This window comes from Marinobacterium lacunae, assembly GCF_000705555.1.
Taxonomy (GTDB): Bacteria; Pseudomonadota; Gammaproteobacteria; order Pseudomonadales; family Balneatricaceae; genus Marinobacterium_D; species Marinobacterium_D lacunae.
This window is the reverse complement of the sequence record NZ_JMQN01000029.1, coordinates 1-91,614: the sequence shown is the minus strand read 5'-3', so window position 1 is coordinate 91,614 and position 91,614 is coordinate 1. Positions and strand designations below refer to the sequence as shown.

Below are 91,614 nucleotides of genomic sequence, written 5' to 3'. Positions count from 1 at the left end.
GGCGATATCGAATCGCCCTACGAGTAAAACCAAAGCAAAAGCAGAATTATGAATCAGAGTTTTGACTACATCATCGTTGGTGCCGGATCAGCCGGCTGCGTGCTTGCAGACCGCCTCAGCGCCGATGGCAACAGCGTGCTGCTACTGGAGGCTGGCGGGTCAGATCGCAATATTCTGATCCAGATGCCCACCGCCCTCTCCTACCCGATGAGCATGCCGCGTTACGCTTGGCAGTTCGAATCCGTTCCCGAACCGGGTCTGGACAACCGTCGCCTGCACTGCCCGCGAGGCAAGGTGCTCGGCGGCAGCTCCTCGATCAACGGTATGGTGTATGTGCGCGGGCACGCCTGTGACTTCGACGAATGGGCCGAGCACGGCGCGCAGGGTTGGAACTATGAAAACTGCCTGCCCTACTTCAAGCGCGCCGAAACCTGGTCAGGCGGTGCTGACACCTACCGTGGCGGCGACGGCCCTCTGGCGACCTGCAACGGCAACGAGATGTCGCTAAACCCGCTGTATCAGGCGTTTATCAATGCCGGTGTCGACGCAGGGTATCCGCAAACCCGGGACTACAACGGTTTCCAGCAGGAGGGGTTTGGCCCCATGCACATGACCGTGGATGGTGGTGTACGTGCCTCCACCAGCCATGCATACCTGCGCAGAGCCTTGCAACGACCCAACCTGACGCTGAAGAAAGGCGTGCACACGCGCCGCATCATTCTGGAAAACGACCGCGCGACCGGCGTGGAGTTTGACCACAAAGGACACCGTCAGACCATCAACGCCAGTAAAGAGGTGATCCTGAGCGCAGGCTCCATTGGCTCACCCCATCTGCTGCAGCTCTCGGGCATCGGCAACCCCGATGTGCTCAGGCAGGCCGGTGTCGAGGTGCGCCATGCGCTGCCCGGTGTCGGCGAAAACCTGCAGGATCATCTGGAGGTTTACTTCCAGTACCGGTGCAAGCAAGCCATCACTCTCAATGGCAAACTAGACCTAATCAGTAAGGGCCTTATCGGCACCCGATGGATTCTGCGAAAAGATGGTCTTGGCGCCACGAACCATTTCGAGTCCTGTGGTTTTATCCGCTCTCGCGCCGGACTCAAATGGCCCAACATCCAGTACCACTTCCTGCCTGCGGCCATGCGCTACGATGGCAAGAAGGCGTTCAGCGGTCACGGTTTCCAGGTGCACGTGGGGCCCAACAAGCCCGAGAGCCGCGGCACCGTTCGCATCACCAGCGCCGATCCGTACACACCGCCGGAGATCCGTTTTAACTATCTGAGCACCCAACAGGATATTCAGGACTGGCGCGACACCATCCGCCTGACCCGCGAGATTCTGGGCCAACCCGCACTGGATGACTACCGCGGCGAAGAGATTCAGCCCGGTGTGAACGTACAGAGCGACGAGGAGATCGACGCCTGGGTTCGCCAAAACGTGGAGAGCGCCTATCACCCCTCCTGCTCCTGCCGGATGGGGGCACAGGACGATGCGATGGCGGTGGTCGATCCCGAGTGCCGGGTACGAGGGCTCAAGAGCCTTCGCGTGGTGGACTCGTCGATTTTCCCCACCATCACCAACGGCAACCTGAACGCGCCAACGATTATGGTGGCCGAGCGCGCCGCTGACCTGATTCTGGGACGCGAACCCGAGACGAACCAAAACGTCGAGGTGTGGACCGACCCCCAGTGGCAGAGCCGCCAGCGCCCCGAAAAACCGAAAAGACAGATCGCAAACAGTGCCTGAAGTTGACACGCTCGCACGCGTCAGCGTCTTCCGCCCGCTCAGCCGAGCCGTGCTTGCCCGGCTGACCAGGCGGTGACTGGCCTTAAACCAGAAACCAAGGAGAGATCGAACAATGAAACTGAGCCATCTCACTACCACCGCCCTACTCGGTGCCACTCTGAGCCTGTCGCCCCTGACTCAGGCCGACGAATGCTCCACCGTGCGTTTCTCTGATGTAGGTTGGACCGATATCACGGCAACCACCGCGGTTACCACCGAACTGCTTGAAGGACTGGGTTACACAACCAAAACACAGCTCCTGTCAGTCCCTGTCACCTACAGTTCGCTGGCCAACGGCGACATCGATGTCTTTCTCGGCAACTGGATGCCTACCATGGAGGGCGATATCGCCAAATATCGCGACAATGGCACGGTCGAAACGCTCGGCGCAAACCTTGAGGGGGCCAAGTACACACTGGCCGTGCCGCAATATGTTTACGACGCGGGTGTTCACTCTTTCGCCGACATCGCCAAGTACGCCGATCAGTTCAACGACAAAATCTACGGCATTGAGCCGGGTAACGACGGCAACCGTCTGATCCAGAAAATGATCGATGACAACGCCTTTGGTCTGAAGGATTTCCAGATTGTCGAATCCAGCGAAGCGGGCATGATGTCACAGGTAAAACGTGCGGTTCGCCGCGAGAAGTGGATTGTATTCCTCGGCTGGGAGCCGCACCCGATGAATGCCAACTTCGATCTGGCATACCTTGAGGGTGGCGATGATTTCTTCGGCCCCAACTATGGCGGCGCAACGGTCTATACCAACGTACGCAAGGGATACACCCAGGCCTGCCCGAATGTCGGCGCTCTACTCAACAACCTGACATTCAGCCTCGACATGGAAAATCAGGTGATGGGTGCCATTCTTGATGATGGTGAAAAGCCCCGCGATGCCGCCAAGACCTGGCTGCAGAAGAACCCCGCTGTGCTCGATCGCTGGCTTGAAGGTGTCACCACCCTCGACGGCAAAGATGGCCTGAGCGCCGTCAAACAGCACCTGAGCCTTTAATCCACTGTAGGTACTGAGTATGGACTGGCTTACCGACCATAAAATACCGCTTGGCAGCTGGATGGAGGCGTTTGTCGACTGGCTGACGCTGAACGCGTCAGGCTTCTTCGATGCAATCTCTATCTCGCTGGAGTGGGTCATTCTTTCACTGGTCGATCTGTTCCTATGGTTTCCCGCCTGGGCGATGATCGCTCTGGTGGCCGCACTGGCCTGGGGGCTGCACCGTAAAGTATCGCTGGCGGTTTTCAGCACCGCCGCGCTGCTGCTAATCCTCAACCTGGGTTACTGGACCGAGATGATCGAGACGCTCGTGCTGGTACTGACCGCAACCGCGCTGTCGATCATGTTTGGCATACCGCTGGGTATTCTGGCCGCCCACCGGCGCTGGGTGTACACCGTCCTGCGCCCGATTCTGGACCTGATGCAGACAATCCCCACCTTCGTCTACCTGATTCCGACACTGGTGCTGTTCGGCCTCGGCGTTGTGCCAGGTCTGATCTCGACCATCATCTTCGCCATCGCCGCGCCGATCCGGCTGACCTACCTCGGCATCAGCCGAGTACCGGAAGAGCTGATCGAGGCGGGCAAGGCGTTCGGTGCAAGCCCCGGTAAACTGCTGTTCAAGGTGGAACTGCCGGCAGCGATGCCCAACATCATGGCCGGTGTCACCCAGTGCATCATGCTGTCACTGTCGATGGTGGTGATCGCAGCGCTGGTCGGTGCCGACGGTCTCGGCAAACCGGTCATACGGGCGCTCAACACCGTGAATATCTCCCAGGGTTTCGAGGCGGGCCTGGCAATCGTGCTCGTGGCGATCATTCTGGATCGTATCTGCAAGAAACCGGGCAGCTCAGAGGAGGTATAAGATGGCAGCCGTCGATATTAAGAACCTGGATGTGGTGTTCGGCAAGAATCCGGCCCGCGCGCTAGAACTGATGGACGCCGGGCTCTCCCGTCAAGAGATCATCGACCGCACAGGCGACGTGGTCGGCGTACAGAACGCAAGCCTTAGCGTTAAACAGGGCGAAATCTGTGTGCTGATGGGCCTCTCAGGCTCAGGCAAATCCAGCCTGCTGCGCGCGGTCAACGGGTTGAATCCCGTATCCCGCGGCACTCTGGAGGTGCAGGATGGCGAGCGGATGGTGGATCTTGCCCAGTGCGACGCCCTCACCCTGCGCCACCTGCGCAGCACGCGCATATCCATGGTGTTCCAGAAGTTCGCCCTGATGCCTTGGCTTGATGTGGTCGACAACGTCGCCTTCGGCCTCGAAATGCAGAACGTGGGCAAGAAAGAGCGCCGTCGACGCGCCATGGAAAAGCTTGAGATGGTCGGTCTGGCCGAGTGGCACGACAAACTGCCGCACGAACTCTCAGGCGGCATGCAGCAGCGCGTCGGCCTTGCCCGCGCCTTCGCCATGGACAGTGATATCCTGCTGATGGACGAGCCCTTCTCCGCACTCGACCCGCTGATTCGCACGCAGCTGCAGGATGAGCTGATCGAGCTTCAGGAGCGTCTTAACAAGACGATTCTGTTTGTCAGCCACGATCTGGACGAAGCACTGAAGATTGGCAGCCATATCGCGATCATGGAGTCGGCGAAGATCATCCAACATGGAAAGCCGGAAGAAATTGTGCTCAATCCAAGTACCGCCTATGTGGAAGATTTTGTCGCCCACACGAATCCACTCAACGTGTTGCGCGGTCGATCCCTGATGACCGCTATCACCGCTTTGGACGTAACAGGCGACAACTTGCAGCTTAACAAGCACGAGAACTGCCACGTGCGGATCGAGGGTGGCAAGCCGGTGGCGGCCTCTCGCGCGAATGCGCCGCTTAACCTCCTTGATTGGCAGGAGGGGCAGCCGATTGAGCAGGTCAGCGAAAATAACCTGGTGATCACCAGCCCCGACGTATCGATGCGCGCCGCTATCGAGCTGCGTTACCGCAGCGGACTACCGGTGCTGCTGTGCGAAGGCGGGCAACTGGTCGGCATGCTCTCAGACCGCGACTTCTACCACGCACTGCTGGGCAAGCACTTTACCCAGGAAACAACCAGCGACGCCGCGTAAACGCCGCGCCTGAACGTCAAAAGGCCGATCCCGTCAGGATCGGCCTTTTTGTTTCACCCCGGAGTCGATGTAATCAGTACTCCACCACCACATCACCCTGGGGGATACTGCAGCAGGTCAGAATGTAGCCTTCTGCCACATCCTCATCGGTAATACCGCCGTTGTGAGACATCTCGACCTCGCCTTCGATACGCCTCACCTTGCAGGTGCCGCAGATGCCCATACCACAGGCCTTGGGTATATGCAGCCCCACCTTGGCAGCCGCTGCGTGCACGGTTTCTCCCGGCGCGATCTGGGCGCTCTTGCCGGTTTTGGCAAAGGAAACCTGGAACAGATCGCTCGGCAACAGCGCTTCGGCTTCTTCTGCTGCACTCTCGGCATCTTGTACTGCCTGCTCCTCGATCGGCTCAGGCGTGGCACCGAAGGACTCCTCGTGGTAGCGGCTCATATCGAAACCGGCCTGCTCAAGCAGATGCTTCACCGCCTTCATGTACGGGGTCGGTCCACAGCAGAACACTTCGCGCTCCATAAAGTCAGGCGCAATCATCTGCATCTTCGCGATATCCAGATAGCCGCGGTAACCGGACCATGACTGGCCGGACTCGATACGCTCGCAGATCAGGTGCAAATGGAAGTTGGAAATTCGGGACGACATGGTTTCCAGCTCCCGCTGGAAAATCAGGTCACGCGGGGTGCGTGCGCTGTGTACGAATACCATATCCACATCGGCATTGGTGTCGAATGACCAACGCGCCATCGACATTACCGGCGTGATACCCACACCACCGGAGAGAAACAGCACCTTCTTCGCCGGGAAATCGATGCTGTTGAATACACCAACCGGGCCGTGTACGGCCAGCTCCATCCCCTCTTCCATATTGTCGTGCAGCCAGTTTGATACCAGACCGCCCGGCACCCGCTTGACGGTGATCGAGAAGCTGTACGGCACCGAAGGTGAGCTCGATATAGTATAGGAACGGAAAATCGGCTCGCCGTCGATCTCCAGCTCCAGCGTCACGAACTGTCCCGGTTTGAAGAAGAACATGACCGGTTGCTCGGCCATGAAACAGTAGGTCCGCACATCCCAGGTTTCCTGAATCGCCTTGACGCAACGAACGACATGACGGCCGTTGCTCCAGGTCTGGGTTGTCACCGGAACGAATGCGTCGTTGTTGACGATTGAAATGCTCTGGTTGTTCATGGCTGGCACGTCCAAATACGGGTGTTGGGTTATGGATCTTGTTAAGGCGCATTGTCAGTTCAAGCCCCCGTCGCCACTTACTTATTCGCGACGCGAAATTGTCTTAAAAACACCGTTTTTTACCTTTTTTACCCCCCTTGGTCTTAAACAGAATCGGTCCATGTCGCGAATAGAAAAATCGATAACCCCACGTGAAGGCAGGATTAGCTCCAAGACACCACCCCGGCATCATCCAGGAGGCCGTTCAGGGGTACCGGGTCGGTACGGAACGCAGCCCTGTCAGGGCGTAAAACCCACATCTTTTTGAGATAAACCGATGACACAGAACGATCTGCTAAACCTCAGCTACGCCAGCCTTGATCAGGCCCGTGAGGAGATGAACGGATTGCTGAAAGAGCGTCGCCGCGACTACTCCCTGCCGCAACCGCTCTATAACGACCCGCATATGTTTCGTATTGATATGGAGGAGGTCTTCCAGAAAGAGTGGCTCTTCGTTGGCATGACCAGCGAGATCCCCACCAAGGGCGACTACTTCACTGTTGATATCGGCCAGAACCCTGTACTGATCGTGCGCGGTGCCGATGGCAGCATCAACGCTTACCACAACAGCTGCCGTCACCGTGGCTCGCGTATCTGCTCCGAACACCGTGGCAAGGTGGCCAACTTGGTCTGCCCCTACCACCAGTGGACTTACGATACCAAGGGCAACCTGCTCTTCGCCGGTACCGAGATGGGTGACGAGTTCGACAAACAGAAGCACGGCCTCAAGAAGACTCACTGCAAGGTGGGCGGCGGCTTCATCTTCGTCAGCCTGGGCAAACAGGAACCCGAAGGGGATTTCGACGCATTCCTGGCGACACTGGACGAGTACATGGAGCCGTACGATGTCGAGAACACCAAGCTCGCCGTTGAATCCAACATGTACGAAAAGGCCAACTGGAAGCTGGTCATCGAGAACAACCGCGAGTGCTACCACTGCGAAGGCAGCCATCCTGAACTGCTCAACACGCTGCTGGAGTGGGACGACACCAACGACCCGCGTGCGCCGCAGTCATTCCTTGACTACTACGCCCGTCAGGCCGCCGAGTGGGAGGCCGAAGGCATCCCCCACGAGCACAAGAGCTTCGGCGTACGCAACCGTATCGTGCGTATGCCGCTGAAGGAAGGCACTCAGGTGATGACCATCGACGGTCAGGAAGGCTGCAGCAAGCTGCTGGGCCGGATCAAGAACCGTCACCTCGGTTCCATGCGTATTCTTCACCTGCCGAACTCCTGGAACCACATGCAGAGCGACCACTTCATCGTGTTCCGTGTTCTGCCGATCTCCGCTCAGGAGTCACTGGTGACCACCAAGTGGTTCGTGCACAAGGATGCCGTCGAAGGCGTGGATTACAACCCTGAACGTCTGCGTCAGGTATGGGATGCCACCAACGATCAGGACCGCCGCCTCGGAGAAGAGAACCAACTCGGTATCAACTCCGTCGGATACGAGCCGGGCCCCTACTCCAAGACTTACGAGTTCGGTGTTATCAACTTCCTGGACTGGTACACCGATACCGTCCTCAAGAACTTGGGTTAATAGCCACACACCTTAAAAGGCCGCCGTGAGGCGGCCTTTTTCATTTGGAAAAGCCCTCTACAGACACAAACGCCTGAAAATTTTCGCCGGGTGAGCAGTTGTCTGCGTTAAAATATCGATTCGGTTAACGGCGAGCCTTATGCGCTGCGTCGATGGACAACACTGAAGATATCGGGGCTGTAGTCGATCCATGATTCCAAACCAGCTGCAAACCTTTCTCGCGGTGGTCAAGAACGGCAACTTCTCAGCGGCAGCCCGGCAGCTAGGCGTCTCGTCGGCAGCCGTCAGCAAGTCGGTTGCCCAACTCGAGAAAAGCCTTGAGTTACGTCTGTTCCATCGCACCACACATTCGTTAACGCTGACGGAAGACGGCCACGACCTGCACAAACGCACCGGGCCATTGGTCGAGCAACTCGAGGACCAGATCCGGCTGAGCACCGACAAGCAGCGATCTCCGCGGGGCCGACTCAGGGTTAACCTGCCTGAAACGTTCGGTCGTTCAGTCGTGCTGCCGCTGCTCCCCTCATTCATCGAAAAGTATCCCGATATACAGCTGGATCTGAGCTTTGAAGATCGACTGGGTGACTTGGTCAAAGAGGGCGCCGACGTCGGCATAGGCGTTATGCTGAGCCCTGACAGCACGGTAATAGCGCGCGAATTTTACCGGCTTCAGCCCCTACTCGTAGCCAGCGAAGGCTATATCGAACGCCACGGCGCCCCCAGCACGCCTGAAGAGCTGTCGCAGCACAACTGCATCGCCTTTCGCTCTTCTACGACCGGACGGGTAAAGCCCTGGACTTTCAAGATTGATGGCGAGCATTTTCAGGTTGAGCCGCAAGGCAACCTGATTGTGAATGATCTCTCAGCAGGCATGAGGGCGGTCGAGATGGACCTGGGGATCGCCATGATCGGTGCCGGTCATGCTCAGACGCTCAAGGAAACCGGCAATATCAAGCGCATACTTCCTGCCTACGAGCCAGACCCCATACAAGTGCTGATCTATTACTCGTCCCGCTACTACCTGCCGGCCAAGACCCGACTGTTCATCGATCACTTGATGGAACACGCGCACGATGACAGAACCCTAAGCCTGGATGAGTGGACCCGCAGCTTATAAAAAAGCCCACCTAATGGTGGGCTAAACAGCGGGAACAACAACCACTTCACGACTGCATCAAGAACTCCACCCAACTGCCGGGAAACGCCCCATAAACGTCGGCATAAGCATTTAGCCAATCGGTCTGCACACCCACCAGCGCATCTTCCGATTCAAGCAGATCCCGCTGGGCATCAAGGTATTCAATGTAGGGCAGCTCACCTTCTTCGTATCGGGCCCGTGCCTGCTCGAACGCCTGCCGGGCAAACTGATGCCGACGGCCAATCTGATCCAGACGCTGAGTTCTGGCAGCCCAGGTCTGAATCGAACGATCTGCACGATTCAACACAATGAGAAGTGTCTTTTCGTACTCGGCCAGTACAGCCTGCTCTTCAAGCTGCGCCGCGCTCAGGCCCGCCCTTAGTGCCGACAGATTCAACAACGACCATTGCAGATGCGGCGCAACACCCAGCTGCTCACGCGTATCCCCCAGATCAAGGCTGGAGGCACTGAGCCAGCCAATGACACCCGATACACTGATATCGGGATAGAGCGCGGCCTTGGCCCCATCCGACAATGCCATCGCCTCCTCCACACGCGCCTGAGCCTTAAGCAGGTCGGGTGAACGCATCAAGGCGTGTGCCGGATCATGGAAAGCAGGTACCAGAGAATCTGTCGCCGGCAGTGCCATACGCATAACCGGCTGCGGCAGCTGATCCGAGGTTACACCGACGAGGGTGGCCAGCGTTTCCCGATAACCGGCCGCGGCTTCTTCCAGAAGTGGTCGTCTTGCCAGATACTCGTGCTGAAGGGCCTGGGCACGGTACAGTTCCAGCGGTGTCGCAACGCCCTCTTCATATCGGACCCTCAACGTCCCGACAGACTCCTGAAGGGAGTTCAACTGTTGCTCAAGCACACCCAACTGACGCTGTGTCCCGGACAACTGGGTATAGGTTTTGACAACGCCACTCACCACCTCAGCCATCACCGCTTCATGGCTATGCTGCTGATAGGCCATCTGCGCCTGCGCCTGGGCGATGGCCGCACGGATGCGTCCGAACAGATCGAGCTGCCAATCGGCTGACAGACCCAGCGATACGCTCTCCTGACGCGTCACATCAAGCCCGGAACCTGTGGTTTGCTCTCGCGACAGATTCAGGTTTGCGCCTACACCGCCCTGGGGACGACGCTGGTCACGCGCCACATCCAACCGGGCCAACTGGGCATCCAGCCGCAGTGCAGCGGCTGTCAGATCCTGATTGTTTTTCAGCGCCAGCTCGACGAGACGGTCGAGCTGAGCATCGTTGAGCGCTTCCCACCAGCGCGCTTGGGCATTAATGCCCTGCTCCGCGGGCTCTGTGACGGTCGAACTCAGCCGGCTCAAGGTATCGCTGCCCGGTTGCGACAAGGCACTATGAGGTGCCTTCACTGCGCACCCTGTCAGCGCTGCAAGCAGCGCGACGACACTGAAGCTTTTTAACGCGCTACGCTTTGCGTTTCGTTCAAACACGAGCCCCCTCCTCTTCAATCAAATCGCCCTGAATTGAACGGCGTGGGTGACGCTCCAGTGCAGTCATCGCCATATAAAACACCGGCGTGAACAGCAGACCGAACACCGTGACACCGATCATGCCGGAGAACACCGCTATACCCATCGCATGGCGCATCTCTGCGCCAGCCCCTGTTGCCAGTACCAGCGGAACGACACCGGCGGTAAACGCGATGGAGGTCATCAGGATTGGTCGCAATCTCAGGCGGCAGGCCTGCAGGATGGAGTCGAGACGCGACACGCCGCTGTGCCGCCGGTCGCGGGCAAACTCCACCATCAGGATCGCGTTTTTGCTCGCCAGAGCCACCAGCACAATCAACGCGATGCGGGTGAAGATGTTGTTATCGCCCGATGTCAGCCAGACTCCGAGCAGTGCCGAGAGGATGGTCATCGGTACAATCAGGATGATCGCCAGTGGCAGCGTCAGGCTTTCGTACTGGGCAGCCAGCACCATGAACACCAGCAGCACCACGAGCGGGAAGATATAGGCCATGGTGTTGCCAGCCAGAATCTGCTGGTAGGTGACCTCAGTCCACTCGAATGCCATACCGTCATCCAGCTGTTCACCGAGTATCCGCTCAATCGCGTCCCGCGCCTGATCGGAGCTGTACCCGGGCGCCGGATTACCGTTAAGTTCGGCACTGGGATAACCGTTGTAGTGCATGACACGGTCGGGCCCGATGGTCGGTTCCACCGTCAGCACCGAACCCAGCGGCACCATGTCGCCAGCCGCATTGCGTACCTTGAGCCGCAAGACCTGCTCGGGATCGACACGGTAATGCGCATCCGCCTGAGCATTCACCTGATAGGTTTTGCCAAACAGGTTAAAGTCGTTGACGTAGAGCGAACCCAGATAGATCTGCAGTGTCTCGAACACCTGATCCAGCGGTATCCCCTGAATCATCGCCTGTTCACGGTCCACCTCGATATCCATCTGCGGTACCTGAATGCGGAAACTGGAATAGAGCCCCACCAGCGCCGGATCTTTACCTGCTTCGGCAATCACTTTCTGCAGATTACTGAATAAGGCGTCAAACCCGAGGCTGCCGCGATCTTCGATCTGCAACTTGAAGCCGCCGGTGGTGCCCAAACCAAGAATCGGTGGCGGCGGGAATACCGCAACAAACGCCTCGTCGATACCAGCAAAACGCGCATTCAGCTGACCTGCTATCGCATTGGCGGACAGTGTCGAATCCTTGCGCTGACCGAAGTCGTCCAGCGTCACAAACACGATGCCGCTGTTTGAGCTGTTGGTGAAACCGTTCACGGACAGACCCGGGAACGACACGGTCTGGCTCACCCCCGGAGTATCGAGTGCAATCTGCTCCATCTCACGCACCACCGCTTCGGTACGATCCAGACTCGAGGCATCCGGTAGCTGTGCGATCGCCACCAGATACTGCTTATCCTGCAGCGGTATAAACCCACCGGGTACGGCATCGAACAGTTTTACCGTGCCGCCGAGCAGACCGAGATAGACGATACCGACCACCAGCCCAAGGCGGATCAGCCGTTTGACCACCTTCTCATACAGCACACCGCTACGATCAAACAAACGGTTGAAGGGCTGGAACAGCCAGCGACCGAACAACGCATTCATCAGTCGTGTCAGCAGGTCGGGCTTGGCGTCATGACCGCGCAGCAGCAGGGCCGAGAGCGCCGGCGACAGTGTCAGCGAGTTGAATGCCGAGATCAGTGTCGAGATTGTGATGGTCAGCGCAAACTGCTTGTAGAACTGTCCACTGAGGCCCTGAATGAACGCCGTCGGAATAAATACCGCACAAAGCACCAGCGCAATCGCGATAATGGGACCTGTCACCTCAGTCATCGCCTGCTTGGTCGCCGCCATCGGCGACAGGCCATTACCGATGTTGCGCTCGACGTTCTCCACCACAACGATGGCATCGTCCACCACAATACCGATGGCCAGCACCAAACCGAACAGCGACAGCGTATTGATCGATACACCGAGCCACTGCATGACGGCAAAGGTGCCGATTAGGGATACCGGCACGGCGATCAGCGGAATGATCGAGGCACGCCAGGTCTGCAGGAACAGAATCACCACGATGACAACCAGTGCAATCGCCTCCAGCAGCGTATCGATCACCGCTTCGATAGAGCCGCGCACAAATACGGTGGGGTCGTAGGCGATCTCATATGACACCCCTTGCGGGAAGCGCTGAGACAGCTCCTCCATGGTGGCGCGCACCTGATTCGACAGCTCAATGGCGTTGGCGCCGGGACGCTGAAAGATCGGGATCGCCACGGCCGTGTTGCCATTGAGCATGGCACGCAGCGAGTAGCTGTCTTCGCCCAGTTCAATCCGCGCCACATCACGCAGACGCGTGATTGCGCCGCTGGTGTCCACTTGCACCACGATATTGCCAAACTCTTCCGGGCTTTGGAGCCGCCCCTTTACGTTGAGTAGAATCTGGAACTGACTGTCGGTACTGACCGGCTGGGAGCCCAAACTGCCCGCGGCAACCTGCTGGTTCTGCGCGCGCACCGCGGCCACCACATCGCCCGGTGTCAGATTGCGCGAGGCCAATGCATCGGGCTGCAGCCACAGACGCATGGAATACTTGCCGCCGCCAAAGAGGCGCACATCACCCACCCCGGGCAAACGTGCCAACGGGTCCTTCACATAGATATCGGCATAGTTGGACAGGTAGCTGATCTCGCGATCGCCCTTTGGCGAGTACAGGTGTACCACCATGGTCAGGTTGGGCGAGGACTTCTCCGCCACCACGCCAAGGCGCTGAACATCTTCCGGCAAACGCGGCAAAGCACTGGCAACACGGTTCTGTACCTGCACCTGGGCTCGATCAAGATCGGTGCCAAGGGAAAACGTCAGTGTCAGTGTCATGCGCCCGTCTGTCGTGGCTTGAGAGAACATGTACAGCATATTTTCGATGCCGTTCATCTCCTGCTCGAGCGGTGCCGCGACAGTCTGTGCAATGACATCGGGGTTGGCCCCGGGATAATTGGCGGTCACCACTACCGTAGGTGGCACCACCTCGGGGTACTCGCTAACCGGCAGCTGGAACAGCGAGATAGCGCCCCCTACCAGAATCAGCAACGACAGCATCGCGGCAAAAATCGGACGCTGAATAAAGAAATGGCTGAATTTCATCTGTGTCGATACCTACTTATGCGGACGGCTCGAGCGCTTCACCAGTTTGCAGAAGGGTTAAACCCTGGGACTCGATCTGGACATCCCGTGGCGTCACCGGCATACCGGGCCCGACACGTGCAGGACCGTTCACCGCGATGCGATCCCTGGGATTCAGGCCCGACTCGATTACACGAAGCGCCCCGGCCCGATCCCCCAGTTCAACCTTGCGGTACTCAAGCACGTTTTCGGCGTTAATAATCAATACGAAGCGGTTTTTCAGATCGCTGCCGACTGCCCGATCCGGCACCATGATACGGGGCTGGGCATCGCTGGCTGTCAGCGTAATACGAGCAAAAGCCCCCGGACGCAGGTTCGGACTGGTAGAGTCAAACGCCGCACGTACACGCAGCGTGCCGGTCTGGTTGTTGATCTGGTTATCGATAAAGTCGACATGACCGGAATAGCTTTCAGTGCTATTACCCACCAGTTGCAGACGCGCCTGGGTCTGCCCCGATGTATCAACCTGGCTGAACGCGCTGTTCCAGGTACGCTCATCCACATCGAAGTAGGCATAGAGTCGATCGGTAGCGACCAGTCTGGTCAGTACGCTCTGCCCTGCCTGCACATTGTTACCGGCGGTGATAAATGCATTGGACGCTGTGGCGGTAATGGGCGCGCGGACCTCCGTGAACTCAAGGTTCAGGCGCGCAGCCTCCAGGGCTGCACCTACCGACGCCAACTCTGCCTGACGCTGATGTGCCAACGAGATCCGTGACTCCGCCTGCTCCTCGGACATGGCGTTGCGCCCCTGCAGGCGACGCGCCCTTTGTGCTTCGGATTGCGCCTGATGCAAGGCCGAGCGTGCTCTGCTCAACTCCGCTTCAAGACGGCGAACCTCGGCATCAAAAGGACGCGGATCAATACGGAACAAGACATCGCCCTCCTGGACGACGCTCCCCTCGGTAAATTCAATCGACTCAATCACACCGGAGACACGCGGTCTGAGTTCTATCTGCTGCGGTGATTCAAGGCGGGTTGTAAAGGTGTACTCCGGACTGAACCGGGTATAGAGCACCTGTGCCACATCGACAGGCTGAGCGCTCTGCGGAGCAGCTGCGGTCGAGTCGGCTTCCGCCGAACAGCCCGCTACCACTGCTGAAAAAAGCAAAAAGAAGAGTATACGAAGTTGCATACGCCTGACTCCGGTGTTGGGTAAAAGATGGATATTGTTAGTATTAGAGGGGGAATATCCGGCGTAGTATCTACCGGAAGGGTCAAACCGTGTACCGGGTATCAGGTTTAATTGGTTTCAAATAATAGTTATAACCAGACTTGTTCTGCTCAATGTGACAACACGGTATTGGCACAGCCGCTATTCGCCAGATCAGGCCCAAACACCTACGCTTACATCAGCAGCATTTTACATCCGCTACCTGTCACGACTTACCTGCCTCTCCGACCGCGCCAACGGTCCGGTCGCGAGTTCATACAACAAGCACAGAGGGTAAGCACAATGAGTCTGGCCAATATCGTACAACGTGGCTGGGACGCCGTAGCCGTCGGTGATTTCGATTCACTGGTGACCGATTACATGGACGAAATGCAATTCATCATGCCGGGGCAGACCGATGTGGTCGAAGGCCGTACAGCCTTCCGCTCGGCGCTGAACAACATCGGACAAGCACTTCCGGCTGGCTTCCACATTACCGGTCTTCGTCATATCGAAGGCGATAAAGAGGTCGTATCAATCGTGGAATGGGAGTCCGACAGGGTCGACGCCTCACAGCTGATGATTCTGTTCAAGTTCATCGGTGACAAAATCTACGAAGAGCGGTGGTTTGTCGATACCGAACAATGGAGGGCAGCGTTATAGGGCATTTCAAACAGAGCACTTACCCGTTCAGCGAGTGGTGCGCTCAATCTGCTTAACGTTGACACGCATATCGAGCAGTTCCACCGGATCACCGAATTGAGTGTAGATCGCAACATCCGCCGCGTCTCGACCAAAGGCAATCGCGACGCGGCCTCCTTTCAAATCGGAACAGGTCGGATCAAAGGTATACCAGCGGTTACCGACGTAGGCTTCAAACCAGGCGTGGAGATCCATCGGTTCAAGCCCCTCAAGATAACCCACTACCATCCGCGCGGGGATCGACAGCGCACGACAGCAGGCAATACCGAGGTGCGTCAGGTCACGGCAGACACCGCTTCCGCGCTGCTTCACCTCCGCCGCACTGATAATCTCCTGTCCCTCTCCCGGGGTGTACGGTACATTCCGGCGAATGTACTCCACGATTGCTGCGCATTGATCGTATCCCGGCGCTTCGCCTTTGGTTATCGACGCGGCTATCTCCGTAAAACGGTCCGACTCGCAATAGCGACTTGGTCGTAAAAACGGCAAGGTGTCATCCGGCAACTGCTGCACTTCAATGAAGGGCGCACCAGGTGCCGCATCGGAGGCATCCGCGGTCTCGATATCAACCGAAGTACGCACGGAAAAATGTCCCGCTGGCGCCACAACACGCTGGCACAGGTTGCCAAACGAATCTGTAAACTCCACCGCCGGTACACTGGGCGAAAAGAGATACTCCTCCCTCGCAATCCACTGCTGCCATCCACTGCGCGGGCGCAACATCAACAGAAACGGCGTCGCCACCGGAATCTGGAACTCAAGGGTGCAGGAAGCGTTCAGCCACATGTCAGGCGCTGTCTCCTTTTAGAAGGGCGGTAAACAGCTCAGGCTAAAGGGTTTAACCGGGTTATGCAAAGAGCGCTCAGGAAACACGAGGACCAAGGCCCCGTCTTTCCGCATCCTCAGCTACAAATTAAACGCTACCACATATACTCTGCTTTAGGCCTAGCAAGCAACGGGAACCAGAACAGCGAAATGGATATTCGGAACCTTGACACTGCCTCGCACCCCGACCAATTTTGGTTTGAGACCTGACCCGCGAACAGTTAAAAGAGATCAGGCCGCAGCTTAAAAGCGCCGGCTATTCCGAAGCCAAGCTGTAAACAGCTCGATAGAGTGCTGAACAGCCAACTGGACAACGTTCTGGACGAGCTCAGCCTGGCGATCTGGCCAAAACCTGCCTGAACACTCACCTAAAAAACGGTACCCAATTAAATTAGCCAGGCTATTATTTTAACTTTTCGGTTAAGTTTTCGGTTAAGTTAAAATAATAGCCTGGCTAATTTTAACTTAAGGCAAGATCATGGAACGAGGCCTCACCGGGCACTATGTGCCCAGCATTGCCGGCGGCGTTGCCTGTCAGGCGTTTATACCCGCCCCGCTACCACCGGCCCCACCCCTGCAGATCGATGCCAAGCTGCAAGGGCGTATCAGTCAGGCGATGCTGGCACTGGGAAGGCTCGACGCTATCAGTACCCTGCTCCCCGATGCCCACCTTTTTCTATACAGCTATGTGCGCAAGGAAGCGGTGATGTCCTCACAAATAGAGGGCACCCAATCATCGCTGAGCGACCTGATGCTCTACGAGATGGAAGGGATACCCGGCGTACCGATGGATGACGTGCAGGAGGTCTCCTGCTATGTGAGCGCACTGGCACTTGGTGTCGAGCGGATTACAGAGGGCCATCCCATCGCGTTTCGCCTGCTCACCGAGCTGCACCAGGCTTTGATGACCTCAGGACGCGGCATCAACAAAAGCCCCGGTGAGTTCCGTAAAAACCAGGTATGGATCGGCGGCCACCGCGCCGATGAAGCCACCTTTGTCCCCCCCCCCGCTCAGGAGCTGGCGGACTGTTGGAGTGTGCTGGAGCGTTTCATCAACGATCTACCTGAAGCCACCGACCCACTGATTAAGGCCGCGCTTGCCCATGTGCAGTTCGAGACCATCCACCCCTTTATGGATGGCAACGGGCGTGTGGGGCGGCTGCTGATCCCGCTGATACTGGTGGCCGCAGGCGTGCTCAGCCAACCCCTGCTCTATCTTTCAGTATTCTTCAAAAAACACCGACAAACCTACTATGAACGCCTGCAGCAGGTGCGGCTGACCGGCGACTGGGAGAGCTGGCTACTGTTCTTTGTCGATGCAGTCACCGCTACTGCTACCCAAGCAGTTGAGACAGCGCGCCAACTTAACCAACTGCGCAGCGAGCACCGTAAACAGATGTCCGATCTTGGCCGACTGGCCGGGTCTGCACAGCAGGTGCTGGATGTGCTGTTTGAGTTACCTATCGCCAATATCGCCACACTGGTCGAGCGCAGCGGCTTGACCGCAGCCACCGTGGGTAAGGTAATGGAACGCCTGTCGCAACCGGAGACCGATTTAGTACGCGAACTCACCGGCCAGAAGCGCAATCGGGTATTCGCCTACACCACCTATATCGAGATTCTGAATCAGGAGACGCCATGACCGGTCGAGGCATATACGATAACGCCCCCTGGGATGCTGAGCAGAACATGAACAGCGAACTGCCGTCTGTCAGATCATTGGCGGAAGTGGCGCATCGGGCGGCATGATGTAATTAGCGTGCGTCGCCTTGCAACCTCTCCCCCGCCAATCTGGCCGCAGGATGCAGCTCCTCTCCTCCCTGCCCGAGGTAGTCAAACAGCTGGCTTTTCATCCGCCGTGACCAGAATTTCTTTACATGGCCCGCGACCACCTCGGCAACGGCACTCTCGTCACCGGCACTGATATTGTTGAGGGCGATCTGGTTGATCATCTGGATCAGGCGATCCTGCTCACTGTGTGACATGCTCTGCTCTCGCTTGTCTGGATTCTTGTTCTGTTTGATGCTGGCCGCCGGTGTAGATCACGTGTCGACCGGGTCTGGCAAAGCCGATCAGGTTCATGCCTGCCGTTGAGGCGTGCTCCACTGCCAATGCCGTAGGTGCCGACACAGCAACCAGTGTCGGTATGCCCATGGCGTTACATTTATTAACCATCTCGTAGCTGGCTCTGCTCGAGATCAGCACAAAGCGTTCGGCACTGACCATGTTGCCGATATCACGGTCTGCACAGGCGCCGATCAGCTTATCAAGCGCGTTATGACGCCCCACATCTTCGCGCAGCAGCAGGATGTTACCGCTGGGATCGCACAGTGCCGCTCCGTGCACAGCCCCGGTAACCGACTGCAACGGCTGGTGCCCCTTTAGCTGCTCAAGCGCTGTTTCAATCGCAGCGCTCTGTGGCAACTGTGCAGCCCTAACAGGCGTTGGCATCGCCACCGCCTGCTGCAAAGACTCAGCCCCACAGAGGCCGCAACCGGTGCGCCCTGCCATATTTCGGCGGTGCTCCTTGAGTTTGGCGAAGCACTCACCGGCAATCTCGATATGCAGCTCGATACCAAGCGTCTGCTGCTCAATCTCGATACCGTAGATCTGCTCCGCACGTTCGACGATCCCTTCGCTGAGACTGAAACCCAGCGCGAAATCCTCAAGATCCATCGGCGAGGCCATCATCACCACATGCGAAAGGCCGTTGTAGACCAGTGCTACCGCGACCTCCTCGGCCAGCAGATCACGAGCCGTTTCCGGCTCGTGATCTCCACCGCCGGAGCGGCGACACTGAACAGAGAAAGCCTTGCGACCCTGACCGTCCATCGGTTTACTCCGCCGCCGGCTTGGCTTCGTGCAGGAACTTGTGCTGACGCTGGTGATTGTCATGGAAGTTCTTCTGCCAATCGGAGGGCTGACTCACCTTCTCGACCTGTACCGCCGTCACCTTGTACTCCGGACAGTTGGTGGCCCAGTCGGAGTTGTCGGTGGTGATCACGTTGGCGCCACTGTGCGGGTGGTGGAAGGTGGTATACACCACACCCGGCTGCATCCGTTCGCTGATGCGCGCGCGCAGCACGGTATGACCTGCACGGCTGCTGATGCCCAGCCAGTCGTTGTCATTGATGCCACGCTCTTCGGCGTCATGCGGATGGATCTCCAGCACGTCCTCGTCATGCCACACCTGGTTGTCGGTGCGGCGAGTCTGCGCGCCCACGTTGTACTGGCTGAGGATACGACCAGTGGTCAGCAGCAGCGGGAAGCGGCGGTTGGCCCGTTCGGTGGTGGGCACGAACTCGGTGATGGCAAAGTGCGCCTTGCCGATCGGGAAGCTCTCCACATGCATGATCGGCGAGCCGACCGGATGCTCATCGTTGCAGGGCCATTGCAGGCTGCCCTGCTGCTCCAGCTTGTCGTAGCTGACACCGGCAAAGCTCGGCGTCAGCTGGGCAATCTCGTCCATAATCTCAGACGGGTGGGCATAGTTCATCGGATAATCCAGCGCGTTGGCCAGAGCCACCGTCACCTCCCAATCCTCTTTGCCCGCAATCGGCGGCATCACCTTGCGCACGCGGTTGATACGGCGCTCGGCATTGGTGAAGGTTCCGTTCTTCTCAAGGAAGGTGGAGCCCGGCAGCAGCACATGGGCGAACTTGGCCGTCTCATTGAGGAAAATATCCTGCACGATGAGGCAATCGAGCGAGCGCAGCGCCTGCTCCACATGCTGGGTATTCGGATCCGACTGGGCGATATCCTCACCCTGTACGTACAGCGCACGGAAATGGCCGGCGATAGCGGCATCGAACATGTTAGGGATACGCAGCCCCGGTTCGTGATCGATCTCGACACCCCAGGCCGCTTCAAAGCGACCGCGCGCAACCGGATCAGCCACGTGCTGGTAGCCCGGCAACTCGTGCGGGAAGGAGCCCATATCGCAGGAGCCCTGTACGTTGTTCTGACCGCGCAGCGGGTTCACGCCGACACCGTCACGGCCGATATTACCGGTCGCCAGCGCCAGGTTGGCGATCCCCATAACGGTGGTCGAGCCCTGACTGTGTTCGGTAACACCCAGACCGTAGTAGATCGCAGCATTGGGCGCCTTGGCATAGGTGCGCGCCGCTTCCCGTACTTTGTCCGCTGCAACACCGGTAACCTCTTCCACTGCCTCCGGTGCGTGACGCGGGTCCTGAATGAACGCACGCCATTTGGCGTAAGCGTCATCCTCACAGCGCTTGGCAATAAAGCCGGTATCTTCGAGACCTTCGGTGACGATGACATGCGCCAGCGCGTTGACCATCGCCACGTTGGATCCCGGGCGCAACGGCAGATGGGTCGCATCACCCAGATGCGGCGTATCAAGCAGATCGATATGGCGCGGATCTGCCACAATCAGGCTCGCGCCTTCGCGCAGACGACGGCGCAACAGCGAGCCGAAAACCGGATGGGCATCGGTGGGGTTGGCACCGATCACCAATACGCAGTCGGCTTTCATGACCGAATCGAATGTCTGGGTGCCGGCAGACTCACCCAATGTCTGTTTCAGGCCATAACCGGTAGGACTGTGGCAGACACGGGCACAGGTATCGGTGTTATTGTTGCCGAACGCGGCGCGGATCAGCTTCTGTACCAGATAGGTCTCTTCGTTGGTGCAGCGTGAGGAGGTGATTCCGCCGATGCTCTCGCGGCCATGTTCCGCCTGAATCGCTTTCAGGCGCTTGGCAGCAAAGCCGATCGCCTCTTCCCAGCTCACCTCTTTCCAGGGCTGGTCGATGGAATCGCGGATCATCGGTGCACGGATGCGATCCTTATGGGTGGCGTAACCAAACGCAAAACGCCCTTTCACGCAGGAGTGGCCGTGGTTCGCATCGCCCCCTTTGTAGGGCACCATGCGTACCAGCTTGTCGCCCTTCATCTCCGCCTTGAACGAACAACCCACGCCGCAGTACGCGCAGGTTGTCACTACGCTGTGCTCCGGCTGCCCCATCTCAATAACGGAGTTCTCGGTCAGCGTTGCGGTCGGGCAGGCCTGCACACAGGCACCGCAGGAGACACACTCAGAGTCGAGGAACCCTTCATCCTGACCGGCGGCGACCTTGGAGTCGAAGCCGCGACCATCGATGGTCAGCGCGAAGGTGCCCTGCACTTCCGAGCAGGCCCGCACACAGCGTGAGCAGACGATGCATTTGCTGGCATCGAAGGTGAAATAGGGGTTGGAGGTATCCTTGGGCGCATCCAGATGGTTCTCGCCGTCAAATCCGTAACGCACTTCGCGCAGGCCGACGCTACCGGCCATGTCCTGCAGTTCGCAGTTGCCGTTGGCCGGACAGGTCAGACAGTCCAGCGGGTGGTCGGAGATGTACAGCTCCATGATATTGCGACGCAGTTTGGCCAGCTTGTCATTCTGCGTCCACACTTTCATCCCCTGCTCAGCGGGGGTGGTACAGGATGCGGGCAGACCGCGACGCCCTTCGATCTGCACTGCACACAGGCGGCAGGAGCCGAAGGCGTCCAGATTATCGGAGGCGCAGAGCTTCGGGATGTTGATATCGGCCAGCGCGGCTGCGCGCATCACTGAAGTACCTTCGGGTACGCTGATCTCGACACCGTCGATCTCCAGCGTGACCAGGTTCTCGCTCAGCGATGCCGGGGTGCCGTAATCTTTGTTCGGATCAAAATGCTGCAACATGATCAGGCCTCCTCCGCCAGCGCTTGGGCGTCAGATGTATGTTTCACGAAATCTTCACCGAAGTGTTTCATGGCGCTCTGTACCGGGAACGGCGTCATACCGCCCATCGCGCACAGAGAACCGTCGACCATGGTCTCGCACAGGTCGGACAGCAGTTCCAGATTACCCTCGACGTTTTCACCGGCCCGGATACGGTCGATCACCTCGACGCCACGGGTAGAACCGATACGGCACGGGGTGCATTTACCGCAGGACTCGGCCACGCAGAACTCCATCGAAAAACGCGCCTGCTCACCCATATCGACGGTATCGTCGAACATCACCACGCCACCATGACCGAGCACGGCCCCGATCTTGGCGAACGCTTCGTAGTCCAGCGGTGTATCCCACTGGCTCTCCGGCAGGTAGGCTCCCAGCGGACCGCCCACCTGCACGGCCCGCAGCGCACGCCCGTTACGGGTACCGCCGCCAAACTCGAACATCAGCTCACGCAGGGTCGGGCCAAACGCCAGTTCAACCAAACCACCCTGCTTCACGTTACCGGCGAGCTGGAACGGCAGCGTGCCGCGTGAGCGACCCATACCGCAGTCGGCATACGCCTTGGCGCCCCGATCGAGGATGAACGGCACCGCCGCCAGCGACAGTACATTGTTGACCACAGTCGGTTTACCGAACAGGCCGACGATGGCGGGCAGCGGCGGCTTGGCGCGCACCAGCCCGCGCTTGCCCTCCAAGCTTTCCAGCAGCGAGGTCTCTTCGCCACAGATATAAGCACCGGCACCCAAACGTACTTCCAGATCGAAGCGCTGGCCACTGCCCAGGATATTTTCACCGAGCAGATTATTGGCGTAGGCGGTTTCAATCGCGGCGTTCAGGTTCTTCTGTGCCAAGGGGTATTCGGAGCGCAGGTAGATGTAGCCCTGGGTCGCGCCGACGGCGAGACCGGCGATGGTCATCCCCTCGATCAGCATGAACGGGTCGCACTCCATGACAAGACGATCGGCAAAAGTACCTGAGTCGCCCTCATCGGCGTTGCAGACGATGTACTTCTGATCGGCCGGCGCGTTAAGCACGGTCTGCCACTTGATACCGGTGGGGAACGCCGCGCCGCCACGACCGCGCAGGCCGGACTCCTTCACCGCATCGACGATCACCTGTGGTTCCAGTGCCAGAGCATTATCCAGCCCCCTGTAGCCGCCGTGCGCCTTGTAATCGTCCAACGATAACGGATCGATAACACCGGCACGGGCAAAGGTCAGACGCTGCTGACGCTTGAGGTAAGGGATCTCTTCGACCAAGCCCAGCGCCAGCGGATGGTCCACCTCGCCCTTCCAGAACTCAACGGCAAACAGGGATTCCAGATCCCGCTCTTTGACCGGTCCAAAGCCATAACGCCCTTCGGGTGTATCCACCTCGATCAGCGGCTCAAGCCAGTAGAGAGCACGCGTACCATTACGGCGAATCTCCAACGGATCGCCCATCTCATGCGCCAGCGCATCGATGCTGGCGGCAAGTCGGTCGGCACCCAACGCCTTGGCGGTGGTATCAGACGGCACATACACTCGGTAAGCCATTACTGCACCTCCAGCCGGTCGGTTTTAAGCGCATCGACCAGTTCATCAAAGCGCTGCGCATCAACACCGGCGTGAATCTCGTCACCCACACGCACCGAAGGTCCGCAGGCGCAGTTACCCAGACAGTAAACCGGCTCCAGCGTCACCGTGCGGTCCGCAGTTGTCTGATGGTAATCGACCCCAAGCGCCGCCTTTGCATGCGCTTCAAGGGCACGCGCACCCTGTGCCTGACACGCCTCGGCACGGCAGATCTCGACCACATGACGGCCGGGCTCCCGGGTACGGAAGTGGTGGTAAAAGCTGATCACGCCATGAACCTCCGCGCGGCTCAATTTAAGCGCAGGCGCGATCAGGGATACGGCATCGTCAGGGATATAGGTAAAGCGGTCCTGAATGGCGTGCAGGATCGGCAAAAGCGCTCCCGGCTTGGACTTGAGCTCATCGATGATGGCTTGCGCGACTGTTGGCTCCCAGCTCGCGCTTCCCGGCGTACTCATTGGTTATCCTCCTACCGCCGAAATATGAACCAAATTTCATATTCAAGCAGAAGTGTTGCTCTTTTTATGGCGTACAAATTAACATCAGAGGGTACTAATCAAAATATGAAACAAAATGCCTATTCATAAGATCAGCATCGTTCCCACCTGGTCCTTCCGAGACGATCAGGGTCGCACACTTGATCCGCAGCTATTTATCCTTTTGCGACATATCGAGCAGGATAAAAAGCTCACCAGCGCCGCGGCGAGAACCGGCATCTCCTACCGTCACGCCTGGAACCAACTCAATAAATGGGCCGAGTTTTTCGGCACCCCGCTGGTCGAGCTCGAAAAGGGGCGCGGTGCCCGGCTGACACCGCTGGGCGACAAGCTGTTATGGGCCGAAAAAAGAGTGATCGCACGACTGGAGCCCCAGCTCGACAACATCACATCCGAGCTCAACATCGAGCTGTCCCGCCTCTTAGAGGGTAGCCGTCCGGGGCTGCGTCTGCATGCCAGCCACGGCTATGCAGTGGAGCTTTTGCCGCGTTTCATTCAGGGGTTTGAACTGGATCTGCAATACAAGCAGGGGCAGGATGCACTGGCGTCGATGGCACGGGATCAGTGCGACCTTGCCGGATTTCACCTGCCGGTCGAAGCAATCAGCGACGAGATGAAAGGCTGGGTCGACAAACTGCTCAAACCCCGCGCGCACCGCATCATTCGTTTTATCACCCGCGCACAGGGCTTGATGATCAAACCCGGAAACCCTCTGAATATCGAAACGCTGGCCGATCTCTGCCGCGAAGATGTCCGCTTTATCAACCGCGAACCGGGTTCGGGCACACGCAAGCTGCTCGAGGAGCTGATGCGACGGGCCGGCCTGGACACAGAAACCTGTCTGGAAAGCGCCGGCATCGAGTTCACCCACTCAGCCGTAGCGGCCCATGTTGCAGCCGGCATGGCGGATACCGGGTTTGGCGTGCAAGCCGCGGCCAGCCAGTTTGGTCTGGATTTTATCCCGCTGGCCCGCGAGCGTTACTTGATCGCCTGTCATCAGCGCACACTGGAGATGCCCGCTATGCAAAGCCTGCTGAAAACGCTTAAAGATGATGCATTCAGAACCGCTGTGGACGCCCTGCCCGGCTATGAAAGCGCTGATTGTGGTGACATCGTCACGCTTGAGGCGTTAATCTCAAATGACTGACCGATCAGTCAGGTGTCAGCCCTTCCAGAGCGCGATTGATGCCATTAACGAGCTGAACAAGGCCGACCAGATGCTGTTGAACTGCTTCTATGCCGAACCGGAGTTCATGGGCATGATACGACGCAACGTACTTGGGCTGGAGGCAGACTAAACCCCATGCATGAAAAACGCCGCAAGCCCCTCTCGCTGCTGGCCCTGCTGAGCCTTTTGATCGCTATCATGGTGACCATTGTCTTCATCGTACTGACCATGAGTCACTTCCAGGTTCAAAGCGAACATATCACCCGTCACATGAAAGAGGATGCAAGGCGCAGCCTTGAGCGTCTGAGCAACAATATTGCCCCGCTAATGGAGGCGTACGCGGTCGACGACTATGAAAAGATGGTGGCAACAGAAGCGAAGCTTCAGGCGTTCTATGCCATCACACTAGAAGATAAACGCAAGGGGGCTAGCCCTGACGGGCCGACCTTCACCAGTGGATCGATACTCGGTGCAGAGGGTACCTATATCGATTTCGATCCCCAAAACGAAGCGCAACAAGGCCGGTTGCAGAACGCCTACTACAGCGTCGAAGCACCTATCATCTCCTCACAGGGCAAACCCATCGGAAAAATCTCGGTCTATATGACCGGCGAGGCAATTTCTCAAGAATTACAGCGCGTTCTGATAGAAAACATTAGCGCCTCACTGGTGCTGGCCTTAACGCTGATCGGTATCCTGATCTACGCCGTCCAGCATCTGTTCGTAAGACCTCTCTACAAAATATCCAACGCTTTCGCCCAGTGCGACGATGATGGCATCCCGCTTCTGCCGGCCCCCGAGTTCGGCTATGGGGAGGTTGCCACACTCAGCCATACGCTCAACACCATGAGGGATGTCACGCGAAAAGCGCGGGACGCTGTCCAGTTCGAACGAGACTGCCTGCAAAACGTAATCGACGGCACCAATGTCGGTACCTGGGAGTGGCATGTCCAGACCGGCAAAACCGTATTCAACGAGCGCTGGGCCGAGATTATCGGCTACACCCTCGAAGAGCTCGAACCCGTCTCCATCGACACCTGGCTGAAGTTCACGCATCCGGATGATCTCGAGCGCTCAGGCGATGCGCTACAAAGACACTTCTCAGGCGAAGAACCCTACTACGAGTGCGAAGCCCGCATGCGGCACAGGGACGGTCATTGGGTATGGGTGCTCGATCGCGGCAAGGTATTTACCTGGGATGCCGATGGCAAACCGCAGACCATGTTCGGCACCCATCAGGACATCACCGAGCGACGTCAGGCCGAAGAACAACTGGTGCTCTCCGCCAGCGTGTTCCAGCACGCTCGCGAAGGCATTTTTATAACCGATGCAAAAGGCCTGATTATTGATGTAAACCAAGCGTTCAGCCGCATCACCGGCTATTCGAAATCTGACTCAGTCGGCCAGAACCCCCGCATCCTCAAGTCGGGCCGACAGGATGAAGCATTTTATCAAGCCATGTGGCAGGAATTGATCAGAAAGGGCTATTGGTCGGGCGAGATCTGGAATCGCCGCAAAAATGGTGAAATCTACCCGGAGTTTTTGACTATCAGTGCCGTATCGGACGCAGAAGGCCGACACCAAAACTATGTCGCACTTTTTGCGGACATTTCGACGCTTAAAGCCCATGAGCAGAAGCTGGAACAGATCGCACATTATGATGTGCTCACAGGTCTACCCAACCGACTGCTGTTAGCCGACCGCCTTCGTCAGGCCATCGCTCACTCCAACCGTCACCATCATCCGCTGGCCCTGCTGTTTCTTGACTTGGATGGTTTCAAGGAGGTCAACGACCGCCTCGGCCACGATATCGGCGATCTGTTGCTGATTGAGCTGTCCAAACAGCTGAAACGGACGCTTCGGGAAGAGGACACGCTTGCTCGGCTAGGCGGCGATGAATTTGTCGCGATTCTACCCGACATCGCCGATATGAAGGACTGCCGACCAGGCATTGAGCGGATTCTCGAGACAAGCTCAAAGCAGTTGCTGATCGAGGGCCATCCGGTGCAGGTTTCAGCCAGTATCGGCGTTACCTTCTACGCCCCCAATGATGAATCTGACGCCGACCAACTGATACGTCAGGCCGATCAGGCGATGTACCAGGCCAAGCTCAACGGCAAGAACCGATACCATATTTTCGATGCCAAGCAGGACCGCTCTTTGCGTCACCGCTATGAGGAGATCGAGCAGATTCGCCACGGCCTGGCCCACAACGAGTTCGAACTGCACTATCAGCCTCAACTCAATCTGCGCACCGGCCAGATAGTCGGGGTAGAAGCGCTGATCCGCTGGAATCACCCGACACTGGGCCTGCTCTCCCCCGGACGTTTCCTGCCCGCGATCGAAACACACGAGTTGATGGTGCTGCTGGGAGACTGGACCATCGAGCAAGCCCTGACTCAGCTATCGCGGTGGCAGGCGCAAGGTCTTTCGATGGTGGTCAGCGTCAATATCGCAGCCGTTCACCTGCAACACTCAACCTTCGTGCCCCATCTTCAGGAAGCCCTTGCGCGCTACCCTGAGCTCAAGCCCGACCAGCTCGAACTGGAGATACTGGAAACCAGCGCACTGGATAACATGACGCAGGTATCGAAGATCATGCGTGAATGCCAGGCCATCGGCGTCATGTTCTCGCTTGATGATTTCGGTACCGGCTATTCGTCCCTCTCCTACCTCAAGCACCTGCCGGTAAGGACGCTGAAGATCGATCAGACCTTTGTCCGGGATATGCTGGAAGACCCGGACGATCTGGCGATTCTCAAGGGTGTACTGGGTCTGGCGGAAGCCTTCAATCTGGAAGTAATAGCCGAAGGGGTGGAATCTCAGGCCCACGGTGAAAAGTTACTGAGCCTTGGCTGTGAACTGGCTCAGGGATACGGCATTGCACGCCCCATGCCTGCAGACGCTCTGCCGCAATGGATCCGTTCCAGCGCTCACCAGTATGCAGGGTAAAAAAGGGAGGGCTCCCCCTCCCCATGCATCTGGCTAGTCGGCGCTCAGGATCACTTTCATGGCCTTCTCCTTGGCCGCATTCCCGAACACCTCATACGCCGCCATAATTTCATCAAGGGCAAAATGGTGGGTGATCAACTGCTCTGGCTGAACCTTGCCGGACTCCAGCGTCTTCATCAGCATCGGTGTGGTATTGGTATTCACCAAACCGGTGGTGAGTGTGATGTTCTTGATCCACAACTTTTCGATATGCAGATCCACACTGGTACCGTGCACACCCACGTTGGCGATGTTGCCTCCCGCAGTGACAATCTCCTGGCAGATATCGAAGGTGGCGGGAATACCCACCGCCTCAATCGCCACATCGACACCGCGGTTGTTGGTTAACGCCATCACCGTCTCAATCGCATTCTGTCGAGCGCTGTTGATCAGATCCGTCGCGCCAAAGGTTTTGGCTGCCTCCAGCCGGTTATCGTCCATGTCGATCATGATGATATGCGCCGGCGAGTAGAACTGGGCGGTCAGCAATGCAGCCATACCCACAGGGCCTGCACCGACGATAGCGACGGTACAGCCCGGTGCCACCTGTCCATTCAGGACCCCGATTTCAAAACCCGTCGGCAGAATATCACTGAGCATGACCAGTGCTTCTTCATCCTCCCCGGCCGGAATCGGATAGAGGCTGTTGTCGGCGTGAGGGATACGCACGTAATCAGCCTGAGTGCCATCGATCAGGTGACCGAGAATCCAGCCGCCATCTTCACAGTGCGCATACAGCTGTTTCTTGCAGTTGGCACAGCGGCCGCACGAAGTGATGCAGGAGATCAGCACACGATCCCCTTTTTTGAAGTTATTGACGGCACTGCCCACCTCTTCGATGACACCGACGCCCTCATGACCGAGCGTACGCCCCTCCTCTACCGTTGGCACATCACCCTTGATGATGTGAAGATCGGTACCGCAGATGGTGGTTTTCGTCATGCGCACCACAGCATCCGTGGGCTTAAGTACTGTCGGCTTATCCTTGTCGACAACTGCTTTCTGGCCGGGGCCCTGATAGACAAGAGCTTTCATAAACGCATCCTTAGAGTTCCGCTTTATTATTGGCGTTGCCTCAGCAACGATCATGGCGTGCCGCCCACTGTCAGCACCGGCAGCCTTGATGCGGAACGCAAGAAGCATACCCAAAGGCCAGAACAGAAAATGCTAATTATTTTTAATGCTTTTCAATGAGTTATTGAAAATAGGGGATGCAGACAGGTCGGGATCGAGAGGACGGGTTCGATTATCGAACGCACAGCGCAAAAACAGCGTTCGATAATCGAACGCTGTTTTCGGTTGATAGACCCCGGTTACACGAACCCGAGCATGCGCGGCAGGAACAGTGACAGGTCCGGCACAAAGGTCGTGATCATCATGACCGGCAAGCCCACAAATCCCATCAGCGCCAGTGCCGGCATCACGGTTTTGTGGATCGATACCTTGCCAATACGACACGCCATATAGAGTATCGGTGCCACCGGGGGGCTATTGGCGCCGATCACCACCGAACAGGCGACAATCGATGCAAAATGTACCGGATGAACACCGCTGTCGATCATCAGCGGCAGGAACAGCGGTGCCACCACCACCGTCACCGACACATCATCCATGATCATCCCCGCAATGATCAAAAACAGGTTGACCACGATCAGGATCATCAACGGGTTCTGGATCAGCGTACTCACCAGTTCGGTCAGATCCTGCGGTATCCGCTCAGACGCCAGAATTCGGCCGATCATGAAGCTAAACAGCAGGATGAGAATCACTGTACCGGTTGTCTCCGCTGCTGACACCACGCTACGCGCAAAGGTGCCGAGATTCAGATCCTTGTAGATGAAGAAGCCGATCAGCATCGCGGCAAAAGCCGCCACTGCCGCCGCTTCAGTCGGTGTAAACACACCGCCGTAGATACCGCCGAGAATAATGATCGGCAACGACAATGCCGGAAAAGCGCGGAAGGTGGCCTTGCCCTTGCCCGGTAGCTGCTCAAGCCCGTCGTTAGCGGCACTGCTCACCTCATGAAAGAAGCGGCCAACGCTGAAACGGTTGGCAATGATCAACCCGATAATCAGCAGAATCGCAGGCCCTACCGATGCCGCGAAGCACGCCGCCACAGACTGGCGTGTCACTACCGCGAACAGAATCATGGTGATCGACGGCGGAATCAAAATCCCCAGCAGCGAAGAGATCCCCAGCAACGCCGATGAATAGCTGCGCGGGTAACCGCGCTGCTCCAGCGGCCCAATCATGATGGTGCCGATTGAGGCGACAGCAGCCGTGGCTGTGCCGGCGATGGCACCGAAGATACCCGAGGCCATCACCATTGATGCGCCCATGCCGCCGCGACGCTTGCCGATCATCACCTCAATGAAATCGACCAATCGGCGGGCGATACCGCCGCTCTGCATCAAATATCCGGTGAGCACAAACAGCGGCAGTGCAATCAGAATCACCGAGTCCACCGAGCGGTAGCCCTGTAGCATCAGGGTGTTCAGGTTGGCGTCGTAGGCGAAAACCATATAAGCAAGGACACCTGCGAACGACCAAGCGACAGGAACGCCAATGATCATCAGCAGCATCAACAGGCCAATCGCAATCAACCCTTCCATGCCAGCGCCCCCTCTTTTTTCAGTTGTTTGATGCCGGTTATGGCGCACACAACATCGCGCAGCGCATAACAGCTACAGCCCACAGCGGCCACCATAATTGAGGCCTGAGGCAGCCAGAGCGGAATACCCATGCCCGGCGTTGACTGCGGACGACGCATGCCCCAGGCCAGCATCCGGTACGCCAGTACAACGAAGAACAGGCAGATCACAAATGTGATGAACGAGATCATCGCCTTATGCATCAGCTTGAGGCGTCGATCCGATATCTGCAGTTCGACGAAATCCACCACGAGATGTTCGTTACGACGGCTGGCAATAAGCCCGCCGAGCATATAGAGCCACATCCCGAACAGCATGATCAGCTCAAGAAGTCCCACCACGGACCAGCCAAACACATAACGTGCCAGCACAAGGAACAGCATCAGCCCGACAACGAGCATGCTGGATACAAACGCGGCCGCTTCCAGCAACCATCCGATACGGCGATCCAGCCCGGAAAAGAGTCTGCCGATCATCTTCTTCAGCCTCTGAGCGAACCGACCCGCAAAGCGGGCCGGTCGGGGTTAAAACAGGTGTGGATGCCGCTTAGAGCGGAGTTGCATTGGCACGAATCGTCTCCATGATCTCGGAGCCGATCTCCTGATCCATCAACGGCCAAACTTTCTCGCGTGCAGCCTTGGCGAACTCGCGAATCTGCTCGTCGCTGGGCTCGAAGTACTCCATGCCCGCTTTATGCGCTTCTGCGATGTAGTGATCGTCCTGCTCTTTGGCTGCCTTGAACTGATCGTTCATGATCTCCAGCGCCGCTTCGCTGACCACTTTCTGCTCCTCTTCGCTCATGCCGTTCCAGGAGTCCAGGTTCATGGACAGGATGCCGGTCATGAAGAAATGCTTGGTCTGTACGTAGTAGTCCAGGGAGTCGCGGAAGTACTCGTAATCCCAGTAGATCACGTTACCGGCTTCGCCATCGACCACACCGGTTTGAAGTGCGGTATACACTTCACCCCAGTCGATTGCAGCGGTCTGATAACCCAGCGCCTGCATCGTCTGTGGAGCCGGGAATACGGTCATGGTGCGCACCTTGAGCCCTTCCGCATCGGCGATATTCAACGCATATTTGCCGCGTGAACCTACACCGTTGAAGCCTTCAGGCCAGGGGCCGAAAAACTTCAGGCCGATATCCTGATAGATACCACCGAGCATGTTGTTGACCCAACCACCTGGGCTGTAAGCGTTCAGCGCTTCATCCCAGGACAAGGTCATGTAAGGGGTATAGATCACACCGATCCGCTTGTCGTACGAGGTCATCGGCCAGTTCAGCATGACATCCACGTCACCGGCCACGTGCAGGTCGAACACCTCCTGCTGACCGCCCAGCTCGTTCTGGTAGTACACTTTGGTCTTGATCTCGCCGCCCGATCTCTGCTCGATCAGCTCGCCCCACTTTTTCAGTGCATCACCGGCCGGTGAGCCCTGGGTACCCGAGTCGGTGGCCAGCTTCAGCGTCAGCGCCTGAGCGCTTGCGCTCATCAGGCAGGCAGTCGTCGCAGCGGTTACAAGCAACGTTTTAAAGCTGGACAGGGTGTGTTTCTTCATTTTTTGCCCTTTCGTTTAATAGTTTGCAGCTTAGTTTTTGTAGTGCTCGATGAGGCCACGGCCATGCGCTATCAACGCCACGACGATCGGCAACATCATCCCCCCGGATTTTGCCTCCAGCGTGGCAACCATCCGCTCGAAAGCGTTCAGTTCCTCGCTGGAAGCATCGCCAAGCCAATCCTCAAGTTCAGCCTTCACAGCGGTTGCGTCAGCTCCCACCGGCAGAGCCAGTCCCAACTCCCGCAACCGGTCCGTGAAGTCTTCAAGATCGATCAGCTCGGCAATCATCATCGCGTTTACCCTCTCGTGTGTGTGGTCGCTATCAATGCAGGTGTACTTCCGATCTCAGCCCCTGATAGAGGCTCAGACACATCAGCACCAGCACCATGGTGAACGGCAGGCCTGTAGTGATCGCCCCAGCCTGCAACGCCACCAGCGCTTCGGAGCCGCCACCGACCAGCAGGGTGCCGGCGATAATGCCCACCAGGCTTGCCCAGAACATACGCTGAGGCATCGGTGCGTCGGTTTTGCCACCGGCGGTGATGCTGTCGATTACCAGAGAGCCGGAATCAGACGAGGTGATGAAGAACACCAGCACCAGCACGATACCAACGACGGAGAGCAGGCTGGTCAGCGGCAGGTTTTCAAACATCTGGAACATCGCCTGAGAGACATCACCAATACCGTTGGCAAGCTCGCCAACGCCGTTGGTTGCCTGCTCCATGGCAGCCCCCCCCATGACACTCATCCATACCAGTGTGACCAGCGTCGGCACCAGCAGAACAGCGGTGATGAACTCGCGCACGGTGCGACCACGGGAGATACGGGCAATGAACATGCCGACGAACGGTGACCAGGAGATCCACCACGCCCAGTAGAAAACAGTCCAGCCGTGGAACCATGTACCATCTTCACGACCGATCCAGTCAGATAGCGGCACGATATTGCTGGCGTAGCTGGTCAACATCGTGCCCATGGTTTTGAAGATCGCCAGCGTCGGACCAACCGCGATGATCAGCGCGATCAAGCCGGCCGCGATGACCATGTTGATGTTGCTCAGCAGCTTTACACCACCGTCGAGGCCGCGGGCAACGGAGAACAGCGCCACACCGGTTACGATGACGATCACCGCTACCTGGGTCGAGAGGTCATTAGCGATACCGAACAGGTAGTTCAGACCACCGGCAGCCTGCTGGGCACCGAGACCGAGCGAAGTGGCCAGACCAAAGATGGTTGCCAGTACGGCAAGAATATCAACCACGTGACCGAGCACACCCCAGGTGTGACGGCCCAGCAGCGGGTAAAACGCGGACCGAACAGTCAGCGGCAGGCCCTTGTTGTAGGCAAAAAACGCCAGTGCCAGCCCCACCACGCCGTAAATGGCCCAGGGGTGCAGACCCCAGTGGAACATGGTTGCGCCAAGTGCCATGTCGGCACCTTCCGGCGTTCGCGCTGCCGCATTCAGCGGAGTGCCATACCAGTCGGTGTAGTACGCCACAGGTTCAGCCACGCTCCAGAACATCAGCCCAATGCCCATGCCGGCGGCAAAGAGCATCGAGAACCATGAGAGTGTTGAAAACTCGGTCTTGGCATTTACGCCACCCAAGCGGATCCGGCCGACCGGCAGAACGATCAACGCCAGGCAGAAAACAACAAACAGGTTGGCACCAACCATGAACAACCAGTCGAAATGTTCAATTGACCAACCACGTGCGCCGGTCAATGCCTCCTTGGCACCGGCCGGAAACAGCAGGGTTGCGAGAATAAACAGCAGAATCAGTCCGGCACTGATGCCAAAGACCGGGTTATGAACGTCCAGCCCGAGCAGTTTGACGTTATCCTGTCCGACTTGATAGTCGGTGTCATACTCCGCGGTTATCACCAAGGCCTCCGCCTCGGCTTGATCTCTATTCACACCTTTCATGAAGCTCTCCTTTGAACTGTCTGGATTTCCAGCACAGGACTCCCGCACGGAGTCTGTTGTTTTTTATTGTTATCCTGGCGACGACGGATACAGGGGATGAACCTGCATGGAAGCGAGAGGGACTTCCGGTCCGCGAAAACGGACACTCCGGATACAACCAAGCGTGCCAATCCATACTACGAATGCGGGAATAGACTGTTGTCCCCGTTGCGACAGGTCAGAAAGGAAAAACGGCGGAATTGCGACATGGCGGGAATGAGTTGTCTGATTGCGTCACGCAGGGAAGTCCGTCTCAACGTGATCGTCCCTCAAAGAAGCAAACAAAGCCTGTAAGCACGCGTAAATAGTACGCGGGCGCATTTCCAAGCGTTTCGTAGGTGGTATAATACCGACCGATTTGTCAGTTTTTTCCTACGAAATCCGCCTTGTCGCCAAAGAACAGTGTGCAGTCGTATCTTATCGATGGAATCGAGTCCGGGACGGAATGCGTAATACTTCAAGGAAATGGAACACTATGAAATCCAACCGAAAGCCCGCTTTTATTCGCTCGCCACTTGCAATCGCCTTAGGACTCGCCTTGGCTGCACCAGCCGCTCAGGCGGACTTTTCAGGTGACTATGCCGCTGACAACTGGAGCCAGACTGTTGCTGGAGACGGCAGTATCGATACAGGCTCGGCACCAGGTTCAGTTACTTTGACAGGTTCAGATAACGGAGGGGGCGATACCACCTTCACTATATCCCTGAGCGGTTGTGGCGCTGGCTGTGATGTTACTTTCGATTGGTCTTACGTAACGTACGATGTTGATGGACCATCCTGGGATCCCGCCGGTATAACCGTCAACGGCGTCAAAACCCAGCTAAGCGATAGCTCCGGCGCAGACAATCAGTCCGGCTCGTCATCCTTAGATGGACTCCTCGATGGCGACATTTTTGGATGGTATGACCACGGGGATGGTTGTTGTGGAGGCAGTGTATTTACAATATCTAATTTCCAAATTCTTTCTGCTCTACTGGCCTATGACGCTGTCGTCAATACAAAGAACTCGCCCGCATATGGTGCAGCACAGGTTATAGACGCAAACAGCGGCCTTATAAATCTGTTCACCGGCCTTTCAAGTGAAGAAGAGTTGTCAGCCGCCGTAAGCCAAACCCTCCCTGTCTTGACCGGTGCAGGTTCCATGGCCGCGCGCACCACGCTCTACGGTATCAACAATGCAGTTGGCGCACGTCAGAACGCCAATCTGGGCCTCTCCTCCGGCGATGCGATGCTGAGCGACAAGCATTTCTGGATCAAGCCGTTCGGCACCTGGACCGAGCAGGACGACCGTAAGGGCGTATCCGGCTACGACGCCAAGACTGGCGGTCTGGTACTGGGTCTGGACAGCTCTATCAACGACCTGACCCGTCTGGGTATCGCGTTTGCCTATGCCAACACCAACGTGGACAGCAACTCGAACGTGGCGCCCCAGAGCCTGGATATCGACAGCTACCAGCTGATCGGCTACGGCTCGTACGCGCTGGATGCCAACACCGACCTGACCTTCCAGGCCGATGTGGGTCAAAACCAGAACCAGGGCAAGCGTGTCATCACCTTTACCAACAGTGCCGCTGACTCCGATTACGACAGCTACACCGCTCACCTTGGCGCTGGCGTGGCCCATACCTACGCCATCGACGATGCCAACCGTGCGATCGCAACCGTTAAAGCGGACTACACCTGGATCAAGGATGAGTCTTACACCGAATCCGGTGCAGGGCTTTTGAATCTGGATGTTGAGAGCAACATCACAGAGGCGCTGGTCGCCGGTGTTGAAGGACAGCTGATCCATACCCTGAACCCCAGCACTGAGCTGAACGCCAAACTGGGCGTGGGCTACGATCTGATCAACGATCAGGCCAGCATCACCTCCTCGTTTGCAGGCGCGCCGGGTGCACAGTTCACAACCGAGGGTCTCGATCCTAACCCGTGGATCGCCAACGCCGGTTTCGGTCTGTTCCACACCGCCGACAACGGTGCTGAAATCAGCGCCAACTACGATGCCGAATACCGCTCTGACTACCTGAGCCAGACCGCATCACTGAAACTGCGCGTCGCCTTCTAAAAAGGCCCATCAGTCTCTACCATCAAGGCCATGAGTGATGCTCATGGCCTTTTTTATCGCCTACAGACAACGGCCAACCGATGAAACGCCCGACCCGCAACGCCATCGCAACCTGCCTGATCACGCTAATGCTTCAGGCCTGCGCCTCCATCCCCTCGCCCGAGGCGCGCACCGAGCACGCCAGCGCACTGGCGCAAGAGCAGGGCCTGAAGCCGATCACGCTTAAGGCAGGGCAGTTTGAACTGAAAGGTTTTTCAGGTGTAACCACTGCCCGAGCTGAGCGCCTGAGGGTCTATATCGAAGGGGATGGTCTGGCCTGGATAACGCGTTCTCGCCCATCGCCAGACCCAACACCGGTTGATCCGCTGGCGTTGAGACTCGCCCTGCGCGATAGCAGCGCTCAAGTGATCTATCTGGGACGCCCGTGCCAGTATCAGCCACATGCCAACTGCCCCGCCCGCTATTGGCTCGGTAGCCGGTTTGCACCCGAGGTTGTGAACGCCTACAACGAAGCGTTGAACCAACTCAAAGAGGAATACAGCGCCAACCGCCTGACACTGATCGGTTACTCGGGAGGCGGTGCCATCGCAACACTGCTGGCCGAGGCCCGTACCGATGTGGATCGACTGGTAACCATCGCGGGCAACCTCGATACAGACTATTGGAGCGACTACCACCGTATTACGCCGCTCGTTGGATCACTTAACCCCGCTGACAACAGAGCGCGCCTTGCCAATGTCGAGCAGTGGCATTTCGTAGGTGAGCACGACTCGATTATCCCCCCCGCTATGACGCGCCGCTTCGTCACCGGCCTGAACAGCCTGCGTCCTGTGCATATGACTATCATCCCCGGATATGACCATCACTGCTGCTGGACCGAACGCTGGCCTGCCCTGCTGGACGAGATGCAAGACGAAAGCCCGTAAGTAAAAAAAGCCCCCGGGGACGGGGGCCAAAGGATTAGAACCGTGATTGCTCCGGGGTGCACCGGAGACTTGAGGAACAGCCACAGCCGAAGGGTAGATCGGCCACGACGTTTAACAGGGGATATATTTCGCAATCGGCATACAGAGGTGAGGCTGTCTGGCTTCATTTGAAATATGGGTTCATTGTGCCCCCAACAAACCACCCTCATCTATTCACAATCGCCTCAGGCGTTGCCGAACGCGACATGAAACCGGCTATCGACACACAAAAAAGGCGCAGGCCGAAGAAGATCCGACCTGCGCCTTCGACTATTGCGCGCCCGTTAGCGAATAACGCCCTCTTCCAGCAGCAGGTCGAACACCGCCTGCGCCATTTCGCTGGCCGGCTTGTCGCGCAGGACCTTACCGCCATCGCCAGAAGACTTGGCTGTCGCAGCCTTGAAGCGGTCGGCAGCGGTTTTGGCCTTGACCACCTTAAGACGCTTAGGCCGTTTACGGGCAGGCGCCTCGCTCCAAAGCGACTTGACCTCATCGAGGATCTCGACACCGACATCGTCCGTCTCCATCTGTGCACGGCTGGCGGGGCCAAAGGCGCTCTGACGAGGTGCCTGAGCGGCCATATCGACACTGGCGACAAAGGGTAGCGGCACACGCAATGCGCGACGCTGACCGCGCGGCAGCGCCTGCAGCAGGTTGGCTTCGCCATGATCGATGCTGACGATCTCGGCGATTCGCGTCACCACAGGCCACCCCAACGCCTTGCCCAGCAGGTATGGCATCATGCCGGATGACTCGCCGCTTTCAGCCCGTACACCGGTGAGCACAATATCCGGCTTCTGCTGATTCAGATAGTGGCTCAGTGCCGGTACTGCATCGGCACCTTCACCCTGCTCAAGTACGCGAAGCATCTTAAGCCCCATACCGGCATAGGCACGCAGCGACTCTGACTGTGGGTTTCCCGCGTGCAGTACTTCGAGCCCCTTGGGCGACAGTGTCAGCCCCATCTCCACGGCACGGGCATCCTGCTCGGCGCGACGCTCCCGACCAGAGCCCGGGTGTTTGCCGAGCGAGACAAGCGCGGTGATGCGCAGGTTCAAATTCTGTTTATCAGGCTGCATGTTCGAGCACCTCCAGACGATGCGCCTTGGCCAGTCGGATCAGCTCCGCCAGCACCTCACTGCTGTCGGCAATTACACTGAGAGCCGCACGCTTGACCATGTCGCAACCGATATCAGTATTGATGGCGATGACCTTGTCGCATTGGCCGATACCCTGTAGATGCTGGATAGCACCCGAGATACCCACGGCCACATACACCCGTGCGGTCACCCAGGTACCGGTAGCGCCCACCTGACGGAACCTTGGCATATAACCATCGTCCACCGCCACACGGCTCGCCCCTTCGGTAGCGCCCAGCACTTCCGCCGCCTGATGGAACTGAGCCCAGTCGCTGACGCCGTTGCCCGCCGACAGGATGAACTCCGCTTCCGCCAGCGGGATAGCGTTGGGATCAACCGCCACCTGACCGCAGTCGCGTATCCGGGCCTGAGCGGAAACCGTCGCGTCGAGCTCGACCGCCAGCACTTCATGACGGGTCTCGTCGATCGGTTCTGCGCACTCTTCAGCCAATAGCAGCAAGCGCGGCGTCTGGCGGGTAATATCGCGGGTACCGCCGGCGGCGCGACAGATGGTCTGCTCCAGACCCACTTGCCAGGCCTGTGTTGCCGGTCGCTCACCCAACTCGGCTGCCAGACGGCAGCCGATTTCAAAGCCGGCTGCAACGCTATCAGGCAGCAGCCAGTGACGCGGCGCGAAGGTCTGTTCAACCTGCGCTAGCGCCGCCACGCGCAACTCCGGCGAATAGCCCTCGTACTCATCGCTCTGCAGATGCAGCAGGCGATCAACACCCGCCTTGTCGAACGCCTCTTCTCGATACTCACCGAAGACAATGGCCAGTACAGCACCGCTGCCACCGATCTCGGCAATCAGCTTGTGAGCCTGCCCCAGCACATCGCGATCATGGCCACTCAGACGGCCACCCACCATGTCGGGCACCACCGCGATGTAGTAATCGGGGTTCTCCACACGATGCAGCGGCAGTTCCACCTCTTTGGCCGCGCCTGCTGAGCGACGTCCACCCGGAACCACCGGAGCGTTGCCGTTCATGCGGTCGATACGCTTGATGCCATTCGGGCCAATAAAGCCGACCGCATGGGGATTACGCCGAATCAGGCCGGACGGACCACGCATTTCGGCCGGGCTTGCCTGCATTGTCTGGTGCAGAGGGTGCAACCGGTTGCGGGCGATCCACTCCGCGCGCGGGTCGCGACGGATAATATCCTCACTCATCAGATCACCTCCTCAACCAGCGGCTTTTTTGCCGGTTTATTCTGCTCGCGAGAGTCTTTGCGCTGTACACCAGACTTGACCGGTGCTGCATCCTCGATCAGCGCGTCGGCCACGAGCTCCGCGATATCCTTCACTTCAGCACGGGGCTCGACGACACCTTCGAGCATCGCTGTACACTGCTGACAGCCCACGGCAACCAGCTCGGCGCCAACTGCACGAACCTCTTCCATACGCATATCGGCAATACGACGCTCACCCGGAATATCGGTGATCGGTGCGCCACCACCGCCGCCGCAGCAACGGGAACGGAAACCGGAGCGCTCCATTTCGGCCAGCTCGATACCCAGCTCTTTCAGCAGCTCGCGCGGAGAGTCGTACTCGCCGTTGTAACGGCCCAGATAGCAGGGGTCGTGATAGGTCACGGTGCCGCCTTTGTACTCGCTAAGATTGAGCACCTCAGCCTTGACCAACTCGTTGATGAAGGTGGTGTGATGCAGCACCTCATAGGTCGGCTTCTGGCCGGCCGGATAGAGATCCGGATACTCGTTCTTCAAGCAGTGGAAAGCGTGCGGATCGGTGGTCACGATGCGGTTGAACTTGTACTGGCTCATCGCCGCGATATTGCGCCTGGCCAGACTCTGGAAGGTGGCATCGTCGCCCAGACGACGGGCCACATCACCGGAATCGCGCTCTTCATCACCGAGTACGGCGAAGTCTACCTTGGCCGCCTTCAGCACCTTCACGAACGCGCGCAGGATACGCTGGCTACGCATATCGAAAGCACCGTCGGAAACCCAGAACAGCACATCAACCTCTTTCACGTCCTTCATGACGCGCAGGTTCTGGTCGGCCGCCCAGTTCATCCGGCTACCCGGATTGAATCCGCTGGGGTTGTCGGTGGCGATCAGGTTTTCCAGCACCTCGGCACCCTTGTTCGGCGTGCTGCCCTTCTCCAGCGTCAGGAAGCGTCGCATGTCGACGATCGCATCCACGTGCTCGATCATCATCGGACACTCCTCGACACAGGCGCGACAGGTGGTGCAGGACCAGAGGGTATCGGGGCTGACCAGACCTTCGGTGATCGACAGGTTCGGACCGCCGACGGCGAAGCCCACATCCCTGCCCGGATAGGGGCTACCGGCAAACTTGGCGTCAGAACCGCCGGCCAGACCCACCACCATATCCTGGATCAGCTTCTTCGGGTTCAGCGGTTGACCGGCCGCAAACGCCGGGCACATCGCCTCGCACTTACCGCACTGTACGCAGGCATCGAACCCAAGCAACTGATTCCATTTGAAATCGGTCGGCTTCTCAACACCCAGTTTTGCAGCGTTCAGGTCGACCGGCTTGAGACCGGTTGAACGCCCCCCACCGAAACGCTCCGGACGGCGGTGAAATGCCAGATGCAGGGCGCCGGCGAAGGCGTGCTTCATCGGCCCGCCCCAGGCCATGCCGAACACCAGCTCACCCAAGCCCCAGACGATACCGGCCGCCAGTACGACAGCCAGCACCCAGCCACCGAAGTCCGTCGGCAGTATTCCGGCAGCCGGCAGCGTAGCGATAAAGAAGCTGACAGCGAACATCAGCAGGCTCTTGGGCAGGCGCATCCATGGCCCTTTCGACAGGCGTGCAGGCGGATTGCGACGACGCTTCCAGACAAAGAAGCTGCCGACAAACATCAGCACCAGAGCGCCCAACAGCGCGTAGCTGAGCCAGCGGTTTTCGATACCGAACAAGTGCACGGCCAGAATCAGCACCATCGACAGCACAAAGCCGCCTGCGGTCGCCACGTGGGTCTTGGACATGTACTTGTCACGTTCGACTACATGGTGCAGATCCACCAGGTAGCGGCGTGGCATCGCCATCAAGCCCGAGAAGAAGTTGACGTTCTCCGGCTGACCTGCGCGCCACAGGCTGATCCGCTTGAGCATACCGGCCACAGCCAGCAGCAGCGCTGCGGAGATCAGAATGGGGAGTAACCAATCGAGGATCATGATGAGCCCTCTCGAATTAACCTAGGCATGTACGTGGCAGCGATATCCGACGGCGGCGAGCAGGTGGTTGCGGGCTGACCCTCGCCGGTATGGATGCCGGCGCGGAGCCCCCAGGGATGGGTTCACGGCGTGTCAGCACGTGACCACCTGCTTGTCGCCTAACCGTCGAAGCTGCCAACCGGTGCTTACAGATCCTTACATAGACGCAGCGCGTCGTAGATCGCAGCGTGCGTGTTGCGCTGGGACACACAATCACCCAGACGCCAGAGGATCATCCCCTCGCCCTGCTCGCTCAGCTCTTCATTCAAGCAGGGCTGCGGCTTGATATCGAACAACGCTTCGTTGTCGATCTGACCCTTGTTGCGGGACTCGGCCTTCAGCTCGTAGTACAGCGCTTCGTTCGGACGGATGCCGTTTTCGACCACGATCTGGTCGACAACGCGCTCTTCCCTCTGACCGGTGTACTCGTTCTCCAGTACCGCGACCAGCTTGTCACCTTCACGGTAAACCTTCTCCAGCATCAGATCAGAGGTCATGATCACCTCCTTCTCATACAGGCTGCGGTAGTAGGTCGGGAAGGTAGTACCGCCGATGCCGACTCCCGGCTTGATATCGTCGGTCACCAGCTCAACCATGGAGCCTTTGGAAGAGAGGTAGTCCGCTGCGGACATACCGGAGAACTCACAGATAGTGTCGTAGATCAGCACGTTTTTGCCCGGCTCGACAACGCCATTGATCACATCCCAGCTGGAAACAACCAGACCTTCAGCAGCGCCCCAGTGCGGGTTCTGCTCCAGGAACGGCGTACCGCCGGTGGCCAGGATGCAGACATCCGGCTTCAGATCGCGAATCATGTCGGCATTGGCCGCCGTGCCCAGACGGATATCCACGCCCAGGCGCTCAAGCTCCATGGCCATCCAGCGGGTGATACCGGCCATCTGATCGCGCTGCGGTGCTTTCGCCGCGATAGTGATCTGACCACCCAGCTCTTCGGCTTTCTCGATCAGAGTAACGTTGTGACCGCGCTCGGCTGCCACACGGGCCGCTTCCATACCGCCAGGACCACCGCCGACGACGACGACCTTGCGGATCGGACCAGTGGTTTTCTCGATGATGTGCGGCAGGCCCATGTACTCACGGGAGGTTGCGGCGTTCTGAATGCAGAGTACGTCCAGACCCATGTACTGACGGTCGATACAGTAGTTGGCACCGACACACTGACGGATCTGGTCGACCTGGTTCATCTTGATCTTGGCGATGAAGTGCGGGTCAGCAATGTGAGCACGGGTCATACCGACAAAGTCGACGTAACCGGCTTCCAGGATACGCTTGGCCTGGTTCGGGTCCTTGATGTTCTGCGCGTGGATAACCGGGACGGAGACCACCTCTTTGATGCCCGCCGCCAAGTGCAGGAACGGCTCCGGCGGATAGCTCATGTTCGGGATAACGTTGGCCAGGGTGTTGTGGGTGTCGCAACCGGAGCCAACAACGCCGAAGTAATCGATCAGACCGGTAGCATCGTAGTACGCCGCGATCTGCTTCATGTCGTCGTGGTTCAGACCGTCCGGATGGAACTCGTCACCGGTAATACGCATACCGACCACGAAGTCCGGACCGACCGCTTCACGCACGGCCTTGGCTACTTCCAGACCGAAACGCATGCGGTTTTCGAAGGTGCCGCCCCACTGGTCGGTACGCTTGTTCACACGCGGCGACCAGAACTGGTCGATCATGTGCTGGTGCACGGCGGACAGCTCGACGCCGTCGAGACCACCCTCTTTCGCACGTACCGCGGCTTTCGCGAAGTCGCCGATGACGCGCCAGATCTCTTCCTCTTCGATGGTCTTGCAGGTCGCGCGGTGTACCGGCTCACGGATGCCTGACGGCGACATCAGGTTCGGCCAGTTCTCACCGTCCCAACGTGAGCGACGGCCCATGTGGGTGATCTGGATCATGATCTTGCCGCCATGCTTGTGCACGGCATCGGCCAGATTCTGAAAATGGGGGATGATACGGTCGGTGGACAGGTTCACCGAGCTCCACCAGCTTTGGGGGCTGTCGATGGACACAACGCTGGAGCCGCCGCAGATACACAGGCCACAGCCACCCTTGGCCTTCTCTTCATAATATTTGACGTAACGATCTGTGGTCATACCGCCATCGGTGGCATACACCTCGGCATGGGCGGTACTGACGATACGGTTACGGATGGTCAGCTTGTTGATGTTCAACGGCTGGAACAGGACATCGAACTGCGACATGGTTCACCCCAACTTTCTAAGGGCCTGCGCCGCCTCTGGGCAACGCAGGTATTGTGCTCTTGTTATGCGCTGATCAGCTCAGCACTATTGTTTCGCTACGGGCGTCACTTCGAAGATGCCGTAGTCACAGCCCTCTTCAGCGGCGCTCTGGGTCTGTTCGGCACGGGTACGTACCGGGTAACCCAGGCTTTCGGCAATCTGATCCATGGCGCCGGCAAACCAGCCGGTGAACATGTAGTCGACCTTGCGATTCACCTTGCCGTACTGATAGACGAACGCGGAGTTCTCCAGTCGCACGCGGGCGCGGCCGCTCTCCAGATCCAGCTCCTCGATGATGAACAGACCCCAGCCACGCTGGGACAGACGCTTCATGTAGTGTTCGAACACCTCGCGACCTGAGATACCGTGTGCTTCGGCTTCCTTTTCACACCAGTAATAGGCGGACTTGTAGCCGGCCTTGTAGAGGATCTCGGCGTAGCGTTCTGCGCCGATCTCTTCCTCGATACCCATGTGGTTGTTGACGAAGAAGTGACGCGGCACATACAACATCGGCAGCGCATCGGTGGTCCATACGCCGGTTTCGTCATCTACGAGGATCGGCATTTCAGGTGCATGAGTACCCATTACGTTTGACTCCAAATCGAATTCTGTTTTTTAAAAAAGGTGGGGTTACTCGCCCCAGACATCTGCCAAAACGCGCACCCAGTTCTCGCCCATGATCTTGCGCACCTGGGTTTCGCTGAAACCGTCTCGCAGCAGTGCGTCGGTCAGGTTCGGGAACTCACCCAAGGTACGAATGCCTTCCGGATTGACGATCTTGCCGAAGCTGGTCAGGCGACGAGCGTAGCCCTTGTCGTGGGTCAGCCACTCGAAGAACGGCTGGCCGTGGCCTTGTGTGAAGTCGGTGCCGATGCCGATCTGGTCTTCACCGACAATGTTGAAGACGTAGCGGATCGCTTCTACATAATCTTCGATGGTGGAGTTGATACCGTTCTTGAGGAAAGGGGCGAACATGGTCACGCCAACGAAGCCACCGTGATCGGCAATGAACTTCAGTTCTTCATCGGACTTGTTGCGCGGATGCTCTTTCAGACCAGACGGCAGGCAGTGGGAGTAACAGACCGGTTTCTTGGACTCCAGGATCACCTCTTCCGAGGTTTTTGCGCCAACATGGGACAGGTCACACATGACACCGACCTTGTTCATCTCGGCAACTATTTCGCGACCGAAACCTGAGAGGCCGCCATCGCGCTCGTAGCAACCGGTGCCGATCAGGTTCTGGGTGTTGTAGCACATCTGCACCACGCCCACGCCCAGGTCCTTGAACGTCTGTACGTATCCGAGCTGATCTTCGAACGCATGAGCGTTCTGGAAGCCCATGATGATCCCGGTCTTGCCCTCAGCCTTTGCACGGCGGATATCGTCGGTGCTGCGCACTTTCAGAACGAGATCCGAGTTCTGCTCGATCAGACCATTCATCTCGACGATATTGTTAACCGTCGCCTGAAAACCTTCCCACACCGATACGGTGCAGTTCGCCGCCGTCAAACCGCCACGACGCATATCTTCAAACAGCTCACGGTCCCACTTGGCGATAACCAGTCCGTCGATAACGATGGCATCTTCATGCAATTGTGCTGAGTTCATCTCTCCACCTATTCGTAGGGTGTTCTATTCAGCGGTCAGAATAGGGGGAAAGATCGAGCCGAATTGTTCTAAAAGCGTCACCGGGCTGACGTAAAGCGTAGTGATTCGCGACGCTGTGAATATTTTTTAAAGACCCAGACTTACCCCGCTACCAAAGGCATTTGGAGCGATCTTCGAGCATGTCGGTATGAGGTAAAACAAAGCCGCCGCTCCCGGGAGAGCGGCGGCTTGTGCAGAGCAGAAACAGGTTTACTGAAGCGTTACCGAGCCGTAGGTCGGTTCGAACTGTGCCTCGCTGAGTGCGTGCATGGCCAATGCGTTGGCGGCAGGCCCGGCCTTCTGGTTTAGACCGGGCAGTGCTGTGGTAACCAGCGGTGCAATAGTCTGTGTACGCTCCTGACTGCGCATGCCTGAGCGCTCCTCGCGGGGCGGGATACCGATATGTTCGCGGTAGCACTTGCTGAAGTGCGGCGTAGAGACAAACCCGCAAGCCGCCGCAATCTCGATGATCGACATGGAGGTCTGCTTCAACAGCTGTCGCGCACGGAACAGGCGCAGCTTCAGGTAGTACTTGGACGGCGAGCATTGCAGATATTTCTGGAACAGGCGCTCCAGCTGGCGACGGGAAAGCCCCACATAGGACGCCAGTTCATCCAGCTCAATCGCCTCTTCAATGTTGGCTTCCATCAGCGCGACGGCCTCAACCAGCTTCGGCTGAGTGGTGCCCAGTACATGTCGCAGAGGGATACGCTGGTAATCGGATTCGTTGCGCACACGGTCGCAGATAAACATCTCGGAGATACCGGCGGTCAGCTGGTAGCCGAAGTCGCGTTTGATCATGTTCAGCATCATATCCAGCGGTACTGTGCCACCGCTGCTGGTCATACGGTCACGATCGATTACGAACAGATGGTTGGTGCAGCGAACCTTCGGGTAGGCCTCCTGCAGGGACGCAATACACTCCCAGTGAGCACTGCAGTCGTAACCGTTGAGCAGCCCGGCTTCAGCCAAAAGATAGGGGCCGGTGCAAACACCACCGATCAGAATATGTTTGCGCGCCAGCGACTGCAGCCAGGAGATCTGCTTGCGGCTGTAGCTGCGCGTAATGTTAACCCCGCCCACAACGATCAACGTATCGAGCAAAGGCGCTTCCGCCATGGAGCTATCCGGCGTGATGCGGATGCCGTCACTGGCCATCACCTGCTCGCCATCTTCACTGATGGTATGCCAGTTATAGAGTTCGCGACCGCTCAGCTGATTGGCCATGCGCAACGGCTCTACCGCTGAGGCAAGCGCAATCATGGTGAAATTGTTCAGAAGGAGAAACCCGATGTTGCGGGTCTTGTGTTTAACGGCTGAGGCCTGAAAGGCGGAGTTGATCTCAGACATGTGCGCTAACCCCATTTTGGACTATGCGGGGCACTAGCAACTGCTGTGCCTATTATATTTATATTTGGACTTGCCTGAGCCGTGATGTCGCTTATAGATATGTGGGCGACGGAATCAGCCCAATCACCCTCAAACCCACGCCACCCGTGCTTTAGAGACCAGCAAACTATAGTCTAAACGGGGTAAAAAGCGACCCCCTGATGTCGTTTTTTGCATCTTTTTTTACACTAATGCACCAACTTGGACACAACCAAATTTATGCAACGAGCGCGTAAAAATAAGCTTTAGTAATCAACACTCAACAGCGTTCACCGGCAACGCGACGTGGGTCAGATCAATCGCATTAACGGCCAATCCACCGCGTGAAGTCTCTTTATATTTGTCCTGCATGTCACGACCGGTATCCCTCATGGTGCGGATAACCTTATCCAGCGAAATGAAGTGCTCGCCGTCGCCGCGCAGTGCCATCTGAGCGGCGTTGATCGCCTTCATCGCCGCTATCGCGTTGCGCTCGATACAGGGCACCTGCACAAGGCCCGCCACGGGATCACAGGTCAGCCCCAAATTGTGCTCCAGCGCGATCTCCGCTGCATTTTCCACCTGCTCGGGCGTACCGCCTAGCACCTCGGTCAACCCGGCTGCCGCCATGGCACAGGCAGAGCCTACCTCTCCCTGACAACCGACCTCGGCACCGGATATCGACGCATTTTTCTTGCACAGTGCGCCAATAGCAGCCGCCGCCAGCAGGAAGTTCATCACGTCATCATCCGTCGCTTGTTCCTTGAAGCGCATGTAATACATCAACACTGCCGGCACGATACCGGCTGCACCATTAGTGGGCGCGGTTACCATACGCCCACCGGCAGCGTTTTCTTCGTTTACCGCCAGTGCATACAGATTCACCCAATCCATGGCGCTAAGCGTGGTGCTGATCACGTTGCCAGCAGACGCCTGCTGCAGCGAGCGATACAGAGACGGAGCCCGCCGACGCACCTTGAGCCCCCCCGGCAAAATCCCCTCGTTCTCCAATCCGTTGGCGACACACTCCTGCATCACCTTCCAGATGCTGTCGACGCCGTCACGAATCTCGCTGTCATTGCGCCAGACCCGCTCGTTCTCCAGCATCAGTTCGCTGATCCGCAAACCGTTCTGGCGACACAGCGCCAACAGCTCGACAGCACTGTTGAAGTCGTACGGCAGCTCTACCTGCGGCACCAGATGCGCCGTGGCGGTCGCTTCACTCTCATCGAGTACAAAGCCTCCACCGATGGAGTAGTAGGTGTTCTGGTACAGCTCGCCGATATCGCCAAATGCGGTCAAACGCATGGCGTTGGGGTGGTAAGGCAGCACCTCGTCGACAAACTGCATGTCGCGATTCCAGTCGAATTCGATCCCCTCTCCGCCGGCCAGTGACAGATACTCGGTTTCCCATACGGCCTTGACGGCAGGTTCGATTCGGCGGGGGTCGATGCTATCGGGCGACTCGCCCATCAGGCCCATGACGGTAGCCTTGTCGGTGCCGTGACCGACACCTGTGGCGCTGAGCGATCCGAAGAGTTCCACTTTCACACGACGTACGGAGGGACGAACGCCCTGCTCCGTCAACTGCTGTACGAAGGCCAACGCCGCACGCATCGGTCCGACGGTGTGTGAACTGGAGGGGCCAACCCCGATCTTGAAAAGATCAAAAACACTGATACCCATGACGCTCTCCGAGGCACTCTGCCTTCAACAGGGGAATTACGAGCGCCCATTATCGGAGCGGCGGTAGCAGCGTACATGTCACACAGCGACGTCAGCAGGCACAGAATCGACCGATAGCGACAATCAAACCGGGCTGTCTTCGTCCTGATTGTAACCTTCGATGATAGGCTCGATCTCGGCAGGCGGCAGCGGGCGACTAATGTAATAGCCCTGAATTTCATCGCACCCCAGCGCGCGCAAGAGCTCTAGTTCTTCAGCGCTTTCAACCCCTTCAGCGATCACCCTCATCTCTAGACTCTCGGCGATACCGAGCACTGCTTTTACGATCCCCTGATCCGCCTTATTGCCGAGCAGGTTTCGCACAAAGGCCTGATCGATCTTGATGAATTCGACATCGAACTTCTGCAGATACTCAAGCGACGAGTAACCGGTGCCGAAATCGTCAATTGCGACCTTGACACCCTGCTCCTGCAGTTTGGCCAACAACTGCAGGACCCTTTCCGGGCTTTCCATCGCCACACTTTCGGTGATCTCGACGTCCAGATACTCTGTCGGCAACCCCGCCTTCTTGAGCATACGGCCCAGTTTGTCGGCCAAACGCTCATCACTGAACTGACGTGCCGACAGGTTGATACCCATGCGCAACTGCACACCCTGCCGGTGCCAGCGCGCTGCCTGACTGATCGCCTCTTCGGCCACCCAGTAACCGATGGCATGTATCAGCTCCATCTGCTCGGCGATGGGAATAAACTCCATCGGCGGGACAAATCCCATCTCAGGATGTTGCCATCGAATCAGCGCCTCCACGCCCACGACCCTGTTCAATCTGAGATCAAACTGCGGCTGGTAGAACAGCGTGAACTGGCCGCGCTCCAGCGCGTAGCGCAGCTCCGATTCGATGTAGAGCCGGCGTGCAAAGTTTTGCTGACAACTCTCGTCGTATACCTTGAACCGACTACTGCCAGATTGCTTGGCAACCAGCCGCGCCTGAATTGCGGCACTGATCAGATGATGGGAATCGGTGGCATGTTCAGGGCTCAGCGCAATGCCGATACAGGTTTCCATGAAGACCAGCTGGCCGTCGAGCTCATAGGCCTCGTTCATGCGTGCCTGCAGTGTCTCAACCCAGCGTACCAGTGTGGTCACCCCCTCCACTTCCGGTATCAGAACAGCAAACTCGTCAGCGCCCAATCGCGCCAGTGAATAGAAGCCATAGGTCGCGGCATTGAGCCGCAGCGAGAACAGCTGCAGCAGCTTATCGCCAGCGGCCTGCCCCAACGAATCGTTGATCATGTGGAAGCGGTCGATATCGATGGTCACCACCGCGCAGGGTACTTTTGAGTCGAGCTCATCTTCGACCAGCGAGTAAAACTTCACTCGATTAGCCATACGAGTCAGCGTGTCAAAATCGCGCTGAAACTCCACGGTCTGCGAGACGGTGTAAAAGTCGGTTATATCCTGCAAAACGCACAGGATACTCTCTGGAGAGGTTCGACGTGCGATTGCACGTATACGCCTTTCACCCTCATCGCCTGAGAGGTCGTGCTCGAACGTCACCTTGTTCTGAATACCCTCAGCCACTTCACGCAGCTGAGCCGATACGTACTCGACCTGCTCACCCACGACCCGGTTGAGATACCCTTCGATGCCCAGATTCCTCACCGGATCGGGTAGCCCAAACAGCTCGATCAACCGGGATGACCAACTGAGCCTGTTGAGCTTCGGATCCCATTCAAAAAATCCGAGACGCGCCACCTCCTGCGCCTCGCTTTGCAACATGCGCACCTTATCCAACGCCTGCGTCATGCGATAGGTGCGCAACGAGTAGCGCACTCTGGGGATTAAGAGTGCCCAGTTGATCGGTTTGGTGACGAAATCCGTGGCGCCGCAACTGAACGCCCGATCTATCGCTTCCATGTCGTCCAACCCCGTCAGCATCACCACCGGCAGGTTGCGATCCAGTGCACGTAAGGTGCGACAGACGGCATAGCCGTCGACATCCGGCATCACCACATCCAGCACCACCAGATCAGGGAGCGGATGTGTACTCAGGTAGTCCAGCGCCTCCTGGCCACCGCAGGCCTGATACACGTCGTAGCCCTCTTTGCGCAATATCTTGACCAGCGCCAGTCGCGTCGACAGGTCATCGTCAACCACCAGAATGCGACTGTCTGCGGTACCCAGGGTATCAAGCTCTACCAACTTATATCTCCTAGTCTGACCTGCCGGTCGCACCCGGCGACTCAGGACTCAAATAGTCGCTCAGCACCTTGATCAATTCATCAGCAGCCTGGCCCATGGCCAACCGCTGAGCTTTCAATTGATCCGGGTTCATCTGCGCCGCCTGCTTCTCAAGTTCCAAAGCCAATGCCGCAAGATGCGAGCCGCCCAGATTCGAGGTACTGCCTTTGAGGGAGTGCGCCGCCCGAGATACCGATTTGCGATCATCTGCCGTGATGCCTTCATCAATTTTGGCGAGCAGTTCAGGCACCTGTACGATAAACGCATCGATAATCTCGCCAATCTCCCCATCGAGCAGCTCACTGAGTTTATCGAGCGTATGTCGGCACAACGTCGGCGGCCCACCCGTCTCAACAGCGTTGGATGAAACCATCGCCTCATCTACAGATTCGCAGCGGGTGTACTCGGCCAGCAAGGCACGCAGAAGATCCAGTTCGAAAGGCTTGCCTAAATAGGCATCCATTCCGGCGTCAAAGCAGCGCTGGATATCATCGGCATTTACGAATGCGGTCATGGCAATCACCGGCAAATAGTCCTGGCCGGTCTCCCGCTCCAATGTCCTGAGTTTGCGTGTCGCCGTTCGCCCGTCCATCCGCGGCATCTGACAATCCATCAAGGCGATGTCAAAGTGCTCTCTGCAGATCCGCTCCAGCGCTTCCTCGCCGTTGACCACTGCCACCACCTCGCAGCCAAGGCGTTCCAAATTGGCAATCGCCACCTGACGATTTACCTCGTTATCCTCCGCCAGCAACACTCGCAACCCGGCCAGCGTATTCGTAGCAGCGCCAGCACCTGGCGCCCCTGGCGCGTCAGCATCATCGAGAACCGATTCAAGATGCACGGTAAACGAGAACGTACTGCCAACGTTCGGCTCGGACTCAACGGTGAGACTGCCGCCAAGGCTGGTCACGATCTCCCGACACAGCGCCAACCCCAACCCTGTTCCGCCGTATCGACGGGTGATGGATCCATCAGCCTGAGTAAATAGATCAAATATCCGCTCTTGCATGTCCGGGGCGATACCGACCCCTGTATCACACACGGACAGGCTCAGCTGGAACCCCCGGTCGTCCTGACCACTGACACGGGCAGTGAGCATCACCTGCCCGGCATCGGTAAACTTGAATGCGTTATCCAGCAGGTTGATCAGCACCTGGCGGATACGGGCCGGATCGCCGCAGGCGTGCTCAGGCACAGCATCATCAACCGCCAATGACAATTCAACCGCCTTGTTCTGGGCCTGTGCGGTAAACAGCTTGAGCGTCTCGTCCAGCATCTCCCTCAGCGCAAAGTTGATACACTCAGGGCTGAACTTGCCAGACTCATATTTAGCCAAATCCAGAATACTGTTAAGCAATGTCAGTAATGACCGACTCGACTTGCGCGCTACTGACAGAAAATCTCGTTGCTCTGCCGACAGTTCAGAACCCAATACCAGATCAATCATGCCTAGCACGCCGTTCATCGGTGTACGAATCTCATGGCTCATGTTCGCCAGAAACTCGGATTTAGCCTGAGCGCTGGCCAACGCTTCACAACGTGCCTTTTTCAGCGCCTCTTCATGCTGCTTACGCTCGGTAATGTCGGAGAACACCCCGACATAATGAGACACTTCGCCATCCTCATTGCGAACGGCACTGATCGACTGAAGGAAGACATGCACCTGGCCATCCTTGAGACGGTTCCACACCTCGCCCTGCCAGTATCCGTCGGTGGTGATTGATGTCCACATGCGCGTGTAGAACGCTTCATCATGAACGCCGGACTTCATGAATCGTATGTGGCGTCCGACACACTCATTGAGTGTATATCCGGTAATCGATGTAAACGCCTGATTGAGCGAAAGCACTCTCTCCTGGGCGTCTGTGACCACAACACCGACGATCGTGTTGTTGAACACCACCGACGCCAGCGTGCGCTGTGCCTCCTCCTGCTTGCGCCGCGTTATATCCCTGAAGATCGTAACCGAGCCTGCCGCCTCACCCTCAACGCTGAATGGCGCACTGGTGATCTGAACCGGCACCAGCGTCTGATCTGAAACACGCTGAAAATGCTCATCCTCGCTCTCGAATATCCGGCCCTGATCGGTCGCGCCGACAATTGGGCAAAGTTCACCCAGTACCGGCAGGCCCTGGCCATCGACATGAACATGAAACAGCTCATGTGCGCGCTGACCCAGAGCCTGTTGCGCCGTCACACCCAGCACCCTTTCCGCCGCCTCGTTCAGAAAGGTGATACGGCCCTCGCTGTTCTGAACGAACAGCCCCTCTCCCATGCGCTGGGTGATCGCCTGCAATTTCTTGCGTTCGCGCTCAATGGCCTGCCGGGATCGCTGACGGCGGTAAAATCCGGCAGTCAGGCTTAACATCAGCGCCCCGAATGACAGCTGTATCCACCTGCCATCACGATAGATGGTTTCAATCTCGGGCACGCGGGAATAAGCCACAATATAGGCATCCACCTCGCGGGCCACACTGATCACCGGCAGGAACAGCACCGCAAAACGCTTACCCTCCAGCTTTTTGGTGATTCCAAAGGCCCTGCCGGCCGTCATGCCGGCATCGATGGCCCCTCGATCCCGGTCCAGAAGCGTTTCAAGACGGGCATGGAAAGTCGCAGCGGCCACCGATGAACTCGGCATCGCATCGAACACATCGGTGACGAATTCATCGCTGAGCCGGAAAGGCTGATAACGGGAACGCTCGCTCTGCAACAACATGGCAAATGCACGATCGCTGTTGAGTACAAGTTCAAACCGCTCCCCCTGTACAAGGTCATTCAGCCGCTGCTCGACTGTCCTGAACGGTACGCTGCTCTCAAAGCTGCCCAGATGCTCCCCCTGGCGCACAAGCGGGAAGACGAAACGGAAGCCGTGCACCAGACGCCCGATTTCGAAGCCTTCAACGGCTTTCATGTTGGTATTGACCAGCCTGACCGATTCCCGAATCTCGAACAGCGAATCGTCATACTTCAGAGGCTCATTGAAGCGCAGCAAACTCAGCCCCTGTGGCCCATGAAACTGAACAAGCGGAAAGCCCCGCGCCTTTGACCGCTGATAGATGGGATAGAGGTCGGTATAAAGCTGTTCGCGCGCCCGGTTCCGCTCATCACCCACGGCGTCATTCACCGCCGCCACCCGCGAGAGCACCTCCGGCGTGTTGATCTTTTCCTCGAACAGCGTTGTCGCCACCTGTCGAAGACCCCGCAGCACTGACTGATAGGCTACCGAGGTTTGATCAAGCTTGGCGGTAATCTGGTTGCGCACCTCATATTCGATAAAGCGGTTTATCACCAGCACACCCACAATGCCCACGCAAATAAAGGCCGTCAGCACTGCGGCAAGGACGCGCTTATTCAATTTACAGCCCTCTGGCGGCGATAAGCGACATCATCACGATTGCACTCTGGGCAGCACAACCGTAAAGCAGCTGCCCTGCCCAAGCGTGCTGTCGACCTCGATCCGGCCTCCATGAGCCTTGACGATGCCGTAGGCAACCGCCAAGCCAAGACCAGTGCCCTGGCCCACATCCTTGGTGGTGAAGAATGGCTCGAAGATACGCCCGAGGTTCTCCTTAGGCATGCCACACCCGGTATCGGCCACACTGAAGAAGATCTGATCATTGGTAAAACCGGACCTGATCCGGATCTCGCCCATCTGCTCCATCGACTGTGCCGCATTGACCACCAGGGCCATGATCACCTGATTGAGCTGCGCCGGCACCGCTTCTATTGTGGGCAACTGATCGTCCAGTTCTTTGCGTATCACAGCCTTATACTTGTACTCGTGGTAGCAGATCACCAGTGTTGTTTCGATGCAGTGGTTGATATCGCACGGCTGCCATGAGGTATCGCCGGCGTGCGAAAACTCCAGAAGGCTCTCGGTGATATGACGGATACGGCTGACGCCCTCGGTGCAATCGGCCAGCAGATCCGGCATGTCGTCGACAATCTCGGCGTAACGCAGGCGATGCTCGGCGGCCTTTAATTGATCGACCTTCTCGGCAGGCACCAACTGGCTTACCTGCTCATGCAACTGCATAAGCGTCGGTGCATAGTCGTTCAGTATCGATATATTGGTGATGACGAATGTGAGCGGGTTATTGATTTCATGGGCTACACCGGTTGCCAGCACACCGACCGACGCCATCTTTTCAGACTGAACCAGCTGCGCCTGGGTAGATTTGAGCTCCGATATCAGTCGCGCCTGCTCCTCCCGCTCCTGCGAGAGAGTGAAGTTGGCCTGTTGCAGCTCGCTGGTTCTTGCTTCCACGCGCTGCTCAAGCTCGTGGTTCATTTTCTCAAGGCGCTTGTTGGCATCAGCCAGCTGCGCACGGCTGTGGCCCAACGCATCGCCCATTTCGCTTAAACCCGTCGATACGATATTCAACTCGGTAATGTCCGTTTCTACCTTGTGTGGGCGATACTCGCCCTCACCAATCGACTGGATCATCTGTTTGAGACCGATCATCGGCTCTGAGAGGCGGCGACTGACACGCACCGATTTGCGATACAAATAGAGAATGAACAGGAGATAGAACAGCACCAGCCCTACAATCATGGCGATAGCGATCTGATCGACGCGCTCCTTGAGTCGGTGGGCGTCGGCATAGATGTGCTCCTGATCAACCACCACCAGCAAGTGCCAACCGGCACCGGGAATCTGCGCCCAGGCCGCCAGCTTTTCGCGTCCGTTCAACTCAAGCTCAGCGATACCTGACGTCGCCGCACCTATTTTTTCCGCAAGCGGCTGGCTGTCGGGGCGTTTGAACAGGTTAAACTCCTCCGGCTTGAAGGTGTCCTGCTCTATGGCAGTCGCGTAGTCATGCTCTGTCAGTTCATGCAGCTGCCAGTCATCCTCGGCCACGCGAGGCATCGCCAAAATGGTTCCGGTACTGTCCACCAGCAACGCATAGCCCTGCCACGGCAGGGACAGCGACAGCACATGCCCAATGATTTCCGATACCCGGATATCAAGCCCTACAACCCCCTCTAGAAAATCACTGTTACGGCGATAGACCGGCGCAATCGCCGAGGCCATCCAACCCTGACCTGCCGGATCGATGTAGACGTCTGTCCACACCACACCACGATCCGGATCATGCTCGGCATCTGCTTCGTAATAGAAGTTGTACTTGGTTACATCAAGATCGGCCGGGTATTGATCCACCACATCGAAATCGGGGTAGATACGGTTCATCGAGTCCCAGGTGTTCAGATAGGCCTGGGTCACCAGTGCACTGCTCTCGACCAGCTGGGCCATGACCGGATCGATCTGGGACAGATGCCAGGCTTTTTCGCGCTGCTGCTCGCCCACCTCTGTAATCGAAGAGTAGAACATGGCCGCCTCCCCGCTGCCCGGACGGGTGTACCAGACACCGCCGTCGCTCAGGGTATACCTGCCTTTCTCCTCGTCGGAGGCTTCATAAGGGGTATCGTAGGCACGACTGGTCAGTTGCGCGAAAAGATGGGTCATTTCGGCTACACCCGCCAGCTGGTTGGCGATCACCTCAGACTCAAGACGTGCGGTTTCATGCAGCGAGGCCTGAGCGCTGTTTTGCATGGTCGCGATGTTTTCATCACGTATCAGGTAATTGGTTGCCAGATACGCCGCGATCAGTGCGACCTCAATCAGAATGATTGGTATCAGTGCATTGCGGATATAGGTACCCCACAACACGCTGAAGACACTCTGACGCCTGCCCGATTGCTCTTGATTGGACATAGTCACCCTTTATTGTTCGGCGCAGCCTTGCTCGGACGGCTGATCTGGCTCTTCATACCGGCCCTGCAGCATGCGCAATGCCAGATTCAGCACCTCGGTAACCGGCTCGCTATCGTCCGCTAGAGGATCATCCAGCTGGTGTCGCACCGCATCGATAATCTCGGCTTCGAACCCCCACAGTTCAAGCAGGTATGCCCCGATCAGTTCATACTCTCTGAGCAGCTCCTCTTTTCCGAGGGAACGCGGAGCCTCCTCCAACAGATGGCGCGCATTGACCAGCTGGCCGATATTGTGAAGCAACGCACTGACGACACATTGGCTTCTCAGGTTTTTGGTCAAACCTTGGCTATCGCAGACCAGCCCAACCTGCGTTGCCAGCTTCAGTGCCTCATGCAGCAACATGTCCGCGATTCTCTGCACACTCGGCTGATCGCCCCGATACAGTTCGAGCACCAGCACCAAACTCTGTATGGTCTGAAGACCAAGACGCATCACCGCCACTTCGATATCGTTGGTGCGTGAACCGAAGCCGAAAAAGGGCGAATTCACCAGCTGCAACACCCGACTGACCAGGATCTGATCATGTGTGATCAGGTTCGCTACCTCCTTGATATCGGGTTCATCCTTCTCCAACGCGGCTGTCAGCGCATGGTAGATATCGGGCAGTACCGGCAGCGCACGCAACTGACCAAGCTGGACGCGGGTATCCTGCTCCAGTGGCAACTGGTTCAGGATGCGTGCCCGGGTCATGAGGTTTTCAAGCACTTCCCTATCAAAGGGTTTGCGAATGACAAAGTGCGCCTGCCAAGCGCTGGCAAGCAGCGTTTCCCGACGCCGATCCCCGGTGAGGATGGCCCGAATCGCAGTAGGCGCACTCTCGATCAGTGCCTCCTGAAGCCTTTCCGGTTCAATATCGGGCAGATTTCGCTCGGTCAGGATGATCCAGGGCTTGAGCTCCGATATCCGCACCAGTGCTTCAACTGCTGACGTAAACAGGTAGACCTCCCAGTCGCGATGATTCTGTCGCAACAGGCGCTTAAGAGCATTGAGTACTGCCGGTTCATCATCAATACAGACAATACTAGGAGATTCCATTCGCGCTTACTCCCTGACTTCGTTAAAGGGGTTCCGCCATGTGCATATCGCGCTACATCAGGCTTTCTACGGTAGATATGAGCTGTTCCATGTCGAACGGTTTAGACAGTACTGCATCAGCCCCCTCCTCAAGCGCACGCTGAAGAGACAGGTGGTCTAATGCCGATATAACCAGCACCTTGGTGTGGGCGATGTCAGTGGTATTACGGATGAACCTGAGCACGTCATAGCCATTAAGGCCAGACATCCTGAGATCCAGCGTAACCAGCGATGGCCGATGCTTCATCAACATACCGCCGCCCTGAAAACCGTCAGAGGCGATCTCGGTTCGAAAACCCGCTGTGCGCAAAACCTTTGCGATGGATCGCGCAACCGCCGCCTCGTCGTCGACGACCAGAACGCTGCGCTCGGGCTTCACGTCGAGTTCCTCCGGTACAGCCATCCCCTCCCTATCCAGAAAGTTTAGGAGGTCTTCGGCCAGAACGCGGTTGTTCCCCCGTCCGGGTAACTTGATCGGCGTCAGCCAACCGGCCTGAATCCATTCAGACACGACCGCTTCATCGACATTACACATCTGCGCAATCTCATCCGCTGCAAACGCCTTCATTTATTACCTCGATACACCATGACTACAGCACCTGCTTGAGGCCATTCCCAACAAAAACACTAATGTCTCATTTTAGAGACATCTAGTTGATAGGCAACATTTAATCACGAAGCGACAATTGCGACAATAGAGACTAAGTCGAATAGCTACGACAGCCCCTCACTCAACACTGACGCCTCAATTCGACATTTAAATGTCTTAATTGGGAATGTCGGCAAGAGAGCTGACGCGTAGGGTGGAGTTCAGCCTTCTTAATACAGGCTCAGTGCTAGTGCATAAAAACAAAAAGCTGGAGAACATCCATGAGTCAAGCAAGCAACCGCGGTGTCGTCTATAAAGAACCCGGCAAGGTAGCGGTCGAGTCAATTCCCTACCCCGAACTCGCAATTGGCAACCGCAAGTGCGATCACGGTGTTATTCTCAAAGTTGTAACCACCAACATCTGCGGCTCCGATCAGCACATGGTCCGCGGACGTACAACTGCCCCTTCCGGCCTTGTTCTGGGTCACGAAATCACAGGTCTGGTTATTGAAACCGGTCGTGACGTCGAGTTTGTTAAAGTGGGCGACCTGGTCTCTGTACCGTTCAATATCGCCTGCGGGCGCTGCCGCAACTGTAAAGAGGGCAAGACCGGTATCTGCCTAAACGTAAACCCGGCTCGCCCTGGCGCAGCATACGGTTACGTGGATATGGGCGGCTGGGTTGGCGGTCAGACTGAATACGTCATGGTCCCCTACGCCGATTTCAACCTGCTGAAATTCCCTGATGCTGATCAGGCGATGGAGAAGATCCAGGATCTGACCCTACTCTCCGACATTTTCCCCACCGGCTTCCACGGTTGCGTCACTGCCGGTGTCGGCCCTGGCTCCACTGTCTACATCGCCGGTGCAGGCCCTGTCGGTCTGGCGGCTGCCGCATCAGCACACCTGCTGGGTGCCGCCTGTGTCATCGTCGGTGATATGAACGAAGATCGCCTGAAGCAGGCTCGTAGTTTCGGTTGCGAGACCATTGACCTGACCCAGGAAGGCGATATGGCCGACAGGCTGGAAGCGATCCTGGGCGAACGCGAAGTAGACGCATTCGTCGACTGCGTCGGCTTTGAAGCTCACGCCTGCGGCTGCAACCACGGTAAGGAAGCACCGGCTACCGTACTCAACTCTGCCATGCAGATGACCCGCGCCGGCGGCCAGATCGGTATCCCTGGCCTGTACGTGACCGAAGATCCGGGTGCCGTCGACGATGCGGCCAAGCAGGGTGCACTGAGCATGCGCTTCGGCCTTGGCTGGGCCAAGTCGCACTCCTTCCATACCGGCCAGTGCCCGGTCATGAAGTACCATCGTCCGCTGATGCAGGCGATCCTGTTCGACAAGATCAAGATCGCCGATGCCGTCAACGTGAAGATGATCTCTCTGGACGAAGCGCCTAAGGGTTACGCCGACTTCGACGGTGGCGCCGCGATGAAGTTCGTTATCGATCCCCACGGATCGGCTGCCTGACCTTAGACCTTAGCTCCACAGTGCCACCATCCGGTGGCACTGCATAAAGTGGATCTTTAGAGATTCAATAGGTCGCTCGGCCACGCGAGACATCGAAAACAGCCCCAGTCGTGAAGCTGCACTCGGCAGAAGCCAGCCACAGCGCCAGAGCAGCAACCTCTTCCGGTTTTCCGGCACGCCCCATCGGCACCTTGCTCAGTACCTGTTGACGCAGCTCCTCGGTCATCTGCTCATTCATCGCCGTGGTTATAATCGCAGACGTAACACAATTGACCCTAATACCGGTTTTAGCCAGCTCTTTACCCAACGACTTTGTCAGCGCTATGACAGCGGCCTTGCTTGCCGAATAGGCGCTCTGCAACGGATTACCCTCCTTGCCAGCAATTCTTAGCATCCGAACCTCCCTGTCTTGTTGTTTAAAAGACTTTCAATTTGAAAATACTATCAACAAATAAATACTGGGCAACCGGGCTCGGTCCCGCTGTAGAGGAGATTGCGAATGAAAAGGGTCATGCTGACAGGCGGTACCGGTTTTCTCGGTAGCTGGGTCTGTGCTGAACTGATCGAGAGAGGATGGGCTGTTCGCATCCTGGATATACAGCCAAAGGCCGCCAATCTGGACCGGGTTCAACGGGGTCTCTCAGGCAGGGTCGAGATGATTACCGGCGATATTCGTGATCCACAGGCTGTACTTTCAGCCGCTACCGATTGCGATGCCATTGTGCACTTGGCGGGGCTAATGACCGTAGATTGCGCCGCCGATCCGGTGCGGGGTCTTGAGGTCAACTTACTGGGTAGTCTCAATCTGATCGATGCAGCGTGACCGCTTTCCAGCTGAAGCTGTCGGCAACCTCACTGGACTGACAGCGTAGAGGTGCCAAATCCAATACCGGTAGATAAAGCGAGTGTCGCACGCTCCCGGCAAGACGTTTCATGATCGATGTGAGCATTTTTATTGTTGTCCATAGTTCGATATGAAATCCCAGCGGTTACGGAGCTGGCGTTCAAACACCAGAGAGCCCAGTTGATACCGCTGAGGTCAACACAGATATAACGAACACTTCATTTATAGAAACTGTTTCAACTTTATGATATCGTACTAAAAAAACCGCCCGATATGATATGACGTCGATAAGGTTGAGGGAGGAAGCGAAGCGGTATGGAGCGCTATGAAATAGCGACACTCACCATTCGAATGGGGAGCCAAGAAGCAGCGTCTTTGGCTGCAAAAGCGTATTCCGACTCAATCGACGCCCGGGGAACACTTCTCGGCTGCTGGCTGTCCGATATAGGCAGGTTGAATCAGCTGATCATACTGCGTGGTTTCGACCGGACAGAGGATCTGGTTAAAGAGCGTGCGCGCACACTGAAGAGCCCCGATCCATTCGGCTGCCTAGACTACATGACCGATATGAATCTGGAGAGCTACGCCCCCTTCCCTTTTCTTAAACCAATCGTTCCAGCGGCGGATGGACCTTACTATGAAATTCGCCGTTACAAGCTCAAGCAGGGAACATTGATGCCTACTATCTCCGCTTGGGAGAAAGCTGTACCAATGCGCACCCAATACTCGCCACTGACGATCGCCCTCTATGCGATTGATGGACCTTCAAGGACACTGCAGATCTGGCCTTATCGTTCATTGGAACAGCGTACACAAGCGCGATATGAATCTGTTAGAGATGGCGCCTGGCCTGGTATCGGTTGTCCCGACTGGGTAGAGCTAGAAATGTCTTCTACCATCGTGCTGCCCACTTCGATATCACCACTGCAATAACATTATTCGCCATTGCGGTTAGAGGGCTGCATCCCACATTACCTATCTAAATATGGCGTTCATCAAAAAGTTGGACAGGAAAAAAGAATGAAAGCACTGATCACCGGTGTCAGCGAAGGTATTGGCGGCGCTATCTGCCGCAAGCTGGCTAACGACTTCGGCAACCGAAATGAGCCAATCGCTCTGGCGCTGCATACCTCTGGCCGCAAACCACACCCTGAGAAACTGGCAAGCGACCTTGAATCGATGGGCGCTAGCTGCCACTGGATCAGTGGCGATCTGGCCGATCCTGCGTTTCCAGGCATGCTGGTCGATCAAGCGGTAAAAGCACTCGGCGGACTTGACCTTCTGGTCTCCAATGCAGGCATGATGTCTCCTGGGCCATTAGCTGACCTCGAAACTGAAAAATGGGATCTGACCTTCAACGTCAATGTACGCGCACCCTGGCTGCTGGCCAAAGCTGCAATACCGGCCTTGAAGGAGAGCCGGGGAGCGATCGTAACCATATCCTCCATGTCCGGTCTCAACCCCCATGCCAACAGCGGCGCCTACTCGGCAAGCAAGGCTGCAGTGCAGATGCTTTGCGCTCAGCTGGCACAGGAGCATGCAATTCACGGTATTCGTGTTAACTGTATTGCGCCGGGTATGATTCGCACCCCACTAACGGAAAAGCTCTATCAGCATGAGGAGACCGCAGCTAAACGCAACGCCATGGTCCCGATGGGACGTGTCGGCACACCGGATGATATTGCCGGAATAGTGGCCTTTCTCGGCGGGCCGGATGCACGTTATATAACCGGCCAAACACTGCTGGCGGATGGAGGTTACAGCGATAGCGTGTTGGGCCTGATACCCGGTTTACCGAAACCCTGAGCAAAGGGTGGCATCAACAGCTGGTATTACCGAGACTGACCAATCTGTAATATGTATTACTTCAGGGCTGTCAGGCAAACTGGCGGCCCTTATCCGTTTATCTTCCTTTGGAGTTTAGCCATGGCAGGCGTACTGGGTATTACAGCGCCCATATTTCTCGTCATCTTGATCGGTTACGGAGCGGTAAAGAGCCGTATCATTTCGCCAAGCGCCGTTCCTGAAATCGGCCGGGTAGTACTCTACTTCACGCTCCCCGCGCTGATTTTCAGCAATTTGGCGACCATGCGGCTCGATGAGGTGATCGATGGCGCCTACATCAGCGCCTATGCGCTGGGTTCTCTCGCCACACTGCTGATCGCCATGCTGTTTTTCAAGATGATCCGCGGCAATCCGCTTGCCGAAAGCGGCGTAAAAGCGCTGGGCACTGCGGTACCAAACAGCGTTTTTATCGGTTACCCGGTACTTGAGCAGGTATTCAGCGAAGTCGCTACCCAAGCGTTTATGATGTCGGTGATAGTGGAAAATATCCTGTTAATTCCACTCGCACTCATAACCATCGAATATGCCAAAAGCCAGGAAAATTCTCACGCCGCTGGCCAGGCGTGGAAGCCTGTACTCCAGCGTCTGATCCGCAACCCGATCTTGATGGCGATATTCGCCGGCCTGTCGGTTTCGGCGCTGTCACTGCCGGTGCCGGACGTAGCCTTGTTCAGTCTGGATATTCTTGGCAAAGCCTCTGCCGCTTTGGCGCTTTTTGTTATCGGTGGATCACTCGTCGGGAACGAGGTTCGCGGAAACTTGACCGATATTGGCCTGGTCATGTCGGGCAAGCTAACCCTTCACCCACTGATTCTGGCGCTAGTTGCCTGGATGTTGCCGACATCAGATCCTGCGCTGACGACTTGCGCCATACTGATGGCAGCAATGCCGATGATGAGCATTTTCCCCATTATCGGCAGCAACTATGGCTTTGGGCAGTTATGTGCGAGCATTCTCGTCGCCACCACTACATTGTCATTCTTCACCATCAGCTTGGCGATGTATCTGCTGCTGTAATGCATTAAAAGGCTGCTTTAAGCAGCCTTTTTCGGTAGATCGACACTCGATTACGCAATCAGCTCAGCAATATTGACCGAACTCTGTCTACTGGCAGCCTCACTAACCGCCAAGGTAGCTGCCAGAGTCTGCAACCCTTCACGTACGCTCACCAAAGGTGATGCAGAGCCATCGATACAGCACAGAAAGTGCTGCAACTGGTTGACGTAACAGTTAGAAAGCTCCATTTGCAGTTGATGCTGTACCAGGGGATGACGCCAGTCCTCTCCAGGTTGCTGCCGCCACAACGCCAGAGACGGCACAGCCAGAGTGCCTTCGGTCCCGCCGATGTAATAGCAGTCACCGCGGTGTTTACCCAGATAAAGTGCCTGTCCTGAGACCACATCCCAGCAATAGGGAGAGGGTACTGCATCACTGATCACCAACGTACCCAATGCTCCGTTGGCAAATTTCAGGGTAACCGCCGCAGTGTCTTCAACCTCAAGCTCTCGCGCTCGGTTAGATGTGACGGCCTGCACCTGTACGATCTCGCCACAGAGATAACGGAAGCAATCGATATCGTGAATCAGATTGATCAGTACGGGCCCACCTCCGGCTTTACGCCGCCACTGCGCCTCAAAATAGGCATCATGCTTTTTCACGAAACAGAAGCCATTGGCCGCTACCAGACTGCCAAGCTTACCTGCGACGATCGCGCGCTTCGCAGCCTGGATATCGGGGCTGTGTCGACGGTGATGGCCAACCAAAACCGGGATATCGCTTTGCTCTACGATATCGACAAGGCAGCACGCCGCCTCCAGGGTATCGGCCACAGGCTTCTCCAGAAGCACCGGGATACCGCGAGAGATGCACTCCTGCGCAGCCACTACATGTAGTTGGTTGGGCAGCGCAATGATTACTGCATCGGGTTTCTCCCGATCCAGCATCTCAACGCGATCCCGATAAAAGGGTACGCTCTGCTCTTTGGCATAAGCTTTGCCAGCCTCGCTGATATCCACCAACGCCGCCAATGTGGTTTGCGGATGTTGATTAAGCAGTTTCACATGCTGCTGGCCGATAACGCCCGCCCCCATTACAGCAATACGGTAACTATTCATGGACTCTCTCTGATATTTTGGCGCTGTGCGGCGATAGATCCACCGCACAGCAAACAGGACAGGATTACTCGGGACGCGCTATGCCGAGAGTATCAGGTGATGTTTTCGAGAAACCGGTGTCGTGTACCAACCATGATGCAACTGATTGGAAGTTGCTCAAAAAGGCCTTCGCATCCTGGCCATTGATACCCATCACTTCGTAACCGAGGTTATCCATCAGCGAGTGAAACTTATCGCTACCGGCAGCTATCAAGTACGCGTTTGACAGCTTATCGAGCGCCTCATCCGGTGTGCCTTTCTTTACGAAGATGCCGAAAAATGAACCGTAGGGAAGCATCGAAGCAAGCTGAGGATAGGTATCGGTTACCGGTGCGACTCCTGGTAGCAGAGGGTTCGGCTTTTTATCGATCAACCCGATCACTTTCATTTTGCCCGATTTGAGAAAATCAGACGCAGCTCCCAACGAGGTGGGCATAACGTCGATTGCGCCACTCTGCAAAGCGGTAAGTCCAGGCCCTTCTCCGTCGTATGGAACTTCGGTCACATCGAAAGATTCAGCCGTTCGCAGAATAGCCAGCAGCATAAACGGCAGACTGCTGGGGCCATTTGTTCCAACCCTTACCTTACCGGGATTGGCTTTCGCGTAAGCGATAAACTCCTCGACAGTGTTATAGGGCTCGTCTTTGTCTGCGACGATAATCGACAATCCGCGTGCCAGCAGAACCACTGGCTCCATATCACCATAATCGACATCAGCCAGACCCAGAACCTTGTACATCTGAGGATTTTCGGCCCCCATCAAAAGGGTATAGCCATCCCCTTTAGCAGCATTGACATACTTGGTGGCGATCGCCCCCACACCGCCGCTTTTGTTGGTCATGATGATATCTTCACCCAGCTCTTGTTCGGCCAGGGGCGTCACCGAACGCATCACGGTATCAGTAGAGCCCCCAGCCCCCCACTGAATTACCCCCTGAATATCCTTTTCCGGAAAGTCTGCCCTTGCTAACCCGGATACCAGCAGGCTTGTCGCGACTATCGCGGTAAGAGTTTGCTTCATTATTGAGCTCCCACTTTTTATTGTTTTAATGGTCGGTTTGATCGCTGCCCAGCCACCTCTGGATTCTGGTCGAACACTCGCCAGAGGTTGCCATCGCCTGATCGATGCTCTCATTTTTGTGAAACGATTTCAATTTTTGTGAAAGTATTTCAATTTTTAAAAATGTTATAATTTTACGCAATTGATATCATTGACGGATCTCTCGTAGACTCCGATTCGAGTGCCTACGATTGGTGTGAATGGAGAACAAGATGAGCAGTGCGTTACAAAAGGCTTTGTCGGTATTGGAGTTCCTGGTGGAAAACCCCAAGGGCACAACCGTTAGCGACATGGCGAAATCACTGGGCATGCCGGTGAGCGGCGTCCACCGTCTGCTCAAGGAGTTGGAAAGTATCGGCTACGTGCGTCAGGTCAAAGATATGGGCGAATATAAGCTCACCATCAAACTCGCTTCGCTCGGACTCTCATATTTGGGGCAAACGGGTATCAGCAGCGTGAGTCAACCCGTGCTGGATACGCTGGCTGCCAAGTGCAAGGAGCTGGTTCGTATGGCCGTCAATGACAACGGCCAACTCGTCTGGATGGCCGTAGCTCAAGGTTCAACGTCGTCTCTTAAATACGACCCCAGTGCTGAGCAGGGTCGCACCGTGCATCTGGCGTCCACAGCCAACGGTCAGGCCTGGCTTGCATCGATGAGTGACGACGAGGCAATTGAAGCCGTGATTAAGCAAGGCCTGCTCAAAACCGGTGAAGTTGCCAAGAACGCCCCCTCCTCCATCGCCCAGCTACTCGAAACTCTCCAGGCAACACGGGAGCGCGGTTACAGCGTGACTATCGACACCTACCTCGATGGAATGGCTGCTATGGCGTGCGTCGTTCGCAGTCCCGATAGTGACCAACCGATCGGTACCATAAGTATTGCCGGCCCCTCGATCCGTTTCACTGAACAGGTAATGGCTACGCATTTCCACGCGCTGAGCGATGCGGCACAGGAGTTGGGCGAGGCCAGCAGAGCAGGGTTGTTCTTTTATCATCCCCATTGATCTCAGGCAGTCACGCGACAAACGCCGGTGACCAACGATCAGCACCGTTGACGTCACACCAGCCCTTTCTCTACTCCTTTCGATCAAAAGGTAGGGAATTTATTGCGCCAATCGTAATCGAACCGCTGTTTGGCATGACTTCATGGGATATAGTCCAGTTCGTCATGCTTCGCTTCTAGAGCGCCGGCCGAGATCTGAGAATGGATGTATTCGAGTACATTAAAGAGAAAGAGAGGTCGCTTCGAACCCGTATCAATGGAATCGATCTTAAAGGTGCGTCCGACAGCCATTTACGGCAGTTGACCTACTTTATCAGTCACTCGCTCAACAACACCCTGAACAACTCCTGGGTTTCCAAGATAAAACTGCTCTCCGAACATGAGGAGATACAAGACCTGCCGGGTGTGAAGAACCCGAAGGTGATCGCCTTCTATCGTGACTGGCATAGCCGAATCGGCAAAGAGGTGTTTATTGGCGACTGGATGACGGTCGATCAGGCCCGTATCGACAGTTTCGCGTCGGTGACCGGTGATCAGCAGTGGATCCACACGGATCCGGAACGTGCCAGAAGCGAGTCCCCCTTTGGCGATACCATCGCTCACGGCTTTCTCATCCTGTCGCTATTGCCGCATCTGACCGATACGGTAAATCCGGAAAAGCCCCCCTACCCGGAGGCGCGTATGGTGGTGAACTGCGGGTTGGACCAGGTACGCTTTCCGCACCCGGTGAAAAGCGGCAGCCGTATTCGCGCTCGCACCACTTTAAAGTCGCTGAGCGCCGCCAAACGCAGCGTGGAGATGGTCAATCGGATCGAAGTAGAGGCGGAGGGCTCAAGCCGCTTCGTCTGCGTCGCCGACAGTCTGTTGCGGCTCTATTTCTAAATCCGAGGCTATGCAGAGAAGCCTGCACGGATCCGTACAGGCTTGCCAACACGAATCAGGCGTAGCGCGCGATTGACAGCCCTTCGGAGCTGATATCGGTTTTACGCTGACTGATCACATCCGCCACATATTTCGCCGAGCCCACCGACATGGTCCAGCCCAATGTGCCATGCCCCGTATTCAGGAACAGATTAGGCAGGGTGGTTTCACCCAGAATCGGCGTGCCATCCGGCGTCATCGGGCGCAAACCGGTCCAGAATTCGGCATGCTCCAGATCCCCCGCGCCCGGAAACAGGTCGCTGACCACAAACGCCACATTACGCCTGCGCTTCTCGGCTAGCTCCTTGTTGTAGGAAGCGATCTCCGCGGTACCGCCCACACGGATTCGATCACCCAGACGGGTAACCGCTACCTTGTAGGTCTCATCCATTACCGTAGAGGTCGGTGCCCGCTCGGCATCGATGATTGGCAGGGTCAGGGAGTACCCCTTGATCGGGTAAACCGGCGCCTGAATACCGATGCTGGCCAGCAGCGGTGTGGAGTAGCTGCCCAGCGCCACCAGATACTGATCAGCCCTCATCTTGCCGCGTGAAGTGGATACGCTGGCAATCTTGCCTCCCTCCACATTGACGCCCAGAATCTCGGTTTTCATGACGAACTTGACGCCGAGCTTCTTGCACTCGGCCGCCAGCTTGTTGGTGAACTGATAGCAGTCGCCGGTTTCATCGCCGGGCAGCCGCAAGCCCCCTACCAGCTTCTGTTTAACGTGCGCCAGCGCCGGCTCATATTCAACACACTGGTCGACGCTCAGCGCCTGATAAGGGACACCGCACTCGTCGAGTATCGCCATGTCCTGCTTCGACGCTTCGACCTGCTTCTCGCTACGGAACAACTGCATCAGCCCCTTAGCGCGGTTGTCGTATTCGATGCCGATCTCCTGACGTAGCGCCTTAAGACAGTCCCGGCTGTATTCCGAAACACGCAGCATGCGCTCTTTGTTTCGGTGATAAGACTTCTCGTTGCAGTTGGCGAGCATCTTGCCCATCCAGCCGAGCGTGTGCATATCCAGCTCTTTGCCGTTGATCATCAACGGCGCCAGATCCTGCATCATCCATTTGATTGCCTTGATCGGTACACCTGGGGCTGCCCACGGCGTGGAGTATCCCGGCGAGATCTGACCGGCATTGGCATAGCTGGTCTCCAGCGCCACATCCACCTGTCGATCGATCACCGTAACCTCGAGCCCCGCCTTGGCCAGATACCAGGCACTGGTCACCCCTACAACGCCTGCACCCATTACCAGAACTGTCATGATGTACCTCAATAGAACTTATGGATTTTATGCATTTATAATCGCCTGCATTACCAAGTATTTACAGATTTATTATTCTGTTAATTTGTGTTTTTGCAGTTATTTTTATTTTATTTTATTATTTTAGCAGAATTATATACATGCAAATAAAGGTTATAATAGGCAACATTCAGCTCCGCGTATTTCTATCCATCAAATAGCTGATCCAGCAGAGGAGAACACCATGACCATAGAGCGTATCCACTCGACTGATCGCATGAGCCGTATCGTCACACATAACGGCACCGTCTATCTGTGCGGCCAGACAGCAGGACAAGCAGAGTGGGATATTGCCGAGCAGACCCGGCAATGTCTGGGCAAAATAGAGGCACTGCTATCAGAGGCCAATAGCAGCAAGGAGATGATCCTGTCCGTGACGATCTATATCCGTGACATGAAAGATTTCGCTGCAATGAATGCCATCTGGGATGAATGGGTATCAGACCTGCCCAAACCCGCCCGCGCCTGTGTCGAAGCGCGCATGGCACGCCCCGAAATTCTGGTCGAAATGTCCGTTATCGCCGCTCAGGTCTGAACGTAAAAGGGAGCACTCTTGTGCTCCCTTTATTACCCGCCTTGATCACAATATACCGGGGTATTGTGGCGGCATTGCGCCCAGCAACTCGTTACACGCACACCCCTGAGGTGAGCTGGTCTACTCATTCAGTGGCGTAATGGAGATCCAAATAGGAAAAGTCCACTGTTAAGCAAGGTGCTGGATGCACTGGAGGAAAATCCCGGGGGTACGCGCTCAAATGAGGCGTTCGCCAAGGCACTTCACACCACCGAACAAACGCTGATGCGGCGATGCCAGCGCATCCGCGTTTATAGCCATGTTCAGACGACTGATGGGATCGACCCCGGGCGAATACCGTGAAAGCATCGATTCGCCCTGAGCCGATATTGCCGTCAGTGCTGCATGAACTGGAAAGATCCGCTCATACGGTGACCGTCTTCGCCCATGGCGGTCCAATGCACGGTGTAGTTATCAGGCTTCAGGGCCGGCACTGGCACCTTGAAGCTGCGGGCGTGGCCATCCATAGGCTTAAAGCCGATGCTCAGTGGCTTGTTGCCAGAGTCCACGACCCGGACATTGACCAGACGTACGTCCATATCGAACATCATCTCCAGATTGTCGGTCGGCTCCATAACCATGGCACCGTCCATCGGCTGGGAGTGCATCATGCCCATCATATCCGACTGCGCTACAGCCGGAGCCGACAGAGAGATAAGTCCTGCGGCAATCATCGCTTTCAGTTTTTTCATCGTATTACTCCTCGGTTTGATTTGATTCAGAGATCTGTGTGTTCAGCGCCATGCGTTTGATCGAGCGCAGTCGCCAGAGGTAATAAACAGCCGGCAGGACAAGCAGCGTCAGGATCACGGCACTGACCATGCCCCCCACCATCGGCGCGGCGATACGGCTCATCACCTCGGACCCAGTGCCGGTGCCATAGAGAATCGGCAGCAAGCCGATAATGATCGCCGCAGCGGTCATCATCACCGGACGTACACGCAGCCCTGCCCCGTGCAACACGGCGTGGCGTAACGTTTCGTCACGCGGCAGCACGCCGCGTTCTGCACACCGGTCCAACATCGCCTGCCAGGCCTGGTTCAGATACACCAGCATGATCACGCCAATCTCCACTGCCACCCCGGCCAGTGCAATGAAGCCGACACCGACAGCAATCGAGAAATTAAACCCCTGCCAATACATCAACCAGACGCTGCCCACCGTGGCCAACGGCAGTGTGCCCATGATGATGGCGACCTCGGTAAAGTTGCGGAAGCTGATAAACAACAGCACGACGATGATCGCCAGTGTCAGCGGAATCACATAGGTCAGCTTCTCCTTGGCGCGCTGCATGTACTCATACTGGCCGGACCAGGCAATGGAGTACCCCGCTGGCAGATCAATCCTGTCTGCAACGATCGATTGTGCGTGGGTGACGTAGGAGCCCAGGTCCACGCCATCGATATCGATGAAGGTCCAGCCGTTCAGGCGCGCATTCTCGCTCTTGATCCCGGGGGGCCCCTCCTCGACGTACACATCCGCCACATCCCCCAAAGCAATCCGCTGTCCCGACTGCGTCACGATCGGCAGCAGCGCCAGCTGCTCAGGCGAATTACGGTACTCCTGGGGGTAGCGCACGTTGATCGGGTAACGCTCGAGCCCTTCGATGGTCTGCGACACATTCATGCCACCGATGGCACTGGCCACAATCTGCTGAACATCGGCGATATTGAGGCCGTAACGGGCCGCGCTGTCGCGCTGGATATCCACCTTGATGTAACGCCCGCCAGCCACGCGCTCAGAGTAGACCGACGCGGTTCCCGGCACATCCTTGAGGATTGTCTCGAGCTGTTGGCCGATCTGCTGTATCTGCTCAAGCTCGGGACCTGCAATCTTGATTCCCACCGGGGTCTTGATACCGGTGGCCAGCATGTCGATACGGGTCTTGATCGGCATCACCCAGGCGTTAGTGACGCCGGGCAGCTTGACCAGGGCATCGAGTTCCTGCTTCAGGCTGTCGGTGGTCACTCCCTCGCGCCACTGATCACGCGGTTTGAGCTGGATGAAGGTCTCGATCATCGTCAGTGGGGCCGGGTCAGTAGCCGAGTCGGCGCGCCCCACCTTGCCGAAGACGCTTTCCACCTCAGGCAGGGTTCGGATCAGCTTGTCGGTCTGCTGCAGCACCTGACGCGCCTGTCCTACCGAGATACCCGGATAGGTGGTCGGCATGTACATCAAGTCACCCTCATCGAGGGTCGGGATAAACTCACTGCCGATCTTGTCCAGGGGCCAGAGTCCAACCGCCAGCACGAGAGCCGCGGCAAACAGAGTTGTCTTCGGGAAGCTCAACACGCCTCTAAGCGTCGGCATATAGAGTGCCGTCAGCAGCCGGTTGATCGGGTTTTTGTGCTCTGGCAGCACCTTACCGCGAATGAAATAGCCCATTAGCACCGGCACCAGGGTGATCGCCAGCGCTGCGGCCGCCGCCATGGCATAGGTTTTGGTGAAGGCCAAGGGAGCAAACATCCGCCCCTCCTGAGACTCCAACGTAAATACCGGTACAAAGCTCACAGTGATGATGAGCAAACTGAAGAACAGTGCCGGCCCCACCTCGCTGGCGGACTCTGCCACCACCTTCCACCGGTTTTCCGGCGTCAGCGGCGTGCGCTCCATATGCTTATGCATGTTCTCGATCATCACGATGGCGCCGTCAATCATCGCGCCAATGGCGATGGCGATACCGCCGAGTGACATGATGTTGGCGTTGATCCCCTGCAGGTGCATGACGCCAAACGCCGCCAGAATGCCTACCGGCAGACTGATGATCGCCACCAGTGACGAGCGGATATGGAACAGGAACAGCATGCATACGAGCGCAACGACGATGAACTCCTCCAGCAGTTTGTGCCAGAGGTTCTCCACCGCGCGCCCAATCAGGCCGGAGCGGTCATACACCGCCACCACCTCGACCCCGTCCGGCAGACCGGCCTTGAGCGTCTCGAGCTTGGCTTTAACGCCATCGATGGTCTTCTGTGCGTTTTCGCCAAAGCGCATCACTACGACGCCACCAACCACCTCACCCTCGCCGTTTAACTCGGCGATACCGCGACGCATCTGGGGGCCTGTGCCGATATCAGCCACATCCTTGAGCAGCAGCGGAGTACCGTTTTGGTTAACGCCGAGCGGAATGTTCTCCAGATCCTTCACGCCTTTGATATAGCCCGTGGCGCGTACCATGTACTCGGCTTCGGCCATCTCCACCACAGACGCGCCCACCTCCTGATTGCCACGACGGATGGCGTTCTGCACATGTGACAGCGGCATATCCAGCGCACGCAGCTTGTCCGGATTCACCCGCACCTGATACTGCTTGACCATGCCGCCGATGGCCGCGACTTCAGAGACACCGGGCACGGTCTGCAGCTCGTACTTGAGGAACCAGTCCTGAAGCGAGCGCAGCTCACTGATATCGTGCCGACCGCTCTTGTCCTGCAGGGCATATAGGTAAACCCACCCCACTCCGGTGGCATCCGGCCCCAACTGAGGACGGGCGTTCTCCGGCAGCGATGGCGCTACCTGCGACAGATACTCGAGCACACGGCTGCGTGCCCAATAGATATCAGTACTCTCGTCAAAGATTACATAGACGTATGAGTCACCGAAAAACGAGTAGCCTCGCACGGTCACCGCGCCCGGTACTGACAGCATGGCGGTGGTCAGTGGATAGGTGACCTGATCCTCCACCACCTGCGGTGCCTGCCCCGGGTAGCTGGTCTTGATGATCACCTGCACATCTGACAGATCGGGAATGGCATCCACGGGGGTGTTTTTCAGCGAAAACAACCCCCACCCCAACAGAATCAGCGTTGCCAGCAATACAAAAAAGCGGTTACTGACCGACCAGCGGATTATCGATTCGATCATGATGTCTCCTTACTGCTGATCGCCGGACTGGGCAGGCGGCATCGACATCTGGGAGTGGTCCATCGCCGAGTGATCCATGGTCGAGTGATCCATACCGTCCATTTCCGGAGGCGATCCGGCATCACCACTGGCCTGCCCGGTGACATACACATCGTTGATCTCGAATCCGCCGCTCTCCAAACGGCTGATCTCGATCTGTGCCTGCGCCCCGGGCCTCAGCTGGCTCAGATCCACCCACTCGGCGAGCGGAAAATCCATCCGCATATCGGGCCAGCCCCATTCAGGTATTGATGCGTGGTCGACGTTGATCTTCATCTCATCGGCCATAACGGCATTGATCGTCGCTTCAACCCAGACGCTGGTCGGTTTTTCCGCCTTATCCTGTTGAGCGTCACCGGCCTTGGCCAGATGCATCCGTTTGAAATCGGACGTCTTGCTCGACTCCGAATCAAGCAGGAACTGAGCCGAGGTCACGACGCTTTCCCCTTCGTCCAGCCCTTTTAGAATCTCGATGTGTTCGCTGTCCGCCCGCCCCGTCGACACGGCAATCGACTTGTATCGGCCTTCACCCAGCGCAAGTACCACACGATCGCCCCGACCGCCTCGTATCACGGCCTCACGGGGCACACTCAGTACGTGATCCTGGCTGGACTTGTGAATGCTGATTGCCGCAAACATGTTGGGTTTCAGCGCTTGATCAGGGTTGGCAAAGCGCAGCCGAACACGTAGCGTGCGGGTCTTCGGATCGAGCGTGGGATAGACGTAATCAACCTGCCCTTTCCACTCCCGTCCCGGGAGGTAATCCAGCGTCATGGTGACAGGAAGGCCCTTCTCGATCAGGCTGGCCTGACGTTCAAACACTTCAGCCTCGACCCACACCTCTTCCAGATCGCCGATTGACATCAGTGTCATTCCGGGCTGGACGTAGAATCCGGCACGTACTGCGAAATCATCGACTACGCCATCGACTGGCGCATAGAACGTCACCGTTTGCAGGGTGCGCCGTTCACGCTTGATTCGATCGATGGTTCCGCTGGATACGTTGAGTGAGCGCAGGCGGGATTCGGCGGCAGCGGTCAGGCGCGAATCGCCACGATTCAACCCGAACAGCAGTTCCTCCTGCGCGTTGACCAGTTCCGGCGAATAAAGATCGTATAACGGTGCACCCCGGCTGACTTTCTCGCCTGCTGTTTTTACATGCAACCGCTCGACCCAACCGGCTACTCGGGGATGAATATGAACCACGCTATCCTGGTTGTACTGAATGTAGCCGACAGTGCCCACCTCAAAGTTCAGTGGTTTCTGTACGGCTTTGGCGGTGCGTACGCCCAGGTTATTGATCACTTCCGGGGAGATGGTGATCGTACCGGCCCCCTCGTCAGGCCCGCCGCTCTGTCCCTCGGCATAAACCGGTATCAGATCCATGCCCATGGGCGACTTGCCGGGCTGGTCCCGGCGGTAATTGGGATCCATCGGGGCTACCCAGTAAAGCGGCTTGGGCTCACCGCCGACGGCCTGCTCCTGACCTGAGTCATTCAGACCCAGATACACCGCGCCACCACCTGCTGCAACACCGACTAGCAGCAACGCGACTGTTTTAACGATTCCGTTTGCCATTTACTGCGCCTCGCTATCGATTCGTGTGAGCAGGTAATTGATCTGGGTGATCTGTTTTTGCTGTTCAGCGGTCAGTTCTATCAGCGCGAGACGATTATTCAGTTCGTTAATGCGTGCCCGGACCACTTCGGCAAAGTTCCCATCGTCACTGGTGTAAGCATTGAGTGCAGCCTCGGCAGCTTCATGGCTTTGCGCTAAAAGATGGTCCCGGTACAGCGCTATCCGATCTTCGGCACTTTGGTAGGCCACTCTGGCGTTGTCATATGCCGCAACCATTTCACGCAGCTTGAGTAACCGTTCCGTGCGTACCGCTTCTACCTTCGAGCGGGCGGCTGCAACCTGACTGTCCTGCTTATCGGTGGAGAAGATCGGCATGTCGAGCGTCACGCCCACAGTCATCAGGTCTGCCCTGTCGTTACCCATGGCGTCTTCGCCGCGATAGCCGTAACTGGCCGACAGGCCCCATTCGGGTTTGTACCTCTGACGGGCAAGTTCAACGTCGGTGTGTGAAAGCTCGATCTGGCGATCGATGAGCTGGATAGTCGGGTGCGCAACAAAAGCAGTTGCCCTGTTTTCGCGTACCTCACCACCACCTGTGATCGGGATCTCTACAGCCGCATCCGGCAGCATGACGCTATCGGGCAATACCAGAGTGTCAGACGCCGAATCGGCCGCCATGAACCACTCGGAAAGCCGGGAAGTTGCCATATCCCGTTGCTGTCTCAGTCGCGAGATACGCTCATCGAGCTGCGTCAGTTCCAGTTGGGCACGAATAAGATCCTGTTGACGTGTGCGGCCAAGAGCCGCTACGTAACTGGATGTAGCCACATCCACCAGTTGATCGAACAGCACTCGGTTATCTTCGATCAAGGCCAGACTTTTCTGGGCGCGCCAGGCATCCAGCCACAGCTGACTGACCTGCATCCGAACCCTCGCTCGCCTCTCGGCACGTAACAGCGGCTGCATATCGGCCTGCTGCTCAAACCGCGTGGCATTCAATGCCAGCGTATCGCCGCGCGGAAACATCTGGGATACACCGAACACCAGCTGTGTCATCGCTTCCTGATTGAAATCAAGGGTGTCTGTCGGCATGTTGGCCAACGCCATGTTGAACCTGGGATCGGGCAATCGCCCGGCAGCATCCCCCAGCGATCGCTGGGAAGATTCATTGAAGGCGCTGGCTTTCATCCAGGCATCCGTCTGCAACGCGCGATTGATCGCTTCGTCGAGTGTGAGCACCTGTGCCTGTGTGTATGGAATACACATCAGGGTGCCCGCTCCTATCAGGCGCAGGAGCGTCTTACGTCCAATTTTGAAATACGACATGGTGTCCTCGTAGCAAGGCCGCACGCGAGGCATCCGCACAGGCGCGGCCTTACGAAAAAATCTCGAAACTATAGAGGTAAACCGGTGTAACCACCGTCAGCGGTAAAGGTCGTATCAGGCGGCTTTAGGAGGCTGGCCCAAGGGGGGAAGCGGCATCAACAAAGGACGCGCAGAGAATCTCGGCCAGGATCGGTCGAGGTCGGGGAATAGCATGGCGGGAAAGGCCTTTGCCAACGCGGGAACCGCACTGCAATGCTGCAGATGGCAGTCATCCTGTTCGTCACAACTACTGCCCGACTGGCCCGTGGAGTCACGATCAACTTCCATAGATACGCAGCCGTTGCCGTGCTCCATATCCATATCCATTTTCATCATCATCGCATGATGGGCACTTTGTTCTGCTACAGGGTTCAATCGCGATGCGAGGTGGGTATTTCCCGCGGCAACAGTCAGCAACTGGGCTACCAATACGATAACCAGAAACCAGACCGTTTGTGGCAAACACCTTTTCATCAACACAACAATCCTGCACTCGGAAGTGGGACAAATCTAATCGTTTTCAGGACGTAGGGCCAGAGTCCAACCGAAAAAATTGTGGCATTTATCCGTCGGCTGTCACTCTTAAGTACCACCTACGCCGCCAAACCGACACCGAAGTAGAATTCTGAAGCGGCCTCTGTCGGGCTATTGTGTAATCTGGCAAAAAACGCGCTGGATAGCTCATGACTCGATTGTTCCGTCGGGGCGAACATGAATCCCTGTACTCCACTCAATGCCCCACTCAGAAGATCGGCTATCTCCTCAAGATCGCTGTCGTGACGATGTTATCGTTAACGGCATCCGGTTTCGCATCCGCACACGGAGTGGCGCAAGGCGATGCCAGCTTTATCGAGAACGTGAGTGGCACACAGCTGCTGGCGTTTATCTATCTGGGCGCAAAGCATATGGTGACCGGCTACGACCACCTTCTGTTTTTACTGGGCGTGATCTTCTTTTTGTACCGTCTGAAAGAGGTCAGCCTGTATGTAACCCTGTTCGCAATAGGCCACAGTTCGACGTTGTTGCTGGGCATTCTCGGCAATACCTCTGTGAATCCCTACCTTGTCGATGCGGTTATCGGCCTCTCAGTGGTGTACAAGGCACTGGATAATCTGGGGGCATTTCGTCTCTGGTTTGGCTTTCAACCCGATGCGCGTGCCGCGGTGCTGATTTTCGGTTTTTTCCACGGCTTCGGGCTGGCGTCCAAACTCCAGGATTTCACGCTCTCGGAAGATGGCCTGATACCTAACATCCTAGCATTCAACATAGGCGTAGAGATCGGCCAGCTACTCGCACTCACCGCGATCTTGATCGTTATGAATCTTTGGCGACGCTCCCCATCGTTTGACCGACACGCATTCACAGCCAACGCAGCACTGATGACAGCTGGTTTTGTCCTCACCGGTTTTCAACTGACCGGCTATTGGCTGACAAAGTAAAAGGTGCACCATGACCAACCTCTCCGACACGCACGCGTCTCCTCGTAGTGCCCGCAATCTGGCCACAACCACCCTGAGTGCTCTTGCCATCGCTCTGCTTATCCTGCTGACCGCTGTGCTGCCTGCCGAATTCGGAATCGACCCTACAGGTCTTGGCCGGACGATGGGCCTCGACAAATTACATCAGGCCGGAGCCTCCAGTACCCGGCTTGAACCACCAATCGCCGTCTGGAAAAGCGCAGGTGCACCCCGCTCCAACACGATCCGGGTGCCGTTGATGCCGGGGCAAGGGGCCGAGATAAAATCCGTGATGAATCCCGGCGACAATTTCGTGTTCAGCTGGCAAGTGGAAGGTGGATCGGTCTCGTTTGATATGCACGGCGAGAAACCGGATGCTCATGGTGCTTTCACCAGTTACTGGATCGGCGAAAACCAGCGTGAAGCAAGCGGATCGTTCACCGCGCCATTTGCTGGCTCACACGGCTGGTACTGGGAGAATAACGGTACTGAGCCGGTCACCGTAGTGCTTCAGACACATGGTTTCTATGGTGACCTGTATATGCCTTGAGGCCAGGGCCATAGGGCTGGTCTCACGGACGGATCCGCCTGTAATCAGGCTTCGCTTTAACGGCTGAAGGGTATTCTCTGGTACAAATAGCCAAGGCCGCCTTCTCACTCGATTATGGGGTGTCAAACAACGCCGATACAGGAAAACCTCGATTCACAAGGAAGGGCAGAACATGCAACCGGAACAGATCGGTCAAGCCTACGACCAAATCACCCATTTATGGACCAGTAGCCAGTTCAACGCGGAAAATGGAATAGCCCAACACCTTCGCGCCCTGGCGTTTACCGATCTGCGCGGTGCGGCGCTGGATGTCGGCTGCGGCTGTAACGGCCGGTTCGAGGCCCTGCTGCTGGAGAAAGGCTTTTCCCCCGAGGGAGTCGATATATCGACCCGTATGATCGAACTGGCACGCGAGCGCTACCCCGAACTCACCTTCTACCACGCCGATATCTGCCACTGGCAGCCACCGAGGCAATACGATTTCATCACCGCATGGGACAGCCTCTGGCACCTTCCGCTGCATCAACAGGCACCGGTGATGGAAAAACTGTTCGCGGCCCTAAACCCGGGAGGTGTGTGCATTTTCTCAGCCGGAGGTCTCGACAAGCCGGACGAGCATCACGATGCGTTCATGGGGCCCGAGGTGTACTACTCCACACTCGGTATTCCCGGTTTTTTAAAGGTGATCGACGAAGCGGGCTGTATCTGCAAACATTTGGAGTTTGATCAACACCCTGAGCTACACCTTTATTTCATCGTTCAGAGACCCGCCGAGGTCAAGTAAGGAGATAGCCGATGATTCATCACCTCACAGTCGCAGGCAGGGCTTTGGCCGTGACGCTGCTCGTTACGTTGGCACCCGCGGTCAACGCCGAACAGAATGTACAGCACCATGTTCACCAGATGTCGGATGACGTGATGCCGTTCGACATCGGCCGCACCGTTCACCTGTTCAAGATGACCGAGCTAGGCGGTCGCCAGCGTGTCATTTTGAGAGAGGGCGAAGATCCACAACAGGTATCGCTGATACAGCAACACCTCCAGCATGAGGCGATGCGCTTTCAGCACGGCGACTTCGGCGATCCAATAAAGCTGCATGGCGCGAGTATGCCGGGCATTGAGGAGATAGCCAAAGGTGCTGGACAGATACGCATCACCTACAGCCCACTACCAAACGGTGCCGAGATCACCTTTGAGACGGACGATATTCACCTTGTTACCTCCATTCACCGCTGGTTCGGGGCACAGTTATCCGAGCACGGTGCCGATGCCAAAGCGGAGTAAATTCGGGGGATTCATATGCATATATCCAGGCTTGACCATCTGGTTCTCACCGTTGCCGATATCGACAGAACGGTCGCTTTCTACACTCATGTCATGGGGATGAAAAAAGAGGTCTTTGGCGAAGGCCGTATCGCCCTCAGCTTCGGTCATCAGAAAATTAACCTGCATCAGAGCGGCAAAGAGTTCGAGCCCAAGGCTGAAAACGTCCAACCCGGCAGTGCCGACCTCTGCTTTATCATCGATCAATCGGTGGAGCTGGCCATCGAGCAGCTTAACGCCTGTGACGTACCGGTTATCGAGGGCCCGGTCAAACGAACGGGCGCTACCGGGGCTATACTGTCGGCCTACTTCAGGGACCCGGACGGAAATCTGATCGAAGTGTCCAACTATCTGAATTAATAATGTTTCAAGGCTTACTATTACATTCAGCGTACTGCCAATCTCAGGTGATTAAATGAATTCCAAGTGGATCGATATCCTCAACGTAGAGAAACCGGGTTTTTCAGGTTATCTGTCACTGCCGCCAACCGGCACAGGCCCCGGCATTGTCATCGTTCAGGAGATCTGGGGCGTCAACAGCCATATTCGCGCCGTTGCCGATCAATACGCACTGGATGGGTATGTGGTGCTCGCCCCCGATGTGTTCTGGCGCCAGCAGCCCAGAGTCGATCTGGGGTATGACGACGCAGGACGTGCTCAGGCTATGGAACTGCGCAAGGCTGTCGACGATGCTCAAGCCGGTGCCGATATCGCTGCGGCTGCCGAATATCTGAAGGGCCTGCCGGAAGTGACCGGCGCTGTCGCGGCTATCGGCTACTGCCTTGGCGGACAGCTTGCATACCGCGCCGCGGCGGCGGGCAAGGTCGATGCAGCTGTCGCCTACTATGGCGGCGGCATCCAGAATGCGCTGGAGCTGGCCGGGAATATCGAGCAACCGATTCTCTTCCACTACGCCGCGCTGGATAAGATGATTCCCGCCGAGGCGGTGGATCAGGTTAAAATGGCCTTCGAAGGCCGCGACAACGCAACCTTTCACACCTACCCCGGTGTCGACCACGGCTTCAACTGCTGGGGGCGACCGGCCTACAACCAGAAGGCATCGGCACTGGCACACGGACGCACACTGAGTTTCCTCTCAGAACACCTCTGATCCCTACCCCTGCGCCGACTCACTGCCACTTTTGAGTCGGCGGACGGGTGCCGGCCAGGTTGGACATGGCATCCTTTACCAGCTCAAGGAATTTACGCAACCGCGCGGGATAATAGCTGGCATAGGGATACTGCAGATAGACTGGCAAGGGCGCGGCGCACCACTGCGGGAACAGCCGCACCAGCTTGCCCGAGGCAATATCGTCAGTCACGATCCACGATGACACTACGCCCACCCCGATGCCGGACAGAATAGCGTTGCGCAAGGCATACAGACTGTCGGTGCAGAGCTTCGGTGTAAACGTCAGCTCGCAACTGCGCTGATGTTGCTCGCTTTGCAGCGCCAACGAGTTGCGGTAAAAGGTGCTCAATGCCACCCAAGGCAGGCTCGCCAGGTCCTCCACCTCCTCCAGTGCCCTGTGACGCGCCAGTAACGCAGGCGACGCCACGACGATTCGCGGCACTTCGGCCAACAACACCGCCACGGCACTCGAGTCGTGTATCTCCCCCACGTGTATTGCGCAATCCAGACCGTCGTTAATGAAGTCTGGGGAGTGATCGTTAAGCATCCAGTCGACAGACATTCGGCTGTAACGCGTCAAGAAATCTGTCAGTGGCGTGAGCAGCTGCTCCTGACCGAAGGCATGGGGTGCACGGACACGTAACGTCCCCACGGGTTCGTCGTTGGCATTGAGCAGATCATCTTCGAGCGTATTCCAACACTCAATGAGCGATTTGGCGTGGGCATAACATCGTTCACCGTCATCCGTCAGCTTCATCGCGTGAGTCGTGCGCAGTATCAACTTGCACCCCAAACGGGCTTCCAACGCTTGTAATCGGCGGCTGACAGTGGGCTGCGTGGTACCCAGCTGTGCGGCGGCCGCCGACAGGCTGCCGCTCTCCACTATGCGGACAAAGGTCTGCAGCAACTCTATACGATCAGGACTGTTGAGTGTCGTTGTCTTCATACGTGATACGTATATCAGTTTTACCCATCAACCGGCTACCGCATAAGCGATTACGCGTAAACAATAGCCGCATTCACTGCCCCCTGTTTTATATCGAGGCTTAATTCATGTCAGCTCAGGAAACCCTGACCGCCGCGGCGATTTCTCAGACGCCGCAGCCATCCCGCAAGATCATCTTCACGCTGGCGACCGGCGCGGGGTTGAGTGCCGCCACCCTCTACTACAACCAGCCGATGCTCAGCACGCTCGGCCAGGCGTTTCAGGCCGATGTCAGTATCACCGGTTTTATACCCACACTGACACAGATCGGCTATGCACTGGGAATTCTGCTGCTTGTACCGCTGGGTGATCGAATCGACCGCCGCGCGCTCATCGTTTTCAAAAGCCTGCTGCTGGCACTCGCGCTACTGATGTGCTCGCTGATGCCGACGATCAGTGGCTTGTTGATTGTCAGCCTCGCCATCGGCGTGATGGCCACCATGGCGCAGGATATCGTCCCTGCGTCAGCGGCAATGGCACCGATGGAGCATCGCGGCAAAGTGGTCGGGTCGGTGATGACCGGCCTTTTGACCGGCATTCTGCTCTCGCGGGTCGTCTCAGGCTTCGTCACCCAATATTGGGGCTGGCAGAGCATGTATCTGCTGGCGGCCCTCAGCATAGCGCTGATCGGCGTGACGGTGTGGCGCCTGCTCCCACGCTTTGAGCCCGACACCGATCTGAGTTACCTGTCGCTGCTGGGCTCGATGGCCAGCCTCTGGCGTCGCTATGCGCCGCTACGCAAGGCAGCACTGGCACAAGGGCTGCTGTTCCTGTCGTTCAGCGCCTTCTGGTCGACTCTGGCGGTGATGCTTGCCGACGTGTACGGCTTCGGCAGTGCCGTTGCAGGTGCGTTCGGTCTGGCGGGCGCAGCCGGTGCACTGGCGGCCCCGCTGGCTGGTCGAATGGCTGACAAACAGGGCCCGGAAACAGTCTCCAAGCTGGCCTCTGCGCTGGTGGCACTCGCTTTTGCCGCCATGTTTCTGCTGCCGCTGCTACCATCACAGGGGCAGATTGTACTGATCATCGCCAGTGCTATTGTCTTCGACTTCGGAGTGCAGAGTGCGTTGGTGGCCCATCAAACCCTGATATTTGGACTGGAGCCCCCTGCACGCGGGCGTCTGAATGCGATTCTATTCACCTGCGGTTTCATCGGCATGGCGATGGGCTCTGCCCTTGGCAGTCAAGCCCTGGCCCATTTTGGCTGGGTAGGCGTGGTCGTCTTGACCACCCTCGGCGGTGTAGGCAGTCTGATCGTACGCGTGTGGAAGTAATGAACCGATATACATTTAACTAAACCGCCACCCATAAAAAACCGGGCGCTAAGGCCCGGCTAAAACAACAACGAAAGCGTTTTACTGCATCAGTTACTGAACACCACTGTGCGCTTTCCACTGAGAAACACGCGCTTCTCGACGTGATAGCGCACGGCATTGAACAGGGTGATACGTTCAATATCCTGCCCTTTTGAAACCAGATCTTCGGGGTAATGGGCGTGATCCACGCTCTGAATCCCCTGGGTGATGATCGGGCCCTCGTCCAAATCGTTGTTCACGTAATGGGCGGTGGCACCAACCATCTTGACGCCCTTTTCCCAGGCCTGATGGTAAGGGCGCGCGCCCTTGAAGCCCGGCAACAGCGAGTGGTGGATGTTGATCGCCCAACCATCCAGCGCTTCGCACATCTCCGGCGAGAGCACCTGCATGTAGCGGGCGAGTACCACCAGATCGATGTTGTACTGTTCCAGCAGCTCAAGGATCTGCGCTTCCTGCTGCGGCTTGGTATCCGGCGTGATCGGCAGGTGGTAGTACGGGATACCGTGCCACTCGGCCAGATGTTTCAGATCGGGGTGGTTGGAGATGATCACTGGCACTTCAATGTTGAGCTGCCCGGTACGGTGGCGGAACAGCAGATCGTTCAGGCAGTGGTCAAACTTGGACACCAGTATCGCCACCCGCTCACGGTGACCGGGTTCGGTGAGGTTCCACTCCATTGAGAACTCGGCGGCACGGGGCGCGAACTGCTCATCGAAGCTTGCCTTGAAGGTGTCGCAACTGAACGCTTCGCCCTGGGGCTGGAACTCGATACGAATGAAGAAGCGCTCGCTGACGCGATCGTCGAAGGAGTGGATCTCGTTAATGTAGTTTTTCGATTCCGCCATGAAGCGGGTTACCACATCGACGGTACCGAGGCGGCTTGGGCAACTGGCGGTAAAGATCCAGGAATCGGGCAGAGAGCTCATGGCAATCTCCTTGAAGCGAAAAGGGCGCGCCGGCTGGGTCTGACAGGCACAAGGGCCGACGCGCCTAAAGGGTTAGTGCTTGATCACCAGTCCGTACTCACGACTGGCGTCCTGCAACCAAAGCCAGATGTAGTCCGCAAAGCTGCGACGTACTACCAGCTCCCACGTATCTTCACCACTACGACGAACCAACGCCGTGCTCTTGGCGAAGACGGACCCGGCTACTTTCCCAACCGGGAACTGACTCGGGTGCACATCTAAAACGGTGCTCTTCTTCAGCACGTCACGGGCATTGGGCCCAGACAGCTCAAGAATTGTTTGACCACCGCTGACGTTAACCACCTGATAGTGTCCTTCGATAGCAGCGCGCAGACCACGCTCTACTTCGAACGCCTGATCGGCAGGCAGTACTACCAGCCACTCGTCAGGGCTGACCCAACGAATCGACACACTGCCCTTCTCCACCGAAGTAAGCGGCAGGGTTGGCAATGCCACGCCCAGCACTTCGGCACAGCCGTTCATGAAGCTCTGGTTCTGTTGAGAACCACGCAGAGTCAGATGACCAAGCAGCTTCAACTCGCGCAGCGACACACCACCGGCACGCGGATTACGCGACGCCAGCTTATCCAATTCTGCGTGGTGCAGAGGGGACTCTGCACGTACATCTTTTGCGGTGCTCAACTGGTTCATAACAGCCACAGTAACGGTGGCTTCTTTTTCAGGTGCAAGTGTCTCAGACATTCTGACGCTCCCCTTTCGGATCGAGGAAGATCGGGCTGCAGATTTCAGCCTCAATCACCCGGCCATCGGCCAGCGGGTAGTAAACAGTTTCGCCCATACGCTCAAGGCCACCTTTGACGAAGCCCAGTGCGATGCTGCGGTTCAGGTTGGCACTCCAGTAGCTGGAGCTGACATGACCAAGCAGGTCCATCGGGATCGGCTGCTTCGGATCAGCGACGGCCTGCGCACCTTCCGGCAACACCACTTTCGGGTCTTTAGTCTTCAGGCCAACCATCTGCTTGCGATCTTTACGCACACAGTCGGAGCGCATCATGCCGCGCTTGCCGATGTAGCTGAACGGTTTGCTGTCAGCAACACACCAGCTCATGCCAAGGTCGTGCGGAGTTACAGAGCCATCAGTATCCTGACCTGCGATGATGAAACCTTTCTCGGCACGCAGAATATGCATGGTTTCTGTTCCGTACGGCGTCAGGTTGTACTTGGCGCCGTGCTCGAACAGTTTCTCCCATACGTGCAAACCGTAGTTCGCCTGAACGTTAACCTCGAACGACAGCTCACCGGTGAAGGAGATGCGGAACACCCGCGCCGGCACGCCAGCAACGCTGCCTTCGCGCCAATCCATGAACTTGAATGTGTCGTTGCTCAGGTCAATGTCGGTCAGCTCGGCCAGCAGTTTGCGGCTGTTGGGGCCCGAGATGGTCATCGTCGCCCAGTGGTCAGTCACGCTGGTGAAGTACACTTCCAACTCAGGCCATTCGGTCTGGTGGTAAAGTTCCAGCCACTCCAGAACGCCTGCGGCGCCGCCGGTTGTGGTGGTCATCAGGAAGTGGTTCTCGCCCAGGCATGAGGTCACACCGTCGTCGAAGACCATACCGTCTTCTTTACACATCAGGCCGTAGCGGCACTTCCCAACGCCCAGTTTGGCCCATGCGTTGGTGTAAACACGTGCCAGGAATTCGCGCGCATCCTTACCCTGAATATCGATCTTGCCCAGCGTGGACGCATCAAGAATACCGACGCTTTCACGGACAGCCTTACATTCGCGATCCAGCGACTGCTGCATGGTTTCACCAGCCTTCGGGAAATACCAGGGGCGCTTCCACTGACCCACGTCCTCATACAGGGCACCGTTCTCCTCATGCCACTTGTGCATGGCGGAGAAACGCTTCGGTTCGAACAGCTCTTTGCAGTTACGGCCAGCAATGGCACCGAAGGCGATCGGAGTGTAGTTGGGACGGAACACGGTGGTACCGGTTTCCGGAATCGTCTGCCCTACGCTCTTGGCGGTGATCGCCATACCGTTGATGTTACCCAGCTTACCCTGGTCGGTACCGAAGCCCATCGCGGTGTAACGCTTGACGTGCTCGATAGCCTCAAAGCCTTCACGGGTTGCCAGTTCGATAGCCGCTGCGGTTACATCGTTCTGGTAATCTACGAACTGTTTCGGCGCGCGACTGGTCGGCTTGGTGTGCGGGATGTGGTACAGCTCCATCGCCTTGCCTTCACTCAGTGAACGCACGTTGGGCAGCTGAACATCCGCAGCCGTCAACCCCAGACGGGTTGCCGCTTCACGACCCGCTTCAACACCTTCCGCCAGCACTTTTTCCAGCGCGTAAGTACCGTTGATGCCACCGGCGATCAACTGTTTCTGTACAGTCGGGCCTGGTACGAAACCGAAGATATCCTCACGCCATACCGGACGGCTGCCGGTGTGACAGGACAGGTGCACGACCGGGCTCCAGCCACCGGAGCTGGCAACCGTGTCGCAGCTCATGTGCTGAGCACCGCCTACGACCTTGTCTCCCTTGGCATCAATTGCCGCTACGGTAACACCGCTGACACGCTTCTTACCGCTGACCTCGATCACAGCGCTGCCGGTGATTACCTTGATGCCGCGCTTACGCACCGCTTCGACCAGATCACCTTCTGCCTTGGCACGGGTATCGACTACGGCCACGACTTCGCGACCAGCATCGGCCCAGTCCAGAGCGGTCTGGTATGCGCTGTCGTTAGTGGTCATCAGTACCAGCTTATTACCGGGTACCACACCGTAACGGTTGATATAGGTCGACACGGCCGAGGCGATCATGCAGCCCGGCACATCGTTGTAACCGTAAACCAGCGGGCGCTCGTGAGCGCCAGTGGCCAGTACAACCCAGTGCGCACGTACGCGATGCATACGCTGACGCACCTGATCGGCAGGCGCTTTGTCGCCTTTATAGTCGCTGCGGTTTTCGTTGATGGTCAGGAAGTTGTGATCGTGATAGCCGTTGACAGTCGAACGCGGCAGCATCAGCACATCCGGGTAGCTCGCCAGCTCTTCCACGATATCAGCAACCCAATCAGCGGCTGACTTGCCACCGATACGTTCACGACTGGACAGCAGGTGACCGCCGAATTCGCTCTGCTCGTCGGCAATGATCACGCGCGCACCGCTGCGGGCTGCGGTCAGCGCCGCCATCAGGCCGGCGGGACCTGCACCCACAACCATCAAATCGCAATGCTGGTTTACGGCATCATATTCGTCCTGATCGACCTCTTTCGGAGCACGACCGAGACCTGCGGCCATACGGATGAACTTCTCGTAGGTCTTCCACATCGACTGCGGATACATGAAGGTTTTGTAGTAGAAGCCGGGGGGCATCATGTTGCCGCCAACCTTACCCATCAAACCCATCATGTCAGATTCAACACTCGGCCAACCATTGGTTGCACCGCACACCAGTCCGTCGTACAGCTCCTGCTGGGTAGCACGTACGTTCGGTACCTGAGTTGCCTCGGTTGCACCCACCTGCAGCACCGCGTTCGGCTCTTCTGCACCAGCAGCGACGATGCCGCGCGGACGGCTGTATTTGAAACTGCGGGCAACGATATCGACACCGTTGGCCAGCAGCGCAGAGGCGATAGTATCGCCCTGGTAACCTTTGTATTGACGACCGTTATAGGTAAAGGTCAATGCCTTGGAACGGTCGATGCGGCCTCCAGACTGGAGGCGGTTTTTCTGGCTCATGCTTTCCGCTCCTTAACCTTCGGCAACCACTTGGGGCTGCTCGCCAATTTTGTAAACCTCTTTGATCGCGTAGGTCTGGGTATCACGGGTCACGTTGAAAAACTTGCGACAACCGGTGCTGTGATACCAGATCTCGTGATGCAAACCGCGCGGGTTCTTGCGGTAGAAGACGTAGTTGCCCCACTCCGCATCCGTGCAGTTATCGGGGTCCAGCGGGCGGGCGATATGTGCCTGGCCCTTGGCGTGAAACTCTTCTTCTTCGCGAAGCTCGCAGCAGTGCGGACAATAGATATGCAACATTTCGTCAGTCCTCAGTGAGCAACGCCAGCGGCGCCGTGCTCATCGATAAGCGCGCCGGTATGGAAGCGGTAGTAGGAGAACGGCTCGGCAAGCGGGTGCGCTTTGCCGTGTGCCAGCGTGTGTGCGAACACGTTGCCGGAACCCGGTGTACCCTTGAAGCCGCCTGTGCCCCAACCGCAGTTGAAGAACAGGTTCTTGATCGGCGTTTCGGAGATAACCGGACTCGCATCCGGGCAGGTATCAACGATACCGCCCCACTGACGGTTCATGCGTACACGGCTGGTGCACGGGAACAGCTCAACAATCGCCTGAATGGTGTGTTCAATGATGCTGTAGGATCCACGCTGGCCGTAGCCTACCCAGCCGTCGATACCGGCACCGATCACCAGATCCCCTTTGTCGGACTGGCTCATGTAACCGTGTACATGGTTGGACATGACAACGGTATCCAGGAACGGCTTGATCGGTTCGGAAACCAGCGCCTGCAGCGGGTGGGATTCCAGCGGCAGCTCAAAACCTGCCATCTTCGCCAGCACACCAGAGTTACCGGCGGTGACACAGCCGACGCGATCGGCCTTGATAACGCCGTGCTTCTTGGTCTTAACACCGGTAATTTTTCCGTCGTTGATCTCCATATCGATCACTTCACAATTCTGGATCAGATCAACACCTAAGCTATCTGCAGCACGGGCATAGCCCCAAGCCACGGCGTCGTGACGCGCGTTACCGCCACGACGCTGAACGGATGCACCCATTACCGGGTAGCGGGCGCTCTTGGAGCAGTCCAGGGCCGGAATCTCTTTCTGCAACTGCTCGGCATCCAGCATCTCGTTGGGAATACCTTTGAGACGGTTGGCATTCACCAGACGTTCGTTAGTGCGCATATCGCCCAGCGTATGACAGGTGTGGTAAACACCGCGCTGAGAGAACATCTGGTTGTAGTTCAGCTCCTGAGACAAACCTTCCCACAACTTCATGGAGTGCTCATACAGCGCAGCGGACTCGTCCCACAGGTAGTTGGAGCGAACGATAGTGGTGTTACGGCTGATGTTACCGCCACCCAGATGTCCTTTTTCCAACACTGCCACGTTGGTGATGCCGTGCTCTTTGGCCAGGTAGTACGCAGTCGCCAGACCATGACCACCGCCGCCAATGATAATGACGTCATACTTTTTCTTAGGCTGGGGGTTGCGCCACACCCGCTGCCAGTTTTCGTGATAGCTCAGACTGTGCTTTAGCAGTCCAAATCCTGAATAACGCTGCATAACGTCAGCTCCACAATAAGTTTCGTTCTATCGACGGTCTCGGCCGTAGGCCGTTAGCCGTAAACCGGGTAATCAGCGCACAGCGCTTTCACCTGCTCTTTTACCTGAGCGATCTTGGCTTCCAGCTTCTCCTCATCATTCAGCACTTCGAGGATATCGGCGATCCAGCCGGCCAATGTCTTACAGTGGGTCTCCTTGAATCCGCGAGTGGTGATCACCGGAGATCCGATGCGCAGACCAGAGGTCACGAACGGAGACTGCGGATCGTTCGGAACCGCGTTCTTGTTCACGGTGATGTTGGCACGACCAAGCGCCGCATCGGCAGCCTTGCCAGTCAGCCCCTGCTTGATCAGGCTGAGCAGGAACAGGTGGTTATCGGTGCCGCCGGAGACCACGTCGTAACCACGCTCGATAAACACATCCGCCATCGCCTTGGCGTTTTTCACAACCTGGGTCTGGTACTCGGTGAACGCGGGATCCAGCGCTTCCTTGAACGCCACCGCCTTGGCCGCGATCACATGCATCAGCGGTCCGCCCTGCCCGCCCGGGAAGACGGCAGAGTTCAGCTTCTTCTCCAGCTCAGGATTGGATTTGCACAGGATCAGGCCACCACGGGGACCGCGCAGTGTTTTGTGGGTAGTGGTGGTCACAACATCCGCGTACGGCAGCGGATTCGGGTAGAGACCTGCCGCAACCAGACCGGCAACGTGCGCCATATCGACAAACAGGTACGCGCCAACCTTGTCGGCGATCTCGCGGAACTTGGCCCAATCGACGATACGGGAGTAAGCGGAGAAGCCGGCCACGATCATCTTCGGCTTGTGCTCCAGCGCCAACGCTTCAACCTGCTCGTAATCGATCTCACCGGTTTCCTGGTTCAGGCCATACTGAACAGCCTTGTAGATTTTGCCGGAGAAGTTGACGTGCGCACCGTGGGTCAGGTGGCCACCGTGTGCCAGACTCATACCCAGAACAGTGTCGCCCGGCTGGCACAGCGCCATGTAAACGGCCGCGTTAGCCTGGGAGCCGGAGTGCGGCTGTACGTTGGCGTAGTCCGCACCGAACAGCTGGCAGGCACGATCGATCGCCAACTGCTCGACCAGATCGACATATTCGCAACCGCCGTAGTAGCGCTTGGCCGGGTAGCCTTCGGCATATTTGTTGGTCAGCACGCTGCCCTGCGCCTGCATAACACGTGGGCTCGTGTAGTTCTCGGAGGCGATCAGCTCAATATGATCCTCTTGACGCACCGCTTCGCGCTGGATCGCGTCCCAGAGTTCACTATCGAAGCCCTGAATTTCATCACTCTTTGCAAACATCTCTTTCTCCTCCAGTGCCGGACACGAACGAAGGGTTACGTTTCTCGGTCCAGCTAGAACATGTTGGGCACACCGGCAAGACCTGACTGACCTACCCGAATAGAGCAAAAGCCAGACGGGCTGGTTTTGAAAGGATGGTATCGACAGGCCAGTAGGGCATGATGTTTGGCAACGCCTCGGTAATGTCGATTTGCGACACGAATTCACCATTTTTTCGTGCCGCTCCTCCTTATGAAAATTTTTCACCCCTGCGGCAACGCCTTTATACAAGCGGTCTTGAACGAAGTTGTGCGGCTGCACGCCTATAGGGCCGGTCATTGCCCCCGGATGGTTCAATGTCGCAAATACAAATTGCAGTCGGTTCAAAGAGATCTCGGTTTACACCTTTGATTCAGGGGTCTAAACGCTGTTTCCACCCCATCGAATACACCACCGACACCCGCCCTCAAACGGTGCAATAGCGCCCCTCACCTCATGCAGCAAGCACACGATCAACCGCCTGGGCACAGCTTCATTTGCGACACCGGCATCACCGTTTACGACGCCAAAAAATTAATTTCATAAAAAACAAGCAGATACGAGAAGACTCGATTTTTGACTTTTATCAATGTTTCATTATTTTTAATTAAACGTTCGATCAATAAAAAAGATCGCACCCCGAAGCCGACCCGTCATCGCTTTCGTTATCCGGTCGGTGCACGTTTCGGCGGCAGGCCGAAGCCTCAGAGGAGAAACCGAATGCAGCAGCACGCGCTCTACATCCACGGCCAGTACCGCAACGCCACCTCTGGCGAGACCTTCGTCACCCGCAACCCCGCCACCGGTGAGGTGTTGGCTGAGGTGCAGCAGGCCGCACAGGCCGATGTGGAGGCCGCCGTCGCTTCCTGTGCCAAAGGTCAGACGATCTGGGGTGCCATGAGCGGTGCCGAGCGCGGTCGTATCCTGATGCGCGCGGTTCAAC

The 91,614-nt window shown here is 57.1% G+C and carries 75 protein-coding genes; 29 read left to right on the top strand and 46 right to left on the bottom strand.

Going from position 1 to position 91,614, the window contains the following annotated elements; genetic code table 11:
* The first annotated feature begins 48 nt into the window (after window positions 1-48).
* From betA to choV, 4 genes are all read left to right on the top strand, one after another.
* Window positions 49-1,746, top strand: a complete 1,698-nt coding sequence (gene betA, locus ADIMK_RS10555; RefSeq protein ID WP_036187502.1) for a choline dehydrogenase — start codon at window positions 49-51, stop codon at window positions 1,744-1,746.
* 112 nt (window positions 1,747-1,858) lie between these two features.
* A complete protein-coding gene (locus ADIMK_RS10550) occupies window positions 1,859-2,797 on the top strand; it encodes a choline ABC transporter substrate-binding protein (protein ID WP_036187499.1) in 939 nt (312 codons plus the stop codon).
* Window positions 2,798-2,816: 19 nt separating this feature from the next.
* Window positions 2,817-3,662 carry a choline ABC transporter permease subunit gene (gene choW, locus ADIMK_RS10545; RefSeq protein WP_036187496.1) on the top strand — a complete coding sequence of 282 codons (846 nt, stop codon included), beginning with the start codon at window positions 2,817-2,819 and terminating at the stop codon, window positions 3,660-3,662.
* Between the two features lies 1 nt (window position 3,663).
* Window positions 3,664-4,866 (top strand): choline ABC transporter ATP-binding protein, encoded by a 1,203-nt coding sequence (gene choV, locus ADIMK_RS10540; RefSeq protein ID WP_036187493.1) that lies wholly within the window; start codon window positions 3,664-3,666, stop codon window positions 4,864-4,866.
* Window positions 4,867-4,939: 73 nt separating this feature from the next.
* On the opposite strand, the gene gbcB is transcribed toward choV, so the two are convergent.
* Entirely contained in the window at window positions 4,940-6,067 is a 1,128-nt protein-coding gene (gene gbcB, locus ADIMK_RS10535; protein ID WP_036187490.1) for a glycine betaine monooxygenase reductase subunit, read from the bottom strand.
* 316 nt (window positions 6,068-6,383) lie between these two features.
* Between gbcB and gbca the strand changes: the two genes are divergently transcribed.
* Together gbca and ADIMK_RS10525 are read left to right on the top strand one after the other, a co-directional pair.
* On the top strand, window positions 6,384-7,646 hold the full coding sequence (gene gbca, locus ADIMK_RS10530) for a glycine betaine monooxygenase oxygenase subunit (protein WP_036187487.1): 1,263 nt from the start codon (window positions 6,384-6,386) through the stop codon (window positions 7,644-7,646).
* Window positions 7,647-7,836: 190 nt separating this feature from the next.
* Window positions 7,837-8,763, top strand: coding sequence for a LysR family transcriptional regulator (locus ADIMK_RS10525; protein ID WP_036187484.1), 927 nt, complete (start codon window positions 7,837-7,839; stop codon window positions 8,761-8,763).
* Between the two features lie 46 nt (window positions 8,764-8,809).
* Here the strand turns inward: ADIMK_RS10525 and ADIMK_RS10520 are convergent, their stop codons facing one another.
* The 3 genes from ADIMK_RS10520 to ADIMK_RS10510 are packed head-to-tail and all read right to left on the bottom strand — an operon-like array spanning window position 8,810 to window position 14,601.
* Entirely contained in the window at window positions 8,810-10,252 is a 1,443-nt protein-coding gene (locus tag ADIMK_RS10520) for an efflux transporter outer membrane subunit (RefSeq protein WP_036187481.1), read from the bottom strand.
* Entirely contained in the window at window positions 10,245-13,427 is a 3,183-nt protein-coding gene (locus ADIMK_RS10515) for an efflux RND transporter permease subunit (RefSeq protein ID WP_051692851.1), read from the bottom strand. Before ADIMK_RS10515 ends, ADIMK_RS10520 begins: the two co-directional genes overlap by 8 nt.
* Window positions 13,428-13,443: 16 nt before the next feature.
* Window positions 13,444-14,601 (bottom strand): efflux RND transporter periplasmic adaptor subunit, encoded by a 1,158-nt coding sequence (locus ADIMK_RS10510; RefSeq protein ID WP_036187478.1) that lies wholly within the window; start codon window positions 14,599-14,601, stop codon window positions 13,444-13,446.
* A gap of 321 nt (window positions 14,602-14,922) precedes the next feature.
* Between ADIMK_RS10510 and ADIMK_RS10505 the strand changes: the two genes are divergently transcribed.
* Window positions 14,923-15,282 carry a nuclear transport factor 2 family protein gene (locus ADIMK_RS10505; RefSeq protein WP_036187475.1) on the top strand — a complete coding sequence of 120 codons (360 nt, stop codon included), beginning with the start codon at window positions 14,923-14,925 and terminating at the stop codon, window positions 15,280-15,282.
* A gap of 27 nt (window positions 15,283-15,309) precedes the next feature.
* Here the strand turns inward: ADIMK_RS10505 and ADIMK_RS10500 are convergent, their stop codons facing one another.
* On the bottom strand, window positions 15,310-16,107 hold the full coding sequence (locus ADIMK_RS10500) for a transglutaminase domain-containing protein (RefSeq protein WP_036187472.1): 798 nt from the start codon (window positions 16,105-16,107) through the stop codon (window positions 15,310-15,312).
* Window positions 16,108-16,624: 517 nt separating this feature from the next.
* On the opposite strand from ADIMK_RS10500, the gene ADIMK_RS10490 reads away from it, so the two are divergent.
* Entirely contained in the window at window positions 16,625-17,788 is a 1,164-nt protein-coding gene (locus tag ADIMK_RS10490) for a Fic family protein (RefSeq protein WP_036187466.1), read from the top strand.
* Window positions 17,789-17,900: 112 nt separating this feature from the next.
* Here the strand turns inward: ADIMK_RS10490 and ADIMK_RS10485 are convergent, their stop codons facing one another.
* Genes ADIMK_RS10485 through ADIMK_RS10465 form a run of 5 tightly spaced genes read right to left on the bottom strand, consistent with a single transcriptional unit; the run spans window position 17,901 to window position 23,909 of the window.
* Complete coding sequence (locus ADIMK_RS10485) at window positions 17,901-18,131, bottom strand: formate dehydrogenase subunit delta (protein ID WP_036187463.1); 231 nt, start codon at window positions 18,129-18,131, stop codon at window positions 17,901-17,903.
* On the bottom strand, window positions 18,118-18,978 hold the full coding sequence (gene fdhD / locus ADIMK_RS10480; RefSeq protein ID WP_051692850.1) for a formate dehydrogenase accessory sulfurtransferase FdhD: 861 nt from the start codon (window positions 18,976-18,978) through the stop codon (window positions 18,118-18,120). The genes ADIMK_RS10485 and fdhD overlap by 14 nt, the downstream gene beginning before the upstream one ends.
* A gap of 4 nt (window positions 18,979-18,982) precedes the next feature.
* On the bottom strand, window positions 18,983-21,838 hold the full coding sequence (gene fdhF, locus ADIMK_RS10475; RefSeq protein WP_036187460.1) for a formate dehydrogenase subunit alpha: 2,856 nt from the start codon (window positions 21,836-21,838) through the stop codon (window positions 18,983-18,985).
* Window positions 21,839-21,840: 2 nt separating this feature from the next.
* The gene (locus tag ADIMK_RS10470) at window positions 21,841-23,412 is read right to left on the bottom strand and encodes a formate dehydrogenase beta subunit (protein ID WP_036187456.1); all 1,572 of its coding nucleotides are present in this window, start codon (window positions 23,410-23,412) and stop codon (window positions 21,841-21,843) included.
* Entirely contained in the window at window positions 23,412-23,909 is a 498-nt protein-coding gene (locus ADIMK_RS10465) for a formate dehydrogenase subunit gamma (protein ID WP_036187453.1), read from the bottom strand. The genes ADIMK_RS10470 and ADIMK_RS10465 overlap by 1 nt, the downstream gene beginning before the upstream one ends.
* Window positions 23,910-24,024: 115 nt before the next feature.
* On the opposite strand from ADIMK_RS10465, the gene ADIMK_RS10460 reads away from it, so the two are divergent.
* From ADIMK_RS10460 to ADIMK_RS10455, 3 genes are read left to right on the top strand one after another with little or no spacing between them, the layout of a single operon-like run.
* Window positions 24,025-25,095 carry a substrate-binding domain-containing protein gene (locus ADIMK_RS10460; protein ID WP_036187450.1) on the top strand — a complete coding sequence of 357 codons (1,071 nt, stop codon included), beginning with the start codon at window positions 24,025-24,027 and terminating at the stop codon, window positions 25,093-25,095.
* The gene (locus ADIMK_RS21965) at window positions 25,088-25,246 is read left to right on the top strand and encodes a hypothetical protein (RefSeq protein WP_156042882.1); all 159 of its coding nucleotides are present in this window, start codon (window positions 25,088-25,090) and stop codon (window positions 25,244-25,246) included. Before ADIMK_RS10460 ends, ADIMK_RS21965 begins: the two co-directional genes overlap by 8 nt.
* Before the next feature lie 5 nt (window positions 25,247-25,251).
* Window positions 25,252-28,068, top strand: coding sequence for a GGDEF domain-containing phosphodiesterase (locus tag ADIMK_RS10455; RefSeq protein ID WP_051692849.1), 2,817 nt, complete (start codon window positions 25,252-25,254; stop codon window positions 28,066-28,068).
* 33 nt (window positions 28,069-28,101) lie between these two features.
* Here the strand turns inward: ADIMK_RS10455 and ADIMK_RS10450 are convergent, their stop codons facing one another.
* The 6 genes from ADIMK_RS10450 to ADIMK_RS10425 all read right to left on the bottom strand — a co-directional run bounded on the left by ADIMK_RS10450 (window position 28,102) and on the right by ADIMK_RS10425 (window position 34,239).
* Window positions 28,102-29,142: a zinc-dependent alcohol dehydrogenase family protein gene (locus ADIMK_RS10450; RefSeq protein ID WP_036187447.1), complete on the bottom strand. Its 1,041-nt coding sequence runs from the start codon at window positions 29,140-29,142 to the stop codon at window positions 28,102-28,104.
* Window positions 29,143-29,420: 278 nt separating this feature from the next.
* Window positions 29,421-30,719, bottom strand: coding sequence for a TRAP transporter large permease (locus ADIMK_RS10445; RefSeq protein ID WP_036187445.1), 1,299 nt, complete (start codon window positions 30,717-30,719; stop codon window positions 29,421-29,423).
* Window positions 30,707-31,234: a TRAP transporter small permease gene (locus ADIMK_RS10440; RefSeq protein WP_036187443.1), complete on the bottom strand. Its 528-nt coding sequence runs from the start codon at window positions 31,232-31,234 to the stop codon at window positions 30,707-30,709. The genes ADIMK_RS10445 and ADIMK_RS10440 overlap by 13 nt, the downstream gene beginning before the upstream one ends.
* 70 nt (window positions 31,235-31,304) lie before the next feature.
* Window positions 31,305-32,315 carry a TRAP transporter substrate-binding protein DctP gene (dctP, locus tag ADIMK_RS10435; RefSeq protein WP_081849750.1) on the bottom strand — a complete coding sequence of 337 codons (1,011 nt, stop codon included), beginning with the start codon at window positions 32,313-32,315 and terminating at the stop codon, window positions 31,305-31,307.
* Between the two features lie 30 nt (window positions 32,316-32,345).
* The gene (locus ADIMK_RS10430) at window positions 32,346-32,606 is read right to left on the bottom strand and encodes a hypothetical protein (protein WP_036187441.1); all 261 of its coding nucleotides are present in this window, start codon (window positions 32,604-32,606) and stop codon (window positions 32,346-32,348) included.
* Window positions 32,607-32,637: 31 nt separating this feature from the next.
* Window positions 32,638-34,239 (bottom strand): BCCT family transporter, encoded by a 1,602-nt coding sequence (locus ADIMK_RS10425; protein ID WP_036187438.1) that lies wholly within the window; start codon window positions 34,237-34,239, stop codon window positions 32,638-32,640.
* A gap of 514 nt (window positions 34,240-34,753) precedes the next feature.
* Here ADIMK_RS10425 and ADIMK_RS21695 point away from each other — a divergent pair.
* Entirely contained in the window at window positions 34,754-36,343 is a 1,590-nt protein-coding gene (locus ADIMK_RS21695) for an autotransporter outer membrane beta-barrel domain-containing protein (RefSeq protein ID WP_197027520.1), read from the top strand.
* 80 nt (window positions 36,344-36,423) lie between these two features.
* Entirely contained in the window at window positions 36,424-37,269 is an 846-nt protein-coding gene (locus tag ADIMK_RS10415; RefSeq protein ID WP_036187426.1) for an alpha/beta hydrolase family protein, read from the top strand.
* Between the two features lie 323 nt (window positions 37,270-37,592).
* Here ADIMK_RS10415 and etfB read toward each other — a convergent pair whose 3' ends face one another.
* The 13 genes from etfB to ADIMK_RS10350 all read right to left on the bottom strand — a co-directional run bounded on the left by etfB (window position 37,593) and on the right by ADIMK_RS10350 (window position 58,278).
* Window positions 37,593-38,387, bottom strand: coding sequence for an electron transfer flavoprotein subunit beta (gene etfB / locus ADIMK_RS10410; RefSeq protein WP_036187423.1), 795 nt, complete (start codon window positions 38,385-38,387; stop codon window positions 37,593-37,595).
* Window positions 38,377-39,618 carry an electron transfer flavoprotein subunit alpha gene (gene etfA / locus ADIMK_RS10405; protein ID WP_036187420.1) on the bottom strand — a complete coding sequence of 414 codons (1,242 nt, stop codon included), beginning with the start codon at window positions 39,616-39,618 and terminating at the stop codon, window positions 38,377-38,379. The genes etfB and etfA overlap by 11 nt, the downstream gene beginning before the upstream one ends.
* Window positions 39,618-41,609 (bottom strand): (Fe-S)-binding protein, encoded by a 1,992-nt coding sequence (locus ADIMK_RS10400; RefSeq protein WP_081849752.1) that lies wholly within the window; start codon window positions 41,607-41,609, stop codon window positions 39,618-39,620. Before ADIMK_RS10400 ends, etfA begins: the two co-directional genes overlap by 1 nt.
* Window positions 41,610-41,797: 188 nt before the next feature.
* A complete protein-coding gene (dgcA, locus tag ADIMK_RS10395) occupies window positions 41,798-43,873 on the bottom strand; it encodes a dimethylglycine demethylation protein DgcA (protein ID WP_036187417.1) in 2,076 nt (691 codons plus the stop codon).
* A gap of 84 nt (window positions 43,874-43,957) precedes the next feature.
* The gene (locus ADIMK_RS10390; RefSeq protein WP_036187414.1) at window positions 43,958-44,497 is read right to left on the bottom strand and encodes a 4-vinyl reductase; all 540 of its coding nucleotides are present in this window, start codon (window positions 44,495-44,497) and stop codon (window positions 43,958-43,960) included.
* Window positions 44,498-44,542: 45 nt separating this feature from the next.
* Window positions 44,543-45,520 (bottom strand): dipeptidase, encoded by a 978-nt coding sequence (locus tag ADIMK_RS10385; RefSeq protein ID WP_036187400.1) that lies wholly within the window; start codon window positions 45,518-45,520, stop codon window positions 44,543-44,545.
* A gap of 249 nt (window positions 45,521-45,769) precedes the next feature.
* Window positions 45,770-46,909, bottom strand: coding sequence for a choline metabolism transcriptional regulator GbdR (gene gbdR, locus ADIMK_RS10380; RefSeq protein ID WP_036187398.1), 1,140 nt, complete (start codon window positions 46,907-46,909; stop codon window positions 45,770-45,772).
* Between the two features lie 291 nt (window positions 46,910-47,200).
* Window positions 47,201-48,613: an L-serine ammonia-lyase gene (locus tag ADIMK_RS10375; protein ID WP_051692846.1), complete on the bottom strand. Its 1,413-nt coding sequence runs from the start codon at window positions 48,611-48,613 to the stop codon at window positions 47,201-47,203.
* Window positions 48,614-48,736: 123 nt separating this feature from the next.
* Window positions 48,737-50,815 carry a putative bifunctional diguanylate cyclase/phosphodiesterase gene (locus tag ADIMK_RS10370; RefSeq protein ID WP_036187395.1) on the bottom strand — a complete coding sequence of 693 codons (2,079 nt, stop codon included), beginning with the start codon at window positions 50,813-50,815 and terminating at the stop codon, window positions 48,737-48,739.
* A gap of 10 nt (window positions 50,816-50,825) precedes the next feature.
* Window positions 50,826-54,212, bottom strand: a complete 3,387-nt coding sequence (locus tag ADIMK_RS21345; RefSeq protein ID WP_051692845.1) for a PAS domain S-box protein — start codon at window positions 54,210-54,212, stop codon at window positions 50,826-50,828.
* Window positions 54,213-54,245: 33 nt separating this feature from the next.
* The gene (locus ADIMK_RS10360) at window positions 54,246-56,576 is read right to left on the bottom strand and encodes a sensor histidine kinase (RefSeq protein ID WP_036187393.1); all 2,331 of its coding nucleotides are present in this window, start codon (window positions 56,574-56,576) and stop codon (window positions 54,246-54,248) included.
* Between the two features lie 9 nt (window positions 56,577-56,585).
* The gene (locus ADIMK_RS10355) at window positions 56,586-57,671 is read right to left on the bottom strand and encodes an HDOD domain-containing protein (protein ID WP_036187390.1); all 1,086 of its coding nucleotides are present in this window, start codon (window positions 57,669-57,671) and stop codon (window positions 56,586-56,588) included.
* Window positions 57,672-57,723: 52 nt separating this feature from the next.
* The gene (locus ADIMK_RS10350; protein WP_036187388.1) at window positions 57,724-58,278 is read right to left on the bottom strand and encodes a response regulator transcription factor; all 555 of its coding nucleotides are present in this window, start codon (window positions 58,276-58,278) and stop codon (window positions 57,724-57,726) included.
* Window positions 58,279-58,580: 302 nt separating this feature from the next.
* On the opposite strand from ADIMK_RS10350, the gene fdhA reads away from it, so the two are divergent.
* A complete protein-coding gene (gene fdhA, locus ADIMK_RS10345; RefSeq protein ID WP_036187381.1) occupies window positions 58,581-59,774 on the top strand; it encodes a formaldehyde dehydrogenase, glutathione-independent in 1,194 nt (397 codons plus the stop codon).
* Between the two features lie 64 nt (window positions 59,775-59,838).
* On the opposite strand, the gene ADIMK_RS10340 is transcribed toward fdhA, so the two are convergent.
* Window positions 59,839-60,168, bottom strand: coding sequence for an SDR family oxidoreductase (locus ADIMK_RS10340; protein WP_051692844.1), 330 nt, complete (start codon window positions 60,166-60,168; stop codon window positions 59,839-59,841).
* A 105-nt stretch (window positions 60,169-60,273) separates the two neighbouring features.
* Between ADIMK_RS10340 and ADIMK_RS10335 the strand changes: the two genes are divergently transcribed.
* From ADIMK_RS10335 to ADIMK_RS10320, 4 genes are all read left to right on the top strand, one after another.
* Complete coding sequence (locus tag ADIMK_RS10335) at window positions 60,274-60,597, top strand: NAD-dependent epimerase/dehydratase family protein (protein ID WP_051692843.1); 324 nt, start codon at window positions 60,274-60,276, stop codon at window positions 60,595-60,597.
* A 336-nt stretch (window positions 60,598-60,933) separates the two neighbouring features.
* Complete coding sequence (locus ADIMK_RS10330) at window positions 60,934-61,551, top strand: NIPSNAP family protein (protein WP_036187379.1); 618 nt, start codon at window positions 60,934-60,936, stop codon at window positions 61,549-61,551.
* An 87-nt stretch (window positions 61,552-61,638) separates the two neighbouring features.
* Complete coding sequence (locus tag ADIMK_RS10325) at window positions 61,639-62,424, top strand: SDR family NAD(P)-dependent oxidoreductase (protein ID WP_036187376.1); 786 nt, start codon at window positions 61,639-61,641, stop codon at window positions 62,422-62,424.
* 120 nt (window positions 62,425-62,544) lie between these two features.
* Window positions 62,545-63,480 carry an AEC family transporter gene (locus ADIMK_RS10320; protein ID WP_036187373.1) on the top strand — a complete coding sequence of 312 codons (936 nt, stop codon included), beginning with the start codon at window positions 62,545-62,547 and terminating at the stop codon, window positions 63,478-63,480.
* A 50-nt stretch (window positions 63,481-63,530) separates the two neighbouring features.
* On the opposite strand, the gene ADIMK_RS10315 is transcribed toward ADIMK_RS10320, so the two are convergent.
* Both ADIMK_RS10315 and ADIMK_RS10310 read right to left on the bottom strand, forming a co-directional pair.
* Complete coding sequence (locus tag ADIMK_RS10315) at window positions 63,531-64,577, bottom strand: Gfo/Idh/MocA family protein (RefSeq protein WP_036187370.1); 1,047 nt, start codon at window positions 64,575-64,577, stop codon at window positions 63,531-63,533.
* Between the two features lie 64 nt (window positions 64,578-64,641).
* The gene (locus ADIMK_RS10310) at window positions 64,642-65,637 is read right to left on the bottom strand and encodes a Bug family tripartite tricarboxylate transporter substrate binding protein (RefSeq protein WP_036187368.1); all 996 of its coding nucleotides are present in this window, start codon (window positions 65,635-65,637) and stop codon (window positions 64,642-64,644) included.
* Window positions 65,638-65,888: 251 nt separating this feature from the next.
* On the opposite strand from ADIMK_RS10310, the gene ADIMK_RS10305 reads away from it, so the two are divergent.
* Both ADIMK_RS10305 and ADIMK_RS10300 read left to right on the top strand, forming a co-directional pair.
* Window positions 65,889-66,680: an IclR family transcriptional regulator gene (locus ADIMK_RS10305; protein WP_036187365.1), complete on the top strand. Its 792-nt coding sequence runs from the start codon at window positions 65,889-65,891 to the stop codon at window positions 66,678-66,680.
* Between the two features lie 200 nt (window positions 66,681-66,880).
* A complete protein-coding gene (locus ADIMK_RS10300) occupies window positions 66,881-67,561 on the top strand; it encodes a MaoC family dehydratase (protein WP_036187363.1) in 681 nt (226 codons plus the stop codon).
* A 55-nt stretch (window positions 67,562-67,616) separates the two neighbouring features.
* Here the strand turns inward: ADIMK_RS10300 and ADIMK_RS10295 are convergent, their stop codons facing one another.
* Window positions 67,617-68,873: a D-amino acid dehydrogenase gene (locus ADIMK_RS10295; RefSeq protein ID WP_036187360.1), complete on the bottom strand. Its 1,257-nt coding sequence runs from the start codon at window positions 68,871-68,873 to the stop codon at window positions 67,617-67,619.
* A 223-nt stretch (window positions 68,874-69,096) separates the two neighbouring features.
* Here ADIMK_RS10295 and ADIMK_RS10290 point away from each other — a divergent pair, with 223 nt between their 5' ends.
* Complete coding sequence (locus ADIMK_RS10290) at window positions 69,097-69,447, top strand: RidA family protein (RefSeq protein ID WP_036187357.1); 351 nt, start codon at window positions 69,097-69,099, stop codon at window positions 69,445-69,447.
* 216 nt (window positions 69,448-69,663) lie between these two features.
* Here ADIMK_RS10290 and ADIMK_RS22305 read toward each other — a convergent pair whose 3' ends face one another.
* From ADIMK_RS22305 to ADIMK_RS10265, 6 genes are all read right to left on the bottom strand, one after another.
* Window positions 69,664-69,795 carry a hypothetical protein gene (locus tag ADIMK_RS22305; protein ID WP_255344274.1) on the bottom strand — a complete coding sequence of 44 codons (132 nt, stop codon included), beginning with the start codon at window positions 69,793-69,795 and terminating at the stop codon, window positions 69,664-69,666.
* Window positions 69,796-69,821: 26 nt separating this feature from the next.
* On the bottom strand, window positions 69,822-70,178 hold the full coding sequence (locus ADIMK_RS10285) for a copper resistance CopC family protein (protein WP_036187354.1): 357 nt from the start codon (window positions 70,176-70,178) through the stop codon (window positions 69,822-69,824).
* 4 nt (window positions 70,179-70,182) lie between these two features.
* On the bottom strand, window positions 70,183-73,350 hold the full coding sequence (locus ADIMK_RS10280; protein ID WP_036187352.1) for an efflux RND transporter permease subunit: 3,168 nt from the start codon (window positions 73,348-73,350) through the stop codon (window positions 70,183-70,185).
* A gap of 9 nt (window positions 73,351-73,359) precedes the next feature.
* On the bottom strand, window positions 73,360-74,967 hold the full coding sequence (locus ADIMK_RS10275) for an efflux RND transporter periplasmic adaptor subunit (RefSeq protein ID WP_036187350.1): 1,608 nt from the start codon (window positions 74,965-74,967) through the stop codon (window positions 73,360-73,362).
* Entirely contained in the window at window positions 74,968-76,293 is a 1,326-nt protein-coding gene (locus tag ADIMK_RS10270; protein WP_197027519.1) for a TolC family protein, read from the bottom strand.
* 114 nt (window positions 76,294-76,407) lie between these two features.
* A complete protein-coding gene (locus ADIMK_RS10265; protein ID WP_036187348.1) occupies window positions 76,408-76,806 on the bottom strand; it encodes a hypothetical protein in 399 nt (132 codons plus the stop codon).
* Window positions 76,807-77,114: 308 nt separating this feature from the next.
* Between ADIMK_RS10265 and ADIMK_RS10260 the strand changes: the two genes are divergently transcribed.
* From ADIMK_RS10260 to ADIMK_RS10235, 6 genes are all read left to right on the top strand, one after another.
* Entirely contained in the window at window positions 77,115-77,771 is a 657-nt protein-coding gene (locus ADIMK_RS10260; RefSeq protein ID WP_036187511.1) for a HupE/UreJ family protein, read from the top strand.
* A 10-nt stretch (window positions 77,772-77,781) separates the two neighbouring features.
* The gene (locus tag ADIMK_RS10255; RefSeq protein ID WP_036187346.1) at window positions 77,782-78,339 is read left to right on the top strand and encodes a hypothetical protein; all 558 of its coding nucleotides are present in this window, start codon (window positions 77,782-77,784) and stop codon (window positions 78,337-78,339) included.
* Window positions 78,340-78,511: 172 nt separating this feature from the next.
* On the top strand, window positions 78,512-79,123 hold the full coding sequence (locus tag ADIMK_RS10250) for a class I SAM-dependent methyltransferase (protein WP_036187344.1): 612 nt from the start codon (window positions 78,512-78,514) through the stop codon (window positions 79,121-79,123).
* A gap of 11 nt (window positions 79,124-79,134) precedes the next feature.
* Entirely contained in the window at window positions 79,135-79,623 is a 489-nt protein-coding gene (locus tag ADIMK_RS10245; protein ID WP_197027518.1) for a hypothetical protein, read from the top strand.
* A 15-nt stretch (window positions 79,624-79,638) separates the two neighbouring features.
* Window positions 79,639-80,022 carry a VOC family protein gene (locus ADIMK_RS10240; protein ID WP_036187342.1) on the top strand — a complete coding sequence of 128 codons (384 nt, stop codon included), beginning with the start codon at window positions 79,639-79,641 and terminating at the stop codon, window positions 80,020-80,022.
* Between the two features lie 55 nt (window positions 80,023-80,077).
* A complete protein-coding gene (locus ADIMK_RS10235) occupies window positions 80,078-80,773 on the top strand; it encodes a dienelactone hydrolase family protein (RefSeq protein WP_036187340.1) in 696 nt (231 codons plus the stop codon).
* A 19-nt stretch (window positions 80,774-80,792) separates the two neighbouring features.
* On the opposite strand, the gene ADIMK_RS10230 is transcribed toward ADIMK_RS10235, so the two are convergent.
* On the bottom strand, window positions 80,793-81,740 hold the full coding sequence (locus ADIMK_RS10230; protein WP_036187338.1) for a LysR family transcriptional regulator: 948 nt from the start codon (window positions 81,738-81,740) through the stop codon (window positions 80,793-80,795).
* A gap of 107 nt (window positions 81,741-81,847) precedes the next feature.
* On the opposite strand from ADIMK_RS10230, the gene ADIMK_RS10225 reads away from it, so the two are divergent.
* On the top strand, window positions 81,848-83,050 hold the full coding sequence (locus tag ADIMK_RS10225) for an MFS transporter (RefSeq protein ID WP_036187336.1): 1,203 nt from the start codon (window positions 81,848-81,850) through the stop codon (window positions 83,048-83,050).
* 89 nt (window positions 83,051-83,139) lie between these two features.
* Here ADIMK_RS10225 and purU read toward each other — a convergent pair whose 3' ends face one another.
* The 6 genes from purU to glyA all read right to left on the bottom strand — a co-directional run bounded on the left by purU (window position 83,140) and on the right by glyA (window position 90,653).
* The gene (gene purU / locus ADIMK_RS10220; RefSeq protein ID WP_036187334.1) at window positions 83,140-84,018 is read right to left on the bottom strand and encodes a formyltetrahydrofolate deformylase; all 879 of its coding nucleotides are present in this window, start codon (window positions 84,016-84,018) and stop codon (window positions 83,140-83,142) included.
* 72 nt (window positions 84,019-84,090) lie between these two features.
* Window positions 84,091-84,759, bottom strand: a complete 669-nt coding sequence (locus ADIMK_RS10215; protein WP_156042878.1) for a sarcosine oxidase subunit gamma — start codon at window positions 84,757-84,759, stop codon at window positions 84,091-84,093.
* Entirely contained in the window at window positions 84,752-87,769 is a 3,018-nt protein-coding gene (locus ADIMK_RS10210) for a sarcosine oxidase subunit alpha (RefSeq protein WP_036187332.1), read from the bottom strand. The genes ADIMK_RS10215 and ADIMK_RS10210 overlap by 8 nt, the downstream gene beginning before the upstream one ends.
* A 12-nt stretch (window positions 87,770-87,781) precedes the next feature.
* Window positions 87,782-88,069 carry a sarcosine oxidase subunit delta gene (locus ADIMK_RS10205; protein WP_036187330.1) on the bottom strand — a complete coding sequence of 96 codons (288 nt, stop codon included), beginning with the start codon at window positions 88,067-88,069 and terminating at the stop codon, window positions 87,782-87,784.
* Between the two features lie 11 nt (window positions 88,070-88,080).
* Window positions 88,081-89,334 (bottom strand): sarcosine oxidase subunit beta family protein, encoded by a 1,254-nt coding sequence (locus ADIMK_RS10200; protein ID WP_036187328.1) that lies wholly within the window; start codon window positions 89,332-89,334, stop codon window positions 88,081-88,083.
* A 53-nt stretch (window positions 89,335-89,387) separates the two neighbouring features.
* A complete protein-coding gene (gene glyA / locus ADIMK_RS10195) occupies window positions 89,388-90,653 on the bottom strand; it encodes a serine hydroxymethyltransferase (RefSeq protein ID WP_036187326.1) in 1,266 nt (421 codons plus the stop codon).
* 738 nt (window positions 90,654-91,391) lie between these two features.
* Here glyA and ADIMK_RS10190 point away from each other — a divergent pair.
* The coding region (locus ADIMK_RS10190; RefSeq protein WP_036187323.1) for an aldehyde dehydrogenase family protein at window positions 91,392-91,614 on the top strand (223 nt) is incomplete at its 3' end.

Excerpts from the sequence above, each read along its gene's own strand:
- ADIMK_RS10260 (WP_036187511.1), top strand. The coding sequence starts at position 77,115 with ATGTTATCGTTAACGGCATCCGGTTTCGCATCCGCACACGGAGTGGCG.
- choV (WP_036187493.1), top strand. The coding sequence starts at position 3,664 with ATGGCAGCCGTCGATATTAAGAACCTGGATGTGGTGTTCGGCAAGAAT.
- ADIMK_RS10465 (WP_036187453.1), bottom strand. The coding sequence starts at position 23,909 with ATGAGTACGCCGGGAAGCGCGAGCTGGGAGCCAACAGTCGCGCAAGCC.
- ADIMK_RS10205 (WP_036187330.1), bottom strand. The coding sequence starts at position 88,069 with ATGTTGCATATCTATTGTCCGCACTGCTGCGAGCTTCGCGAAGAAGAA.
- betA (WP_036187502.1), top strand. The coding sequence starts at position 49 with ATGAATCAGAGTTTTGACTACATCATCGTTGGTGCCGGATCAGCCGGC.
- ADIMK_RS10250 (WP_036187344.1), top strand. The coding sequence starts at position 78,512 with ATGCAACCGGAACAGATCGGTCAAGCCTACGACCAAATCACCCATTTA.
- ADIMK_RS10280 (WP_036187352.1), bottom strand. The coding sequence starts at position 73,350 with ATGATCGAATCGATAATCCGCTGGTCGGTCAGTAACCGCTTTTTTGTA.
- gbdR (WP_036187398.1), bottom strand. The coding sequence starts at position 46,909 with ATGTCTGAGATCAACTCCGCCTTTCAGGCCTCAGCCGTTAAACACAAG.
- ADIMK_RS10355 (WP_036187390.1), bottom strand. The coding sequence starts at position 57,671 with ATGGAATCTCCTAGTATTGTCTGTATTGATGATGAACCGGCAGTACTC.
- ADIMK_RS22305 (WP_255344274.1), bottom strand. The coding sequence starts at position 69,795 with ATGCTTTCACGGTATTCGCCCGGGGTCGATCCCATCAGTCGTCTGAAC.
- ADIMK_RS10275 (WP_036187350.1), bottom strand. The coding sequence starts at position 74,967 with ATGGCAAACGGAATCGTTAAAACAGTCGCGTTGCTGCTAGTCGGTGTT.
- ADIMK_RS10285 (WP_036187354.1), bottom strand. The coding sequence starts at position 70,178 with ATGAAAAAACTGAAAGCGATGATTGCCGCAGGACTTATCTCTCTGTCG.
- ADIMK_RS10310 (WP_036187368.1), bottom strand. The coding sequence starts at position 65,637 with ATGAAGCAAACTCTTACCGCGATAGTCGCGACAAGCCTGCTGGTATCC.
- ADIMK_RS10215 (WP_156042878.1), bottom strand. The coding sequence starts at position 84,759 with ATGTCTGAGACACTTGCACCTGAAAAAGAAGCCACCGTTACTGTGGCT.
- ADIMK_RS10390 (WP_036187414.1), bottom strand. The coding sequence starts at position 44,497 with ATGGGTACTCATGCACCTGAAATGCCGATCCTCGTAGATGACGAAACC.
- ADIMK_RS10430 (WP_036187441.1), bottom strand. The coding sequence starts at position 32,606 with ATGATGATTGCCGAGCTGATCGATCTTGAAGACTTCACGGACCGGTTG.
- ADIMK_RS10450 (WP_036187447.1), bottom strand. The coding sequence starts at position 29,142 with ATGAAAGCTCTTGTCTATCAGGGCCCCGGCCAGAAAGCAGTTGTCGAC.
- ADIMK_RS21695 (WP_197027520.1), top strand. The coding sequence starts at position 34,754 with ATGAAATCCAACCGAAAGCCCGCTTTTATTCGCTCGCCACTTGCAATC.
- ADIMK_RS10245 (WP_197027518.1), top strand. The coding sequence starts at position 79,135 with ATGATTCATCACCTCACAGTCGCAGGCAGGGCTTTGGCCGTGACGCTG.
- ADIMK_RS10255 (WP_036187346.1), top strand. The coding sequence starts at position 77,782 with ATGACCAACCTCTCCGACACGCACGCGTCTCCTCGTAGTGCCCGCAAT.
- ADIMK_RS21965 (WP_156042882.1), top strand. The coding sequence starts at position 25,088 with ATGACTGACCGATCAGTCAGGTGTCAGCCCTTCCAGAGCGCGATTGAT.
- ADIMK_RS10485 (WP_036187463.1), bottom strand. The coding sequence starts at position 18,131 with ATGTCACACAGTGAGCAGGATCGCCTGATCCAGATGATCAACCAGATC.
- ADIMK_RS10240 (WP_036187342.1), top strand. The coding sequence starts at position 79,639 with ATGCATATATCCAGGCTTGACCATCTGGTTCTCACCGTTGCCGATATC.
- ADIMK_RS10315 (WP_036187370.1), bottom strand. The coding sequence starts at position 64,577 with ATGAATAGTTACCGTATTGCTGTAATGGGGGCGGGCGTTATCGGCCAG.
- ADIMK_RS10425 (WP_036187438.1), bottom strand. The coding sequence starts at position 34,239 with ATGAAAGGTGTGAATAGAGATCAAGCCGAGGCGGAGGCCTTGGTGATA.
- ADIMK_RS10500 (WP_036187472.1), bottom strand. The coding sequence starts at position 16,107 with ATGTGGCTGAACGCTTCCTGCACCCTTGAGTTCCAGATTCCGGTGGCG.
- choW (WP_036187496.1), top strand. The coding sequence starts at position 2,817 with ATGGACTGGCTTACCGACCATAAAATACCGCTTGGCAGCTGGATGGAG.
- ADIMK_RS10325 (WP_036187376.1), top strand. The coding sequence starts at position 61,639 with ATGAAAGCACTGATCACCGGTGTCAGCGAAGGTATTGGCGGCGCTATC.
- ADIMK_RS10330 (WP_036187379.1), top strand. The coding sequence starts at position 60,934 with ATGGAGCGCTATGAAATAGCGACACTCACCATTCGAATGGGGAGCCAA.
- ADIMK_RS10440 (WP_036187443.1), bottom strand. The coding sequence starts at position 31,234 with ATGATCGGCAGACTCTTTTCCGGGCTGGATCGCCGTATCGGATGGTTG.
- ADIMK_RS10270 (WP_197027519.1), bottom strand. The coding sequence starts at position 76,293 with ATGTCGTATTTCAAAATTGGACGTAAGACGCTCCTGCGCCTGATAGGA.
- ADIMK_RS10550 (WP_036187499.1), top strand. The coding sequence starts at position 1,859 with ATGAAACTGAGCCATCTCACTACCACCGCCCTACTCGGTGCCACTCTG.
- ADIMK_RS10460 (WP_036187450.1), top strand. The coding sequence starts at position 24,025 with ATGCCTATTCATAAGATCAGCATCGTTCCCACCTGGTCCTTCCGAGAC.
- ADIMK_RS10445 (WP_036187445.1), bottom strand. The coding sequence starts at position 30,719 with ATGGAAGGGTTGATTGCGATTGGCCTGTTGATGCTGCTGATGATCATT.
- ADIMK_RS10320 (WP_036187373.1), top strand. The coding sequence starts at position 62,545 with ATGGCAGGCGTACTGGGTATTACAGCGCCCATATTTCTCGTCATCTTG.
- ADIMK_RS10335 (WP_051692843.1), top strand. The coding sequence starts at position 60,274 with ATGAAAAGGGTCATGCTGACAGGCGGTACCGGTTTTCTCGGTAGCTGG.
- dctP (WP_081849750.1), bottom strand. The coding sequence starts at position 32,315 with ATGAAGAAACACACCCTGTCCAGCTTTAAAACGTTGCTTGTAACCGCT.
- ADIMK_RS10295 (WP_036187360.1), bottom strand. The coding sequence starts at position 68,873 with ATGACAGTTCTGGTAATGGGTGCAGGCGTTGTAGGGGTGACCAGTGCC.
- ADIMK_RS10505 (WP_036187475.1), top strand. The coding sequence starts at position 14,923 with ATGAGTCTGGCCAATATCGTACAACGTGGCTGGGACGCCGTAGCCGTC.
- ADIMK_RS10415 (WP_036187426.1), top strand. The coding sequence starts at position 36,424 with ATGAAACGCCCGACCCGCAACGCCATCGCAACCTGCCTGATCACGCTA.
- etfB (WP_036187423.1), bottom strand. The coding sequence starts at position 38,387 with ATGCAGCCTGATAAACAGAATTTGAACCTGCGCATCACCGCGCTTGTC.
- ADIMK_RS10230 (WP_036187338.1), bottom strand. The coding sequence starts at position 81,740 with ATGAAGACAACGACACTCAACAGTCCTGATCGTATAGAGTTGCTGCAG.
- ADIMK_RS10300 (WP_036187363.1), top strand. The coding sequence starts at position 66,881 with ATGGATGTATTCGAGTACATTAAAGAGAAAGAGAGGTCGCTTCGAACC.
- fdhF (WP_036187460.1), bottom strand. The coding sequence starts at position 21,838 with ATGTTGCAGCATTTTGATCCGAACAAAGATTACGGCACCCCGGCATCG.
- ADIMK_RS10515 (WP_051692851.1), bottom strand. The coding sequence starts at position 13,427 with ATGAAATTCAGCCATTTCTTTATTCAGCGTCCGATTTTTGCCGCGATG.
- ADIMK_RS10455 (WP_051692849.1), top strand. The coding sequence starts at position 25,252 with ATGCATGAAAAACGCCGCAAGCCCCTCTCGCTGCTGGCCCTGCTGAGC.
- ADIMK_RS10510 (WP_036187478.1), bottom strand. The coding sequence starts at position 14,601 with ATGCAACTTCGTATACTCTTCTTTTTGCTTTTTTCAGCAGTGGTAGCG.
- fdhD (WP_051692850.1), bottom strand. The coding sequence starts at position 18,978 with ATGGACGGTCAGGGTCGCAAGGCTTTCTCTGTTCAGTGTCGCCGCTCC.
- ADIMK_RS10265 (WP_036187348.1), bottom strand. The coding sequence starts at position 76,806 with ATGAAAAGGTGTTTGCCACAAACGGTCTGGTTTCTGGTTATCGTATTG.
- ADIMK_RS10305 (WP_036187365.1), top strand. The coding sequence starts at position 65,889 with ATGAGCAGTGCGTTACAAAAGGCTTTGTCGGTATTGGAGTTCCTGGTG.
- ADIMK_RS10375 (WP_051692846.1), bottom strand. The coding sequence starts at position 48,613 with ATGGGTATCAGTGTTTTTGATCTTTTCAAGATCGGGGTTGGCCCCTCC.
- ADIMK_RS10350 (WP_036187388.1), bottom strand. The coding sequence starts at position 58,278 with ATGAAGGCGTTTGCAGCGGATGAGATTGCGCAGATGTGTAATGTCGAT.
- ADIMK_RS10210 (WP_036187332.1), bottom strand. The coding sequence starts at position 87,769 with ATGAGCCAGAAAAACCGCCTCCAGTCTGGAGGCCGCATCGACCGTTCC.
- ADIMK_RS10225 (WP_036187336.1), top strand. The coding sequence starts at position 81,848 with ATGTCAGCTCAGGAAACCCTGACCGCCGCGGCGATTTCTCAGACGCCG.
- etfA (WP_036187420.1), bottom strand. The coding sequence starts at position 39,618 with ATGAGTGAGGATATTATCCGTCGCGACCCGCGCGCGGAGTGGATCGCC.
- gbcB (WP_036187490.1), bottom strand. The coding sequence starts at position 6,067 with ATGAACAACCAGAGCATTTCAATCGTCAACAACGACGCATTCGTTCCG.
- ADIMK_RS10340 (WP_051692844.1), bottom strand. The coding sequence starts at position 60,168 with ATGCTAAGAATTGCTGGCAAGGAGGGTAATCCGTTGCAGAGCGCCTAT.
- ADIMK_RS10360 (WP_036187393.1), bottom strand. The coding sequence starts at position 56,576 with ATGTCCAATCAAGAGCAATCGGGCAGGCGTCAGAGTGTCTTCAGCGTG.
- ADIMK_RS10490 (WP_036187466.1), top strand. The coding sequence starts at position 16,625 with ATGGAACGAGGCCTCACCGGGCACTATGTGCCCAGCATTGCCGGCGGC.
- ADIMK_RS10385 (WP_036187400.1), bottom strand. The coding sequence starts at position 45,520 with ATGAACTCAGCACAATTGCATGAAGATGCCATCGTTATCGACGGACTG.
- fdhA (WP_036187381.1), top strand. The coding sequence starts at position 58,581 with ATGAGTCAAGCAAGCAACCGCGGTGTCGTCTATAAAGAACCCGGCAAG.
- glyA (WP_036187326.1), bottom strand. The coding sequence starts at position 90,653 with ATGTTTGCAAAGAGTGATGAAATTCAGGGCTTCGATAGTGAACTCTGG.
- ADIMK_RS10235 (WP_036187340.1), top strand. The coding sequence starts at position 80,078 with ATGAATTCCAAGTGGATCGATATCCTCAACGTAGAGAAACCGGGTTTT.
- ADIMK_RS10290 (WP_036187357.1), top strand. The coding sequence starts at position 69,097 with ATGACCATAGAGCGTATCCACTCGACTGATCGCATGAGCCGTATCGTC.
- purU (WP_036187334.1), bottom strand. The coding sequence starts at position 84,018 with ATGAGCTCTCTGCCCGATTCCTGGATCTTTACCGCCAGTTGCCCAAGC.
- ADIMK_RS10200 (WP_036187328.1), bottom strand. The coding sequence starts at position 89,334 with ATGCAGCGTTATTCAGGATTTGGACTGCTAAAGCACAGTCTGAGCTAT.
- gbca (WP_036187487.1), top strand. The coding sequence starts at position 6,384 with ATGACACAGAACGATCTGCTAAACCTCAGCTACGCCAGCCTTGATCAG.
- ADIMK_RS10525 (WP_036187484.1), top strand. The coding sequence starts at position 7,837 with ATGATTCCAAACCAGCTGCAAACCTTTCTCGCGGTGGTCAAGAACGGC.
- dgcA (WP_036187417.1), bottom strand. The coding sequence starts at position 43,873 with ATGTCGCAGTTCGATGTCCTGTTCCAGCCGTTGAACATCAACAAGCTG.
- ADIMK_RS10470 (WP_036187456.1), bottom strand. The coding sequence starts at position 23,412 with ATGGCTTACCGAGTGTATGTGCCGTCTGATACCACCGCCAAGGCGTTG.